Source organism: Pseudomonas sp. GL-B-26 (genome assembly GCF_019947405.1).
Taxonomy (GTDB): domain Bacteria; phylum Pseudomonadota; class Gammaproteobacteria; order Pseudomonadales; family Pseudomonadaceae; genus Aquipseudomonas.
The window spans coordinates 1-111,326 of record NZ_JAGYGJ010000004.1 but is presented as its reverse complement, the minus strand read 5'-3'; the positions used below and the strand labels follow the sequence as shown (position 1 = coordinate 111,326).

Annotated in this window: 117 protein-coding genes and 4 pseudogenes (1 of these 121 running past the window's edge); 62 read left to right on the top strand and 59 right to left on the bottom strand. The window is 58.4% G+C overall.

Going from position 1 to position 111,326, the window contains the following annotated elements; genetic code table 11:
- Positions 1-324 carry the 5' portion of a hypothetical protein gene (locus KGB23_RS04155; protein WP_223430002.1) on the bottom strand. Its footprint begins 18 nt before the window's first position, so 324 of the gene's 342 nt are visible here — the first part of the coding sequence; the start codon lies at positions 322-324; its stop codon lies off the left edge, out of view.
- 72 nt (positions 325-396) lie between these two features.
- Positions 397-1,188 (bottom strand): S24 family peptidase, encoded by a 792-nt coding sequence (locus KGB23_RS04150; RefSeq protein WP_223430001.1) that lies wholly within the window; start codon positions 1,186-1,188, stop codon positions 397-399.
- 115 nt (positions 1,189-1,303) lie between these two features.
- On the opposite strand from KGB23_RS04150, the gene KGB23_RS04145 reads away from it, so the two are divergent.
- The 11 genes from KGB23_RS04145 (at position 1,304) to KGB23_RS04095 (ending at position 8,277) form a co-directional block, all read left to right on the top strand.
- A complete protein-coding gene (locus KGB23_RS04145) occupies positions 1,304-1,507 on the top strand; it encodes a Cro/CI family transcriptional regulator (RefSeq protein ID WP_223430000.1) in 204 nt (67 codons plus the stop codon).
- A gap of 84 nt (positions 1,508-1,591) precedes the next feature.
- Positions 1,592-2,014, top strand: coding sequence for a phage regulatory CII family protein (locus KGB23_RS04140; RefSeq protein WP_223429999.1), 423 nt, complete (start codon positions 1,592-1,594; stop codon positions 2,012-2,014).
- A 171-nt stretch (positions 2,015-2,185) separates the two neighbouring features.
- Positions 2,186-2,992: a Rha family transcriptional regulator gene (locus tag KGB23_RS04135; RefSeq protein ID WP_223429998.1), complete on the top strand. Its 807-nt coding sequence runs from the start codon at positions 2,186-2,188 to the stop codon at positions 2,990-2,992.
- A gap of 1 nt (position 2,993) precedes the next feature.
- Positions 2,994-3,965, top strand: coding sequence for a phage replication protein (locus tag KGB23_RS04130; RefSeq protein WP_223429997.1), 972 nt, complete (start codon positions 2,994-2,996; stop codon positions 3,963-3,965).
- Complete coding sequence (locus KGB23_RS04125; protein ID WP_223429995.1) at positions 3,952-4,740, top strand: hypothetical protein; 789 nt, start codon at positions 3,952-3,954, stop codon at positions 4,738-4,740. The genes KGB23_RS04130 and KGB23_RS04125 overlap by 14 nt, the downstream gene beginning before the upstream one ends.
- Positions 4,733-5,320 carry a DUF1367 family protein gene (locus tag KGB23_RS04120; protein ID WP_129444647.1) on the top strand — a complete coding sequence of 196 codons (588 nt, stop codon included), beginning with the start codon at positions 4,733-4,735 and terminating at the stop codon, positions 5,318-5,320. The genes KGB23_RS04125 and KGB23_RS04120 overlap by 8 nt, the downstream gene beginning before the upstream one ends.
- Positions 5,317-5,937, top strand: coding sequence for a recombination protein NinG (locus KGB23_RS04115; RefSeq protein ID WP_223429993.1), 621 nt, complete (start codon positions 5,317-5,319; stop codon positions 5,935-5,937). The genes KGB23_RS04120 and KGB23_RS04115 overlap by 4 nt, the downstream gene beginning before the upstream one ends.
- A complete protein-coding gene (locus KGB23_RS04110; protein ID WP_223429991.1) occupies positions 5,934-6,479 on the top strand; it encodes a hypothetical protein in 546 nt (181 codons plus the stop codon). Before KGB23_RS04115 ends, KGB23_RS04110 begins: the two co-directional genes overlap by 4 nt.
- Positions 6,480-6,644: 165 nt before the next feature.
- Positions 6,645-7,004, top strand: a complete 360-nt coding sequence (locus KGB23_RS04105) for a hypothetical protein (RefSeq protein WP_223429990.1) — start codon at positions 6,645-6,647, stop codon at positions 7,002-7,004.
- A 745-nt stretch (positions 7,005-7,749) separates the two neighbouring features.
- A complete protein-coding gene (locus tag KGB23_RS04100) occupies positions 7,750-8,079 on the top strand; it encodes a phage holin, lambda family (protein WP_223429988.1) in 330 nt (109 codons plus the stop codon).
- 3 nt (positions 8,080-8,082) lie between these two features.
- Complete coding sequence (locus KGB23_RS04095) at positions 8,083-8,277, top strand: hypothetical protein (RefSeq protein ID WP_223429987.1); 195 nt, start codon at positions 8,083-8,085, stop codon at positions 8,275-8,277.
- A 650-nt stretch (positions 8,278-8,927) separates the two neighbouring features.
- On the opposite strand, the gene KGB23_RS04090 is transcribed toward KGB23_RS04095, so the two are convergent.
- Positions 8,928-9,380 (bottom strand): hypothetical protein, encoded by a 453-nt coding sequence (locus KGB23_RS04090; protein WP_223429986.1) that lies wholly within the window; start codon positions 9,378-9,380, stop codon positions 8,928-8,930.
- A gap of 90 nt (positions 9,381-9,470) precedes the next feature.
- Positions 9,471-9,674, bottom strand: coding sequence for a hypothetical protein (locus tag KGB23_RS04085; protein ID WP_223429984.1), 204 nt, complete (start codon positions 9,672-9,674; stop codon positions 9,471-9,473).
- An 89-nt stretch (positions 9,675-9,763) separates the two neighbouring features.
- On the opposite strand from KGB23_RS04085, the gene KGB23_RS04080 reads away from it, so the two are divergent.
- The 26 genes from KGB23_RS04080 (at position 9,764) to KGB23_RS03955 (ending at position 31,943) form a co-directional block, all read left to right on the top strand.
- Positions 9,764-10,372, top strand: coding sequence for a hypothetical protein (locus tag KGB23_RS04080; protein WP_223429983.1), 609 nt, complete (start codon positions 9,764-9,766; stop codon positions 10,370-10,372).
- A gap of 1 nt (position 10,373) precedes the next feature.
- A complete protein-coding gene (locus tag KGB23_RS04075) occupies positions 10,374-11,861 on the top strand; it encodes a terminase (RefSeq protein ID WP_223429982.1) in 1,488 nt (495 codons plus the stop codon).
- Positions 11,861-13,321, top strand: coding sequence for a DUF4055 domain-containing protein (locus KGB23_RS04070; RefSeq protein ID WP_223429981.1), 1,461 nt, complete (start codon positions 11,861-11,863; stop codon positions 13,319-13,321). Before KGB23_RS04075 ends, KGB23_RS04070 begins: the two co-directional genes overlap by 1 nt.
- Positions 13,296-14,384, top strand: a complete 1,089-nt coding sequence (locus tag KGB23_RS04065) for a minor capsid protein (protein WP_223429980.1) — start codon at positions 13,296-13,298, stop codon at positions 14,382-14,384. The genes KGB23_RS04070 and KGB23_RS04065 overlap by 26 nt, the downstream gene beginning before the upstream one ends.
- Positions 14,385-14,518: 134 nt before the next feature.
- The gene (locus KGB23_RS04060) at positions 14,519-14,926 is read left to right on the top strand and encodes a hypothetical protein (RefSeq protein ID WP_223429979.1); all 408 of its coding nucleotides are present in this window, start codon (positions 14,519-14,521) and stop codon (positions 14,924-14,926) included.
- Between the two features lie 133 nt (positions 14,927-15,059).
- Positions 15,060-15,770, top strand: a complete 711-nt coding sequence (locus tag KGB23_RS04055) for a hypothetical protein (protein WP_223429978.1) — start codon at positions 15,060-15,062, stop codon at positions 15,768-15,770.
- Between the two features lie 11 nt (positions 15,771-15,781).
- Positions 15,782-16,750 carry a major capsid protein gene (locus tag KGB23_RS04050; protein ID WP_046048554.1) on the top strand — a complete coding sequence of 323 codons (969 nt, stop codon included), beginning with the start codon at positions 15,782-15,784 and terminating at the stop codon, positions 16,748-16,750.
- Between the two features lie 53 nt (positions 16,751-16,803).
- Positions 16,804-17,019, top strand: coding sequence for a hypothetical protein (locus KGB23_RS04045; RefSeq protein ID WP_033061760.1), 216 nt, complete (start codon positions 16,804-16,806; stop codon positions 17,017-17,019).
- A gap of 3 nt (positions 17,020-17,022) precedes the next feature.
- A complete protein-coding gene (locus KGB23_RS04040; RefSeq protein ID WP_223429977.1) occupies positions 17,023-17,523 on the top strand; it encodes a DnaT-like ssDNA-binding protein in 501 nt (166 codons plus the stop codon).
- Between the two features lie 16 nt (positions 17,524-17,539).
- On the top strand, positions 17,540-17,908 hold the full coding sequence (locus KGB23_RS04035) for a hypothetical protein (RefSeq protein WP_223429975.1): 369 nt from the start codon (positions 17,540-17,542) through the stop codon (positions 17,906-17,908).
- Positions 17,905-18,501 (top strand): hypothetical protein, encoded by a 597-nt coding sequence (locus KGB23_RS04030; protein ID WP_223429973.1) that lies wholly within the window; start codon positions 17,905-17,907, stop codon positions 18,499-18,501. The genes KGB23_RS04035 and KGB23_RS04030 overlap by 4 nt, the downstream gene beginning before the upstream one ends.
- Complete coding sequence (locus tag KGB23_RS04025; protein WP_223429972.1) at positions 18,498-18,914, top strand: phage tail terminator-like protein; 417 nt, start codon at positions 18,498-18,500, stop codon at positions 18,912-18,914. Before KGB23_RS04030 ends, KGB23_RS04025 begins: the two co-directional genes overlap by 4 nt.
- A gap of 71 nt (positions 18,915-18,985) precedes the next feature.
- Entirely contained in the window at positions 18,986-19,633 is a 648-nt protein-coding gene (locus tag KGB23_RS04020) for a phage tail protein (protein ID WP_223429970.1), read from the top strand.
- 9 nt (positions 19,634-19,642) lie between these two features.
- On the top strand, positions 19,643-20,026 hold the full coding sequence (locus KGB23_RS04015; protein WP_223429969.1) for a phage tail assembly chaperone: 384 nt from the start codon (positions 19,643-19,645) through the stop codon (positions 20,024-20,026).
- Between the two features lie 53 nt (positions 20,027-20,079).
- Entirely contained in the window at positions 20,080-20,346 is a 267-nt protein-coding gene (locus KGB23_RS04010) for a DUF1799 domain-containing protein (RefSeq protein ID WP_223429967.1), read from the top strand.
- Between the two features lie 27 nt (positions 20,347-20,373).
- Complete coding sequence (locus tag KGB23_RS04005) at positions 20,374-23,382, top strand: phage tail tape measure protein (RefSeq protein ID WP_223429966.1); 3,009 nt, start codon at positions 20,374-20,376, stop codon at positions 23,380-23,382.
- A gap of 9 nt (positions 23,383-23,391) precedes the next feature.
- Positions 23,392-23,721: a phage tail protein gene (locus KGB23_RS04000; RefSeq protein ID WP_223429964.1), complete on the top strand. Its 330-nt coding sequence runs from the start codon at positions 23,392-23,394 to the stop codon at positions 23,719-23,721.
- On the top strand, positions 23,718-24,410 hold the full coding sequence (locus KGB23_RS03995) for a phage minor tail protein L (RefSeq protein ID WP_223429962.1): 693 nt from the start codon (positions 23,718-23,720) through the stop codon (positions 24,408-24,410). Before KGB23_RS04000 ends, KGB23_RS03995 begins: the two co-directional genes overlap by 4 nt.
- A gap of 2 nt (positions 24,411-24,412) precedes the next feature.
- Complete coding sequence (locus KGB23_RS03990) at positions 24,413-25,222, top strand: C40 family peptidase (RefSeq protein ID WP_223429960.1); 810 nt, start codon at positions 24,413-24,415, stop codon at positions 25,220-25,222.
- 59 nt (positions 25,223-25,281) lie between these two features.
- Positions 25,282-25,629, top strand: a complete 348-nt coding sequence (locus tag KGB23_RS03985; protein ID WP_223429959.1) for a hypothetical protein — start codon at positions 25,282-25,284, stop codon at positions 25,627-25,629.
- Positions 25,630-25,683: 54 nt separating this feature from the next.
- Positions 25,684-26,304, top strand: coding sequence for a tail assembly protein (locus KGB23_RS03980; protein WP_223429957.1), 621 nt, complete (start codon positions 25,684-25,686; stop codon positions 26,302-26,304).
- Complete coding sequence (locus KGB23_RS03975; protein WP_223429956.1) at positions 26,301-29,510, top strand: host specificity protein J; 3,210 nt, start codon at positions 26,301-26,303, stop codon at positions 29,508-29,510. Before KGB23_RS03980 ends, KGB23_RS03975 begins: the two co-directional genes overlap by 4 nt.
- Before the next feature lie 60 nt (positions 29,511-29,570).
- On the top strand, positions 29,571-30,710 hold the full coding sequence (locus KGB23_RS03970; RefSeq protein WP_223429955.1) for a hypothetical protein: 1,140 nt from the start codon (positions 29,571-29,573) through the stop codon (positions 30,708-30,710).
- A 12-nt stretch (positions 30,711-30,722) separates the two neighbouring features.
- A complete protein-coding gene (locus KGB23_RS03965) occupies positions 30,723-31,181 on the top strand; it encodes a phage tail assembly chaperone (protein ID WP_223429953.1) in 459 nt (152 codons plus the stop codon).
- A 58-nt stretch (positions 31,182-31,239) separates the two neighbouring features.
- The gene (locus tag KGB23_RS03960) at positions 31,240-31,665 is read left to right on the top strand and encodes a cell wall hydrolase (RefSeq protein ID WP_223429952.1); all 426 of its coding nucleotides are present in this window, start codon (positions 31,240-31,242) and stop codon (positions 31,663-31,665) included.
- A 47-nt stretch (positions 31,666-31,712) separates the two neighbouring features.
- Complete coding sequence (locus KGB23_RS03955) at positions 31,713-31,943, top strand: hypothetical protein (RefSeq protein ID WP_223429951.1); 231 nt, start codon at positions 31,713-31,715, stop codon at positions 31,941-31,943.
- On the opposite strand, the gene KGB23_RS03950 is transcribed toward KGB23_RS03955, so the two are convergent.
- From KGB23_RS03950 to KGB23_RS03875, 16 genes and pseudogenes are all read right to left on the bottom strand, one after another.
- Positions 31,940-32,635: an SOS response-associated peptidase gene (locus tag KGB23_RS03950; RefSeq protein ID WP_223430093.1), complete on the bottom strand. Its 696-nt coding sequence runs from the start codon at positions 32,633-32,635 to the stop codon at positions 31,940-31,942. The two genes, KGB23_RS03955 and KGB23_RS03950, sit on opposite strands and share 4 nt — an antisense overlap.
- Positions 32,636-32,658: 23 nt before the next feature.
- Positions 32,659-33,387 carry a hypothetical protein gene (locus KGB23_RS03945; RefSeq protein ID WP_223429950.1) on the bottom strand — a complete coding sequence of 243 codons (729 nt, stop codon included), beginning with the start codon at positions 33,385-33,387 and terminating at the stop codon, positions 32,659-32,661.
- A gap of 94 nt (positions 33,388-33,481) precedes the next feature.
- A complete protein-coding gene (locus KGB23_RS03940; RefSeq protein ID WP_223429949.1) occupies positions 33,482-33,691 on the bottom strand; it encodes a hypothetical protein in 210 nt (69 codons plus the stop codon).
- Positions 33,692-34,222: 531 nt separating this feature from the next.
- On the bottom strand, positions 34,223-34,942 hold the full coding sequence (locus tag KGB23_RS03935; RefSeq protein WP_223429948.1) for a hypothetical protein: 720 nt from the start codon (positions 34,940-34,942) through the stop codon (positions 34,223-34,225).
- 394 nt (positions 34,943-35,336) lie between these two features.
- On the bottom strand, positions 35,337-35,492 hold the full coding sequence (locus tag KGB23_RS03930; RefSeq protein WP_223429947.1) for a hypothetical protein: 156 nt from the start codon (positions 35,490-35,492) through the stop codon (positions 35,337-35,339).
- Positions 35,493-35,945: 453 nt separating this feature from the next.
- A complete protein-coding gene (locus tag KGB23_RS03925) occupies positions 35,946-36,431 on the bottom strand; it encodes a hypothetical protein (RefSeq protein WP_223429946.1) in 486 nt (161 codons plus the stop codon).
- 890 nt (positions 36,432-37,321) lie between these two features.
- Positions 37,322-37,531 carry a hypothetical protein gene (locus KGB23_RS03920; protein ID WP_150655842.1) on the bottom strand — a complete coding sequence of 70 codons (210 nt, stop codon included), beginning with the start codon at positions 37,529-37,531 and terminating at the stop codon, positions 37,322-37,324.
- A gap of 159 nt (positions 37,532-37,690) precedes the next feature.
- Positions 37,691-37,807: pseudogene (locus KGB23_RS03915) on the bottom strand (NmrA family transcriptional regulator); the annotation flags it as partial.
- A 108-nt stretch (positions 37,808-37,915) separates the two neighbouring features.
- Entirely contained in the window at positions 37,916-38,200 is a 285-nt protein-coding gene (locus tag KGB23_RS03910; RefSeq protein ID WP_223429945.1) for a hypothetical protein, read from the bottom strand.
- Between the two features lie 311 nt (positions 38,201-38,511).
- Positions 38,512-38,742: a hypothetical protein gene (locus KGB23_RS03905; RefSeq protein ID WP_010460746.1), complete on the bottom strand. Its 231-nt coding sequence runs from the start codon at positions 38,740-38,742 to the stop codon at positions 38,512-38,514.
- A 127-nt stretch (positions 38,743-38,869) separates the two neighbouring features.
- Complete coding sequence (locus tag KGB23_RS03900; protein ID WP_046047413.1) at positions 38,870-39,091, bottom strand: hypothetical protein; 222 nt, start codon at positions 39,089-39,091, stop codon at positions 38,870-38,872.
- 72 nt (positions 39,092-39,163) lie between these two features.
- Positions 39,164-40,204, bottom strand: a complete 1,041-nt coding sequence (locus KGB23_RS03895) for a DNA topoisomerase IB (RefSeq protein WP_223429944.1) — start codon at positions 40,202-40,204, stop codon at positions 39,164-39,166.
- Between the two features lie 75 nt (positions 40,205-40,279).
- Positions 40,280-41,359 (bottom strand): molybdenum ABC transporter ATP-binding protein, encoded by a 1,080-nt coding sequence (gene modC / locus KGB23_RS03890; RefSeq protein ID WP_223429943.1) that lies wholly within the window; start codon positions 41,357-41,359, stop codon positions 40,280-40,282.
- Positions 41,360-41,362: 3 nt separating this feature from the next.
- The gene (gene modB, locus KGB23_RS03885) at positions 41,363-42,043 is read right to left on the bottom strand and encodes a molybdate ABC transporter permease subunit (protein WP_223429942.1); all 681 of its coding nucleotides are present in this window, start codon (positions 42,041-42,043) and stop codon (positions 41,363-41,365) included.
- Positions 42,044-42,811 (bottom strand): molybdate ABC transporter substrate-binding protein, encoded by a 768-nt coding sequence (gene modA / locus KGB23_RS03880; protein ID WP_223429941.1) that lies wholly within the window; start codon positions 42,809-42,811, stop codon positions 42,044-42,046.
- A 251-nt stretch (positions 42,812-43,062) separates the two neighbouring features.
- Entirely contained in the window at positions 43,063-44,127 is a 1,065-nt protein-coding gene (locus KGB23_RS03875) for an NAD(P)H-dependent flavin oxidoreductase (protein ID WP_223429940.1), read from the bottom strand.
- Between the two features lie 189 nt (positions 44,128-44,316).
- Here KGB23_RS03875 and KGB23_RS03870 point away from each other — a divergent pair, with 189 nt between their 5' ends.
- Both KGB23_RS03870 and KGB23_RS03865 read left to right on the top strand, forming a co-directional pair.
- A complete protein-coding gene (locus KGB23_RS03870) occupies positions 44,317-45,300 on the top strand; it encodes an MDR family oxidoreductase (RefSeq protein WP_223429939.1) in 984 nt (327 codons plus the stop codon).
- Positions 45,301-45,352: 52 nt separating this feature from the next.
- The gene (locus tag KGB23_RS03865) at positions 45,353-45,841 is read left to right on the top strand and encodes a GyrI-like domain-containing protein (RefSeq protein WP_223429938.1); all 489 of its coding nucleotides are present in this window, start codon (positions 45,353-45,355) and stop codon (positions 45,839-45,841) included.
- Here KGB23_RS03865 and ada read toward each other — a convergent pair.
- The 6 genes from ada to KGB23_RS03835 form a co-directional block, all read right to left on the bottom strand.
- A complete protein-coding gene (gene ada, locus KGB23_RS03860) occupies positions 45,805-46,878 on the bottom strand; it encodes a bifunctional DNA-binding transcriptional regulator/O6-methylguanine-DNA methyltransferase Ada (protein WP_223430092.1) in 1,074 nt (357 codons plus the stop codon). The two genes, KGB23_RS03865 and ada, sit on opposite strands and share 37 nt — an antisense overlap.
- 87 nt (positions 46,879-46,965) lie before the next feature.
- Positions 46,966-47,646 (bottom strand): DNA oxidative demethylase AlkB, encoded by a 681-nt coding sequence (gene alkB, locus KGB23_RS03855; protein ID WP_223429937.1) that lies wholly within the window; start codon positions 47,644-47,646, stop codon positions 46,966-46,968.
- The gene (locus KGB23_RS03850; RefSeq protein ID WP_223429936.1) at positions 47,636-48,340 is read right to left on the bottom strand and encodes a 2OG-Fe(II) oxygenase; all 705 of its coding nucleotides are present in this window, start codon (positions 48,338-48,340) and stop codon (positions 47,636-47,638) included. The genes alkB and KGB23_RS03850 overlap by 11 nt, the downstream gene beginning before the upstream one ends.
- Positions 48,337-48,843, bottom strand: coding sequence for a methylated-DNA--[protein]-cysteine S-methyltransferase (locus KGB23_RS03845; RefSeq protein WP_223429935.1), 507 nt, complete (start codon positions 48,841-48,843; stop codon positions 48,337-48,339). The genes KGB23_RS03850 and KGB23_RS03845 overlap by 4 nt, the downstream gene beginning before the upstream one ends.
- A 126-nt stretch (positions 48,844-48,969) precedes the next feature.
- Positions 48,970-49,146 (bottom strand): hypothetical protein, encoded by a 177-nt coding sequence (locus KGB23_RS03840; RefSeq protein ID WP_156400794.1) that lies wholly within the window; start codon positions 49,144-49,146, stop codon positions 48,970-48,972.
- Between the two features lie 29 nt (positions 49,147-49,175).
- Positions 49,176-49,478 carry a DUF1883 domain-containing protein gene (locus KGB23_RS03835; RefSeq protein WP_024164534.1) on the bottom strand — a complete coding sequence of 101 codons (303 nt, stop codon included), beginning with the start codon at positions 49,476-49,478 and terminating at the stop codon, positions 49,176-49,178.
- A gap of 212 nt (positions 49,479-49,690) precedes the next feature.
- Here KGB23_RS03835 and KGB23_RS03830 point away from each other — a divergent pair, with 212 nt between their 5' ends.
- Positions 49,691-50,047, top strand: coding sequence for a hypothetical protein (locus tag KGB23_RS03830; RefSeq protein ID WP_223429934.1), 357 nt, complete (start codon positions 49,691-49,693; stop codon positions 50,045-50,047).
- 72 nt (positions 50,048-50,119) lie between these two features.
- A complete protein-coding gene (locus KGB23_RS03825; protein ID WP_008155098.1) occupies positions 50,120-50,350 on the top strand; it encodes a hypothetical protein in 231 nt (76 codons plus the stop codon).
- Positions 50,351-50,361: 11 nt separating this feature from the next.
- On the opposite strand, the gene KGB23_RS03820 is transcribed toward KGB23_RS03825, so the two are convergent.
- Positions 50,362-50,643, bottom strand: a complete 282-nt coding sequence (locus tag KGB23_RS03820; protein WP_223429933.1) for a hypothetical protein — start codon at positions 50,641-50,643, stop codon at positions 50,362-50,364.
- 138 nt (positions 50,644-50,781) lie between these two features.
- Positions 50,782-50,973 (bottom strand): hypothetical protein, encoded by a 192-nt coding sequence (locus KGB23_RS03815; RefSeq protein WP_223429932.1) that lies wholly within the window; start codon positions 50,971-50,973, stop codon positions 50,782-50,784.
- Positions 50,974-51,231: 258 nt separating this feature from the next.
- Between KGB23_RS03815 and galU the strand changes: the two genes are divergently transcribed.
- Together galU and gorA are read left to right on the top strand one after the other, a co-directional pair.
- Positions 51,232-52,071: a UTP--glucose-1-phosphate uridylyltransferase GalU gene (galU, locus tag KGB23_RS03810; RefSeq protein WP_008155104.1), complete on the top strand. Its 840-nt coding sequence runs from the start codon at positions 51,232-51,234 to the stop codon at positions 52,069-52,071.
- 130 nt (positions 52,072-52,201) lie between these two features.
- Complete coding sequence (gene gorA / locus KGB23_RS03805) at positions 52,202-53,560, top strand: glutathione-disulfide reductase (protein ID WP_223429931.1); 1,359 nt, start codon at positions 52,202-52,204, stop codon at positions 53,558-53,560.
- On the opposite strand, the gene KGB23_RS03800 is transcribed toward gorA, so the two are convergent.
- Positions 53,557-54,576 carry a DNA-binding protein gene (locus tag KGB23_RS03800; protein WP_223429930.1) on the bottom strand — a complete coding sequence of 340 codons (1,020 nt, stop codon included), beginning with the start codon at positions 54,574-54,576 and terminating at the stop codon, positions 53,557-53,559. The two genes, gorA and KGB23_RS03800, sit on opposite strands and share 4 nt — an antisense overlap.
- A gap of 178 nt (positions 54,577-54,754) precedes the next feature.
- On the opposite strand from KGB23_RS03800, the gene KGB23_RS03795 reads away from it, so the two are divergent.
- The 3 genes from KGB23_RS03795 (at position 54,755) to ahpF (ending at position 58,110) form a co-directional block, all read left to right on the top strand.
- Positions 54,755-55,699: a site-specific integrase gene (locus KGB23_RS03795; protein WP_223429929.1), complete on the top strand. Its 945-nt coding sequence runs from the start codon at positions 54,755-54,757 to the stop codon at positions 55,697-55,699.
- A 145-nt stretch (positions 55,700-55,844) separates the two neighbouring features.
- A complete protein-coding gene (gene ahpC / locus KGB23_RS03790) occupies positions 55,845-56,408 on the top strand; it encodes an alkyl hydroperoxide reductase subunit C (protein ID WP_007975937.1) in 564 nt (187 codons plus the stop codon).
- A 139-nt stretch (positions 56,409-56,547) separates the two neighbouring features.
- The gene (gene ahpF, locus KGB23_RS03785) at positions 56,548-58,110 is read left to right on the top strand and encodes an alkyl hydroperoxide reductase subunit F (protein WP_223429928.1); all 1,563 of its coding nucleotides are present in this window, start codon (positions 56,548-56,550) and stop codon (positions 58,108-58,110) included.
- 64 nt (positions 58,111-58,174) lie between these two features.
- On the opposite strand, the gene gloA is transcribed toward ahpF, so the two are convergent.
- Complete coding sequence (gene gloA / locus KGB23_RS03780) at positions 58,175-58,696, bottom strand: lactoylglutathione lyase (RefSeq protein WP_033055156.1); 522 nt, start codon at positions 58,694-58,696, stop codon at positions 58,175-58,177.
- 144 nt (positions 58,697-58,840) lie between these two features.
- Between gloA and KGB23_RS03775 the strand changes: the two genes are divergently transcribed.
- Positions 58,841-59,365: a DUF4946 domain-containing protein gene (locus KGB23_RS03775; RefSeq protein WP_223429927.1), complete on the top strand. Its 525-nt coding sequence runs from the start codon at positions 58,841-58,843 to the stop codon at positions 59,363-59,365.
- A 176-nt stretch (positions 59,366-59,541) separates the two neighbouring features.
- Here the strand turns inward: KGB23_RS03775 and KGB23_RS03770 are convergent, their stop codons facing one another.
- Together KGB23_RS03770 and KGB23_RS03765 are read right to left on the bottom strand one after the other, a co-directional pair.
- Positions 59,542-59,904 (bottom strand): histone-like nucleoid-structuring protein, MvaT/MvaU family, encoded by a 363-nt coding sequence (locus KGB23_RS03770; protein ID WP_008155126.1) that lies wholly within the window; start codon positions 59,902-59,904, stop codon positions 59,542-59,544.
- A 359-nt stretch (positions 59,905-60,263) separates the two neighbouring features.
- Complete coding sequence (locus tag KGB23_RS03765) at positions 60,264-61,136, bottom strand: LysR family transcriptional regulator (protein ID WP_223429926.1); 873 nt, start codon at positions 61,134-61,136, stop codon at positions 60,264-60,266.
- A 79-nt stretch (positions 61,137-61,215) separates the two neighbouring features.
- Between KGB23_RS03765 and KGB23_RS03760 the strand changes: the two genes are divergently transcribed.
- Together KGB23_RS03760 and hppD are read left to right on the top strand one after the other, a co-directional pair.
- Positions 61,216-62,160 carry a DMT family transporter gene (locus tag KGB23_RS03760; protein ID WP_223429925.1) on the top strand — a complete coding sequence of 315 codons (945 nt, stop codon included), beginning with the start codon at positions 61,216-61,218 and terminating at the stop codon, positions 62,158-62,160.
- A gap of 252 nt (positions 62,161-62,412) precedes the next feature.
- Positions 62,413-63,489, top strand: a complete 1,077-nt coding sequence (gene hppD, locus KGB23_RS03755) for a 4-hydroxyphenylpyruvate dioxygenase (RefSeq protein WP_129444496.1) — start codon at positions 62,413-62,415, stop codon at positions 63,487-63,489.
- A 63-nt stretch (positions 63,490-63,552) separates the two neighbouring features.
- On the opposite strand, the gene rarD is transcribed toward hppD, so the two are convergent.
- Together rarD and KGB23_RS03745 are read right to left on the bottom strand one after the other, a co-directional pair.
- Complete coding sequence (gene rarD / locus KGB23_RS03750) at positions 63,553-64,440, bottom strand: EamA family transporter RarD (RefSeq protein WP_223429924.1); 888 nt, start codon at positions 64,438-64,440, stop codon at positions 63,553-63,555.
- Positions 64,441-64,593: 153 nt separating this feature from the next.
- Positions 64,594-65,601: an aldo/keto reductase gene (locus KGB23_RS03745; RefSeq protein WP_223429923.1), complete on the bottom strand. Its 1,008-nt coding sequence runs from the start codon at positions 65,599-65,601 to the stop codon at positions 64,594-64,596.
- Positions 65,602-65,859: 258 nt separating this feature from the next.
- Here KGB23_RS03745 and KGB23_RS03740 point away from each other — a divergent pair, with 258 nt between their 5' ends.
- Both KGB23_RS03740 and KGB23_RS03735 read left to right on the top strand, forming a co-directional pair.
- Positions 65,860-68,133 (top strand): beta-propeller fold lactonase family protein, encoded by a 2,274-nt coding sequence (locus KGB23_RS03740; protein WP_223429922.1) that lies wholly within the window; start codon positions 65,860-65,862, stop codon positions 68,131-68,133.
- Positions 68,134-68,679: 546 nt separating this feature from the next.
- Complete coding sequence (locus KGB23_RS03735) at positions 68,680-69,042, top strand: DUF6124 family protein (protein ID WP_223429921.1); 363 nt, start codon at positions 68,680-68,682, stop codon at positions 69,040-69,042.
- 207 nt (positions 69,043-69,249) lie between these two features.
- Here the strand turns inward: KGB23_RS03735 and KGB23_RS03730 are convergent.
- Positions 69,250-70,560 (bottom strand): annotated as a pseudogene (locus KGB23_RS03730) (MFS transporter).
- Between the two features lie 169 nt (positions 70,561-70,729).
- On the opposite strand from KGB23_RS03730, the gene KGB23_RS03725 reads away from it, so the two are divergent.
- The 4 genes from KGB23_RS03725 (at position 70,730) to KGB23_RS03710 (ending at position 76,510) form a co-directional block, all read left to right on the top strand.
- Positions 70,730-71,860: a sugar diacid recognition domain-containing protein gene (locus KGB23_RS03725; protein ID WP_223429920.1), complete on the top strand. Its 1,131-nt coding sequence runs from the start codon at positions 70,730-70,732 to the stop codon at positions 71,858-71,860.
- Positions 71,861-72,129: 269 nt separating this feature from the next.
- Positions 72,130-73,272 (top strand): glycerate kinase, encoded by a 1,143-nt coding sequence (locus KGB23_RS03720; RefSeq protein WP_223429919.1) that lies wholly within the window; start codon positions 72,130-72,132, stop codon positions 73,270-73,272.
- Between the two features lie 383 nt (positions 73,273-73,655).
- A complete protein-coding gene (locus KGB23_RS03715) occupies positions 73,656-75,281 on the top strand; it encodes a methyl-accepting chemotaxis protein (protein ID WP_223429918.1) in 1,626 nt (541 codons plus the stop codon).
- Between the two features lie 41 nt (positions 75,282-75,322).
- On the top strand, positions 75,323-76,510 hold the full coding sequence (locus tag KGB23_RS03710) for a pyridoxal phosphate-dependent aminotransferase (protein ID WP_223429917.1): 1,188 nt from the start codon (positions 75,323-75,325) through the stop codon (positions 76,508-76,510).
- A 116-nt stretch (positions 76,511-76,626) separates the two neighbouring features.
- On the opposite strand, the gene KGB23_RS03705 is transcribed toward KGB23_RS03710, so the two are convergent.
- The 5 genes from KGB23_RS03705 to KGB23_RS03685 form a co-directional block, all read right to left on the bottom strand.
- A complete protein-coding gene (locus tag KGB23_RS03705; RefSeq protein ID WP_223429916.1) occupies positions 76,627-77,604 on the bottom strand; it encodes an NAD(P)-dependent oxidoreductase in 978 nt (325 codons plus the stop codon).
- 21 nt (positions 77,605-77,625) lie between these two features.
- Entirely contained in the window at positions 77,626-78,924 is a 1,299-nt protein-coding gene (locus KGB23_RS03700; RefSeq protein WP_150655872.1) for an MFS transporter, read from the bottom strand.
- A gap of 103 nt (positions 78,925-79,027) precedes the next feature.
- Positions 79,028-80,014, bottom strand: a complete 987-nt coding sequence (locus KGB23_RS03695; RefSeq protein ID WP_223429915.1) for a sugar kinase — start codon at positions 80,012-80,014, stop codon at positions 79,028-79,030.
- Positions 80,007-80,789: a sugar phosphate isomerase/epimerase family protein gene (locus KGB23_RS03690; RefSeq protein ID WP_223429914.1), complete on the bottom strand. Its 783-nt coding sequence runs from the start codon at positions 80,787-80,789 to the stop codon at positions 80,007-80,009. The genes KGB23_RS03695 and KGB23_RS03690 overlap by 8 nt, the downstream gene beginning before the upstream one ends.
- A gap of 56 nt (positions 80,790-80,845) precedes the next feature.
- Complete coding sequence (locus tag KGB23_RS03685; RefSeq protein WP_317851606.1) at positions 80,846-81,868, bottom strand: LacI family DNA-binding transcriptional regulator; 1,023 nt, start codon at positions 81,866-81,868, stop codon at positions 80,846-80,848.
- Positions 81,869-82,128: 260 nt separating this feature from the next.
- Between KGB23_RS03685 and KGB23_RS03680 the strand changes: the two genes are divergently transcribed.
- The 3 genes from KGB23_RS03680 to KGB23_RS03670 all read left to right on the top strand — a co-directional run bounded on the left by KGB23_RS03680 (position 82,129) and on the right by KGB23_RS03670 (position 87,878).
- Positions 82,129-82,947: a hypothetical protein gene (locus KGB23_RS03680; protein WP_223429913.1), complete on the top strand. Its 819-nt coding sequence runs from the start codon at positions 82,129-82,131 to the stop codon at positions 82,945-82,947.
- A 190-nt stretch (positions 82,948-83,137) separates the two neighbouring features.
- Entirely contained in the window at positions 83,138-85,096 is a 1,959-nt protein-coding gene (locus tag KGB23_RS03675) for a hypothetical protein (RefSeq protein WP_223429912.1), read from the top strand.
- A gap of 235 nt (positions 85,097-85,331) precedes the next feature.
- A complete protein-coding gene (locus KGB23_RS03670; RefSeq protein ID WP_223429911.1) occupies positions 85,332-87,878 on the top strand; it encodes an autotransporter outer membrane beta-barrel domain-containing protein in 2,547 nt (848 codons plus the stop codon).
- Between the two features lie 86 nt (positions 87,879-87,964).
- On the opposite strand, the gene KGB23_RS03665 is transcribed toward KGB23_RS03670, so the two are convergent.
- The 5 genes from KGB23_RS03665 to KGB23_RS03645 all read right to left on the bottom strand — a co-directional run bounded on the left by KGB23_RS03665 (position 87,965) and on the right by KGB23_RS03645 (position 94,647).
- On the bottom strand, positions 87,965-88,573 hold the full coding sequence (locus KGB23_RS03665) for a LysE family translocator (protein WP_223429910.1): 609 nt from the start codon (positions 88,571-88,573) through the stop codon (positions 87,965-87,967).
- A gap of 51 nt (positions 88,574-88,624) precedes the next feature.
- On the bottom strand, positions 88,625-89,464 hold the full coding sequence (locus tag KGB23_RS03660) for an AraC family transcriptional regulator (RefSeq protein WP_223429909.1): 840 nt from the start codon (positions 89,462-89,464) through the stop codon (positions 88,625-88,627).
- A gap of 76 nt (positions 89,465-89,540) precedes the next feature.
- Positions 89,541-90,182, bottom strand: a complete 642-nt coding sequence (locus tag KGB23_RS03655) for a DUF1345 domain-containing protein (protein ID WP_046047206.1) — start codon at positions 90,180-90,182, stop codon at positions 89,541-89,543.
- Positions 90,183-90,357: 175 nt separating this feature from the next.
- Complete coding sequence (locus KGB23_RS03650; RefSeq protein WP_223429908.1) at positions 90,358-93,474, bottom strand: efflux RND transporter permease subunit; 3,117 nt, start codon at positions 93,472-93,474, stop codon at positions 90,358-90,360.
- Positions 93,475-93,489: 15 nt separating this feature from the next.
- A complete protein-coding gene (locus KGB23_RS03645; protein ID WP_223429907.1) occupies positions 93,490-94,647 on the bottom strand; it encodes an efflux RND transporter periplasmic adaptor subunit in 1,158 nt (385 codons plus the stop codon).
- Between the two features lie 275 nt (positions 94,648-94,922).
- On the opposite strand from KGB23_RS03645, the gene KGB23_RS03640 reads away from it, so the two are divergent.
- The gene (locus KGB23_RS03640; RefSeq protein WP_008155184.1) at positions 94,923-95,624 is read left to right on the top strand and encodes a response regulator transcription factor; all 702 of its coding nucleotides are present in this window, start codon (positions 94,923-94,925) and stop codon (positions 95,622-95,624) included.
- Positions 95,625-95,628: 4 nt separating this feature from the next.
- Positions 95,629-96,930: an ATP-binding protein gene (locus KGB23_RS03635; RefSeq protein ID WP_223429906.1), complete on the top strand. Its 1,302-nt coding sequence runs from the start codon at positions 95,629-95,631 to the stop codon at positions 96,928-96,930.
- Between the two features lie 161 nt (positions 96,931-97,091).
- Here KGB23_RS03635 and pncA read toward each other — a convergent pair whose 3' ends face one another.
- From pncA to KGB23_RS30330, 10 genes and pseudogenes are all read right to left on the bottom strand, one after another.
- On the bottom strand, positions 97,092-97,721 hold the full coding sequence (gene pncA / locus KGB23_RS03630; protein WP_223429905.1) for a bifunctional nicotinamidase/pyrazinamidase: 630 nt from the start codon (positions 97,719-97,721) through the stop codon (positions 97,092-97,094).
- 52 nt (positions 97,722-97,773) lie between these two features.
- On the bottom strand, positions 97,774-98,550 hold the full coding sequence (locus KGB23_RS03625; protein ID WP_223429904.1) for an anti-sigma factor family protein: 777 nt from the start codon (positions 98,548-98,550) through the stop codon (positions 97,774-97,776).
- Positions 98,547-99,044: a sigma-70 family RNA polymerase sigma factor gene (locus tag KGB23_RS03620; protein WP_223430090.1), complete on the bottom strand. Its 498-nt coding sequence runs from the start codon at positions 99,042-99,044 to the stop codon at positions 98,547-98,549. The genes KGB23_RS03625 and KGB23_RS03620 overlap by 4 nt, the downstream gene beginning before the upstream one ends.
- Before the next feature lie 54 nt (positions 99,045-99,098).
- Positions 99,099-99,632: a tetratricopeptide repeat protein gene (locus KGB23_RS03615; RefSeq protein ID WP_223429903.1), complete on the bottom strand. Its 534-nt coding sequence runs from the start codon at positions 99,630-99,632 to the stop codon at positions 99,099-99,101.
- A 114-nt stretch (positions 99,633-99,746) separates the two neighbouring features.
- The gene (locus KGB23_RS03610) at positions 99,747-100,700 is read right to left on the bottom strand and encodes a D-2-hydroxyacid dehydrogenase family protein (protein ID WP_223429902.1); all 954 of its coding nucleotides are present in this window, start codon (positions 100,698-100,700) and stop codon (positions 99,747-99,749) included.
- Positions 100,701-100,713: 13 nt separating this feature from the next.
- Complete coding sequence (locus KGB23_RS03605; RefSeq protein ID WP_223429901.1) at positions 100,714-101,739, bottom strand: alpha/beta fold hydrolase; 1,026 nt, start codon at positions 101,737-101,739, stop codon at positions 100,714-100,716.
- An 85-nt stretch (positions 101,740-101,824) separates the two neighbouring features.
- Positions 101,825-102,259 (bottom strand): YqaA family protein, encoded by a 435-nt coding sequence (locus tag KGB23_RS03600; RefSeq protein WP_223429900.1) that lies wholly within the window; start codon positions 102,257-102,259, stop codon positions 101,825-101,827.
- Positions 102,259-102,705 (bottom strand): DUF411 domain-containing protein, encoded by a 447-nt coding sequence (locus tag KGB23_RS03595; RefSeq protein WP_008155198.1) that lies wholly within the window; start codon positions 102,703-102,705, stop codon positions 102,259-102,261. The genes KGB23_RS03600 and KGB23_RS03595 overlap by 1 nt, the downstream gene beginning before the upstream one ends.
- A gap of 203 nt (positions 102,706-102,908) precedes the next feature.
- Positions 102,909-103,430, bottom strand: a pseudogene (locus KGB23_RS30335) (methyl-accepting chemotaxis protein); the annotation flags it as partial.
- Between the two features lie 339 nt (positions 103,431-103,769).
- Positions 103,770-104,900: pseudogene (locus KGB23_RS30330) on the bottom strand (cache and HAMP domain-containing protein); the annotation flags it as partial.
- A 414-nt stretch (positions 104,901-105,314) separates the two neighbouring features.
- Between KGB23_RS30330 and KGB23_RS03585 the strand changes: the two are divergent.
- Complete coding sequence (locus tag KGB23_RS03585; protein ID WP_223429898.1) at positions 105,315-105,845, top strand: hypothetical protein; 531 nt, start codon at positions 105,315-105,317, stop codon at positions 105,843-105,845.
- A 46-nt stretch (positions 105,846-105,891) separates the two neighbouring features.
- Here the strand turns inward: KGB23_RS03585 and KGB23_RS03580 are convergent, their stop codons facing one another.
- On the bottom strand, positions 105,892-106,887 hold the full coding sequence (locus tag KGB23_RS03580; protein ID WP_223429897.1) for an aldo/keto reductase: 996 nt from the start codon (positions 106,885-106,887) through the stop codon (positions 105,892-105,894).
- Between the two features lie 118 nt (positions 106,888-107,005).
- Here KGB23_RS03580 and KGB23_RS03575 point away from each other — a divergent pair, with 118 nt between their 5' ends.
- A complete protein-coding gene (locus KGB23_RS03575) occupies positions 107,006-107,932 on the top strand; it encodes a LysR family transcriptional regulator (RefSeq protein ID WP_223429896.1) in 927 nt (308 codons plus the stop codon).
- Here KGB23_RS03575 and KGB23_RS03570 read toward each other — a convergent pair.
- The 3 genes from KGB23_RS03570 to KGB23_RS03560 form a co-directional block, all read right to left on the bottom strand.
- Positions 107,921-108,874, bottom strand: a complete 954-nt coding sequence (locus KGB23_RS03570) for a GNAT family N-acetyltransferase (RefSeq protein WP_223429895.1) — start codon at positions 108,872-108,874, stop codon at positions 107,921-107,923. The genes KGB23_RS03575 and KGB23_RS03570 overlap by 12 nt on opposite strands.
- A complete protein-coding gene (locus KGB23_RS03565) occupies positions 108,874-110,163 on the bottom strand; it encodes a phenylacetate--CoA ligase family protein (RefSeq protein ID WP_223429894.1) in 1,290 nt (429 codons plus the stop codon). The genes KGB23_RS03570 and KGB23_RS03565 overlap by 1 nt, the downstream gene beginning before the upstream one ends.
- A gap of 63 nt (positions 110,164-110,226) precedes the next feature.
- A partial coding sequence (locus tag KGB23_RS03560; RefSeq protein WP_411741482.1) for a phenylacetate--CoA ligase family protein occupies positions 110,227-111,326 on the bottom strand: 1,100 nt, incomplete at its 5' end.

The following is a 111,326-nucleotide window of genomic DNA, read 5'->3' as shown; positions in this document are numbered from 1 at the left end:
AAAAACGCTCTTTTCCTTCGATTCATTTGCAGCGCTCAGCGCTCTTGCAGCCAAGGCAATAGTTTCACGGTATTGAAAGTGATATCGAGGAGGCAGGACTAATACGCTGGTCCACCATGGTTCGCCATCTATTGGCAGAGGCAGATCATGGCAAAAAAGCTGGTTCTCGTCAGCCCTCGGACCCAATGCAATTCTGAGCTCGCGCGTAAGGTCCGATGCTCCTGGGCGAGTGTAGTGGTTAGCCAGCACCACGCCGTAAGCTTTCAGTGCTGCAAGAATTTCACCAAGGTTTGACTCGTCATTCAGTACGGCTACTACCGGCATATCGCTCTCCTTGCAATGCTGATCAAAATTCCTCAACTCCACAAACCGACAGTTCTCGTCGACGAGCTGAGTCTATCTGGAGTACATCGCCCACCAGAACACGTGTCCAAGAATCGCGATCTGCTGCTCCTGGATCTCCCGGAAGGTGTAGTCCTCGTCCGGGTGCTCATCACGATTGAAGCTGCGCAGACGAATGCCAGTGGGCAGGCGGTAGACCTGCTTCACGCGGAGCTGGCCGTTGTGGTTGATCGCGTACATGTCGCCGTCGACGATATCGCCAAGCGAGTTCTTTCCGACGTTCACGCCTACCGTGGCGCCGTCGCGCAGCACTGGCAGCATGCTGTTGCCGCTCACCACCACGCATTTCGCGTTGCTGAACTGCACATTGTTGTGACGCAGGTCTTTTTTGAAGAAGCGAAGCCGGGATTTGTCACTTTCCTCAATCACGAAACGGCCTGATCCGGCCGACAGTTCGACTTCGCGCAAGAAGGGGACGTAGACCTCGTCGTCATCTAGGGGCGTGTCGTCGTCCCAAGGCTTAATATCCGACATCTGGTCGCTTGGCCGGAGCATTGAGTGCATTATTTCGTGTCCTAAGGACCACATTAATCGTGGACTTACCTCCTTTACATCGAAGTCCAAGGCTTTGGCCAGCTTTAGGAGGGCCTCTACGTTCAGCGGTACCTTTCCTGTTGCGTACTGGCTGAACGCACTTTGTCCAGACCATCCGCATGCCTCGGCTACATCGGCTTGCGTGAGGTTGCGTCCGGCCGCTTTAGCAGCAGCCTTTCGCTGTTCATAAATAGCCTTAAGCCTAGTGCTCTCGGCCACCTCTTCGGAGGTTAGGGGGCGACGTGTTTTCATGTCGAAAGAATATTAGCAGAACTGATATTTCTGCAAATAGCACAGCTAGTAATTTGTTGCTGATAAAAAGCAGCGCTGCTACTATCCATGGCGTATAACAAGCCGTGGAAATTCCATGAAAAAGATTCCTTTGAGCAAATATCTAGAAGAGTACGGCACCCAAGCCGCGCTTGCTGCTGCTCTCGGCGTGAACCAGAGCGCTATTTCGCAAATGGTCCGGTCCGGTAGAAGCATCGAAATCACCATTTTTAGTGACGGCCATCTTGAGGCGAACGAGATTCGTCCGATTCCTGCGCGTCCGAAGCGATCTGCCGCCTGAAGAAATAAGCGCTGCCGATCCACTGAATAAATTTTCGCCCACCCGCTGGCAGGGCGCCACGGAAACAAATTTGAGGTTTTACGAATGGAAGATTTCCTGCGGGCCTGCCAGAGCGCTGTTCTGGACAACGAGGCAAAAGCACTGGCGGCAAAGATGGGCGTTCCGCATGTAGGTCTTCTTCAGCGCGCAAACCCGGATAACGATGCTCACCACCTGACCGTGGAGCATCTGTTCGGGATCTTGCTGCACACCGGCGACATGCGCCCGCTGCTGACCCTGGCCAATGAGTTTGGTTTCGGCCTGGTCGCTAAGACCGCACCCAAGCCTCAAGCGCTGACCAAGTCGCTGATCAACGTCGGCAAGGAAGTGGCGGATCTGACTATCGCAGTTCACCAGGCACTCGACGATGACCGCGTCAACACCATCGAGAAAACCCTGATCCGCCAAGAAATAAACCATGTTCGGCAGAGCCTGGACGTGATGGATGCATCAGTGAAGGCAGCCTGATGTTTTCGCATGCGGAATGTTTTGGTCCGTAAGAGCCGAGAAATATTCAGCGGGTTTTCCGGATTTGGAGCACTGCCTGCCCACTATTTAGGAGTAGCTGAAGGAAACCCCAGGCACAAAAAAGCCGACGGTCGAGGTCGGCTAATTCATTAACACTTTGTGAGGCCGATTATGCAGAGCCAACCCAATTCAAGCAATACTTCTTCCAATGTCGCGACACGTTTTGTTAATTCCGAAAACGTGTCGCGTACCACGATGTCTTCCCGCGAAATTGCAAATGTCACGGGCAAGCGTCACCCAGATGTGAAGCGTGACATCCAGTCCATGGCAACAGAGCTTGGAGAAGATGTGAGCGCTTTTGCTCATATCTATCGGGACAGCATGAACCGCGAGCAGACTGAGTATTTGCTTGATCGCGAGCACACTGACTGCCTGCTCACTGGCTACAGCGCACCGATGCGGATGAAGGTGATACGCCGCTGGCGCGAGCTTGAACAGCAGCAGGGCGCCCGTGAGCAAGTCCTGCTCAGCGGAACCAAAGTCGTCGGTGAGCTGGCGATTCTTGAGTGCTTCACACGTCTCCTGAAGCCGGCGCCATCCAGTCAAATGCTGATGCTGGCCAAGATCGCCGCGAACAACGGTCTCGACGCCAAGTTCCTCCCTGGCTACGCCATCGACGCTGCGCCGGACGCTACCGGCGGCAGTTCCATGCCGACCAAGGCCGTCACCGCACTGATCAAAGACTTCGACCTGCGCACGTCGGCGCCAGCCTTTAACAAGCTGCTGGAAGCTCACGGATTCCTCAAGGAGATGCAGCGCCGTAACTCCAAGCAGGAATACGTCGGCTTCTGGTCGGTGACTGAGAAAGGCCTGGCCTACGGCAAAAACCTCACCAGCCCCCAATCCCCCCGCGAGACGCAGCCACACTGGTACGTCGATCGTTTCCTCCAACTGGCCAAACTGGTCGGGAAGGCCTGACATGCAATACACCGTCACGATCAATCAGGTGAAAGCGCTGGAGTGGGGGCTGAATTCTCAGCAAGCCCTGCTGTTCGCCTTCGTCTACGAGAGCCCGAGCTGGGCCAATCCAATCAAGACGGATACCGGAATTTACTTCGCGCTGAGCAAGAGCAAGATCGTTGACGAACTGCCGCTGCTCACAGATAAACCGGACACCGCTTACCGCCTACTGAAAGCCCTGCGTGATGCCGGTCTGATCGAGCTGTCGAGCACTTCCAGCATCACGCTGATCCGCCTGACCGAGAAGGCCAAAGAGTGGAATCGTAAACTGGATGGGTCGGAAAAATATCCGACCTCTGATGCTATTGAGGGTCGGAAAAAAATCCGATCTACCTCGGATAAATCTCCGAGCAAGGTCGGAAAAAAATCCGGGCAAGGGTCGGAAAAATCTCCGACAAATCAGGGTACCAATAATCAAGGTACCAATCAGGTAACCAGTAATCAGGATTTGCAGGACAGCTCGGACAAGCCGAGCCGCTCCGGCGGTCTGGTGCTGGTCGTGGATCGCACCGAGGCGCCACGGGTAGAAATCCCTGCCGACATGCCGGGCCCTAAAGACCAGACCTGCAAGACGTTCAAGACTTGGGCCAACTACGCCATGTCCTACCGCAAGCGGTACAAGGCATGGCCGGTCTGGAACGCCAAGGTGGGAGGGCAGGTTGGTTTGCTGATCGGCCGCCTCGGTATCGACGTCGCCCACAGCGTTGCCGCGTACTACGTCGGGATCAGCGATGCCCAACTGATCCGCAAGTGCCACAGCGTCAGCGAGCTGCTGGCTAACGCCGAGAGCTACCACACGCAGTGGGTCACCCAGACGCAAATCAACGGCCGCACTGCCCGCCAACTGGAAGATACCCAGGCCAACATCAACGCCGCGCAGGAAGCTGCCCGAAACATCCGTGAGGGAGGGTCGCGCAATGCTTTCCTCTGATGATCGCGCACAACTGGCCGGCGCCATTTGCGCTACCGCCGAAACCCTGGGCCAGACCATCAGCGCCACTGCTGCCGAACTGATGGCCGAAGACTTGGCTGTATTTGCCCCGGCCGATATCCGCAAGGCGCTGCAGTCCTGCCGCCGGGAACTGACCGGCAAGCTGACCCTGGCCGCAGTCCTGCAACGCATTCAGGCCGAAGATGGCCGCCCGGGCAAGGACGAAGCATGGGCTATCGCCATGACCACGAACGACGAGTTCGAAACCGTGGTGCTGACCGATGAAATCCAGCTCGCCTTGGCGGCGGCGAAGCCCGTCCTCGATGCCGGCGACAAGATCGGCGCCCGCATGGCGTTCATCAGCGCTTACGAGCGATTTGTCGTCCAGGCCCGAGACGACGTGAAACCGGTGAACTGGCATGTGTCCGTAGGGTTTGACGCGAACCGGCGCACCGCGGCGATCACCAAGGCCGTGCAGATGCAGCGCATTCCCCAGGAGCGCGGGCAGCTTTATCTGGCCGACTTGAGTGTGGTGCCGGTCACTGAAGATGGTCGCGCCCTGGCTGGTTTGATCACCGGTGAAGTGACCCGACCGACGCCAGCAGTTCGCGAAAAAATCATGGGTGTGAAGGATTCGATGATGGAGATGCGAGCGGCTACCGCCGCAAGGAAGGACGAAATGCGGATGGAGGCTGCCAATGAGTTGGCAAATCGCCGGGCCCTGCTGCTGAAGCAGGTCGATGAACTGGTGTCGGGGAGGGCGTCCAATGGCTGAGCTCGCATTGATCCGCACCGCCCAGGGGTTGGTGCCGGCCACCGAAGCTGATCGTGAAACCGTCCAGAAGTGGAAGGCAGGCCAGATCATTCACGGCAAGTTCACCCGCATGCGCAACGGTAAGTTCCACGGCAAGTTCTTCTCGATGCTCGACCTAGCGTGGGAGTACTGGGAGCCGGTCGGTGGGTTGATCCCGCGCCAAGAGATGCGTGGCATTCAGGGGCTGGCCAAGTTCTTCGAAGCGCAGAGCGGGAAACCGGGGCAACTGTCGCACGCGGTCGCCGCTTACATCACCGGCCTTGAGTCGGCTCGCGCTGAGCGTTTCCCGGCAGTAGACAAGAGCCGCGAAGCTTTCCGTGAGTGGGTGACGATCGAGGCCGGCCATTTCCACCTGGTGCACACACCCGAGGGGATCCGCAAAGAGGCCAAGTCGATCAGTTGGGCAAACATGGACGATACCGCTTTCGAGCCGCTTTACCGCGACGTGTTCAACGCCTGCTGGCGGTTGGTGCTGTCTGCACACTTTGAGAATGAAGCTGACGCGCTTTCTGCGGCTGATCAGTTGGGGAGTTACGCATGAAGCGGACAGAATTGAAGCGCACCACGCCGTTGAAGTCTGGAGTCATCCAGGCTCGCGAACGCCGCAAGAAGCGCTGCAAAGTGTGCAAGGCCATGTTCACCCCGGCTCGCGACTTCCAGGCCGTGTGCGGGGAGATCGCTTGCGCCATTGCCCACGCACCGGCGAATCAGGTGCGAGCGCGCAAAGCTTTGGCTGATGTCGAGCGCCGCGAGATCAAGGTCCGCAAGGAGAAGCTGAAGAGCCGGGCCGAGCATCTCAAGGACACGCAGATCGCGTTCAACGCGTGGGTGCGTGAGCGGGATGCCCAACTGCCTTGCATCAGTTGCGGCCGGCACCACCAGGGCAAGTACGACGCTGGGCATTACCGGACGGTGGGGAGCAATCCGGCGCTGCGCTTCGAGCCTCTGAACTGCCACCGGCAATGCTCGCCCTGCAATACGCACAAGTCGGGCGACATCGTGAACTACCGCATCGAGCTGGTGAAGCGCATCGGCGCCGACAAGGTGGATTGGCTGGAGGGGCCGCATGAGCCCAAGCGCTACACCATCGAAGAACTGAAAACCATCAAGGCCGAGTATCGGGCGAAGACCAGGGAATTTAAGGGGGCAGCAGCATGACCTATCGCAACGTGGTATCCGCAGTCGTTCGGGCGCTCGCCGCCGAAACGATCACCTCTGCCGGCGGCTGCGACTTCGAGCCAAAGGTGCAATGCGCCAAGCAAAAGGGCGAGATCGTCGGCAAGGAGGCAGCATTCCTCACTGACTGCTGGGTGTTCGGTCGTCTGCACAAATCCCTGTCGGCAGCTCACTGGCGCGTGCTGGTAGCGAAGTTCTCGACGCACACTGACCGCAAACATGCCGCCATTGCCGAACTGACCAAGGTGATGCGCTCACCGGCGCCCGAGCGATTCCTGCATTGCGCGGTCGTCACTTGGGCACTGCCGAAGCTGCCGGGCGTAGATGGCAAACGCTCGACCAATGTGCTGCCTGCCGGGTGGTACGAGATGGACAACTGGGCTGACGAGCCTCATCCGATCAAGACGCAAGAGCGGTGGCGTCGGGACATTCGCAAGGGCCTGGAGAGGGAAGTGGACGAGGCTTTGATTGAGGCTCAACACATTCTCGACGATGAAGGCCTATTAGTGGCAAATGCGGCTTGACGGTGATTGAGCCAATGAGCCAATATGTACCCATCCTGTCATTCCTACGCGTTTAGGAGTGATGCAAAGAGCCCAGCCATTTGAGTTGGGCTTTTTTGTGGCTGCGTTTCATGTCCGGCGATGGCTCATTGCTATATATTGCTACCATCATTTACGGAGGGAACCATGAAAAAAGCCGCCATTGCTATTCTCCTGAGCACTGTCATCGCTTCAGGTTGCACGATTCGTGTTGCGGATATGACCGTCGCGAGCACCAAAAATTTCAACTTGAACTCATCGAAGTTCATCAAAGGTTCGCGCGTCACTGGTGAAGACTATGTGCCAGTTATCCTTTTCCCGATAGGTCTTCCGAATCTCAAAACGGCAATGGATGAAGCTATCCAGCAGGACAAATGTGCGGTCGGCCTCACGGACGTCGTGATGACATCGCTAAATCGTTCATTTCTGTTTGGTGCGATCGGCTACCGTGTCGAAGGCGACCTAGTTATTGATACCGCACGTCCTGGTTGCGTAAATCGCGCGTAAGACGTAACGAAATGTCGAGACCTCGCCAAGTGCGGGGTTTTTTATGGCCTAAAGAAAACCACTGCAGCCAGGGCAGCCCTCGGGAAGGCCTGGACACTGCTAGCCGGTAAGTGCAGTGACACGAGAAAACACCGGCAGCCCGCGCACCCTGGCCGAACATGCTCCAGGGTGGCGCGAGACTGGACTGCGAGATCGATGCAAAGGGGCGTCGACGTACAGAAGGTCTTTGGCGGACAGCGTGGAAAGACACGCGCACCTATTCAGGGTCTCAGCATTGAGTGGGGCCTTTCGCGCCAGTCAAAATCTACAAAGATCGGTGCCAAGTAACTTCGGTGATGCCGCTTAATCTCACGAAATCTCGCATTGCTCTGATTGTTCCGCCGCATGGCGGACCTGAACCAAGATTGCTGCCAGAGTGAAGTAAGGAGAGGTAGCAAGCATCCGCCTCTGTCATGGTTGTCGAGGGGTAGGCGAACACGACGCGGTAGCCGTTGAAGCTGTAGCAGATAATAAAACTCGAGAGCTTCACGGCGGACCTCATGGCCACTGGCTATCACCTGTTGAGCCTAGTATGGGTGCGAGCAAATTGCTCTTGCCTCCGGTCTGAATGATTCAAAACTCTTTATATGAGCCTCGCCATCGTGCGGGGCTTTTTTCTTTTTCGGCTCCACCACACCCATCGCTCTGAGCTGGGAGTGCTGCTGGAGCCGGATCTACTTCGCTCCCCGAGAGGGAGGAATCCGAGATGCCGAACATGCCCGACAAACCAGACACCTGGCTGCTTGTACTCGCCTGGCTGAGTCAGCATGCCCCGATGTTCTACGCCGCGGCGTTGTCGTGCTGGATCGCCTTCCTGCGTGTTATCTACGGCGGTGGAGGACGGCGGCAAGCGCTGCTGGAATCCTGTCTGTGCGGCGCGATCACAGCCGGGGCATTCCCGCTGCTTGAATACTTCAGTCTCCCCTCAAGTCTGGCAGCAGCCGTCGGCGCCGTCATTGGCACCCTTGGGGTGAAGAAGGTGGCCGCCCTGGCTGACCGATTCACTGACTTCAAATTGCCCAAGCGGCAGGAGTGACCCATGCAACTGATCGACAACTGGAAACAAGCGCTGAGCATGACCAGCGTGCAGGCGGGCGGCGCCATTGCTGCGCTGGGTATCGCTGAACAGCTGATGCCGCAACTTCAGGCCGTGCTGCCTCCGATGGCCTATGGCGTGCTGGGCTTGCTGGTGATGGTTGCCCGGGTGGTGCTCCAGCCGAAGCTGAGAAAGTAGGTCGCGACACGTTTTGCGAGTTGGTAAGTTATGTCACGACAGAGGCCGAGAGTAGTGGTGCCGCTTCGCTAAAAAGGTCTAGGATTTGGGCTGTTCTGCTCTTTTTTTTCCGTAACAGTATCCAATGGCAGCTCCGGCCAGCAGCACAACAGCAACGAATATTACTAACGCCACTCCACCATCAGATGATGGGGTCAGGCTAGCTCGCTCGGTCTGGTTCGTCCGCGATTCATCATCCGATATGGGAGGAAGCCCATATTTGGCTCTAGATGCGTTCATCAGGCGCTGTGTGCCTTCGTGCGAGCCGTCATAAGCATCCCTCCAGCCATGCTCTGACCGGTAGTGGTGCGCATGCATGTGTTCGCCTTTGGCGTCGTATGGGTATTTTCTCGACATTACGTTCGCCTCATTTGATAGATGCAGTATTTATTGAGATTTCCAATCACTATTTCAACCCCTGCTAGGAAATAACTCAGGTACGTCTAAGACGCACTTTAGCCATGCGCTTAGTCGAATATATGCTAGTGGGGGCGCTGGATGGCATAGAAGGGTAGGTGTGCCGCAGGTGAGTGCAGCACAGCTTTGATCCGGAGCCTCATGGCATGAACAGATTTTCGGACTTATCAAGCTCCAAGGCGTGACATCAGGTGTTAAAACGGCAATCTAGTTTCTAGGATTGTGACGAGTTTCTGTTTGGCATTTTTATAGGTTTTCTCAAAAACTCCTTCTGCTGGATTTCCTGCAATAGTGGCAGGCCCAACCAAAAACTTACGGATTGTTGTATTGATTTCTCCGTCGATTCCACCATCGCCATTTTCGTACCAGAGGCGAGGGTTCCGATTGCCCTCGACAACCACTTCAAAGATCAATGCAATCATATCGCCTGGATTTTCTCTAGCGAATGCGCCATCGGGGCTTAATTCGAAACTCTCGGGGGACTTAAAAACTGCGGGGCCACCAGCTGAAGACTTGAACAGATTTGCTACATGGGCGCCGACCTTACGCAACATGGAGCAGACCTGACTCTGCTCGCATGGAACGCCGTTGTATTGCTGAATGCCGTCTTTCTGGTAGACGGTCATTGCGTGTGAGAGAACATCCATTCCACTAATCCTTGCTAACGATGTGAGTTTTCTAGTTTTGATTAATTCGCACGGGTTTGTTGTGCCGCAGGTGAGTGCGGCACGGGTGGATCACTTCACTTTCAGTGCTTCTTGGATTTTGTCTGCATAGCTCGACAGGTTATCAAGCTCTCTTGAGAGGCTGATTCCTTCTGCGATTGTGGCTTTACTGGCAATAAGCTCCAAGGCCACTGCCACTGCATGCCCGCGCCGCCGTTCTGCGGAGTAGTCGCTATCTGCGGCGTCTTTGGTCGATTGGTGAATTGATTCGGACATTTTTACTTCCCTGCGTTGAGTTGATCCTCACCAATACCGGCAACACGCCACTATTTCAATCCCACCTTTGGATCTACCTGAGACAATTTATGACTATCAAGCAACCAGACTGGGAGGCAATCGAACGCGCCTACCGGGCGGGATTGCTTTCTATCAGAGAGATCGCATCGACTCAGGGCATTACGCACGGCGCCATCAACAAGCGCGCCAAGCGGGATGGATGGGAGCGAAACCTCAAGGCAAAGATCCAGGCCAAGGCTGATGCTCTGGTATCCAAGCGAACGGTATCCACTGCGGTATCCAGCAAACAGGCGGATACCGAAAGAGAGATCATCGAGGTGAACGCTGAGGTCATTGCGAACATCCGCATGGCTCACCGCGGCGACATCTCGCGCGGCCGGCGCCTCACGAACAAGCTGCTGGATGAACTCGAAGGGCTGACCGACAACCGCCACCTGTTTGAAGAGTTGGGCGAGCTGATGCGCTCCGAAGACGACAACGGGCAGGACAAGCGCAACGACCTGTACCAGAAGATCATTGATCTGCCTGGCCGCTCCAAGACGATGAAGGAAATGGCCGAGACGCTGAAGACCCTGATCTCTCTGGAGCGCCAAGCCTACGACCTCGACACCAAATCTGGCGGCAACGACGCCGACGAGCTATCGAAACTGATGGACGATCTATCGAAGGAAGCCTGACATGAAGCCCGAGCACTTGAAGCTGCTCCGGGACAAGCGTTGGCGCCTGAACAATCTCTACTTCATCACGGACAAGCAGGGCAAGAAGGTCCGCTTCCGGATGACGGACGAGCAGATCGAATACTTCGACGGGATGCACACCCGGAACATCATCCTGAAGGCTCGGCAGCTCGGCTTCACCACTGAGTGCTGCATCATCCAACTGGACGCGGCGCTGTTCGAGTCGGCCAAGTGTGCGTTGATCGCTCACACCCTGAACGATGCAAAGCGCCTGTTCCGCGAGAAGGTGAAGTACGCCTACGACAACCTGCCGGCGGAGATCCGCGCAGCCAACCCGGCAAGTAATGATGCTGCTGGTGAGCTGGTGTTCAGCAAGGGCGGCTCGCTCTACGTCAGCACCTCATTCCGGGGCGGCACGCTGCGCTACCTGCATGTGTCCGAGTTCGGGAAGATCTGCGCCAAGTTTCCGCATAAGGCCCGCGAGATTGTCACCGGCGCCTTTGAGGCTGTGGCCACCGACTGCTTCGTCACGATTGAATCCACGGCTGAGGGCCGGGCGGGCTACTTCTTCGATTACTCGCAGAGTGCTGAACGCCAACAACTGGCCGGCGTGCCCTTGGGGCTGCTGGACTGGAAATTCTTCTTTTTCAGTTGGTGGAAGAACAAGGCCTACTCGCTTGACCCCACTGACGTGGTCATCCCACAGCGCCTGACCGATTACTTCAACGAGCTGCACGCCAAGCACGGGATCGTCACGAACGACGGTCAGCGCGCCTGGTACGCGGCCAAGGAGAAGACGCTCGGCGACGATATGAAGCGGGAATATCCGTCTATCCCTGTCGAAGCCTTCCAGCAGTCGGTCGAGGGCGCCTATTACGCGCAGCAACTGACCAAGCTTTACGCCCAGCAGCGTATTGGCGCGATACCGAACAACAGCCATCTGCCGGTGATGACCTTCTGGGACATCGGCGTCGGCGACTCCACGGCCATCTGGTTCGTGCGACAGGTCGGCACCGAATACCACGTCATCGATTACTACGAGAACTCCGGCGAAGGTTTGCGGCATTACATGAAGGTGCTCAAGGATAAGGGTTACACCTATTCCGAGCACTGGGGGCCGCACGACATCGACAATCGGGAGTTCGGCAGTGATGCCAAGACCCGGCGTGAACTGGCCCAAGAGGGCTATGAGATCGACGGGCAGAAGTACCAAATGACTTTCCAGGTGGTCCCGAAGATCGGCATCAACGACGGCATCGAGGCGGTGCGGGAGATCCTTCCGCTCTGTGCGTTCGATGAGTCGAAGTGTGAAGAGGGCATCAACTGCATCGAGAACTACCGCAAGGAATGGGACGACAAGCGCGGCTGCTGGAAAGACAGGCCGCTTCATGACTGGACCTCTCACGGCTCCGACGGATTCCGGTACTTCGCTGTAGCGAAGAGCGCGAGGAAGCCGGCCACGAAAATCAAAATGGGATTTGCACGCTGATGAGCGACGTCACTTTCACTCGCCCCGAGTACGTCGCGGCGAAAAACCGCTGGCGCTTGGTGCGCGACGTCTGCAAAGGCTCGGAAACCATCAAGGCTGCTGGCGACCATTACCTGCCACGACCGAACGCTTCTGATGAGAGTGCAGACAACAAAGCTCGCTACGACGCGTACAAGAAACGCGCGGTGTTCTACAACGCGACGGGCAGGACGAAGCACAGCTTGGTGGGAGCGGTGTTCCGCACCTGGCCGACGCTGACTGTCCCTGGCGCGCTCGACTACGTATCGAAGGACATCGACGGGCAGGGCGTGAGCGTCTACCAGCAGTCGCAATCGGTCATCGGGCATTTGCTCGAGGTTGGTCGTCACGGACTGCTGGTGGATTACGCGGCTGTCGTGGCCGGCTCGGTGAGCAAGGCAGACGAACAAGCCGGTCGGGCCCGGGCGAACATCGCCAGCTATCCGGCCGAGGCGATCATCAACTGGAAGACTCGCCAAGTCGGCGGCCAGCATCTGCTGAGCCTTGTCGTGCTTCGCGAGACGGTCGACGTCGACACTGACGATGGTTTCGGTAGCGAGCAGGTCGTTCAATTCCGAGTGCTGCGCCTAGACGCATCCGGCGTCTACACCCAGGAGGTGTGGGAAGAGGGATCGAGCCAAACGGCAATGATCATCGCTCCCTTCACCCCGCTGAATGGCCTCGGCCAACCGTGGCGCGTGATCCCGTTCCAGTTTCTGGGCAGCGAGAACAACGACACCAGCATCGACGATTCACCGCTGTACGACATGGCCGAAATCAACATCGGTCATTACCGCAACAGCGCTGACTACGAAGAGGCGGCCTACCTGGTGGGTCAGCCTCAGCCTTGGATGTCCGGTCTCAGCGACCAATGGCGTGACCACCTAGAAGAACAAGGCATCTTCCTCGGATCGCGCGCACCGTGGCTGCTTCCACAAGGCGGCGCCTGCGGGATGATGCAAGCCGAACCGAATGCACTCGCCAAAGAGGCCATGGACAGCAAGAAAGAGGACATGGTGTCGCTCGGCGCCCGACTGATCGAGCGAGGCAGTGCGGTGAAGACTGCGACCCAGGCCGACAATGACAGCGCCGCCGAACACAGTGTTCTGTCCTTGGTGGTCAGCAACGTCAGCGAGGCCTACAACCAGTGTCTGGTCTGGATGGCTGAGTTCGTGAACGCCACTGGCGAAACGCTCTACAAGCTCAATCAGGATTTCAGCCAGATCACCCTGGACGCGACGATCCTCACCGGTCTGTTCAATGCAGTTCAAGGCGGCAAGTTGCCGTCGTCTGATTTCTGGCAGTACCTGCGTGATCGCGGGGTTATCGATCCCGAGAAGACCGACGACCAGATCCGCGACGAACTGGAAACAGAGAATCCGGTGATCGACCTGGATGACGACGAGGTAATCCCGAATGGCGGCAAACCAAGCGATCCTTGATGCCACGATTCGGCACGCCGTTTTCCTCGAGCAACTGAAGTCGGGGGAGGTCGCGAAGTTCGGGCCTTTCCTCAAGGAGATCGATCGTTCGATCCGTGAGCGACTGACCCGGACCGATCTGACGGATTACACCGTAGCCCGGCTGGAGCGGCTACTGAGCGAAGTCGACAGCCTGCTGCTGGGCATCTTCAACCGCTACAACGACAAGCTGAACCTCGACCTGGTGGACATCGCCAACTACGAGGCCGAGTTCGAGGCGACCAGCCTGACCCGAGCGGCACCGGTTGGCGTCTCGTTCGATGCTGCGGTGCCTGGCGCTGCTGCCATCAGGGCGGCCATCCTCACCAGCCCGCTCAGCGTGCGCGGTGCGGACGGCGGCAAGCTGCTCAAGTCGTTCATCGATGGCTTCACCGCTACCGAGCGACACCGCCTCACTGGCGCAATTCGGCAGGGCTTCTTCGAAGGCCAGACCAACTTCCAGATCATCAAGAACATTCGCGGGACCAAGGCGCTCCAATACAACGACGGGATCCTGGCCACGACCAACCGGAACGCCGGCGCTGTGGTGCGAACCGCAGTGCAACACGTTGCCACTCAAGCGCGCATGGAGACGCTGAAAGAGAACTCCGACGTCGTTCAGGCGGTGGAGTGGGTCAGCACCCTGGATACGAAGACGACCAGTCAGTGCCGGTCGCTCGACAAGCAACGCTTCAAGCTGACTGAAGGGCCGAGGCCGCCTATCCACCTTAACTGCCGCTCTACGGTGGTGGCGGTGACTCGCTTTAGCGCTCTGTTCGCCAAGGACGCGACACGGGCATCCATCGGCGACAGCGGCGCGCAGCAGGTGAGGGCGGACCTCAGCTATTACGACTGGCTCAAGCAGCAGCCGGCGGCGTTTCAGGACAAGGCCATCGGCCCGGTCCGCGCAAAGCTTTTCCGCGAAGGTGGCCTGAGCATCGAACGATTCTCCGAGTTGCAGCTTGATCGCAACTTTTCACCTATGACCCTTGTGCAGATGAAGGCTTTAGAGCCTCTGGCGTTTCAGCGTGCGGGCCTCAATTAGTCGATGTAGGCGGTGACAGCGAGCGAACGCGCGAAGGGGTGTGCTCGGAAAGAAAAGGGTAGCGGCCGAAACTTGAAAAGTTGAAATGCAGCCTTCATCTTGAGTTGTGCCATCTAACAAAAGGAAAGGCACGCATGAAATCTGGCGAAAAACAAATCCCATTGGAGAATCTGCGTAAGTTCACGCATGTTGCAACGATGGATGGAACTCAAGGATGGAATAGTGAGCAGCTGGAAGCCCTTTATCAGGCGCTTTCGGAAAGCGAACAAACCACATTTATCGGCTGCCTCGCAGAGGCGTTTGGACTGGATCATCCCAAAACATTCGCAATCGGGGATTTGGTCAGAATCATCGCGCTGCCGCCTTCGCGCACTATGGACGACAAAAGCGAAGAGATCAGGACGTTCGCTACCTATTATGGCTATGCCGCAGTGGTTACTGGGCGTGGTTTGTTTGGGGGAGAAATTTATTTCATTGGCCATGGCGCCCTTGCACTTGCGAGCGCTACGGAGACCTTTTCTAAGTTGAGTTCTTTGCGCTAAAACGCATCAACTATTTCGAGCCCTGGCAGCCGCCGGGGCTTTTTTATGCCAACGATTTATACGGGCCTCGTCAATGACGGGGCTTTTTCATATCTGCGGGCAGGGCCTGCGAATCGTCTCTGGGAGACAAAAAATGGGCTTGAAGTATCTGCTGGACACTCTGGATGGCGTCGATGACTCCGTTAAAACGCTCTACGTCGAGAAGGACGGCAAGTTTGTTCTCGGTATTGAAGGCCTGCCACAACCCGAAGATGTTTCGGGGCTGAAGTCGAAGGTTGAAGAGCTGCTCGGCGAGAAGAAAGCTGCCGAGAAAGCCCGCAAGGATGCCGAGGATCAAGCTCGACTGGAGCGCGAAGAGGCTGCCCGCAAATCGGGCAACGTCGAAGAGCTCGAAAAGTCCTGGACTGAAAAATTCAACCGCCGGGAAGCCGAACTGAACGGCATGCTGGAACAAGAACGTGGAACGCTGAGCACTCAGATCCGGGATCTGACTGTCGGCCGTACCGCTACTGATATCGCGTCTGCCCTGGCAATCCCGGGTAGCGCCAAAGCCCTGTTGCCGCACATCGAACGCCGTCTGAGCGTCGAGCAGCGCGACGGGAAGCCTGTTGTGGTCGTTCTCGACCAGCAGGGCAAGCTCTCGGCGGCAACGCTGGACGAGCTGAAAGCAGAATTCGCAAACGACACGGCCTTCGCGCCGTTGATCGCGGGTAGCAAGGCATCTGGCGGCGGGGCCGGCGGTGCTGGAGGTGGCGGCGGGGCCGCGAAAGGAAACATCGGCGGTACCAAAGCGGAGCGCACGGCGGCAATCGCGTCCCGGTTCTCTGATCTCCCCCTAAATTAAGGATTTGACCCATGTCCCTGTCTCAAATGCAGGTTTTCAACGATTACATCATGCCGGCGACGCTCGAGACGCTGGATCAAATGCTGGAGGCGTTCAACGCAGCCAGCAACGGCGCGATTGTGCTGTCGCCGAACGGCTTCACCGGTGACTTCCTGCAAGAGTCGTTCTTCCAGAACCTCGGCGCAGCTCAGCGTCGCGTGAACCGCTATGGCGCCAACGCTGCGGTAACGCCGGTCGACCTTACCGAGCTGCAAGACACCACCGTGAAGGTCGCAGGCGGTTTTGGTCCGATTCGCTACGAGCCGTCGCAGATGACCTGGCTGCAGCGTCCGACTGCTCAAGGTGTCGAAGTTGCGAGTCGGGCATTCGCCGAGGTGCTGCTGAAAGACCAGCTCAACACCGCGATCGCTGCACTGGTGGCAGCCATCACTGCGCAAGCAGCTGCGGTGAACGATGTGTCGGCCACTCTTGGTATCTCCCAGTCCGGCCTGAACAGCGCGCATGCAAAGTTCGGCGATGCCAGCCAGAACCTGGTTGCTCAAGTCATGCAGGGCACCACCTGGCACAAGCTGGTCGGCCAAGGCCTCGCCAACCCGAACAACCTGTTCCAGGCCGGCAACGTTCGCGTAGTCGACATCCTCGGCAAGACCTCGATCGTCACCGATGCGCCGGCGCTCGCTCAAGCCGGTACGCCGAACAAGGAAATCATCCTGGGTCTGGCAGCTGGTGCCGCGCTTGTGCACGACAACCGAGACATCATCTCGAACGTGCAGACCAACAACGGTAACGAGCGCATCACCACGACCATCCAGGTGGATTACACCTTTGGCCTCGGCATCAAGGGTTACACCTGGGATGTCGCGAACGGCGGCAAGTCTCCATCGAGCGCCGCGCTCGCCACCGGCACCAACTGGGACAAAACCGCAGCCAGCATCAAGGACACCGCCGGTGTTGCATTGATCGGCGACGCCTCCAAGTAACCATCTGATGACTGTGCCGGGGAATAACGCCCTGGCACAGCGGAGTGACAGTGATGACTGATAACATCTGGTATCTACCGGGCCCGTTTCACCGCTACGAAGATGACGTGAAGGCAATCGCCAAAAAGGAAGGCCTGATCATCATCGATGCCAATGTCACGGAAGACCGTGGCGGCGAAGTCGAGAAGCCGCCGAAGGCTACGCTGAAGGCTGAGTACCGCACTGCACCTGCGAAGGCGGGCGCCGACCTGAACAAACCCAAGGACTGACCCATGCTCATCATCGAGGACGGCACCGGCAAGCCAGACGCCGAAAGCTACGCGAGCGCTGCGGACCTGGTCATGTACGCCGGCAAGTTTGGCGTGACCATCCCTGCGGACGAGCCAGCGCAAGAAGCACTGCTTCGTCGGTCCGCCTTGGCGATGGATGGCATGACGTGGAAGGGGCGCAAGACAGACAGCGATCAGGCCTTGGCTTGGCCGCGTCGAGGGGTTGAACTGGACTGCCAGATCAAGTCTGACAACTACCTTCCTGCGAGAATCCAGTACGGCCAGATGGCCTTGGCCGCCGAGATTCATCAGGACGATATCGACCCCGTAGAGAAGCGCAAAGGGGCAATCACCCTGGAGCGTGTCGAAGGCGCGGTAACTCGCGAATACGCGACGATTTCCAACACCAGCGGCCGACTGTTACCGGCGGCGCCTGATCGGCCGAGCGCCACGCAGTTTGCCGACTACCTACAGAAACGCGGGCTGTTTGCCGTTCGCGCATAGCTGAAACGGAGCCTCCATGGCCTTCTACGACGAAATGGCCGTGATGGCTCTGGAGATGATCACAGAGTTCGGCCAGCCCGTGATCATCCGGGCAATCACCGTCGGCGAGTACGATCCGGACGCCGGTAGCGCACCGCCTGACATCATCATCGAGCAGGCTGCCCAAGGCATCTTGCTCGACTTCACCGGCCAAGAATTCCAGAACAACAGCCTCATCAAGCAGGGCGACAAGAAGCTCAAGATCGCCGCGCAGGGGCTGGCATGGGTGCCTGACCTGCTGAACAAGGTGATCGTCCAAGGACGCACCTGGTCAATCGTCCCGCCGCTGAAAGAGATCAACCCGGCCGGCACGCCGATTCTGTACGAGCTGCAGGTGCGATCGTGAGCCGCGCAGGTTCCGGCCAGTCTGGAAGCTTCGCGCTGAGCCTCGCCGAGTTCGCGGCTCAAGCCACGGAGGCCATCGACGCCAGCCTGCGCGAGATCATCATCGAGGTCGGCAGCAGCGTCATCCGGATGTCACCGGTGGGCAACCCTGAGATCTGGGCGCAGAACGCTGTGGCCCGTCAGTACAACAAGGCCGTGGACGATCACAACAGTGACCTGCGCAGTGATCCAACCAATCTGACAAAGGCGGGACGACTTAAGGCCGGCCGCAAGCTGAACGACGGCATGGATATCGTTGCGCCGGAAGGCTACGTCGGTGGGCGGTTCCGGGCTAACTGGCACCTCTCAATTAATGTCGTCGAGAACGTCACGTTTGACGAGGTTGACCCTAGCGGGCAAGAGACTATCGCCGCTCTGGTTTCCGCGGTCAGCGACTTCACTGCCGGCCAGACTGCGTACCTCATCAACAATCTGCCGTACGCGATTCCTTTGGAATACGGGCACTCGCAACAGGCTCCAGGCGGAATGGTGAGAATCACCGTGGCCCGCTTCCAGCAGATCGTCGATGAAGCCATCAGGAACAATCAGGTATGAGCCATAACCTCATCGCTTCGATCTACGAAGCCAAGCTGATCAACTGGGCGAAAACGTTGCCGGTACCGCTGAAGGTCGTTGTCGAGAACGAGGCCTACAAACCAGTCGACGGCGAGACCTACCTGAAGGCCTTCACTCTGCCAGCGGACACCGCCAGCAACACGCTCGGCGGTGACCACAAGCTGTACACCGGCGTGTTTCAGGTCAGCATCGTGACGCCATCGGGTAAGTACCGCGGTGCAGCCGGCGCGCTGGCCGACCAGATCGCCGTGCTGTTCCCGCTGTACGAGCAGAACACCAAGGGAGCGCTGACCGTCGTGACGATGACGCCGGTTGATCCAGGCCCCGGCATTCCAGACGACACCACATATACAGTGCCGGTTTCGTTTTTGTACCGAGCCGACACCAACTGAGTTAGCCCGTTGGGCAAACCCAGAACCCGCCTTTGAGCGGGTTTTGTCATTTCTGAAAAGAGGAACCCCCCATGGGCTACAAACTCCCGAATGGCGCGACGTTCGAGCATGCCGCTACCTACGCCGCTCCGCTCTCGTTCTCCGCCATCTCCAACGCCTCCGAAGCCATTTGCACCACCGTAGGCGCCACGTTGGTTACCGGTGATATCGTGCAAATCGCTTCTGGTTGGACGCCCCTCAACGGCAAAGTGGTCCGCGTCAAGACAGCGACAGCGACCGCGACCACCCTGGAAGCGATCGACACCACCAGCACCCAGATCTTCCCTGCCGGCTCCGGCGCGGGCACGCTGACGAAGGTACTGACTTGGGCTCAAATCCCTCAGATCACCGATGTGGCCTTCTCCGGCGGCGAGCAGAACTACGCCGACATCGTCTTCCTTGAAGACCAGCAAGGCCGCCAGCTGCCGACCGACAAATCCGCCGCCAGCATGGTGCTGACTGTCGCCGATGACCCGTCTCTGCCCTATGTAGCCGTCGTTACGGCCGCCGATTCCGCGAAGTCAATGCAAGCCGCTCGCCTGAATCTGCCAGGTACCGATAAGTTGTATTACGGCGCCTACACATCGTTCTCTCTGCAGCCGGCGGTCTCTCGCAACAACCTGCTGACTCGCACCGTCTCCCTGGCGCTGCAAGCAGCACCTACCCGCTACCTGTCGTAAGGAATCCTCATGGCAAAGTTTTCCATCGCGCCGAAACCGACGTTCACCGTTGATGTTTCCATTCCGCAGGTTGGCGGCACGCCTGCAATGGTGCCGTTCACGTTCAAGTACCGCGACCGTACGGCGCTGGCTGAGCTGTTCGACTCATGGAAGGAAAAGGCGGAGGCCATCGGCGAGCGCTTCAAGGGTACACAGCCCTCCCTTTCCGAAGTAACCGCGGCCGAAGTCGAGCAGGGCGCTGATCAAATCAAGGACTTGGTCGTGTCGTGGGGCTTCGACGATGAGCTCAACGACGAGTCGATCACTGCTCTGGTGAGGAGCTGCATCGGCGTATCGGATGAAGTGGTTAAGGCCTACAGCGAAGCCTTTGGGAAGGCCCGCCTGGGAAACTAACCGATGCCGCGCGCGCACTGTACGAGCCGACCGCTGAGGCCGGCGTTCTTTCAGTGTTTGGCCTTTCTCCGTCGGATGTCGATGACTCCTTCGAGGTCTGGCCTGACAACTGGAAGTCGTTTCTCGTCATGGATTCGATGTGGACTCAGTGGCGTACAGGCGCATGCGGCGCAACCGGTCTCGATTATGGCGTCCTTCCAAATGTGATGCGGCTCGTCGGCGTACCGGCGAAGGATCGCCCCGGCGTGTTTCAGGACATCCGCGTCATGGAGTCGGAAGCCATCGCGGTAATGGCCGACGCGCGCGACAACAGCCCGTAATCACGGGCACTTATTCAAGGTGAGTCGATGAACATTGCAGAACTCGGCATCAAGGTCGATTCGGCTGATGCCGCTAACGCTGCGACCGATCTCGACAAGCTGACCAAGGCCGGTGATCGCGCCGAGCAGTCCGCCGTCGGCCTGATGAAAGAGATGGAGGCGTTGGAGAAGTCGCTGTCGAAAGGCGCGACCACCACGCAGGAACTGGCTAAGCAGCGTGAGAGCCTGGCGAAACTCACCAAGACCGGCGCTTATGGCGAGGCAGAATTTACCAAGATCACTGCGCAGCTGGATAAGCAGCAGGTGGCCCTGGCCAAGTCGACACTGGATGAGCAGAAGGCGCTGAACAGCCTGCTTGGCGCAATCGATCCGGCTAAGGCGGCAATGTCCAAGCTGGACACTCAGGTTGAGCAACTTGGCAAACACCTCGATGCCGGCCGCGTCAGTCAGGACCAGTACAACTCGTCGCTGAGCAAGATCGACAAGGATTACGCCAAGCTCGAAAAGACAGCCACCGGCTTTGACCAACTGAAGCTCGGTACGCGCCAAGCGCAGGAAAACGTCGTTCAACTCGGCAACGCTCTGTCTTCCGGCGACTGGGGCAGCGGCGTTCGCGCTGTCGCTCAGTTGGGTGCCGGTGCTGGCGCTTCAGCTGCTGGCTTACTTGCGATCCTTGCGCCGATTGCATTGGCCACTGCTGCCGTCGGTACTCTGGCGGTTGCCTATTACAAGGGCAGCGAAGAGCAGGACGCATACAACAAGGGGCTGATCCTCACTGGCAGCGTCGCCGGTGTATCGTCCGGGCAGTTGGGCGAAATGGCTCGGCAAGTAAGCGCAACCGTGGGCACCACTGGCCAGGCTGCTGAAGTACTTGCGCTGCTAGCCGGCAACGGCAAGATTGCGGGCGAGAGTTTCACTGCTATCACCCAGGCCGCCGTTTCCATGCAGGAAGCGACCGGAAAGGCTGTCAGCGAAACTGTCGCTGAGTTCTCGAAACTGGCCGATGATCCCGTCAAGGCATCTGCGGCTTTGAACGAGCAATACCACTATCTGACAGCCTCGGTTTACTCGCAGATCGCCGCCTTGGAAGAGCAGGGCGACCACGCAGGTGCTGTGAAGCTGGCGACCGAGCAATACGCGGACGCCATCAACGAGCGCACGCCGAGAATCCTCGAAAACCTGAGCTTCTGGGAGAAGGGTTACAACGCTGTCGCTCGCGCGGCTGACAACCTGAAAAACATCGGTCGCAGCAACATCGGCTCCGATATCGAGCAGGCTCAGCGTGATCTGACCCGGGCAGAGTCTGGGGATGTTGGCCTGTTTCAAAACAAGCAGGAAATGATCGACCTCTACCGCAACCGGCTGAATATGCTAGAGGACCAGAAGGCCGCAGAAGCAGACATTGCCAAGTACGACGGTGAGCAGGCCAAAGCACAGCGCGATGCAGTTACTGCGATGTCGAAAGTTGACGCGCTGACCAAGTCGTCACTGAGCAATGAGCAGAAACGCGCCGAAGCCATCAAGGACTACAAAAAGCAACTCGACGATATTCGCAAGGTTGATCCGAAAGACTCACGACTCGATCCGGCAGCCGTCGCCAAGAACATGGCGAACCTCAACGACAAGTTCAAGGATCCGAAGGCCGCGGCGGGCAGCGTCGACCTGGCCGGCTTCAACAACGCGAAGAACGTACTGGCCGAAACTTTGGCCTACTACAAAAACGCGGAAAAAGAGCTTGAGGCATCACAGCGTGCCGGCGTTATCTCCCAGGCCAGCTACACCGAGCAGCGCGTCAGCCTGCTGCAGCAGGAAGCTAGCGAAGTCGCTCAGAGCTATCAGTCAGAAATCGACGCGCTCGAAGCGGCCAAGACCAAGAAAGGAACAACTGCGGCGCAGGCCATCCAGATCGATCAAAAAATCTCGGATGCACGGTCCGCCATGGTCAAGGCGCAGCAGGACAGCGACAGCGAACTGTCGATCATTGCCACCAACGAAGACGGTCGGCTGCGCAAGCAGACATTGGCGGTCAACACGTACACCAGCGCTCTCCAACAACAGGTCGAGACACTTCGACAGCAGGGATTGCGTGCGGCCTCTGGTCTTGGGCAGGGTGATCGCCAGCGATCGCTGACGGAGCAGCAGAACGGCATCGACGACAAGGCGAACGCCCAGCGCATCGACTTGGCCAACCAGTACGGTGACGGTTCGCGCGGCATGAGCCTCGATGAGTACAACGCCAAGCTGAAAGCCGTCGCACAGAGCCAGCAGGATCTGCGCAACACGGTGATCGCCAACTACGACGACATGACCTCGGCGCAAGGCAGCTGGACCGCCGGGGCATCGTCGGCCTGGGAAAACTACTTGGAGTCGACGCGCGACGTAGCTGGGCAGACCAAAAGCCTGTTCACCAATGCGTTCAGCTCCATGGAAGACGCCGTTGTCCAGTTCGCCATGACCGGGAAGCTGTCATTTGGCGACTTCGCCAAGTCGATTCTCGCCGATATGGCGCGTATCGCGGCACGGCAGGCCAGCTCTTCGGCCTTGAGCGGGCTCTTCGGCTTGGCAACCACAGCTGCTAGCGCCTATTTCGGTGGTAGCGGCAACGGACTTGCTTCTGGCTCTGCTGGCGCGACGTCGTCGAACCTTGGGGCATCACAGGCCGGCTACTCGTCGACCTACTTCCCGCAAGCGAAGGGTGGTGCGTGGTCCGGCGGCGTGCAGATGTTTGCCGATGGCGCCGCCTTCACCAACAGTATCGTCAGCAAGCCAACGGCATTCGGTATGGCCAACGGTAAAACCGGTGTGATGGGCGAGGCTGGTGAAGAGGCAATTGTTCCGCTGGCTCGTGACTCGCAAGGGCGCCTTGGTATCCGCGGCGGAAGCAGCGCAACACCCATCACCATGACCTTTTACATTGATGCGGCTGATAACGGTGCCAGCACAATCCCCGATCCGGCGAAACTGGCTGAGGCGATGAAGGTTGTCGCGCAGCAGGAAATCGCTCGGCAGCGCCGTAACGGCGGGCAACTCGCTTAAGGAGGAATCATGCCGACATTCACATGGGTTCCGACCTACGACGCCACCAAGACGATCGCCCCAACGGTCAAGGTCATCAAGTTCGGTGACAACTACGAGCAGCGGCAGGGAACCGGTATCAACCGACAGCCGCGCAAGTACTCGCTGACCTTTAAGCGCCCCAAGGCGGAGATTGACGCCATCGACGCCTTCCTTGGCGCGCGCGGCGCTATCGAGGCTTTCAACTACACGCATTCCGGTCAATCGATCGGGGTTTTTGTTTGTCGAGAATGGACGCGCACCAACATTGCCAAGGGCATTGATGGGCTGTCCGTGATCTTTGAAGAGGTTTACGAATGAGTGAACTACAAGGTCAGCTCGCGCTCGCGAATGGCATGTCGATCTGGGAAGGCTTCGAGCTGGTGCTACCAGGCCTGACGATTCGCTTTCACGCCGGAACCAACCAGTTGCTGGGCTCGGTGGTGTGGCAAGGCAACGTCTACACACCTTGGCCGATCAACGCTGTCGAATTCGCTACGCCCAGCCAAGGCTCGCCGGCCCGACCAAAGCTGCAGGTCGGCAACTTCGGCGGCAACATCTCGGCGCTGTGCCGACAGTACGAAGACCTGCTCGCCGTCAAGCTCAAGCGCCGCCGCACGCTGGTCAAATACCTGGACGCGGTGAACTTCTCCGACGGCAACCCTACGGCCTCTCCGACCGAGGAATATCCGGTTGAAACGTGGATCATCACGCGAAAGGCCAGCGAAACGCCGGCCGCGATCGAGTTTGAACTGGGCTCGCCGCTCGACTTGCAGGGCGTCAAGCTTCCGCGTCGGCAAGTGGTGGCCGGCACTTGCCTGTGGGCGTACCGCTCGGGGGAGTGCGGATATGGCGGCGGGCCGGTGGCCGACTATGCCGACAACCCCACCAGCGATCCCGCCAAGGACCAATGCAGTCTGACCATGAGGGGCTGCAAGAAACGTTTTGGCGCAAATGGCGAGCTTCCTTTCGGCGGCTTCCCGGGCAGTGCCCGCGTACCGAGGTTTTGACCATGAGCGAAGTATTCAATAAGTGCCGGGCTGAGGCCGAAGTACATGCCCGTGCGGAGTATCCTCGCGAGTCGGTCGGCCTGGTCGTCAGCGTGCGCGGCAAGCCGTCCTATGTGCCGTGCCGCAATCAGTCGGAAGAGCCGGATCACTTCATCCTCCATCCAGAGGACTACGCCGCCACCGAAGACCTGGGCGACATCATTGCCGTCGTGCACTCCCACCCGGACGCTGGCCCAGAGCCCAGCCTGCACGATATCGCCAGTCACGCGGTCAGCCGCATGGCGTGGTGGATCGTTGGCCTGAAGGATGGCGCTGCGACCTGGCATGAAATGCCGGCCGCTGGCGAAATGCCGCTGGAAGGTCGCGTGTTCGTCCACGGCGTCATCGACTGCTATACCCTGGTCCGCGACTACTACCGCCAAGTGCTTGGCATCACCCTGCCGGACTTCCACCGCAAGGACGACTGGTGGCACAACGGCGAGAACCTGTACGTCGATAACTTCGCCATGACCGGCTTCGTCCCAGTCGATACGCCAGAGCAAGGCGACCTGATCGTCATGGCCATCGGTAGCCCAACACCGTGCCACGGCGCGATCTGGCTGGAAGGCGATGTGCTGCTGCACCACCTCTATGGCCGACTGAGTTGCCGCGAGGTCTACGGACGCGCCTACCGTGAATGCACGACGCATATCATGCGCTATAAGGGAGCGAAGGCTCCTGACGAGGACCGGCGCACCATCAAGGACTGCTCGAATCGATTTGACGGCGCGAAGCCGCTGCTAACACCATTCCCGGGGATGTCACGCACATAGGCCCTGTATTTGTGCGCATCCCGCCTGCTAGAGTCTCCAAAACATATGGAGGCTCACAAATGCGGAAGATTCTCACGGCCCTGGCGCTGATCGCGCTGGCGGGGTGCACAACTCCTTCTGATTTGAAATCAGATGCGCCAGTGTTCACGTCAGCTACCAAAAAATCACCTAAGCAATATGGCCTTTGTGTCTTCCCTAAATGGCAGGACTTGAACGCTGGGTCGACGATGACCGAAACAGAAACCGGTTATCGCCTGGTAATGGCGAATCCAGGAATCGGCCAAACTGACGAGCTTCTTGAAATCGAAAAAACCCCAACAGGCGCAACGGTCAGTCACTTCCAGCGCATCGCCTGGATTCAAGCGGGGAGAGGAGAAGTCTCGAACGCAGTAAAAAAGTGCATTTGAGTGACTAAAAAGACATACCGCCTTCGGGCGGTTTTTTTTGGACCGGAGAAAAGTATGAGCACTGCCCACAACAAAGCCATGACCCTGATTTTGCTGTCCGGCAGCCTGGCCAAGGCCTTTGGCCGCGAACATTTCCGTCAGCTTGAAACTGGAACGACCAACGAGGCGTTCAGCGCTCTGAAGCATACAGTTCCAGGCTTCGAAGATTTCATTCGTGATTCTGCACGGCTGGGTCTGCGCTTCGCGATATTCCGCAATCGCGAGAATATCAATCAGGATGGACTCACCCTGAGCGGGACAACTGAAATCCGTATCGTGCCAGTCATTGCAGGAAGCAAGAGCGGCGGCATCCTTCAGACTGTTGTCGGAGTTGTGCTGATAGTAGCGTCCTTTTTTGTACCGGGTTCGACTCCCGCCGCGCTTGCAGCTTCTTCAGCATTACTTGGCACGGGTATCGCTCTGACCGCTGGCGGCGTGATTCAAATGCTCACCCCGGTACCAAAATCGCCCGACCAGCAAGAACAAGCAGTCACTGAAAACAAGCCCAGCTACCTATTCAATGGCGCGTTCAACTCGACGCAGCAAGGCCTTCCTGTGCCTGTGGTTTACGGCCAGATGCTGGTCGGTTCCAGCGTCATTACCGTAGGCACCTGGTCGGAGGCTCTACCGGTATGAGTGAAGTAATTGTCGGTAGAAAGGGCGGCGGGAAGGGCGGCGGAAGCAGCGGTGGTTCCGCACGCACCGCCGTAGAGGCTCCGGATAGCCTGCGTTCGCGTCAGCATGTGCGGGTGCTGCATGCAATCTGCGAAGGGGAGATAGAAGGCGTCGTCGGCGGCCATCAGGGGATCTTCTTCGACGATGTGCCGCTGCAGAACCCCGACGGCAGTTACAACTTTACCAGCGTCAGCATCGATACGCGCACCGGCACTCAGTGGCAGAGCTATATGCCGATCACCGGACTTGAGGCCGAGCAATCCGTCGGCGTCGAGCTTAGAGGATGGATTCCTATTGAGCGCGCCATCACGGACACCGATGCCGATGCAGTCCGCGTGACTGTCGGCGTTCCGCAGCTGTACTCGCAGAACACGCAGAACGGCGACACAGGCGGAACATCCGCCCTGTTTCGGCTGGAGGCAAAGCTCGGCAGCGGCGCTTGGTATCAGATGTGCGAAGACATTTTGATCAATGGCAAAACCATGAGCCGCACGCAGTTTTCGTACTATCTGCGTTTGCCGGTATCTGGCGGCCTACCGCGCTATATCCGGGCAACCCGAATGGGAGGCGATTCGACCAGCTCTACGGTCCAGAACCGTACGTTTTTCGACTCGTTTACGCTTCTATGGGATGAAAAGCTGCGTTATCCGAATACTGCGCTGTGCGGCGTCAGCATTGATGCTCAGCAGTTCTCCAGCATTCCGCGCATGTCCTTCATGGTGCGCGGCCTCAAGATTCTGGTTCCAAGCAACTACAACCCTGCGACGCGTACGTACAGCGGCTCCTGGAGTGGCGCATTCAAGCGTGCATGGTCTGACAATCCGGCCTGGGTCTGGTACGACATGCTGACCAATACCCGCTATGGGCTGGGCGGGCTGCTCGAAACGGCGCTGGTCGATAAGTGGTCGCTGTACAACATCGCCCAGTACTGCGATGCAATGGTTCCAAGCGGTTACGGCAGCCTGGAGCCGCGCTTTACCTGCAACCTCGCGCTGACGACTCAGCAAGACGCCTGGAAGCTGGTCAATGACATGGTTTCCGTGTTCCGCGCTATTTGCTTTTGGGCTGGCGGGACGCTGACCTCGGTGCAGGACGCGCCGCGCTCCAGTCGCTACGGGTTCAACAACTCGAACGTGGTTGGCGGCGAATTCAGCTATCAATCGGTTGCCTCCGACCAGCGCTATAACGTCGCCGCTGTCACCTGGAACGACCCGCTTCAACAATACAAGCAGTCGGTCGAAGTCGTTGAGCGGCCTGACCTGATCGCGAAATGGAAGAGGATTCAGCAGAGCGACGTGGTGGCTGTCGGCTGCACCTCGCGCGGGCAGGCGCGTCGTCTTGGACGCTGGCTGCTGTATGGCGAGAGCGAGGCGGTCACCTTTGCCGTTGGTGCTGATGGTGCCATTCCTCTCCCGGGCGACATCATTGATATCGCTGACGCGAATCGGGCCGGCGCCAGGAACGGCGGCCGTCTTCTAACTGGCAGCACCGCTTCGACTTTGCTCCTCGACGCGCCAATCGGCTTGGCGGGGAGCGGGGTTGTTAGTGTGGTGATGGCCAACGGCGCGTATGCGACCTCTGCTGTCACTGTGGGGGCTGGCGCAACCTCGATCACGGTTTCACCGCCACTGGCTTTCGCACCGTTAGCTTCCGCGCCATGGTTTTTTTCGACACCGGCACTGGAGACGCAGAAGTTCCGCGTCATCGGTATCAGCGAAGGCGACGATGGCACCTACGCGATCAGCGCTGTGGCATTTGATACTGGGAAGTTCAACCAGGTCGAGTACGGAACACCGGATGTCGACAACCCGACCAGCATCGTCAACCTGGGCAAGCCAGATGCAGTCGGGCAGCTGACGTTCCTTGAGTCGCTGTACGACACCGGTACTGGACTTGCCGCCGCGCGAATGTCGGTTAGCTGGACCCAGCCGGCCCGCGCCATGCGCTATCAGGTGGAGGTCATGAAGCCGGGAGGTAACTGGGAATATGTCGGGGAAGTGTCGACGCCTAGCATCGACTTCGATTCTGCCTCCTCAGGCTTGTGGTCGGTTCGCGTAACGTCTAAGTCAGTGCTCGGTCTTTCCGGCTTAGCTTCCATTCAGACCTATACCGCTCAGGCGCTGTTGGCTCCGCCAGAGGCGTTGTCCGGCCTCCGACTGGATGTCATCAGCAGCGTAGCAACGCTGGCATGGGACCCCGTTCCAGAGCTGGACGTGAAGCTTGGCGGCAGTATCGCCATACGTCATGCGCGCAATACCTCTGCCACTTGGGACGCCGCTTTGCCGCTGATCGAGGTAGCGGGGCGCTCAACGTCGTCCGTGGTGGCGTTACTGCCAGGCAAGTACCTGTCGCGTGCGGTCGATTCCTCTGGAGTCGGCGGGCCTATCACTGAGGTCTGGTCGGATGCGCAGGCAACTCTGCCGTCCAACGTGGTGCTGACCATTACCGAGTCGCCTGCCTTCACCGGGATGGCTGTCAATGCAGCGGCTGCAGATGGGGTACTGAAGCTGTCGGGTGCTGGGCTCGTGGATGATGTGACGGATGTTGATGCGCTGCTCGGCGAGATTGATAAGTTCGGTGGCTCGTTGCTATCGGCGACGTACAGCTTCGCTGCGGCGGCGGATCTCGGCTACGTCTATGACTGCCGACTGACCGCTGATGTAGAGGCCGCGCTGTATGACGACGGCACCTACATCGACACAGTGGTGGACTTCGATGTGCTGCTTGGCATTGATGGTGACCCGCCTAGCGGCGCCTCGCTGTCGCTCTGGGTGCGCTCATCGGACGTTTCCCCGCCAGTGTGGTCGGCCTGGAAGCCGTTTGTCGTCGGCGACTATCGCGCGCGTCTGTTCGACTTCCAGTTGCGCGGATCCGTACAGCTGAGCTCGCACTGGATCGACGTTTCCAAGCTTGAAGTGGTGATCGACATGCCCGATCGCATTGATAGCGGCAATGACCTTCCGGTTCCCGTAGGCGGGTTGGCCATCAGCTATTCGCCGCCGTTCAACGCACCCCCTGCTGTCAGTCTGACCGCGCAAGGGCTTTCCCCAGGCGACTACCTGGACGTCTCGGCAAAGACGGCTGCCGGCTTCACCGTCTTCATCCGCAATTCCGGCGGAGTCGCCCAGTCGGGCCGCTCTATCGACTACATCTCAAAGGGATACTGACCTATGTCGCAGCATGATATGGACGTTGCCAATGGACCTGGCCTAACGTTCAGAACTGATATGAATGCCGCTCTGCAGGCGCTCGCCTCACAAAGCAGCGGAGCGGCAGCGCCAAGCACGACATTCCCATGCCAGGTCTGGGCTGACACTGGCACGAATCGCTTGAAAAAGCGTAACAGCGCGAATACAGCCTGGCTGGATATGGGGGCGCTGGACTCCATACTGCGGGATGCCGTCAGTGCGACCTGTTTTGCCATTGACTCCGGAGCGTCCAATGCTTATGTGTGCAACTTTACGCCGGCCATCACTGCCCGTAGCGAAAGCGTCCCGATCCGTTTCAAAGCGACCAACGCTAATACCGGGTCCTGCACCATCAATGATGGTCTTGGTGTCGTAGCGCTCGTCGGGGGTGCTCACTCCGCTCTCCAGGGTGGCGAAATTGTTGCTAACGGCGAGGCATGGGCTCAGTGGAATAGCTCCGTTGGCGGCGGCTCGTACATCTTGCTGTTCTGTTCCGGGGCTGCCAGGCAAGTGGGCAATGCCACACAAAGCCAGCACGCGCTGACGTTGGGTCAAGCGACGACTTTGATTGGTCAGCCAGGGCGCGTCGATTGGTTTGCAACAATGTCTCCGCCCAGTGGATATCTGGCGGCCTCCGGTACAGCAGTATCGCGCACCACCTACGCCACACTGTTCGCCGCGATAACGGCGCAAGTGACGGGCACGGTTACATCGGGCAGCAATAGCATTTCAAGCGTGGCCAGCCCGCAAGCTATGTGGGTCGGCATGCCGATTAGCGGCCCGGGCATTCCCGCTGCCGCGACTATCACTGCTGTTGGTGCCAGCACCATCACACTGTCTGCAAGCGCCACGGCCACCTCTACAACAATCGTTGCTATCTGCCCATTTGGTGTGGGTGATGGATCAACCACGTTTAACGTTCCTGATGCTCGTGGCAGGGCGCCTCGCGGCTGGGATGGCGGCGCTAGCCTCGACCCTGGTCGTGTATTCGGCAGCCTGCAGGCAGATCAACTCCAAACTCACGCCCACACGTATGGCTCTGCGACCTTCTTCACTACAGCCGCCGGTGGTGGCAGCACCACAGTTGCTAACTGGGTTTCTGGTAACACGGGCTCGGCGGGCGGTGGTTCAGAAACGCGGATGAAGAACATTGCGTTTCTGCCTTGCATTAAATATTGAGGATAAAGAAAAATGATTGTTTACAGCTTTAACCCAGAAAGCATGGAGTTCGTCGGGATAGCGGACGCCTTTGAATCTCCACTGGAGCCGGGTGTTTTTCTTCTCCCAGCAAACTCTACAGAAGTTGCCCCGCCCGACTTTGATAGCGCCACTCAAATCTGCACATTCAATGGGACTGACTGGACGCTTACCGACCGTCCGTTGCCCGAGCCAGACCCGGTCTCAACGCCAGAAGAAATCCACGCGGCAAAGGTGTCTGCCCTTTTGAATGGGCGCGTACAGCTTCTGTATTCGTCGGACTGGATGATAATCAGGCATCAAGACGAGTTGCTGGCCGGCGCAACCCCAACACTCACAGCCACCACACTCAAAGCCGCATTGGATTATCGTCAAGCGCTTCGCGATCTGCCAACAGCTGATGGCTTCCCTGAGTGCAGTCTGCCAGTGCTGACGTGGCCGACCTCTCCCTAACCGAACCCGTAACTCCGATGCCCGCCAAGTGCGGGTTTATTTTTGCCTGGAGAAAAGCATGCCTGTCACCGAAAAAGATCGAGACATTCTCGCCCGCACGTTGTGGGGGGAAGCTCGCGGAGAAAGTCTTGTCGGCCAGATCGCCGTAGCCTGGACCATTCGCAACCGTGTTAACGACGGCAAAGATAAATCGTGGTGGGGCGAGGGATACGCCGGTGTGTGCCAGAAGCCGTACCAGTTCAGCTGTTGGAACAGGAGCGACCCGAACTTCGCCTACTTGAGTGGTGCGAAGCCGATTCCGTTTCGCGAATTCGCTCAGGCACAGATCGCTGCTGACCAGGTGATGGCCGGAAAGGTGCCAGATCCAACCGGCGGGGCCACGCACTACTATGCGACCACTATGCCAAAGCCACCGGTTTGGGCGAAGGGTGCGAAGGAGACGTTGAAGCTTGGCCATCACATCTTCTTCAAGGACATTCCGTGAGGCGAATATGCAGCTACCCTTCATTCTCTGATTGAAAGGATGGCCGCATGGAAGGTATATCGCTTACCCCAAAGATTGAGCGCGAAGCCGATAAGCTTCTTGCTCAAATCGCGCGGGCTGACTCGATGATTGTTGCGGGGAAGGCGGGCGCGCGGGCTGAGGGATTTGTGTTGGGACTGGAATCGGCCTGCGCGCTGAACGAGTCAACCATTGATCGGCTCTATGTCATCTTCGATGTCGCCACTGAAGATCGGCTAAAGTCGCTGGCGCCTACTTAAAACAAGCCGTCTGGCACAATTGGCTTAATCAAATCCGGCCCCTGGTTGCGCACATTGCCAATGGCTCGGTCGACCTTGAACCACTCGAACGCCTCAGTCGGCTCACCCTGGAGCAGTACCATCTGTTCGGCCCGCTCTTTTGGTGTCGCTGGGTCCAGCCATTCACTCGCCAATTCGGGAGAGAGTGTCACTGGCCGCCGATCGTGGATGTCCACCATCCCACCGGCGCTGTCGGCGGTAATGATGACGAAGCCGTCATGCTCGCCAGGCTCATGTTCGGCGGTAGGGTACTGGCCGATCGCCGCGCAGAGGATTGGCGTCCGGTCGCGGTGGCGAATGAGGAAGGGCTGTTTCTTCGGTCCGCCTTCATAAACCCATTCAAACCAGTTGTCGATGGCGATGATCGCCCGGTGCGGCCAGATCGCTTTGAAGAATGGGCCATGGGCTACTTTCTCTACTCGAGCATTGATCGGCGCGGCGCGGTCTTTCGCCCAGTGCGGGCGCCAGCCCCAGCGAACCATGTCGGCCCGCAGAAACTGACCCTCTTGGTGAAAGAGGGCAAGCTGGGTGGTCGGCGCGGCGTTATAGCGCTCGAAAGGCTGATCGTCAGCATAGTTGATCAGTGCGTTTGGAATACTGAGCGCCGCGACGAAGTCGTGAATGCCCCGGTACTGTGAAAGGCGTCCGCACATGATTGAACCCTCCGGCTGTGCATTCAGGGTAGACCAGCGGGTGAAGGCTTCGTTACAAACCCTTTGCCAGCGCATGTCTGGCAATCTTCACGCTGGTCAAAACGATCAAGGCAAGCGGGGCAGGTGTGGAACCTAGCCAGATCGACACGGGGTCGCACTCTTTCGAAAGCACGCAGGTCGCGGCACTCCTGGGCAAGCTGGGCGGCATCCACCAGCGCACGGTAGAGGTCCGGATCCTCAATCGGCTCACGGGCGATCCCCTCGAGTGTTCGCCCGGTTTCGACAAGGTCGTATTGCTGCCCATCCGGGAGCGTCAGTACAAGCCCGGTAATTCTCGCAACTACTCCGGACGGGTTGAACACAAGGTTCGCTCCCGTGGCGTCGCGGTAAATCTTCCCGTCGTATGAGGATCGTGCGCTGTCGGCAAGCGTCCTTGCGGCATAGAAAATTGACTGTCCGATGCGACCTAATAGCTCGCCATTGCCCCGTTGCACAACGTCGTAGGCAGAGGCGCCGCAGTAGCGGCCCGATGCGGTCTGCAATTCCTCCACGGCGTGCCAGTAGGCAGCGTTCGCCATCTCGTTCAGGTCGAACTGCTGGAGTTCATCGATCAACCCCTCGGTCATAAGGGCAGAACTCATTTCGTGAAGGGGCTGTCGGTGGGCCTCGGGGTTCTGCATTCGAAAGTCGTGGTCGTCGAGGGTCGAGCGCCACTGCTGAAGTCTCAGCGCTTTAGCCTGGTCGAAATTCATGGGAACGGGTTCGCTGTACAAATACTGGTTACATGTACAGTAATCGAGGCGCGGCTATCGTGGCGAGGGTGAGGCGACGAGCTGTCGCTCCAAGTCACTCCGGGGTCATCAGAACCGCGAGCGTAAGCTTGATGAACTCCTCGTTCTTGTCGATGGTGTCCAAGGCGCCGCGCACGTTGTCGGCGACTTCTGCGCCGCCTCGCTGCTTGACCCAGTTGGTCAGCTCCATAATGGCTGCTTCGAGGGCGAGTTGGTTTTCGTTTATCTTGTAGAGCAGGGAAGGGAGCAGGTCAGAATTGGGCATGATGTTCCTCCGTGGAAGAGGAAAGCGTAGCAGTCACACGGGAATTTTGATTCGGTCGGCAGGACGCCGGAGAAGTGGTGAAACGCTGTCTAAAACTACGTCGACCTTGCTCGCTTTCATTGGGCCGAAAGGCGCTCAAGTCGGGTTGGTGTTTTAGACAGTTGCCAGTGCATACCTTTGAAATACGTGACCTGTAGGCCTTTTCCGTTAGTACTGCTGCAGTACTGAGGTGTGACCTTACGATGGACTTTCGTCCGGCAGGAAGCCGTAGATGGCTGGGCCAATTCTTGGGCCAATTTGTCGGGGAATGACGGAGTGCAGCGGGGAATTCTTGGGGCTGGGCCTTTGAAATCAAAGGCCAGTCCCCCGCTGAAACCCGTGGAGACGTCATAATTAAATGTCGTGCCTATCTTCGATTGCTCGTTGCGAGGTTGGGGGTATGTTCGTTCGACAGGGCGCCTGGAGGAACGCAAGGCCTTTAGCTAAAAGGCCTTGATTGATTTCGTGATATTTATTTTGAAAAGGAGGAACTTAGAAAACGCCGAGCATTTTTTTAACCGTTTCTGAAAATAATAATGGAGCAATTGGAGTCGCAACCGTCACGGCGTCAGCTATTCCTCCAAGGATAGTTAATATTTTCGAACCGGTTTCAGTTTCATTCAGTGCGTTTCCGTAATCTCTATCAAAGAAGCTATGCCCTAGCATTGATTCTATCGATGTTGTTACAGGGATTGAGCCGCTCAATCGATATTCATCGAGAGCAATAATCACTTTTCGAAGGGATCTTACGAGATACTCTTGAACCTTATCTTCAAACTCCCCGTTAAGCACCTCAGAAATTAAATCATTCAGTTTCTGGGTAAAGTCTGCGATATCATTTGCGTTAAGTATGGTTGGGTTTTTAAGGTCGATTAAGTCTACAGCAGACGTTAAATGGTCAATCGCTGTGTTGGTTATATGATTCTGAAATGAATCAATTGTAGCGTGCATGTTTTGACTAGTAAAAGCTGTATCTAACGCGGTTTTCCAAGCGGTAGTGGCTCTTAATTGTCTGGGGAATAGGCTATTCACTAATTCGCTGGTTTCTTCAGATAGCAACATTAGTTTCGCTAGGCGATCGTACATTAATGCTTGATTATCTCTGGACTTTAGTACTTGCCCCCAAGCTTGACGGGTGGATATGTTTTTTTGTACGGCAAGGGTCTCATTTAGGACATCTAAAAGTCGTGCAGCTGGATTGCCATTTTGCATGAAAAAGTCCGTCATTTTTTTGTTCTAAAAAAATATCTACGGATGGTTCTCCGTGATAAAAGCTCTGATAACACGAATTGATATCACAATACAGGGCAGCAAGGTAGCTTCCGGCCCGCCTTAAGCCAGTCAACTCTCCCGACGCTGCTCGGCTGAACGCCAGCGCAGGGAGTAGTTCTTGTACCAATTTTTGTACCAATGACCGTGTAATCAGGGTGTAAACCGGGTATTCCAACGTCAGGAGGTGCCCGGTTTTATTGGCCCTGAGTACTTTGCCTTACCCCTTTAGAATCGCCGTGTAATTCTGTTCCAGCGCAGAAATGCAAAGCCCCGATGTTTCGCGTACCGCTGCAGTACTAGCAGGCCTAGGGCAATCCCCCGGCTTGCTATCAAATCAGAAACTGAAGAGATTGATTGCGATGGCGATCAAGCTGCAGCCCAAGAGAATCTTGCAGATGGCGTCTGTGAGGCCGCGCTTGTTGCGCGGCACCGAAAGCCCGAAGACGTACCAGACAGCCGTAAGTGCCAGGAGAAAAGCGATAGTAGTCATGAATACTCCGTTCGTGAGCGCTGCACGGCTTTTGTGCAGCTTGTACTCAACTGACTAATCGGCACACTTTTACGGAATCTTCACTCCGATCTGAAAAAATAAATCGTAAGATTTCACTGCGCTAAGACGCTGATTGAAGATCATCATGAATCGTCGCGGCCTGCCGCTCGACTGCGCAAAACCACCGCTGCAGGTCCCGGTTTTCCGTTTGCATAGGCACAAAAAAGCGGATGTTTTGCCACCATAGGAAAGCCCTGTTATCCTTTTAAAACAGATGCTTAGGTGGCTAAAGGCCCCAGCATGGGGTGCAAGTGCAAGTGCAAGTGCAAGTGCAAGTGCAAGTGCAAGTGCAAGTGCAAGTGCAAGTGCAAGTGCAAGTGCAAGTGCAAGTAGGCAGGAGCGGTACTTGGCAGAGATCAGCCAGGAGCAACTATTCGTGGCATTCTTGTATCATCAGTCTGGCGCCGTACATCGCAAGGCTTTAGGATCCGGGGACGATCTAATCCGATTCATGTACTCGCACCTGTTCCAACGTGCCTGTTCATTCTCGCCATAGTCGCAGCATTGTCGTAGCGGATAGATCTTACAGTCCTTCAGCTTTGGATAGGGTCCTGGAGGAATGGGGTCAAGGGCGGGGTTCAACAGTGGCCGAGTATCCGATTCAAGCTGCTGTTGGATCAGCCAGTCTTTTTTCTGACGGCAGTGTTTGGCCTCCTCAACCATTTGGGTGATGGGGCCATCGTATTCCGCAACTGCCGCAGCTACATCCTTCGGCAGTTTGCCTTCGCGACCCGCCCGTGCCAGATTTCCGAAGTTTTTTTGCTTGATCGAACGGAAGGAGGTTTTTAGCTTAGAAAAGGCCTCTCGTTTTCTGTCGGAAATTTGCTTCTCAAGGTCTAGAGCCCTGTTCCATAGCCGATGCTGTTCTTCTGTAAGCATGCAATCGATCTCCTTGCGTCCGGATGTTCATAATTTGATACCAGCTCGCGTGATGACTTTACGTGTGCGGTGGATTGCATTCCCTACTTCTCGTCTATCCCTGACTAGGTTGGGAGTTGCGACGCTCCGATGACCGGAGAAGGGATTTATGCACTGTCGCCGGAGAACCAAATTTACTCTCTCAGTACCGGCAATAGTCGTAGCGTAGTCTGCCAATCAGCGCTTCTCTACCCACTAACCAATTCAGGCCATTCTCGGTCGAGCATAGCTGACCGGTTCGCGCAGGGAACCGCTCCTACTGCCGAGGAAGTCGACGGTTACCTCAGTGCCGCTTGTGGTGGTGCGGGGCTATTGAGGGAGGGGATATATTCGGTCGGCAAAACGCTGGGATGGGCCAAAAAGGCGTGCGTGACATTTGCGTGACTCTCTCACGCACGTGTAAGCACTTGTGGACATTCGATTGCAGCGAGCGCCAGTAAAAACGGCCATTTCACAAGGTCTTACAGGGGTACTGCGTGCATGGGGTGCTAGGGGTCTAGTGCAATCGCTTGCGCGCGTAGAGATATGCAGAATCGGCATACCTTTGTTTCTCTCATCTCGCGCTGAGCGATTATTTATGAACCTAAATCATAGGTTTTTCCGGGCCGCAATCTTTTGCAGGTATGCGGAAACATTGGGCTGCATGGCATTCTTCCGAACCTGATTGCGACCCGGAAAACCTATTGAAAGGCGCAGTCTGATTGATTTTCCCTTGGGACTTAAAATCCCCCGCTCGTAAGGGCGTGCCGGTTCGATTCCGGCTTCGGCACCATCTTAAATCAAGGGTTTGCGAGCGAAAGCTGATGCAAACCCTTGTTTGTTTCTGGTCCGTTATTTTTAGTTGACCACGGCTATTGATCCCGACCGCTAGCCCCTGAATTAGCGCCGCGTCGATCTTCGCCAGAAGGGTTGCCGGTATCGACGAGCCTTCTCTCTACCAAGACATTTTGAAGGGCCTGGCGGGCTGCCGGATCGAGCTGATGCTCTCTTTCCTTGAGTTCAAGCAAGATAGGGCTGGACCAAGTGCGATAAGTTTTCTCAGCAATACGAATAGGTGTCATCTGTCTCCTCCTTGATCAAGGCCCGCCAGCGCAGCCGGCGCCATTTCGATTCGATAGAACCCTAGTCGAGAAATCTGTTTGCCGCCAAAAAATGGCAGGATGCTGGGGGCACTTCACTGGTGCCATTATTGGGTTTGTGATGGAATGCAATACTCGATTTCATCCCTCATTTGCCCAGACGCCCATAGCAGCCGTGCGCCGCACATAGTCGGAAAAGTCCCGCGCCGGCCGCCCCAGCGCAAGCTGTACGCCATCGGCAACCGGTGTATTGCCACCCGAGGAGAGGCGTGGTCTGGTCGAGGCCTTCAAACGCATGTCGTTGCTGGAAATCATGGCGCCAGCGGCCGGATCGAGTGAATTCGATTCAGCCGCCGACGCTGTCAGCTAAACGAAAGGCTGACCGGTAAAACCACGAGGCAATCGTTGCAGTCCTTCCATGGCGGTGAGCCGTTCGATCCAGGCCGCGCGCCAGTCATTGGCTGTATGCGTAACTTTGGCTTTGCGTGCGGCGCGGCGTGCAGCGTTGCGCTGTTCTTTGCGCGCATCCTTGAACGCGTCGGTGTTTCGGCAGCTTCTGCATTTCACCCGGGTAAGTTCACTGGTTGATACGAGTTTGCTGCCTTTGTGACCGCAGGCCAGATGCCCGCCGACTTTGAAGTGAGTAACCATCAGACGCCTCCTTCGTGACGTGTGATCGTTTGACCTCCAGCGTACGGTGACGTTCGTTGCCTGCGTAATGGGCAAAAAAAAGGCCTGCATGCGGGCGGGCCAGGGGGGATTCATCAAAGGAGTCCGGTAAATCTAGAGCCTGGGATGTGAACGCAGTGTGAAACAGACGGCGCAGCCATAAAAAAGCCCAGCGCCAGGCTGGGTTGGGGATGTAGCAGGAAGCGCTCAGGCAAGGACGCACCCGGTGACGATAAGGTCGCCGTTTATGCGTCCTGAATCAGGCCGTCTCCTTGAGGGTGTCCAGATCAGAATCATCTGAACCGCGGCAGGGGCGGGTCGACAGGTTTGAGCGACGACAGCGTATTGCGAATCAGTGGCGCGTCTTTCTCGATGTCGTTCAGCCGATCACGGATTCGGAGGGCCGTCGGGTGCCCGCCTTGATGATCGACCCAGTCGGCGATTTCCTTGCATGCCGCTGCCAGGCGAGCCTGACGGGAGTCGAGCAGGGTGAGCAGGGTGGTGATGGACTCTTTTTCGGACATGGCAAACACCTCCGTTCAAGAAACCTTTAACTGGCAGCAAAAAGCCCGCGGGGGAGCGAGCTGTCTGCCGATGGGGTCGCTAATCCTTCAGCTTTTTTCAGTATAGACCCGTGAAAGGCAGGTGGCATCAGCCTTCTCGGACCGTCACTTGCGACCTGGCATTGAGCTGCCGGCATTCACGCCGGGCGTCTTCTTCATGGTCGAAACCGTCACCGATGAAGCCACGGGTTCGAGTATCGGCGATGCGATACCAGACGGCGGCATCGGGTGGTGGATGGTTGGTATCTCCGGCTCGGCGGCCATAGATGATGATCTTGTTGCAACGCTTCACAACGAAAATGTCTTCCATGGCGTCACCACAGCTAATTCAGGTTCACAACAACTATAGAAGCCATTTGCGATCGTGCAAAAAATAGACAGGTCAGTTCGTCGCTTCAACGGTTGCGATCATCTTCTCCAAAAACACTGCCAGCCCGACTTCCTCTGCCCGGAGCCCTTTACGCGCTCGTGGCCTGGGCAGCTCAGCCAACGTCCCCAAAAGAAAACCATCGAGCACCGCCGGGTGGATGTAGCACTTGCGACAGACGGCCGGAGTATTGCCCAGTTGTTTGGCAACGTTCTTGACCATCTCCACCACATGCCGTTTGGCATCCGACTCGGGCTCCCACTGCAGTTCCCGCAAAACTGCCAACGCCAATGCGCTGCCGGCCCAGGTGCGGTAATCCTTGGCAGTGAAGTCGGCACCGGTGAGGGTTTGCAGGTAGGCGTTTACGTCGGAGGAGCTGACGGTGTGTCGCTCACCGTTTTCATCCAGGTACTGAAACAGGTTTTGCCCGGGAATATCCAGGCAACGTTTGATGATCCGCGCCAGGCGTCGGTCTTTCACGGTGATCTGGTGCTCGACGCCGCTCTTGCCACGGAACTGGAACAGGATCGCATTGCCGTTGACCTCGACGTGACGGTTGCGCAGGGTGGTCAGGCCGTAGGATCGGTTGTCCCGAGCGTACTGGGGGTTGCCGACCCGGATCAGCGTCGCATCAAGCAAGGTGATGACCGTGGCCATGACTTTGTCGCGACTGAAGCCGGGAGCCGCCAGCAGTGCTTCAAGCTGTTTGCGCAGTTTTGGCAGCGCCAACCCAAAGTCCCGCAAACGTGAGTACTTGTCAGCATCGCGCAATTCTCGCCAGCGTGGGTGATAACGGTACTGCTTTCGACCTCGGGCATCACGACCGGTCGCTTGCAGATGGCCGCGCGGGTCTGCGCAGATCCACACATCGGTGTAGGCCGGGGGCACGGCGAGGGCATTGATGCGTTTGATTTCGTCTTGATCGGTGATGCGTTGACCTGCGGGGTCGTAATAGCAGAACTTGCCGCGCAGTTTCTTGCGGGTGATACCGGGCTGGGTGTCATCGACGTAATGCAGGTCGGATGGCAGCACATCGGGCAGCGCGATATCGGGCATGACGGTAGTCCTTGGCGAGGGAGCAGGGGCCGTTACAGCCATTGACCGCACGCCGTTGCAGTCGTGCCAGCGGATTTATGCCAGCACCGCCACCGCCTTGATCTGTGCCCAGAGCTGCTGGCCGGGGTGCACGCCCAATTGGTCCCGGGAGTAGCGGGTGATCCGCGCCAGCAGCGGTGTGCCGCCAGCGTCCAGACGAATCAGCACGTGGGCGGCGTTGTCGGCGCCCAATTCACTGATCACGGTGACCGGCAGGCGATTGAGGATGCTGCTTTGCTCGACGCTTTGCAGGCTCAGGCTGACATCTCGCGCCTGAACCTTACAGCGCAGCGCCTGACCCGGGGTCATCGGTGAGTGAGCCACGCGAATGTTCAGGGTCGTGTTCGGCAGTTGCAGGGTCAGCAACTGATAGTCGGCGTCATAGGCACTGACGTGGCCCTCGATCACCACGCCGGCGTCGTCGCCCAGTGCCAGGGGCAGGTCGAGACGGGCCAGCGTTTCGCCAATAGCGCCACTGGCCAGCGCCTTGCCATTGCTGAGCAGAACGAGGTGATCGGCCAACCGCGCGACTTCATCCTGTGAGTGGCTGACGTACAGCACCGGGATATCCAGTTCATCGTGCAGTCGTTGCAGGTAAGGCAGGATTTCGTTTTTGCGTTGGCTATCCAATGCCGCCAGCGGCTCGTCCATCAGCAACAGTTTCGGGCTGGTGAGCAGGGCGCGGGCGATGCCGACCCGCTGCCGTTCACCGCCGGAAAGGTGCTGCGGATGGCGATCCAGCAAATGGCCGATCCCGAGCAGTTCGGTCGCGTGAGCCATGTCGACCCGTCGCTGGGGGCGAGGGATGCGCTTGAGGCCGAACTGCAGATTGGCCAGCACCGACAGATGGGGAAACAGGCTGGCTTCCTGGAAGACGTAACCCAGCGCACGTTTGTGTGGCGGCACGAAAATTTTCTTGTCGCTGTCCTGCCAGACTTCGTCGTTGACCTGGATGAAGCCCTGTTCGGCCTTCTCCAGGCCAGCAATGCAGCGCAGGCAGGTGGTCTTGCCCGAACCGGAATGACCGTAAAGCGCAGTGACTCCGCGGCCGGGCAATTGCAGATCCACTTCCAGGGCGAACCCTGAATACTTCAGTTTCAGACGCGTATGAATCATCGATCAGCTCCAGCCCGCTTTGGTTTTACGGCTGGAGTAAAGCGCCAGCAACACAATAAAGGAGAACACCAGCATTGCCCCGGCCAGCCAATGGGCCTGGGCGTATTCCATGGCTTCGACGTGATCGTAGATCTGCACCGAGACCACGCGGGTCTTGTCGGGAATATTGCCGCCGATCATCAGCACCACGCCGAATTCACCCACGGTGTGGGCGAAACCGAGAATGGCAGCGGTGATGAAACCGGGGCGGGCCAGCGGCAGGATCACGCTGAAAAAAGTGTCCCAGGGATTGGCGCGTAAGGTCGCGGCCACTTCCAATGGGCGAGTGCCGATGGCAGAAAAAGCATTTTGCAGTGGCTGGACCACGAACGGCATCGAGTAGAGCACCGAGCCGATCACTAACCCCGCAAAACTGAACGTGAGGGTGCCAAGTCCCAGTGATTGGGTGAACTGGCCGATAAACCCGTTAGGGCCGAGCGCCAGCAACAGATAAAAGCCAATCACCGTCGGCGGCAGCACCAGGGGCAGGGCGACGACCGCCCCGACCGGGCCGCGCAACCACGAGCGGGTGCGCGACAGCCATAACGCAATCGGAGTGCCGATGACCAGCAGGATAACCGTCGTCAGCGACGCCAGTTTCAGGGTCAGCCAGATGGCGGAAAAGTCGGCACTCGATAGCGTCATTTAGAGTTGGTAACCGTAGGATTTGATAATTGCGGCTGCTTTCGGGCCTTTGAGGTACTCAACCAGCGCCTTGGCAGCCGGGTTGTCCTTGCCCTTGTTGAGAATTACCGCATCTTGTTTGATCGGGTCGTGCATGTCGGCTGGAACGATCCAGGCCGAGCCGCCGGTGACTTTGCCGTCTTTGTAGATCTGCGACAAGGCTACAAAACCCAGTTCGGCGTTGCCGGTGGAGACGAATTGATAGGCCTGGGTGATGTTCTGGCCTTCAACGATCTTGGCTTTGACCTTGTCGGTCAGGCCCAACTTGGCCAGTACCTGAGTAGCGGCCAGGCCGTAAGGCGCCGCTTTCGGGTTGGCGATGGACAGGTGCTGATACTGGTTGTCGCTCAACACTTTGCCTTTGGCATCGACGTAACCTTCTTTCGCCGACCACAGCGCCAGGGTGCCGACGGCGTAGGTGAAGCGCGAGCCCTTGATCGTGTCGCCTTCGGTTTCGAGTTTTTGCGGGGTGGTGTCGTCCGCAGAGAGGAACACTTCGAACGGTGCGCCGTTCTTGATCTGGGTATAGAACTGGCCGGTTGCACCAAAGGAAGTGACCAGTTTATGCCCGGTGTCTTTTTCGAAATCGGCGGCGATCGCCTGAATCGGTGCAGTGAAGTTGGCGGCGACGGCAACCTGGACTTCATCCGCCTGGGTGGACCCGAAAGCGAACACTGCCAGCAGGGTTGCCAGGCAGGTGGGGGCAAAACGTGAGGCACGAATGGTCATGAAACGGCTCCGTTGAGGCAATTGGTAAACGCTATATAGCGGAATATATAGCGAAATGCCTGCAAACGGAATGTGCTGAATGCGCGTTGTTGAGACCACGCATGACCCTGTAGCAGCTGCCGAAGGCTGCGTTCGGCTGCGCAGCAGTCGTAAATCCAGCTGCCACGGTTAGCCTGAAAGACCGCGGTGTCTGGTTTCACGACCGCTTCGCGGCCGAACGCAGCCTTCGGCAGCTGCTACACGGACGTGCGTTACCGACGAACCAACTTGGCCAATCCTTCCTCAGCCAAACGCCGGGTCAGTTCACTCGTGGTCATTTCAACGCCGAGCGTGAATGCCTGCCCCGCCCAGAGATTGCTGAAATCCGCTTCCCCCTTGGCCCGCAATGGCATCAGCGCACCACCCGCCAGCGGGAAGGCCGGTGCTTTGGCGCTCATCGGCCCGAGTTCGCGCATCACCCGATTGAGAATGCCGCGCGCCGGGCGTCCGGTGAAAATGTTAGTGACGGCTGTCTCACTTTCCTTGGCCGTGCGCAACGCCTTGTGATGAGAAGCGCTGACCTTGGCCTCTGGCGTGAACAAGTACGCCGTGCCCACTTGCACCGCCGAAGCCCCCAACAGGAAAGCCGCCGCGACGCCTCGTGCATCGGCAATCCCGCCGGCAGCAATCACCGGTACTTTCACCGCATCGACGATCTGCGGCACCAGCGCAAAGAGGCCCACCTGGCTGCTCAGATCATCACTGAGAAACATGCCCCGATGGCCACCGGCTTCGTACCCCATGGCGATGATCGCGTCACAACCCTGTTGTTCGAGCCAGATCGCCTCTTCGACGGTGGTGGCCGAGGAGAGCACTTTCGCCCCAGTGGCTTTCACGCGATCCAGCAGGGACTTTTCCGGCAGGCCGAAGTGAAAACTCACGACTTCGGGGCGAAACTCTTCAATCACTTCGCAGGCCGCGCTATCGAACGGTACTCGATTGGACACCGGCGTCGGCGCGTCGAAGTCCACGCCAAGTTCCCGGTAGTAGGGCTCCAGCAGATTCTTCCAGTCTTGAGCGCGCTGCTCATCGGCGGCGGGAGTCTGATGGCAGAAGTAGTTGACGTTAATCGGGCGCTGAGTGTGTTGCCGAATCGTTTTCAGCTCCTCACGCAACTGATCGATGCTCAACATGGCGGCCGGCATCGAGCCCAGGCCGCCGGCGTTGCTGGCTGCGATAACCATGGCCGAACCGGTCGCGCCGGCCATGGGCGCCTGGATGATCGGCAGCTCAATGCCAAGCAGATCAAGAATGCGGGTGTCTGGCCATTTGCTCATTTGAAGGGTTCTCCGACGTCATAACAGGGCAGGGACGGTAGGACCGTTTTTGTATCAGCAATGACTGATACAAGGCCAGTCGAGTTTTCAGTTCGTGTGCCATTCTTGGCTTAAAGTCGAGTACGGTGAAATGTTGCTATGTGTTATTTCAACTGCACGACAACTGAGTGATTCCATCTGGAGGCAGCAATGTTCCAAGGCATTTTGATCGACAAAGACGACAGCGGTTACCGGGCCACACTGCAAGAGATCAATGACGATCAACTGCCCGAGGGCGATGTGACGGTGCGTGTGGCGTACAGCACGCTGAACTTCAAGGATGGCCTGGCGATTACCGGCAGCAGCCCGGTGGTGCGAAAATTCCCGATGGTGCCGGGGATCGATCTGGCAGGTACTGTCGAAGTCAGTGGGCATCCGGACTACAAGGTCGGTGATCAGGTCGTACTCAATGGCTGGGGTGTTGGCGAAGGGCATTGGGGTGGACTCGCGCAGAAGGCTCGCTTGAATGGCGACTGGCTGATTCCGCTGCCCAAGGCATTCACCACGGCGCAAGCGATGGCCATCGGCACGGCGGGTTACACGGCGATGCTGAGCATCCTGGCGTTGGAACATAACGGCGTGACGCCCGAGCAGGGCGACGTATTGGTCACCGGCGCCAATGGCGGTGTAGGCAGTTTCGCCATCGCACTGTTGAACAAGCTGGGCTATCGGGTGGTCGCGTCCACTGGCCGAACCTCCGAACACGATTACCTCAAGCAACTCGGCGCCAGCGAAATCATCGACCGCGCCACGTTGTCCGAGCCGGGCAAACCCTTGGCCAAGGAGCGTTGGGCGGCGGTCATCGACTCGGTCGGCAGCCACACCCTGGCCAACGCCTGTGCCAGCACGAAGGCCAACGGCACTGTCGCCGCGTGTGGCCTGGCGCAAGGCATGGACTTCCCGGCTTCAGTCGCACCGTTCATTTTGCGCGGTGTGACCCTGGCCGGGATCAACAGCGTGACTCAGCCCAAAGCCAAGCGGATACTGGCCTGGAATCGTCTGGCCAAGGATCTGGACTTCACCTTGCTGCCGCTGATCAGCCACGAAATCGGCTTGAGCGAAGTGATCGAGGCTGCACCGCGATTGCTCGCCGGTCAATTGCGTGGGCGGGTGGTGGTCGACGTCAATCGTTGACTGTCTCACCGCCAATCAAACAGACAAACGACAGAGACAAGGACTATCGACCATGGATGTAAAGCAGCGTGAAGTGCGGCCCTTTATCGTCTCGGGCCTGCAAGTGCGCACCTGTAATGCCGCAGAGCAGCAACCAGACACTGCGCGCATCGGCCCGATGTGGGAACAATTTTTCGTTGAGGACATCTTCGACAAGATCCCCCACAAACAGCCGGATTCCTTCATGTACGGCGTCTACTCCAACTACGAGTCCGACGCTTCGGGCCACTTCGATGTGACCGCGGGGGTGGCGGTCACCGCGCCCTCCGAGGACTTTCCGCAGATTCAGGTGGAGGGAGGCGATTACCTGGTGTTCAGCGCCAAAGGGGCGATGCCGGACAGCGTCATTCAGACTTGGGGCCTGATCTGGGCCTACTTTAAGGACAACCCGCAGGTTTGCCGCACGTTCGCCACCGACTTCGAGGTCTATACCAGCCCGGATTCAGTGTCGGTCTATATCGGCATTCAGGACTCAGACGGGTTTTCGCGTTCAAGCAACTGACGCTTGCGTTCCACACCCCAGCGATAGCCCGAGAGGTTGCCGTCGCTGCGCACCACGCGGTGGCACGGAATCGCCACCGCCAGGTTGTTCGCGCCGCAGGCTTGAGCCACGGCGCGCATCGCTTTTGGCGCGCCGATTCGCTGAGCGATATCGGCGTAGCTGGCGGTGCAACCGACGGGAATCTCCCGCAGGGCTTGCCAGACCCGTTCTTGAAAAGCGGTGCCACGAACATCAAGCGGCAAGTCCAGGCCCAGGGCTGGCGCTTCGATAAAACCTACAACCTTGGCGATCAGTTGCTCGAACGTGTGATCGGCGCCAATCAGATTCGCACGTCGAAACTTGTCCTGCAGATCGCAGACCAGTTGGTGCGGGTCATCGCCCAACAGGATCGCGCAAACACCGCGCTCACTCTGCGCCACCAGAATCGCCCCAAGGGAGCACTGGCCGACGGCAAAACGAATGTCGTTGTTCTGACCGGCGGCGCGGTAATCACCGGGTTTCATGCCCAATAGTTGATCGGCGGCTTCATAGAAACGGCTGTTGGAGTTGAAGCCGGCGTCATACAGCGCGTCGGTCACCGAGTCTCCGTCCGTGAGACGCTCACGGACCCTGCGTGAACGATGAGCTGTGGCGTAACCCTTGGGCGTCAGACCGGTAACCGCTTTGAACACCCGATGGAAGTGAAAGCTACTCAGGCCCGCAGCAGAGGCCAGCTCGCTCAGGACAGGCAGACTCTCCGCGGTTTCGATCTGGCGGCAAGCGGCCGCCACCGTCGCAGCATGTTGCGCGGCGATGTCGCTTTGATCCTTCGCGGCCCGCTTGCTGGGGCGATAACCCGCCGCCTGGGCCTGCTCGGCCGTGTCGAAGAATTCGACGTTCTGCGGTTTCGGCAAGCGCGCCAAGCTGCTGGGGCGGCAGTAAATGCCGGTGGTTTTCACCGCATACACAAACTGTCCGTCTGCCCGGGGATCACGCGCGACGACGGCGGCCCAGCGAGGATCGTTCTCGGTGGCGATCTTTGTCGAATGGCTTGTCATGGCTTCATGTCCGTTGATCCGTTTCATGCAGATTAACCAGCCGACGGGGTCGCTGCACCCCGGGTCTTGCGGTCGAATTCGAAGGCTTCATCCGGCGGTACGAAAGGTGAAATTGATCCGTTGCTCGCCCAGTCGCGGGTGTTGGCCGTCCTTGATCGGCAAGACCCCGTGATAGCGCAAGCGATCCACGCCGCCCCAGACCACAATGTCGCCATGCAACAGCGGCACTCGTTGGCTTTTATCGCTACGCTCGAAGCCGCCGAACAGGAACATCGCCGGCAATCCCAGGGACACTGAAACAATGGGCGCTGCGTAGGAAACTTCGTCTTTGTCCTGGTGCAACGACATCTTGGCTCCGGGAACATAACGGTTGATCAGGCAGGAATCAGGCACGAAATCCGCAAACCCCGCTTCCCGCGCCGCCGCTTGTGCCAGTTCGAAAAACACCTCGGGCATTTTCGGCCAGGGTTGACCGGTCTGCGGATCATGGCGGGTATAGCGATAACCGCTGCGGTCGGTGGTCCAGCCCAGCACGCCGCAACTGCTCAAGGCGACCGACATGGTAAAGCCCCCGGGCGTGATCATCTGCCGAAACGGTGCCGCCGCCAAAACCGCGTCCAGGGCGGGCAGCAACTGATCCAGCCAGGGCAGGGCAAAACCTCTGAGGACGCAGGACTGTTCGCCGATACGATCGAGCCTGGGTTGCTGCTCGGGTTCCGCGTCGGCAAACAAGTCGAAGGTGATCGGGTTCATGGGGTCATAACGCATCGTGAAAGATGATTCCAAGGGTATGCCGTTTTCCACTGTGCAGGCGACTCACGCCGTGGCGCAGGGTGACTCGGTAATAGCCACGAACGCCTTTGACCGGTCGTTGGTTGACGGCAAAGATCAGCCCGTCACCTTTCTTCAGGCCGATGACCTGAGGGCGCGACTGCATCCGTGGGCGCTGTTCCGTCAGCACGAACTCGCCACCGGTGAAATCGTCGTCCGGCTCTGACAGCAGAATCGCCACTTGCAGCGGGAAGACGTGTTCGCCGTACAGGTCCTGATGCAAGCAGTTGTAGTCCTGCGGTCCATATTGCAGCAACAACGGCGTCGGGCGTTCCTGACCGGCGGCATGACAGCGTTCGAGGAACGCCTCATGGGTTTCCGGGAAACGTGTCGACAGGTCCATGTGCTCGTACCAGCGATTGGCTATCGGCACCAGTCTGGGGTAAAGCGCACTGCGCAAACGGGCGACGATATCCGGCAGCGGGTACCTGAAGTATTTGTACTCGCCACGACCAAAGCCGTGACGAGCCATGATCACTTGCGAGCGAAACGGTTCGGGACTGGCATACAGAGCGCTGATTTCATTGCACGCCTCGTGGCTTAAAAGCGACCTGATGATCGCGCAGCCATCCTGATCGAGTTGCTGTTCCAGCATGACCCAGTCCAGTCCATCGAGAGAACGCTCGCTCATCGCTGTGCCTCACGCTCCAGCAGCTGCCGTTTGCGCTCCAGCCCCCAACGGTAGCCGCCGAGGCTGCCATCCTGACGCAGCACCCGATGGCACGGCACGATCACAGCCAGCGGGTTCGCTCCGCAGGCATTGGCCACCGCCCGAAAAGCCGTGGGTTGCCCCAGTTGTCGCGCGATATCCAGATAGCTGGCCGTTTCACCCACCGGTATTTGCCGCAGGGCATCCCAGACTCGCCGTTGAAACACGCTGCCCGTCAGATCCAGCGGCAAATCCAGGGTGGTGCGCGGGTCTTCGAGGTGGCGCAGGGTTTGCTCCAGCGCAGGAATCAAGCCCTCATCGCGCTGCGGTGCTTGTTGGCCGGGGAAGCGTTGCGAAAGATCGCGCTCCAGCGTTGCCAGGTCATCACCGATCAGCAGCGCACACAAACCCTCGGCGCTGAATGCGAGCAGCAAGACGCCAAGGCTGGAAGTGCCACTGATGAAGCGAATCGAGGAAGTAGACATGTTCTGACTCCTTAACCAAAGGTTGAGGTGGCCAGTCTAGGGAGAGGGGACTTCGTTAACACTCCGGCACTTGCGGTTGAATTCCAGAGGCAGGAGCAGACATCCATGTTGTCGCTCCAGATCCCGTTACAGCGCTTTGCTGACGCTTATTTCGCTGATGACGTCGTCGCTCGAACCATGAAGAGCGTCCAGCGCGGCCTTGGCTTCTTCTTCGGTGCCGTTTTCAAGCTGGGCAAATTCGAAGCGACGCTCACCATTGAGTTTGTATTTGATGACGTACTTGGTCGTTTGGGCCACGGTCATACCTGCTTGTCTTGGTGTTTGGGTGTCACTCAGCTCAGTTTCGTGCTGGAGCGGCGGATGATCTTGATGGTGTGAGTCAGGGTCGGTTTGCGAGTCACGCTGATCGGCCGGCGGTTGACCGTGTCGATGGTGATGTTCCAGAAGCCGGTGCTCGGTGCAGTAATTCGGGCCGGGAAAGTGTCGAATGCTCCACCATGGTAAGTGTGGCGGCCGCCATTCTTGAAGCTGCGGAAATTGGCGTCGTTCATCAAGCGGATATTGCATGTTTGGGAGCATTGAATGACGACGATGTCGTCTTCGTTGAGGTGCTCGCGCTGGTGGATAAATTTCATGAGGCGCCTCCAGAAGGGCTTTTTCTACAAAATCAAAACGATAGCATGTGCGATTGGCGCAGTTTATCAGCCCGAACGGGTTATTATCCGGTCGTCGAGGTCTGCTTTGACAATTAAAAACAGTTATACGGAATTCTATGAGCGATAAACGCAGCAAGCCTCGGAGAAAAACAGCATTTGTACTGTCGGAGTGTCTTTATCGGAGGTGTTGTATGAAGTGGGGTGTACTGGTCCTGCCTATGGCGATAGCGATGAGTGGTTGTGCGAGTGTCTCGGAGATCAATGAGTCGCTGCCGACCATGAGCGTGATTTCAGGCAAGAAGCCTCATGAGTACGCGCAATGCCTGACCGAAAAACTGGCCAGCAGCCGGGGAGCCCTGCAAGTCGAGCCGCACAAGGACGGTATGCGAGTCATCGTGCCGCAGAAGTTCTCCTCGGGGCCGGCCGCGGTATTTGATATCGAAGACCGCTCCACTGGCAGCAGCATCAAGTTGCATGAGCGTATCTCCAATGTGCCGTTGCGCCCCATGGATGTACGCGATGCCGCTACTGCATGCATTTCCGGCTGATAGACTGTCGCCCGTCAGCACCGATGCCGCCAAAGCAGCGCTTTGGCGGCATTGTCATTTCTGGAGTCGAGCATGAAGCGAGAGCAGGTACGGGAGCGCCATGCAGAGGGTCACATCTCTGCCACTCACGTGATTCAGAATCCGGCGAATCCGGGAGAATGGATCGTGTTTTTCAAGAAAAGCGCCGGGCGCAGTTACTTTCTGGTGGATGAAAACGATGAAGTCGAATCCTTCAGTAGCCTCGATGAATTGATCGAGACGGTGCGCGGCCTCGGGATCAAGTTCGCCGAAATTCACATGTAGGGCAGGGCGCCTTACTTGCAGACCACCACGACGTTGCGGTTCTTGTAGTTGCCGACGTCGACACCCAGGGTCTTGTCGCTTTCCTTGGTCGAAGGTGTTCCGTCGGTACCGACGATCCGATAGCCGGTGCCGGCGCAAGAGGCATCGGCTTTTTCGTAGCAGGTGGCCCAGGAATTAGCTTCCCCGGAGCAGTCGATCGCCAAGCCTTGCTCGCCGCTGTTCAGGTAGGTCGTTTCGGAAGTGGCGCAGCCGCTCAGGGCCAGTGCCGCGATCAGGGGCAAAAATTTATTCATGTCGTTGTCGTCGTCAGGATGAAGGGGCTGAGCCTGTGACAGCGCTGGCATCAAAAGGTTATAGCGAATGGCCACTTGGTTGCAGGCAATCACAAAAAAGCCCTGCGCGAGCAGGGCTTGGGTCGAGTCGGGTGCTTCTCAGGACTTGTCCTTGCCGCGACGCTTCGGGGCTGGGTGTTCGAGCTCCAATACGGATGCCACTTCAATCGCCTTCGCTTCGGTCGGGAAAGGACCGGCGATCTCCTCGCCGCCGCCGAAGTTGAATATCCACCACTGGCCGTCTTTCGCCTGATTGATCAGGAACCCGTTGACACTTTTTGCTTCCGACATCTATCTGCCTCGTTGACTGGTTCAATCGCGCAATGATAGCGCCAAATGCGCTCAATGGGTGCTGATGGTGTAGGATTCGAGGCCGTGCAGATCTGGTTGTCTGTGCTATCTATAAAGGCTGCGGAGCTATCTCGGGAACTATCCGCGAGAATATTTCTCTATGATGGCATCGGTTAGCCAGTGCGGGGCATTGTAAGGTGCGTGCCGCCTGATTAGACTGCGCCGAAACTCGTACACACAGCCCTATCAAGGACTTTTATGATCAAGAAATGCTTGTTCCCAGCAGCCGGTTACGGTACTCGCTTCCTGCCAGCGACTAAAGCCATGCCCAAAGAAATGCTGCCGGTGGTAAACAAGCCACTGATCCAGTACGGCGTCGAAGAAGCACTGGACGCTGGGTTGACCGAAATCTCCATCGTTACCGGTCGCGGCAAACGCGCTCTGGAAGACCACTTCGACATCAGCTACGAGCTGGAAAACCAGATCAAAGGCACCGACAAGGAAAAATACCTGGTCGGCATCCGTAAACTGTTGGACGAGTGCTCGTTCTCCTACACCCGTCAGACCGAAATGAAAGGCTTGGGCCACGCGATCCTGACTGGCCGCCCACTGATCGGTGACGAACCGTTCGCGGTAGTGCTGGCGGACGACTTGTGCGTCAACCTCGAAGGTGACGGCGTCCTGACCCAGATGGTCAAGCTGTACGAGCAGTATCGCTGCACCATCGTTGCGATCCAGGAAGTGGATCCGCAGGAAACCAACAAGTACGGCGTGATCGCCGGCGAGCTGATCGCTGATGATTTGTACCGCGTTCGCAACATGGTCGAAAAACCAGCCCCGGAAGACGCACCGTCGAACCTGGCGATCATCGGTCGTTACATCCTGACGCCGGATATTTTCGAGCTGATCAAACAAACCGAGCCAGGCAAAGGCGGCGAGATTCAAATCACCGACGCCCTGATGAAGCAGGCGAAAAACGGTTGCGTGATTGCCTACAAGTTCAAGGGCAAGCGTTTTGACTGCGGTGGCGCTGAAGGCTACATCGAGGCCACCAACTTCTGCTTCGAGAACTTCTACAAGACTGGCAAGGCTTACTGATAGCCTTTGACCCACTTGTATTGAAAAGCCACCTTCGGGTGGCTTTTTCATTTTCCGTCCCCATATCGTTTGCAGCGCTTGCCCAGCGGACGTCTGCGGGTATGCTTGTGGACTGCCGAGGAGATTGAAAATGGCCTACGATTTTGACCTTTATGTGATTGGCGCCGGTTCCGGCGGTGTGCGGGCTGCGCGTTTTGCTGCCGGTTTTGGCGCGAAAGTAGCGGTTGCCGAGAGCCGCTACCTGGGTGGCACTTGTGTGAACGTCGGCTGTGTGCCGAAGAAGTTGCTGGTCTACGGCGCACACTTCGCCGAAGACTTCGAGCAGTCTTCGGGTTTTGGCTGGGCGCCGGGCGAAGCGAAGTTCGATTGGGCGACGCTGATCGCCAACAAGGATCGCGAGATCAATCGCCTGAACGGCATCTATCGCAATCTACTGGTTAACAGTGGCGTGACCTTGCATGAAGGCCACGCCAAAATCGTTGATCCGCACCAGGTCGAGATCAATGGCGAGCGCTACACCGCCAAAAACATCCTGATTGCTACCGGTGGATGGCCGCAGATTCCGGAAATTCCGGGGCATGAGCACGCGATCAGTTCCAACCAGGCGTTCTTCCTCAAAGAACTGCCCAAGCGCGTTCTGGTGGTAGGCGGTGGTTACATCGCCGTTGAATTCGCCGGGATCTTCCACGGCCTGGGCGCCGACACCACGTTGCTGTATCGCGGTGAACTGTTCCTGCGCGGCTTCGACGGTGCGGTGCGCAAACACCTGCAAGAAGAGCTGACCAAGCGCGGCATGAACCTGCAATTCAACGCCGACATCGAGCGCATCGACAAGCAGGCCGATGGCAGCCTGAAGGTGACCCTAAAGGATGGTCGAGAGCTGGAGGCGGATTGTGTGTTCTACGCCACCGGTCGACGTCCGATGCTCGACAATCTCGGGCTGGAAAACACCGGGGTCAAACTCGACAAGAAAGGTTTCGTCGAGGTCGACGAGCAGTATCAGACGGCTGAACCGTCGATCCTGGCGCTTGGCGATGTGATCGGTCGGGTTCAGCTGACGCCGGTGGCGTTGGCGGAAGGTATGGCTGTTGCGCGTCGCTTGTTCAAGCCTGAGCAATACCGCCTGGTGGATTACAAGATGATCCCGACCGCAGTGTTCAGTTTGCCGAACATCGGCACAGTCGGTTTCACCGAGGAAGAGGCCCGGGAGGCTGGTCACGAGGTGGTGATCTTCGAAAGCCGCTTCCGGCCCATGAAGCTGACCCTGACCGAATGCCAGGAGCGCACCCTGATGAAACTGGTGGTGGACGCCAAGACCGACAAGGTTCTGGGCTGCCACATGGTCGGTCCGGAGGCTGGGGAAATTGTGCAGGGCTTGGCGATCGCCTTGAAGGCGGGTGCCACCAAGCGCGATTTCGATGAAACCATCGGCGTGCACCCAACTGCCGCCGAAGAGTTCGTCACCATGCGCACGCCGGTCGCGGGTTAATCGTCCTTTTCGGGCTTTGATGCGTCTGGCGCTGTCGCAATGACGGCCGCCAGGCGCACGCTCTCATCGAGGCTCGCCTGAGTCTTGAGCAACTCGATTTCCAGCGCTTTGTTTATCTGCGACTGTTCGTCGATGCTCTGTTTCAACGACTGACTTTCCAGCAGGGCAGCGCGCAAGCGTTCCTGGAGGAGGGTGCGTTCGCTGTCGATACGGTTCACCTGTTCCAGCAACTGATCCTGTCGAGCGTTGGTTTGCTTGAGTTGATCCTGCAGCAGGCTCAACTCTCTCAGGGTGCCACGGTTCTCCGTTAACAACCGCTCGTTGTCGCGGTGCAGTTGCGTGATCTCATCCTGGCGCACCAATGCGCTCTGCTGGGCCTGGCGCAATTCCATCTGAATCTGCTGCACCTGGCCTTCGTGGCGACGCTGTTCCTGCTCACGCTGTTCTTTGACGGCGTTGCGATAGTGTTCCAGGGCGTCGCGAGCATGCAGGTGTTTCTCTTCAAGGGAGCGGATCTGCTCATCCTTGTCTTGCAAGCGTAATTCGAAATCGGCCAATGCCTGGTTCAGTCCGGCGTTGCGGTTTTGTTCGGTCTGCAGCATGGCGCGGGTTTCTAGCAGGGCCTCGGACTCTTGGGTCAGTGCCAGGCTTTGAATCTCGTACTGCTGATGCAATTCGCCATTGGCTTGTTGAGCTTCTTTCAGCTGTATTTCCAGCTCTTTTCGCTGCTGATCGAACTGCGCGCGTGCCTGATCGATGGGCTCCTGAGCCTGCTCCTTGAGTCTTTGTGCCAGCCGCGAGACCAGTCCCGCCAACTCATCATCGATGGGTTCCGGCAGCGCTTCGGCGCGCTCGGCGCCGTCATCCAGCTCCTTCAAATAGCGATGAATCGTGGTTTTCGAGCCCGTGTTGCCCATCTCGATCCGTACCGCATCAATGCTTGGGTTTTCGCCGCGAGCCAAAATTGCCAAGCGTGCTGCCTGGACCACTGCTTTGTTTACACCGCCACGAGCCATGAGTTCTCCTACGATTTCGTACTGTGGTACATGCCACTTAAGTACACAATGTACCACGCTAACGGAAAAGTTAAAATACGATGGGTATTCATGCGGGATATACTGGTATTACCCCGTGTGATGAGCGCAACGGCGTGTTTTCACCCGCCAAAGCGGTACGTTTTAAAGAGTTGAGCCGATGACTGAGCTGGATCGTTACCTTCAAGCCGCCACCCGCGACAACACCCGTCGCAGCTACCGGGCGGCTATCGAGCATTTCGAAGTCAGTTGGGGCGGCTTCCTGCCGGCGACCAGCGACAGCGTCGCGCGTTACCTGGTCGCTCACGCAGGCGTGCTGTCAATCAATACCTTGAAGTTGCGTTTGTCAGCGCTGGCGCAATGGCACAACAGTCAGGGTTTTCCCGACCCCACCAAGGCGCCAGTGGTGCGCAAGGTCTTCAAGGGCATTCGCGCGCTACACCCGGCTCAAGAAAAACAGGCCGAGCCGTTACAGCTTCTGCATCTGGAGCAAGTGGTTGCCTGGTTGGAACAAGAAGCGCAAACCGCGAAATCTGAACACGATCAACCGGCTCTGTTGCGGGCCAGACGCGATAGGGCGCTGATTCTGTTGGGCTTCTGGCGCGGTTTTCGTAGCGATGAGTTGTGCCGGCTACAGATCGAGCACGTGCAAGTGGCTGCCGGCTCAGGCATCACGCTCTATTTACCGCGAACCAAGAGCGACCGCGAAAACCTCGGCAAGACTTACCAGACGCCGGCGTTGCAGCGCCTGTGCCCGGTGCAGGCCTACATCGACTGGATCACCGAAGCTGCGTTGGTTCGCGGGCCGGTATTCCGAGGCATCGACCGTTGGGGCCACCTGAGCGAGGAGGGGCTGCACGCCAACAGCGTGATCCCGTTACTGCGCCAGGCGCTGGAGCGTGCCGGCATTCCGGCCGAGCACTACACCAGTCACTCCTTGCGGCGCGGCTTTGCCACTTGGGCGCATCAGAGCGGTTGGGATTTGAAGTCGTTGATGAGTTACGTGGGCTGGAAGGATATGAAGTCCGCCATGCGCTATGTTGAAGCCAGCCCGTTTCTCGGGATGACACCGCTCGCGGAAAAAACCATTGGCGCTGCTAAGTAGGTTTTCTTCTATTAATACGTTCGGCTAATAGCGAAAACCAATGAGCAGCATGAGCTTTGCCAATGAGCCATCCGGCAATCGAGTGGGTAGGATTCACTCCATCAACTTCTCAACCAAACTTTTCAACCCTGACGGAGAGTCATCGATGCCTATCATCAACAGCCAAGTTAAACCGTTCAAAGCTGACGCCTTCAAAAATGGCGACTTCGTAAAAGTGTCGGACGCTGACCTGAAAGGCAAGTGGTCTGTCGTGTTCTTCTACCCTGCCGACTTCACCTTCGTTTGCCCGACCGAACTGGAAGACCTGGCTGACAACTACGACGCGTTCCAGAAGCTGGGCGTCGAGATCTACAGCGTTTCCACCGATACCCACTTTGCTCACGCTGCCTGGCACAACACTTCGCCAGCCATCGGCAAAATCCAGTACACCATGATCGGCGACCCGACTCACGCCATCTCCCGCAACTTCGACGTACTGATCGAAGAAGCCGGTCTGGCTGACCGTGGCACCTTCGTGATCAACCCAGAAGGCCAGATCAAAATCGTTGAACTGAACGACGGCGGTGTGGGTCGTGACGCTTCCGAGCTGCTGCGCAAAATCAAGGCTGCACAGTACGTCGCTGCTCACCCAGGCCAGGTTTGCCCAGCCAAGTGGAAAGAAGGCGAGGCCACTCTGGCTCCGTCCCTGGACCTGGTCGGCAAGATCTAAGTCTGTGGATCGCATCATCAGGGCGGGTTTCCGCACCTAAGTAAGCTGCAACCGCCCTCAAAAACGCCCGGGCGAAATTCGCTCGGGCGTTTTTTTATGTCGGCTCTTTATGTCACTGCAAAAAAAGGAAATCGCCCGTATGTTGGACGCCAATCTTAAAGCCCAGTTGAAATCGTACCTGGAACGGGTCACCCAGCCGATCGAGATCGTTGCCTCCCTCGACGACGGTGCGAAATCCCAGGAAATGCTCGCTCTTCTGAAAGACGTTGCCAGTCTTTCTACCCAAATTACCTTGCTCGACAACGGTGACGATGCACGTAAACCATCGTTCTCGATCAACCGCCCGGGTGCCGATATCAGCCTGCGTTTCGCCGGCATCCCGATGGGCCACGAATTCACATCCTTGGTGCTGGCCTTGCTGCAAGTCGGCGGCCACCCTTCGAAGGCCAGTGTTGAAGTGATCGAACAGATTCGTTCGCTCAAAGGCGAGTTCAGCTTCGAGACTTACTTCTCGCTGTCCTGCCAGAACTGCCCGGACGTAGTCCAGGCGTTGAACCTGATGGCTGTGCTTAACCCGAACATCCGCCACGTCGCCATCGACGGCGCGCTGTTCCAGGCTGAAGTCGATGACCGCCAGATCATGGCCGTGCCAAGCGTTTACCTGAACGGCGTGAACTTTGGCCAGGGTCGTATGGGCCTGGAAGAAATCCTCGCCAAGATCGACACCAGCGGTATCGAGCGTCAAGCCGAGAAGATCAGCGCAAAAGAAGCCTTTGACGTGCTGGTCGTCGGCGGTGGCCCGGCGGGTGCATCGGCCGCGATCTACGCTGCCCGTAAAGGCATTCGCACTGGCGTGGCGGCTGAACGTTTTGGTGGGCAGGTGCTCGACACCATGGCCATCGAAAACTTCATCTCCGTGCAGGAAACCGAAGGGCCGAAACTGGCCGTGGCGCTGGAAGAACACGTCAAGCAATACGACGTCGACATCATGAACCTGCAACGCGCCGACAAGTTGGTGCCGGGCAAGAGCGGCGAGTTGCACGAAGTCCACTTCGCCAGCGGCGCGACCTTGAAAGCCAAAACCGTGATCCTGGCGACCGGTGCACGGTGGCGTGAAATGAACGTCCCGGGCGAGCAGCAATACCGCAACAAAGGCGTGGCGTATTGCCCGCACTGCGACGGTCCGCTGTTCAAAGGCAAGCGCGTGGCGGTGATTGGCGGCGGTAACTCCGGCGTCGAAGCGGCCATCGATCTGGCGGGCATCGTGTCCCACGTAACACTGCTGGAGTTCGACGTGCAGCTGCGTGCCGATGCGGTCTTGCAGCGCAAGTTGCACAGCCTGCCGAACGTCACCGTGATCACCAGTGCGCAAACCACGGAAGTGTTGGGCGACGGCCAGAAGGTCAACGGCTTGCGTTACAAGGATCGTCAGTCGGACGAGTTGCGTACCGTCGAGCTGGAAGGGATTTTCGTGCAGATCGGCTTGCTGCCCAACACCGACTGGCTCAAAGGCACCATCGAGTTGTCGCCTCGCGGTGAGATCATCGTCGATGCCCGTGGTGAAACGTCGATGCCGGGCGTGTTCGCTGCCGGTGACGTGACCACCGTGCCGTACAAGCAGATCGTGATCGCGGTGGGCGAGGGCGCCAAAGCCTCCCTGAGCGCATTCGATCACCTGATCCGGACTTCGGCCCCGGCATAAAACCCGACGCTGAACACACAAAAACCCCATGAGTGATCATGGGGTTTTTTGTGGGATTTTTGATTTACATCGGTGCCGGCTGGATGATTTCAACCCAGTAAGCATCCGGGTCTTTGATGAACGCCAGGCTCTTCATGCGGCCGTCATTCAGGCGCTTCTGGAAATCGCAGCCCAGCGCTTCGAAGCGCTCGCACGCCGCGACGATATCCGGCACCGAGATGCAGATGTGGCCAAAACCGCGCGGGTCGGTGTTGCCGTTGTGGTAAGCGAAATCCGCGTCGTTCTCGGTGCCGTGGTTGTGGGTCAGCTCGAGAATGCCGGGGATCGACTTCATCCACTCGGTGCGCGCAGCAGCGTCGGCCGGGATCTGGTTTTTATCGACCAGCGCCAGGAAGTACAGGCTGAACTCGGCTTCCGGGAAGTCGCGCTTTTCAACCAGCGAGAAACCCAAAATGCGCGTGTAGAAATCCAGGGACTTGGTAATGTCCTTGACCCGCAGCATGGTGTGGTTGAAGACGAACTTCTGGGTGGCGGTGTCAGGTTGGGCGGTGACGCCTGGGAAGGTGTTCAATTCGTGCAGGCTCATGGGCCCTCCGGAAAATAGTGGGGCTAACGAATGGCGACAATGATACGCAAGGGCTCTGACATCACCAAACCCAAACAGTCGGCTATTGCCTGACAGACGGGTGAGGCTCAGACTTTACGGTTCAATCCGTGAGTGTTCATTGCAATGATTCGTTTCTGTAAATCGATGGTCGTCCTGATCTGCGTGCTTTCAGGTATTAACAGCGCTCACGCAGACGAGCCAGTCATGATCTGGCCCAACGGCTGGGAGGTCGAAGCCGTCCCGCAAGATGACGCCAACGCCCAGGTATCCCGCCAGCGCGCGGTGAAAAACGATCAGGGCGGCACGCCGGTTATGGTGATGGAGTTGACCATGACTCAGGTGGAAAGTGGTCATCAGGTGAATCTGCAAGGCGTGTTGCTGGAGATGCGCAAGTCGGTGCAGAAGGACTTCTTTCAAGGCGGTTATCAAAGTGTCTGCAACAAGATTCACCCGACGACGTTGAGCCGCTTATCAGCGCTGGAAACTACCTGCACGATCACGCAGAACGGAAGGCATGTGCTCTCTCAAACATTGGTTGCCGCCGTGGATGGCGATAAGGCCTATGTTCTTTCCTACGCGGGGCAGGCTGAGGTTTATAAGGCAAGTCAGGATGAAATAGACGCGGCCCGTAACAGCTTGAAACTTTAGTTAAAGATTTCAATGGCTGCCGATTTCAGCGCATTCTGAAATTTTTAGATACCCAAACGGATTAAGCACAAAGTTATTCGACAAGTAGCGAGTTGATCGACGCCAATCGTTGCATTTAGAAGGCGTCCATGAAAAAGCCCTGCATTGGCAGGGCTTTTTTTGGTCGCCGCGAGTGTTTAGCCGCGCAGCCAGGAATCAACGGTTGCTGCACCGTATTGTTCCTTCCAGGCTTTCAGGCCGCGGTGGTTGCCACCCTTGGTTTCAATCAGTTCACCGGTGTGCGGATTCTGATAAACCTTGACCACGCGAGCGCGGCGGGTTTTAGGCGTTGCCTGTTGCAGACCGGATTTTGCCGGGTTCGGATCGAGAATGGCGATGATGTCGCGCAGGCTCTTGCCGTAGGTTTTCATCAGCCCCTGGAGCTTTTCTTCGAATTCGATTTCTTTCTTGAGCCCGGCATCATTCTTCAGGGTTTCCAGCTGCTTGAGCTGCTCTTGAAGGGCCTTTTCAGCTGCACGAAATTCAGCGAGTCTGGACAATATCTTTACTCCAATAGTGTGTTTGGCTGATACCAACCGCAAACAAAGCTATAAGCCAAGAGCCTTGAAGCGACTCGGTGATAATGGCTCACCTGCCGATCTAGCGCAGGCATGAAAAATTGTAGTAGTTAATTGGCCAAGAGTAAATCCTGTCTTTTTCTTCATGTAACAACAGTAGTCTTTTGATTCAAATTGGGGCGCGATCTCCTTGTCTCGTCGCTGAGCGCCGCTAGTTAATGGTGACTTAATGCGTTAATGAAGACCGCGCCGGGCATTGGCCGGCCGAACAGATAACCTTGCAAGAAGTTCATGCCGTGGGCGGTCAGGTAATCATAGTTGGCTCTTGGCACGTGTGCCGCTCAACGGTAATTCAGACGCTCGGCCAGTTTGATAAAAGCCAGCGTCGCGGGTGATGACTGGCGCTGATCGAGCACCGCCAGGCCAACTTGGCGTGTGACACTTGGCGATAGCGGTTTTTTCACGTAGCGACTGTCGCGATCATCGGGCAATGAGCTTTCGGCGACGACCGTCAGCGCATCGCCTCGGCCAACGGTGTCCAGCGTACTCAGTAGTTGCGAGCAGCGATAACGGATGTTCGGTGTCAGCCGGGCGGCACTGAACAGCCGCGACACCAGTTCCGACGAACCGGCCTCGGTCAATACAAAGGGGTCGTTACACAAATCGCTCAGGGTCAGGCTGTCGCGACGGGCCAGCGGATGATCGACGGGCAGCAGCGCGACCATCTGGTCTTCGATCAGCGCAAAGGTGTCGAACCGCTCCTCCGGCAACACCACGAAGCCGATATCGATACGCCGCTCCTCCAGCCACTGGATCACCTGTCGGTCCGGGCCTTCATCTATATGGACCTCAATGCCCGGGTGAGCCGCTCGGTAGTGCTGCAAGATCAACGGCAGCAGTTTGATCGATGAGGTCGGGCCGAACGAGCCGATGCGCAACGTGCCGCGTTTCATTCCGCGAGCATCGGCCGCTTCCTGGCGCAACGTGTTGGCCAGGCCCAGCATCGCCCGGGCGCGCAGCAAAAGCTGTTGGCCGATGTCGCTGAGTTCGACCCGGGACTGATGCCGGCGCAGCAGCTCGACGCCCAATTCCTGTTCCAGTGACTTGAGGGCGTGAGAGACCGCGGATTGGGAAATTCCCAAGCGATTGGCTGCCACGGTAAAACCGTGAAGCTCGGCGACCAGAGAAAATATCTCGAGTTGGGTAAGGGTCATGAGTGTTTACTCATTTTACGATGAGAATGTATTAGTCGAATGATACGTCATCTTCCCCGATTTCTCGTTCTGGAAACCTATGACGACCTATGAGCAGAGCCTGTCCAACCCATCGGATGTCCCGGTTTATTTGAAATTGGCGGCCGTCACCATGATCTGGGGCGGCACCTTTGTCGCCGGACGGTTTCTGGCCGATAGCCTCAACCCCTTGTTTGCCGCCAGCCTGCGGTTCTTGCTGGCCAGCGTTGCGTTGCTGGTGTTTCTGCTGTTGGCCCGCGTGCCTCTCGCAAGGCCCAGCCCCCGGCAATGGCTGCAATTGGCGCTACTGGGTTTTTTCGGGATCTTTTTCTACAACCTGTGCTTCTTTTATGGGCTGCACTACATCAATGCATCACGGGCTTCATTGATCGTGGCGTTGAACCCGGCCGTGATCGGGCTGGCGTCATGGCTGTTGTTCAAGGAGCGCTTGAGTCGAGCGAAAGTCGTCGGAATCGCGATCTGCATTGCCGGGGCGAGCCTGGTGATCGTCAGTCGAAATCCGCAGTTGTTGGCCGGCAACGCCGACGCGTGGATCGGCGATCTGTTGATCTTCGGCTGCGTGCTTGGCTGGGGCGTTTATTCGCTGTTCTCCAAAGACCTGAATCAAACCCTGGGGCCGGTGCAAACGGTGACGTACTCGATTCTGTTGGGCACGCTGATGCTGTGGGTGACCAGTGCTGTTCGCGGTGAGTTGAGTGTTGCTGCACTCGCCAGCCTCGGACCAACGCAATGGTTGAGCCTGATGTACCTGGGCGTGTTGGGTTCGGCGCTGGCCTATATCGGCTATTACGACGGCATTCGCAAAATCGGCGCGACGCGTTCGGGCGTGTTTATCGCCCTGAACCCGCTGACCGCGGTGATCCTTGGTGCGCTGCTGTTGGGCGAGCAGTTGACCCTGGCGATGTGCCTGGGAGGAGGGCTGATCCTCACGGGGATTTTCCTGTGCAACAAACCCCTTGCGCGAGCAGGGAAAAAGGGGATTTGATACAGAAGGCGGACAAACCGATTTACGCTGTGTAGAATCGGGTTACGCATATAAGAATAATCGTCTTCTGGCAGCAGAAGCCTCGCCCGCAAGAGCCTTGGGTCGACAATGAAGAGTTTTGGGTTTCAATTGATCTACGGTGACTTCCTCGCCCGCAGCGTGCGGGGCATCTCCTGCGCGCCACCCGCCGGTCTCAGCATTGCTAGCAACTAACGATCCGTTAATTGACAAGAAAATGATGAGGCGCCAACCATGGCAGATTTATACGAAAACCCAATGGGCCTGATGGGCTTTGAATTCATCGAATTCGCATCGCCAACCCCGAACACCCTGGAGCCGATCTTCGAGATCATGGGCTTCACCAAGGTCGCGACCCACCGTTCCAAAGACGTGCACCTGTATCGTCAGGGCCAGATCAACCTGATCCTCAACAACGAACCGCACAGCGTCGCTTCGTACTTCGCGGCCGAGCACGGTCCGTCGGTGTGCGGCATGGCGTTCCGCGTCAAGAATGCCCAGCAGGCGTTTGCCCGTGCTTTGGAACTGGGCGCCCAGCCGATTCACATCGAAACCGGCCCGATGGAACTGAACCTGCCAGCGATCAAAGGCATCGGCGGCGCGCCGCTGTACCTGATCGACCGTTTCGGCGAAGGCAGTTCGATCTACGACATCGACTTCGTGTTCATCGAAGGCGTTGACCGCAATCCGGTCGGGGCCGGCCTGAAGATCATCGACCACCTGACCCACAACGTGTATCGCGGTCGCATGGCCTACTGGGCCAACTTCTACGAGAAGCTGTTCAACTTCCGCGAGATCCGTTACTTCGACATCAAGGGCGAGTACACCGGCCTGACCTCCAAGGCCATGACTGCACCGGACGGCATGATCAAAATCCCGCTGAACGAAGAATCGTCCAAGGGCGCCGGGCAGATCGAAGAGTTCCTGATGCAGTTCAACGGCGAGGGCATCCAGCACGTTGCCTTCCTGACCGATGACCTGATCAAGACCTGGGATCACCTGAAAAGCATCGGCATGCGCTTCATGACCGCGCCGCCGGAAACCTATTACGAAATGCTCGAAGGTCGTTTGCCGAACCACGGTGAGCCGGTTGATCAACTGCAATCGCGCGGCATTCTGCTGGACGGTTCGTCCGAGTCAGGCGACAAGCGTCTGCTGTTGCAGATCTTCTCGGAAACCCTGATGGGCCCGGTGTTCTTCGAGTTCATCCAGCGTAAAGGCGACGATGGTTTCGGCGAAGGTAACTTCAAGGCGTTGTTCGAATCCATCGAGCGCGACCAGGTTCGTCGTGGTGTGCTCTCCACCGACTAAGCCGTTTCAGATGTAAAAAAGCCCGGTCAGCAGCAATGCTGGCCGGGCTTTTTCGTTCCGGTCCTACATCGATTTTCGTTGATGCCGGACCAGGTGTTTGAACCCTTCAAACACCAGCACCACCACCGCCAACCAAATCGGGATGTAGGTCAGCCACTCGCCTGGCTTGATGCTTTCCCCCAGCAGCAACGCGACGCCGAGCAACAACACCGGCTCGACGTAACTCAACAACCCGAACAGGCTGAACGGCAGCAGTCGGCTGGCGATGATGTAAACCACCAGCGCCGAAGCACTGATCACCCCGAGCAACGGGATCAGCAGCGACAGCCACGGGTGTTGATCGAACACGGCGAAACCCTGATCACCGCCCTGAACGAACCAGAACGCCACGGGCAACATCAAGGCCATGTCCATCCACAAACCGCCGAGGTTGTCGGTCGCCAGTCGTTTGCGCAGGATGAAGTAGAGCGGATAACCGATGACGACCAGCAAGGTCGCCCAGGAAAAACCGCCGACCTGATACAGCTCGTTGAGCACGCCGAGGGAAGCAAAAAACACGGCAACCTTTTGCAGGTAAGACAGCCGCTCGCCATAGGCGAACCGCCCGGTCAGCACCATGGACAGCGGCAACAGGAAGTAGCCCAGGGACACGTCGAGGCTATAGCCGTTGAGCGGTGCCCACATGAATAACCAGAGTTGCAGGCCAAGCAGCGTCGCGGAAAGGATCAGGGCTGCGAGCAATTTTGGTTGGCCCACCAGCCGCCGGAAAAGGGCGACCACGCGTTTCCATTCACCGGAGACCACCATGAACACGGTCATGCATGGCAGGGTCAGCAGCATTCGCCAACCGAAGATTTCCACGCCGCTCAAAGGTGTGAGCAACGAAGTGTAGTAATACATGACGGCAAACAGCACCGAGGCTGAAACCGATAGAGCGATACCTTTAGACAAACTGTCCTCGCGAAGTTGAACGTGAAACGGGTGCGGAGGATACGTGGTTCGGCCGCAGAATGTGTCGCCAGATAAAAGATCGCAGCCTTCGGCAGCTCCTACGGCGGGACACCGATCCAGGTAGGAGCTGGCGAAGCCTGCGATCTTTTGCTGTTAGCGCGGTTTGCGCCCCGACACAAAATGGCTCACATCATTAAACCCCGGCGTCGACGCATGCCCAGGCACAACCAGCGAATCAATAAACGCCTCATCCTCAGCCGTAATCTTCACCGCCTGCGCCTTGGTGTAGGCATCCCATTGTTCTTCGGTGCGCGGCCCGACGATGGCCGAGGTGACGGCGCTGTTGTTCAGCACCCAGGCGATGGCGAATTCGACGATGCCCACGCCGCGACCCTGGGTGTACTGCTGGATCTGCTGAGCAATGCGCAGGGATTCGACGCGCCATTCGGTTTCCAGAATGCGTTTGTCGGCGCGGCCGGCGCGACTGTTGGCGTCCGGCTTCACGTCCGGTGCGTATTTACCGCTGAGCACGCCACGCGCCAGCGGACTGTAAGGCACCACGCCCAGGCCATAGTTTTGCGCGGCGGTGATCTGCTCGGTTTCCGCCTGACGGTTGACGATGTTGTACAGCGGCTGACTGATCACCGGCCGGTCGACGCCCAGTTGATCGGCCACACGAATCACCTCGGCGATGCGCCAGCCACGGTAGTTCGACAAACCCCAATAGCGAATCTTGCCCTGGCGGATCAAATCACCGATGGCCGACACCGTCACTTCAAGCGGCGTGTTGTGGTCTTCGCGGTGCAGGTAATAGATGTCGAGATAATCAGTGCCCAGGCGCGTCAGGCTCGCGTCAATGCCATTGAACAGGTGCTTGCGGCTCAGACCGCTGCGGTTGGGCACACCGTCCACCGGACCGAAGCCGACCTTGGTCGCCAGCACCCATTCGTGGCGGTTACCGGCAATCGCTTCGCCGACGATCTCTTCGGAGCGGCCGTTGGTGTAAACGTCTGCGGTGTCGATGAAATTGATGCCCTGGTCCCAGGCCTTGTCGATGATCCGCAGGGAGTCTTCGGTGCTGGTCTGTTCGCCGAACATCATGGTGCCCAGGGTCAGGGTGGAAACCTGTAAACCCGAATGACCCAGCGTGCGGTAGCTCATGACGAAATCCTTTTACCGGTGGGAGAAAGGCTCAATCAAATACCAGAACGGTGGGGCGGGGCAATCTGATTTATCGACGAAGCGCCTGGCAGCACTTTTGCCCAGAAACGGTCGGGCGCTTCAAGACCTCGAATGAAGGTCGGGGTAACCACTCGTCGCTACTGTCAGATTTGACAGTAGCCAGTCTTCCCGGCCTGGAGTGTGATAACCCCCGCGTCCCGAGAAGGCTCAGGACTCGTTGCCTTCCAGGAGAGCATGATGGATACCCAGTCCGCCGCGTTGAACGAATTGTTTGTGCTTTTTCCCGTAATCATCCCGGGCTGGGTGTCTCCGGTGAAACCTGCCGACATCGCCCACGGCGGCATTCCAAAAGCCCTTTACGATGGCCAGGCCCAGGGCCTTGAATGCCTGGTCGATCCCTGGACCGAGCTGCGACTGCGCTCCTGGATCATGGCGGCCGATGATCGCGTGGATTTGTATTGCAACGGCGATCTCGTCCCAGGAGCAGGCCAGACCGTCAAGCCGGGGGAGGAAACGCTGCGCCAGCGTCTGTACCTGCCACACGGGAATTTGATGCATGGCGTCAACCGTCTGCATTACGTGGTCACCCGTGTCGGGGGGAACTCCGAACCCTCTCGGGATCTGCTGGTGCTGTATCACCTACGGCCTGTGGACAACCTGGATCTGGTGATCCCGTCCGACGTGCTCAAGGACGGCGTCAGCGCCGCACGGGCGGCGCAAGGGGTGGAGTTCGGGTTCACCTATGCCAACCGGCGCAACCACGACCGCATCGAGTTTCTGTTGGGCGACACCCAGGTCAGGTTCGACGTCCCCGACGGCACGGCGCCAATCACCCACACACTGTTCACCGACACGTTCCAGGAGGCTGGCGACAACCCGAAGGCGGTGGCCGAGTTCTATGTCGTCGACCAGTTGGGCAACAGGGTCAAATCCCCGGAGAAGCACCTGGATATACACCTTGCCCGTGTCGAACTCGAGCAGGTGATCCTTCGAGAAATCCCGACCGAGAACAATGACGACCCGGCCATCGTTGATCTCGCCAAACTGAACGGCGGGCCATTGTGGGCCTTGATTCATCTGATCGATGCGATCTGGGACGTGGGGGATGAGATCCACCTGACGTTCACCGCTCTGGTGAATGGCAGTCCGGTTGCCACCCATGAACAAACTCTGCCAATTACACAGGTGCCGGGGCAATTCTCTTGGGACATACCCAACAGCAAGGTCATTGCCGACAGCGTGGTGAGGGTGATCTATGAACAGGTCAGAAATGGCGCGGTCATTGCCACGTCCAGAACGGCTACGGCGCAGGTGACGGGTGAGGCCGCAGGACAGCATGGTGTGCCGACCTTCACCAACAAGCCCTACACCATCGCCCCGGCTGGCCGGCTGAAGAACGTTGAGTTGCTTCTCAGTACCAGCAATAACACCCCCATCCCCGGGGGCAAGCTCAGTCTGACTCTCCCGGCCAACTTCATGTACGCCGATGGCGGCAGCGGCCAGCGCGACTTCATCACCGACGCTGTCGGCAGGCTCAGCGTCAGCCGCATCAAAGGCACTCTCATCCCCGGCTCTTACAGTCTGAGCGCCACCAGTGGTGTTCAGGTCGCCAACGCAACCGTAACCGTTACGGGGCTGGGGCCGGTCGGTAGCATCCCGGTCGGGAAGGAGCCGTTCGGGATCGCTGTCAGCCCGGACGGTACCCGCGCTTATGTCAGCAACTGGAGTAGCCACACGGTCTCGGTGATTGATACGGCGACGCATCGAGTCCTGACGCACATCCCAGTCGGGAACCGTCCGTGGGGGGTTACCGTCAGCCCGGACGATGCTCGCGCTTATGTCTGCAACTTTGGTAGCCACACGGTCTCGGTGATTGATACGGCGACGAATCAAGTCCTGACGACCATCCCGGTCGGGAACAGCCCGTACGGGATCGCAGTCAGCCCGGACGGTAGCCGCGCTTATGTCTGCAACTCGCAAAGCAACACGGTCTCGGTGATTGATACGGCGACGGATCAAGTCCTGACGAACATACCGGTCGAGAGCCATCCGCTCGGGATTGCCGTCAGCCCGGACGGCACCCGCGCTTATGTCACCAACTATACTAGCTACACCGTCTCGGTGATTGATACGGCGACGGATCGAGTCCTGACGAACATCCCGGTCGAGATCCTTCCGTCCGGGATTGCCGTCAGCCCGGACGGTACCCGCGCTTATGTCTGCAACTGGAGTAGCCACAGGGTCTCGGTGATTGATACGGCGACGAATCGAGTCCTGACGAACATCATGATCTCGTATCCGAGGGAGGTTGCCTTCAGCCCGGACGGTGCCCGCGTTTATGTCGGCAACGAGCGTAGCGGCATGGTCTCGGTGATTGATACGGCGACGAATCAAGTCCTGAGGACCATTCCGGTCGGGAACTCTCCGGCCGGGATCGCCGTCAGCCCGGCCGGTGCCCGCGTTTATGTCTGCAATATGGCTAGCCACACGGTCTCAGTGATTGAGGGGTAATCTGGGGCATCCATTAGCTGGTCTCGAGTCAAGGCTAAATGTCCGCTTACCCTGCAGTTCTGAACTGCAGGGTGTTTCCCTCGCCATGGAAATTAAGGGGACAGATCTATTTATCCGGTTTTGGCGCGGCGTCGGCAGTGACCACGAAAAGAGGGACATACATATTTTCCGTCTCTCCTGTCGATTGAAAAGTGAGCAATGACTGAGTTGTTTAATCGACATCTCCAGATACTGATTCGGGCTACACATCCTTGCGCCACTGCCTACGACTACGCCAGAATCCGCCGGCTTGTGCGCCTTGGGCCTGGGCTCTATCGTTTCACCCGTCGCTGAACAACAGCGATGGGGTTTGGTAGCCCGGTTATACAAGGTGCAATGTATCGCCATTTGGGGCGTTTTTGTCTCGGCTTTATGGTGGTCATGCACAGGGCGCCTTCGGGCGCGCCGGTTCCCTTGTACCCGGTCTACCAACCTGCGTATGGCCACCACCCATTCGTTTGGTAGCGAGAGTGATGGCTCCTTTTTTTAGTACAAGGAGATTCATCCATGTTCAAAGTAACGCCCAATCCACCGGACACCGATCCGGCATCCCCGTGCGAATCACTCGATTCAAAAAAACTCCACGAAGCCGCCGACCGCGCCCTCGATCACTACCTCAAGCTGGTTGCCCATATCAAAGCCACCCCGCGCACACCCGGCACCATGTTCATCGTCAACCCGGAGCTCGATACCGAAACCCTGCTGGGCCATGCTTGCGAGTCGTTGGCATCAGCCAATGTCATGACCATGGATCTGGCGGATCATATGGAGGGGTCGAGTCGCAATTCCCTGTTGGGTATTGCGCAGATCATCATGCTGGGCGAACTGGCGGTGAATCGGGCGCTGGATAACATCGACCCGCAAGGGTAGCGACGATCTGTGGTGGGGGCTTGCCTGTGGCGAGGGAGCTTGCTCCCGCTGGGCTGCGCAGCGGCCCCAAACTCCGGTACACCGCGTTCACCGGTTTTACGACTGCTTCGCAGTCGAGCGGGAGCAAGCTCCCTCGCCACAAAAACATCTGTGCATGCGAGAAATGAGAAACGGCCCGAAAGGGCCGTTTTTTGTTGTCGTCAAACCTTACACCCGCAACGTCCGCGTCATGCGCAGTGCCAACAAACTCCCGCAAACAATCACGCCCGCCAGCAGGTAAAGCGCGGCATCGGTCGATCCGGTGCTGTCCTTGACCCAGCCCACCAGATACGGACTCAGGAACCCGGCCATCTGCCCCATGGAGTTGATCAACGCCAAACCACCCGCCGCAGCGCCCGCGCTGAGCAGCGCCGTCGGCACCGGCCAGAACATCGGCAGGCCGGTGAGGGCGCCCATAGTGGCGATGGTCAGGCCGAGGATGGCGATGGCCGGCGTTGTCGCAAAGTTCACAGCGATCAGCAAACCGACCGCGCCCATCAGCATTGGCACCACCAAATGCCAGCGGCGTTCTTTGCGCAGGTCCGCCGAGCGGCCGACCATCAACATGAACAGCGCCGCCAGCAGGTACGGAATCGCACTCAACCAGCCGATCACCAGGTTATCGCTGAAGCCCAGGTTTTTGATGATCGACGGCAGCCAGAAGTTGATCGCGTAGACGCCGCTCTGGATGCAGAAATAGATCAGGCCGAAGGCCCAGATCGCCGGGTTCTTGAACACGGCCAGCAGCGAGTCGGTGGTGGTTTTCGGTTTGTTGGCCAGATCGATAGCGTGGTCGGCTTCCAGCACCGAGCGCTCGAACGGCGTGAGCCATTTGGCGTTGGCGTAACTGTCGCTCAACAGGAAGTAGGCGAGGGCGCCGAGGATCACGGTCGGAATGCCTTGCAGCAGGAACATCCACTGCCAGCCGGCCAAACCGCCCTGGCCTGCGGCGAAGTGATTGAGGATCCAACCGGAAAACGGGCTGCCGAGCAGGCCGGATACCGGGATCGCCGACATGAACAGCGCCATGATGCGGCCACGGCGGAAGGTCGGGAACCACTGCGAAAGGTAGAGCACCACGCCCGGGAAGAACCCGGCTTCGGCCGCGCCGGTGAACAGGCGCAGGGTTTAGAACTCGGTCGGGGTGGTGACGAACAGCAGGCAGGTCGAGAGCGAGCCCCAGACGATCATCATCAGCGCGATCCAGCGGCGCGGGCCGAATTTGGTCAGGGCCAGGTTGCTGGGTACGCCGCACAGCACGTAGCCGACAAAGAAGATCCCGGCCCCGAGGCCGTAGACGGTTTCGCTGAATTTCAGCGCGTCGAGCATCTGCAGCTTGGCAAATCCAACGTTCACCCGGTCGAGGTAGTTGAACAGGTAGCAGATGAAGATGAAGGGAATCAAACGCAGGGTAATGCGTTTGTAGACGGCGTTTTTTTCGTCAACGATGGCCTGGGTAGCGGCGGCGCTCTGTGACATGGCGGGCTCTCTCTTTATTATGATTTTTTGCGATGCAAGGGTAACGTTGACCGCCCGGTGAGTCTCGGCCACCGCTTGGGTCATTGTCTTTGTGCCTGAGCACAGGGTTTGCCACCAAGGCCTGTGCGGGTGAACAATCCGCTCCATCACGCTTTCAAGGATCCCCGCTATGTTCGAACTCGATCACGACCTGGCCCAGGACATCGTCGACCGGGCGATGGCCATCCTGCCGTATAACGTCAACGTCATGGACAGCCAGGGCCTGATTCTCGGCAGCGGCGAGCCGGAGCGGGTCAACACCCGGCATGAAGGCGCGCAACTGGTGCTGGCCAACGGGCGAGTGGTGGAGATCGACGCCCAAACGGCGATTCATTTGAAAGGCGTACAGCCGGGCATCAACTTGCCGCTGTTACTCGATCAACGCTTGATTGGCGTGCTGGGCATCACCGGTGAACCCGAGCAATTGCGCACCTATGCCGAACTGGTGCGGATGACCGCCGAGATGCTGGTCGGCCAGCGCAATCAGCAGGCCGAACAGCAATGGCGGCGCCAGCGTTGCGACGATCTGCTGGCATTGCTGCTCAGCGAGGCCGGGGATTCGCCGCGGTTGATCGATGAAGCGCAACAGCTGGGGCTCAAGCCGCAGATGACGCGGGTGCCGTACCTGTTCGAGTTAGGGATGGAACACGGTCCGGGGCAAACCGTCGAGGCGCTCAGCGCCTGGCTGACCTCGCGCTACCCAGACAGTTGGTGCGTGAGTTCGGCCAAGTCCTCGTTGCTCTGGTGCCGACCGGCGGCGCAGGCGATCGAGAATGACCGGCTGCTGGAAAAACTCGACGGCCTCGGCTGGAACATTCTGCGCATCGCCGTAGGCGGGCAGGCGGATGGGCTGTCGGGATTGCGCCGCTGCTACCGCCGCGTCGGCGACTTGCTGGCTTATGGGCGAGAAGTGTTGCCGCACTCCCGTTTGCTGACGCTCAACCGTTACCGGTTGCCGGTGATGCTCTGGCGACACCGCAACGACGACGCGCTGGACGAGCTGCTCAAACCGTTGCGCAAAGTCATTGCCAAGGATGGCAACGGACAACTGCTGGCGACTTTGCGCTGTTGGTGCGATCACGATGGGCAGAGCCAGGCCTGTGCCGATGCGCTGGGTATTCATCGCAACAGTTTGCGCTATCGAATGGAGCGGATTGCCGAGCTCAGTGGTGTTGATCCGCTAAGACTGGACGGGATGCTCGCGCTTTACCTCGGCGTGCAGCTCCTCCCCCAGATTGACGCGCTGAACACCACCCTGTAGCAGCTGCCGAGCAGCGCGAGGCTGCGTTCGGCGGCGCAGCCGTCGTGAAATCATGCGCCGCGGAGCATCAGGCAGACCGTACTTGCAGAATTTACGACGGCTTCGCCGCCGAACGCAGCCTCGCGCTGCTCGACAGCTGCTACAACGAACGGTGTGGAGGGAGGTTTTGTGGAAATGAACAATAATCGTCATGGCCGCTTGTGCAGCGGACCGGCGTTATTGTTCTTGCCTGCTGGCAGCATGGAACGCATTGGAACTGGAGAATTCGCATGAAAATCGTCATCGCCCCCGATTCGTTCAAGGACAGCCTGAGTGCCCAGGGTGTGGCTGATGCCATTGCTCTGGGGTTGGCGCAGGTTTGGCCCGATGCGCAACTGGTCAAATGCCCGATGGCTGACGGCGGGGAGGGGACCGTCGAGTCGATTCTGGCGGCGTGCGAGGGCGAACTGCGTCGCACCCCGGTTCGTGGGCCGCTCGGCGCGACGGTTGAGGCCGCTTGGGGCTGGTTGCCTCAGAGCCACACCGCGATCATCGAAATGGCCGAGGCCAGTGGCTTGCAACTGGTTCCGCCGGGCAAGCGTGATGCGTGCTTCAGCAGCACGTTCGGCACCGGCGAATTGATCCGCGCGGCGCTCGATGCCGGGGCGCAACGGGTCATTCTGGCGATTGGCGGCAGCGCCACCAACGACGGCGGGGCGGGTGCGATGCAAGCCTTGGGCGTCAAACTGCTGGACGCACACGGCCGAACACTGGCCCCGGGTGGTCTGGCGCTTGGACAGCTGGCCCGCATTGATCTGAGTGAATTCGATCCGCGTCTGGCCGAGGTGAGATTCGACATCGCCGCCGACGTCGACAATCCACTGTGCGGCCCTCACGGTGCCTCAGCGATTTTCGGCCCGCAAAAAGGTGCATCACCCGAGCAAGTCCAGCAACTGGATCGCGCGCTCGGGCACTTTGCCGAGCGGTGCGCGCAAGTCCTGAACAAAGACGTACGTGACGAACCGGGCAGCGGTGCGGCAGGCGGCCTGGGGTTTGCTGCCAAGGCGTTTCTGGGGGCGCAGTTCAAGGCTGGCGTTGAAGTGGTCGCCGAACTGGTTGGCCTCGATGATGCAGTCAAGGGCGCGGACCTGGTGATCACCGGAGAAGGTCGTTTCGATGCTCAGACCCTGCGTGGCAAGACGCCGTTTGGTGTGGCGCGTATTGCACGGCAGCACGGCGTGCCGGTGATCGTCCTCGCCGGGACGCTGGGTGAGGGTTATCAAGCACTGTACGAACATGGCATCGATGCCGCGTTTGCCTTGGCCAGTGGACCGATGACGCTGGAGCAGGCGTGTGCCGAGGCACCGCGGTTGTTGCGGGAGCGGGCGAGTGATGTTGCGCGGGTTTGGCGGGTGGCTTTGTTTAAGGCTTGAATGTTGCGTTGGATTTTAGATCCACCCCTCACCCCAACCCTCTCCCCAGCGGGGAGAGGGGGAAAGGGGGCAGATCTTCAAGCTTTTCAAAGCTTGAGTTCGACTCGCAATTGCAGGTCGCAGTATTTAGAACAAACACCTCCGCCAGTCCCCTCTCCCTACGGGCGGTCCGACGTTTCGGGAGGGTTAGGGTGAGGGGCGGTTCCAAACTTGAAATATATTTCTCAACGCCCCGCAAAAATCCTCATCCCCAGCCGATACAGATAACAGGCCCACACAAACCTATTCCAACAGTGGCGCCAAACTGAAAGCGCGTGCGCCGCCGCCCGCCCTTCAGCGATCACGCAAGGATGCTCGTAGCTCCATCACCCGAGAATCATCCTATGTCACTGCGTAATCTGAATATCGCGCCTCGAGCTTTCCTGGGTTTTGCTTTCATTGCCTTGCTCGTCATCGTGCTGGGTGTGTTTGCCGTGAACCGCATGACGAGCATCCACCAAGCCTCCCTCGACATGGAAACCACGCAGCTGCCCAGCGTCGGGTTTCTCGGCAATCTGACGGAAAACGTCCTGCGTCTGCGCATTCTTTCTTTCCGGGTGTTGGTCAACCGTGATCCGAACGCGTTGCAGGAAGCCCAGACGCGTATCGGCGTGCTGGTCGACAAGGTTCGCAGCGCACAATCCAGCTATGCAGCGTTGTCGGCCACCCCGGAAGAGGCCGCGCTGTACAAGACGTTCACGGCAACCCTGGACAGTTACCTGCAAGCCCAAACCCAGATGCTGGAGCTGTCGCGGCAGAACAAGCTCGATGAGATGCGCACGCTGATCAACACCCGGATCAAGGACGGTACGGACCAGATGGGCGAGCAGCTGAACAAACTGGTGGCGATGAATAATGCCGATGCGAAAACCGCGTCGGCCGCAGCGGGCGAGCAGTACCGCAGCGCGATTACCGGCATCATCGTGGTGGCGGTGATTGCGTCGCTGATGACCGTGCTGCTGGCCTGGCTGCTGACCCGCAGCATCGTCACGCCGCTGAACCGTGCGTTGCTGGCGGCGCAAACTATTGCGGGCGGCAACCTGACCAACGTCATCGAGGTCGATGGCAAAGACGAACCGGCCCGCTTGCTCGGTGCCTTGTCCGCGATGCAGGCCAGCCTGCGCAAAACCATCGAACAGATCGCCGGTTCCGCCACCCAACTGGGTGCCGCCGCTGAAGAACTCAGCACGGTCACCCAAGAAGCGTCGCGCGGTCTGCAACAGCAGACCAACGAAATCGAACAGGCCGCCACCGCGGTCAACGAAATGACTGCTGCCGTGGAAGAAGTGGCGCGCAACGCGGTGTCGACGTCCGAAGCCTCGAACCAGTCGACCCAGGCGGCCCGCGAAGGTCGCGACCGTGTGGTGGAAACTGTCGGCGCGATCCAGACCATGACCCACGATGTGCAAAACACCTCGGTGATGATCGAAGGCCTGGCCGCTCAGGGGCGCGACATCGGCAAGGTGCTGGACGTGATCCGCGCCATCGCCGAGCAAACCAACCTGCTGGCGCTGAACGCCGCGATCGAAGCCGCCCGTGCCGGTGAAGCCGGGCGCGGTTTTGCGGTGGTGGCGGACGAGGTTCGGGCGTTGGCCCATCGCACGGCGCAATCGACCCAGGAAATCGAAAAAATGGTCGCCGGCATCCAGAACGGCACCGGCCAAGCGGTCGCGTCGATGCAGCAAAGCAATCAACGCACTCAAAGCACTCTGGAAATGGCCCGTGCTGCCGGCGTTGCGCTGGAGCAGATCACTCAGTCGATCCAATTGATCAACGAGCGCAACCTGGTGATCGCCAGCGCGTCCGAAGAACAGGCCCAGGTGTCCCGCGAGGTCGACCGTAACCTGGTGAACATTCGCGATCTGGCCACGCAGTCTGCCGCCGGTGCCAACCAGACCAGCGCCGCGACTCACGAACTGTCGCGCCTGGCTGTGGATTTAAATGCCATGGTGGCGCGTTTCGTGATTTGAGATAGGGTTGTGGCTTGGAACCCGCGCGACTGGAGAATTACATGCGCTATTCAGCCTTGACCAAACGAATCGCCGGTGACGGCGCTGCGGCCTGGCAGATTCATGACCGAGCACTGGAATTACTTGAGCAGGGCGTTGATGTGCTGCTGCTATCGATCGGCGATCCCGACTTCGATACGCCGCAGCCCATCGTTCAGGCGTGCATCGATAGCTTGTTGGCCGGTGATACCCACTACCCGTCGGTACGTGGCAGTCGGGGTTTGCGCGACAGCATTGCCAACCGTCATCGACGTCGCAGTGGTCAAGCGGTGGATGCCGATCATGTGATCGTGCTGCCGGGTGCGCAATGTGCGGTGTATTCGGTCGCGCAATGCCTGCTCGATCCGGGCGATGAAGTGATCGTCGCTGAGCCGATGTACGTGACCTATGAAGGCGTGTTCGGTGCCTGTGCAGCCAAAGTGGTGCCGGTGGCGGTGCGCCCCGAGAACGGCTTTCGGGTCGATCCGGCGGATGTCGCGGCGCTGATCACACCCAAGACCCGCGCCATTTTGCTCAACAGTCCGAACAATCCTTCCGGCGCCAGTTTGCCGCTGATGGTCTGGCAGGAGCTGGCATCGCTGTGTGTTCGTCACGACCTGTGGCTGATCAGCGACGAGGTCTACAGCGATCTGTTGTATGAAGGCGAGCACATCAGCCCGGCCAGTCTGCCGGGCATGGCCGAGCGCACCGCGACCATCAATAGCCTGTCCAAATCCCACGCCATGAGCGGTTGGCGAGTGGGCTGGGTGATCGGGCCGAAACCTTTGGCAGAACACTTGGTGCACCTGTCGTTGTGCATGCTGTTTGGCATTCCGGATTTCATTCAGAACGCCGCGCAATTGGCGCTGGATGAGGATCTGCCGGAAGTGGCGCTGATGCGCGAGGAGTATCGCCAGCGTCGCGACCTGGTGTGCGCGAGCCTGAGTGATTGCCCGGGCATCCGGCCGATCCGGCCTGATGGCGGGATGTTCGTGATGATCGATGTGCGCCAGACCGGGCTTGGTGCCCAGGGTTTTGCCGAGCGGCTGCTGGAGGGTTATGGCGTGTCGGTGCTGGCGGGTGAAGCGTTCGGCCCGAGTGCGGCGGGGCATATTCGATTGGGGTTGGTGGTGGATCAGCTGAAACTGGCGGATGCGTGCCGGCGGATTGCGTTGTGCGCGGCGGACCTTCTGGAAGCTCGTCGGGCCTGAAGGATTTGTGCTGGCTTTAATGGCCCCTTCGCGAGCAAGCCCGCTCCCACATTCGACCGCGATCAAATGTGGGAGCGGGCTTGCTCGCGAAGACTGACTGACAGGCTCCAAATTTCTTAAGCCTGCCACGCCCCGGCATTCACCAAATTTTTCGGCCGCTCACCCGCCAGCGCCGCCAGCAGATTGTCCACCGCACACGTGGCCATCGCCTCCCGCGTTTCATGCGTCGCCGAGCCAATGTGCGGCGTCGCCACCACGTTGTTCAGTTGCAATAGCGGCGAGTCAGGGTTCAGTGGTTCACGTTCGAACACATCCAGCCCCGCAGCGCGAATCTGCCCGTCACGCAAGGCCTGGATCAGCGCCGCCTCGTCCACCACCTTGCCCCGTGAAATGTTGATGAAGATGGTTTCGGGGCGCATCAGGGCGAATTGCTCTGCGCCGATCAGCCCCTCGGTTTCAGCGGTCAGCGGCAAGGTCAGGCAAACGAAATCCGCCTGCTGCAACAGCGCCGACAGGCTGCGGTACTGCGCGTTGAATCGTTGTTCCACCGCCGGTTTCGGTGAGTGGCTGTGATAGATAACCGGCATGCCAAAACCGAAATGCCCACGCTGGGCCAGGGCCTCACCGATCCGCCCCATGCCAATGATGCCCAGGGTTTTACCGTGCACATCGGTACCGAATTGCGCGGGACCGACATTGCGCTTCCACTGACCGGCGCGAACCATGTTCGCCAGTTCCACCACGCGCCGGGCGGTCGCCAGAATCAGCGCGAAACCGGTGTCGGCGGTGGTTTCGGTGAGCACGTCCGGGGTGTTACTGAGCAGGATCCGTCGTTCGGTCAGGTAGTCGATGTCGTAGTTATCGACCCCCACGGAGACGCTGGCGATAGCTTCCAGGTCCGGCGCCAGATCCAATAATCCGGCATCCAGTTTCAGACTCGCACCGAGCAATCCGTGGGCGCGGGGCAGGGCCTCGCGCAGCGTGGCCAGCCCGTCGGCATTGAGGTTGTCGATCAGCGTCACCTCGGTCTGCTCGTGCAGGCGAGCCATCAGCAGCGGCGAGAGTTTCTTGTACAGCACAACCTGCTTTTTCATCGTCATCATCTCAACTTCAATTCAGGAATGAGCAGCCGTCGACCGTTGCACAACGGCCTTGGCCACGACCCGGTCGCTGGCGCCGGGCTTGAGGAAAATCGTCAGCACCACCGAGAGCATCAACGCGCCGCTCATCAACAGATAGGAAGCACCCGGCGAGCCGGTGGAGCTGTTCAAGTAGCCCACCAGATACGAACCGCCAAACGAACCGAGCGCACCCATGCTGTTGATCAGCGCCATGGCGCCCCCGGCCACGTTGGCCGGAAGGATTTCCGGAATGATCGCGAAGAACGGACCGTAAGGCGCGTACATGCAGGCGCCAGCGATCACCAGCAGGGTGTAGGACCACCAGAAGTGTTCAGCGCCCAAGGCGTAGGAGCCATAGAAAGCAATCGAGGCGATCAGCAGCGGCGGCCAGACGAAGCGTTTGCGCTTCTGCAGTTTGTCCGAGCCCCAGGACACCAGCAGCATGCCAATCACTGCGGCCAGATACGGCAGCGCCGAGAGCCAGCCGGCTTCGATCATGTCCATCTGTGCGCCAGCCTTGAGGATCGACGGCAGCCACAACACGAAGCCATAGACGCCGATGCTCCAGCAGAAAAACTGCAAGGCCAGGATGATCACCTTCGGCGAACGGAAGGCTTCGGCGTAGTTTTTCACCGCTTTGATACCCACCTGTTCGGCGGCCAGAGCGCTTTGCAGATCGTGCTTTTCCTGGTCGCTCAGCCACTTGGCCTGGGCGGGACGGTCATCGGCCAGACGCCACCAGATAAACGCCCAGAGCACCGCCGGCAAACCTTCGATGATGAACATCCAGCGCCAGCTGTAATGCTGCACCAGATACCCTGAGACCACCGACATCCAGAGCATGGTCACCGGGTTGCCGAGGATCAGGAAGGTGTTGGCGCGCGAGCGTTCGGCACGGGTGAACCAGTGGCACAGATAGATCAGCATCGCCGGCATCACCGCCGCTTCGACCACCCCGAGCATGAAGCGAATCACGATCAGCCAGTAGGCGTTGGAGACGATCCCGGTCAGCGTGGCCAAACCACCCCAGAGAATCAGGCTGACGAAAATCAGCTTCTTGACGCTGTGCTTCTGGGCGTAGATCGCGCCCGGCACCTGGAAGAAAAAGTAGCCGAGGAAGAACAGCGCGCCAAGCATCGACGACAGGCCCGGCGTGATCATCAAGTCGGCGGCCATCCCGGAGGCGGCGGCGAACCCATAGTTGGCGCGGTCCAGGTACGCCAGGCTGTAGGTGATGAACACGATCGGCATGATGTACCACCAGCGGCGGGCGGCGAGTGTTGCGGTTTTCATAGTGGTGCTCCTGAGCTTGTTGTTTTTGTCGCAGCAGGTAACGGGTTAAATCTTCAGTGACTGTGCGGGCCTCTTCGCGAGCAAGCCCGCTCCCACAGGGGAATCACGTTGTAATGCGATCCAATGTGGGAGCGGGCTTGCTCGCGAAGGCGGCCTCAAATTCGGCGATCATTTCGGATCGATTGGGCAACCCCTCCATATCCCCCCGGCTCTGCACCGCGCGGCTGCCAATCCAGTTGGCACGCTTCACGGCGTCGGCAAAGCTGTGGTTTTCAAGCAGTGCGCTGATCATGCCAACGGCAAAACCATCGCCGGCACCGACGGTGTCGACCACCGTTTCCACCGGCACGCCCGCCACGAAACCCTGATCCAGATGGGTGCGGTAATACGCACCGTGCGGGCCCAGTTTGATCGCCACGGCTTCGGCGCCTTGATCGAGGTAGAACGCCGCGATGTCGGCCGGGTCTTCGAAACCGGTCAGCAAGCGGCCTTCGCTCAAACCCGGCAGCACCCAATGGGCGAGGGCGGCGAGGCGGTTGATCTCGGTAATCATCTGTTGTTCGCTGGCCCAAAGGCTCGGACGCAGGTTCGGGTCGAAGGACACGCTGCGCCCGGCATTGCACATGCGGGTCATCAACTCGAAAGACATTTCCCGAGCCGTTTCGGACAGCGCCGGCGGAATGCCGGTGGCGTGCAAGTGCCGGGCGTTCAGTAATTCAGGCGCGATCGACTGCCGTGACAGATGACTCGCCGCCGACCCACGGCGGAAGTACTCGACCACCGGATCGCTGCCATCGTCGGTGCGTGACTTGAGTTGAAAACCAGTCGGGTGCGCGGTGTCGATGGCAACGTTGCTGCAATCCAGGCCTTCTTTTTCCAGAGTGTCGATGACGAACCGGCCCAGAGAATCAGCGCCCACCCGGCTCAACCAGGCCACGTTAAAACCCAATCGCGACAAGCCAATGGCGACATTGCTGTCAGCCCCGGCAATGCGTTTGTGGAAGTGGCCAACGTCAGCCAGATCACCGTTCTGCTCGGCGACGAACATCGCCATGGTTTCGCCGAACGACAGAATATCGATCTCAGACATGAGCACTCTCCAACCGGGTTTGACCGAGGCGGGCGAGGGTGGCGACATGCTCGGTAGTCAACTGCACAAGGTCGTCGCCTTGCAGCGGATATTCCGCCGCTCGCATCACGCCTTGGGCCATGTGCCGCAGCAGTTGTTCCCACAGATGCAGGTCACTGGCGGCCGGCGGTATGGCGACCAGTTTGCCGTCGGCCCGGCGCGTCACGGCTTTGCAGTGCACATAGCCGACGTGGCGACCGAGCAACCGTGCGGCGCTGGCGGCGGACTGGTCTTGCCAATGCCAGTTGCCGATATCGAAGGTCATTTTGACCGGCAGGTTGTGTTGCTCGACTTCAGTGAAAAACCGCTGGAAAGGTTCGATGCGGCCGCCGTGCAGGGTTTGATCGTTTTCCACCAGCAACTGCACAGCACTTTTGCCCAGCACGCGGGACAAGGTCTGGAGGTCGCTGTTGTCGGTGAAATAACCCAGGGACACTTTCAGCCATCTGGCACCGAATGCCTGGGCTCGCTGCAGTGCGCTGATCAGTTCGGGATTGGGTTTGGACTGGCCGGCCAGCCACAATTCCATCGGCGAGGAATACACGCTTTCGAGGCCTTGGGCCTGCGTGGCGTCGGCCAGTTGCGTGGGATCTTCGACGGTCAGTAGTTCTTCGCGCCATTCGATGCGCGTCGCGCCGGCGGCGGCCAACACGTCGATAAACGATCCCTGGCCGCGATGGCGAACAAGGTCGGCGCCGTAGCTCGACAGGCTGATGGAAACGGGTGGTTTATTCATTGTTGTATACCTCTGAAACCGGTTTCATTTTTGTTCAAAAAAATAGGGCTGCTGACTTATGTGCCGATTTTCGTCGACCCACGCACAATCAACTTTGCCGAAAAATCCAGGGTCCGCACCGGCCCGTCATCACCGCGCAAACGCTTGAGCAAACACTCGAACGCGCTGGCGCCAATTTCGGCCGTCGGTTGGGCGAGGGCGGTGATGCCGCTGCCCACCAGCGGGTACCAATCCAGATCATCAAGGGCGATCAGGCCGATGTCCTCGAACAGATTGCACTTCAGTTCTCGCAACGAATGGGTGCTGGCCAGCGCGGCGATACCGTTGGCGCAGAACAGCGCTTTCGGGCCGGGGCCGGGCGTTTCAAGGAAGGTTTTCAGCTGCGCGGTGAGTTCACTGCCGGTTTCGATCAGGGAGCCGCGCAGGGTCGGGCGTTGTTCGATCTGCGCCTTGAAGCTGCTGACCCGCTCAATCCGCGAACTGGTGCCGTCATAGGGTTCAGTGACCAGCAGCACGTCGCGATAGCCGCGCTCCTGCAAATGGGTGAGGGCCATTTCAACGGCGGCAGGATTGTCCAGCCCGACCAGATCACTCTCGAGCTGCTCGACCTTGCGATCCACCAGCACCAGCGGCATTTCCCGATGCAGTTCACGTAATTCGTCGCGGTGATGACCGAGGGTGTTCACGATCAAGCCTTCGATGTTGTAGGAGCGCAGCAGGGCCAGGTGCTGGCGTTCCTGCTCGTCATCGCGGTCGGTGTTGCACACCACCAGGCTGTAGCCGTGCTGACGGCAGGCGGTTTCCACCCCGTGCATCACGGCAATCGAATAAGGGTTACGGATATCGGCCACCAGCATGCCGATCAGGCGGGTTCGACCGCGTTTCAGGCCGCGAGCCATCTGGTTCGGGCGATAGCCGAGTTCGGCGATTGCCTGCTCGATGCGCAAGGCAGTGGCATCGGAGAGCAGGGAGCGGTCATCGCCGATAAAGCGCGAGACGCTGGCCTTGGAGACCTTGGCGTGTTCGGCGACGTCGAGCATGGTCACGCGGCTGCGCTGGGCGGCGGAGAAATCGTTCACGGTGGTGGGCCTTATTATTGGTGTTGTCGGGAATCTGGCTGTGAAGTCCTGAAACCGGTTTCATAACGTATCAGAATGATTTCGACCGTCAAGCGCAGTCTCGAGCGACTATGGGTCTATATCCGACGGACGGTAGAAAAACCTGTCACATTTGACAGTAGGCGGCGTATGAGTCTGCGTATTTAATTGATTGCAAGCTCAGTCAACGCGAATCCGAATGTACTGAGTGCACCTAATCACAGACCTAGGGGAAACACGCGATGCCGACGTCAGAGGGACTATCCCTGATTAACAATGGCGTACTTGCTGTGCCGCTGACCGTCGATGGCGTCGACAGGAACGATCCGGAAGGCCGGATTCCTTATCTTCTCCTGCTCAACGGCACCATCGCTCGGGTGCCACGTTGGGAAAATTTTTCTACCGTGAGTTCGCGCAGCGATCGACTGATTGTCACTTGGGAGCAGGACGGACTTAAAACCGTCATCTTCGATCGAAGTTATCCAGGCCCGATTACACAGTTGGAGTTCGAGATACCGCTTACTCCGCAGCGCCTGGGTACCGATGGGGTGGCTTTGCTTTATTACGTGGTATTGGACGCGGACGCGAACCCCGATCCGGCTTTGGCTCCGATAAAACTGACGATTGATCACAGTCAGATACCGGTGCCCAGTCTGAAACCCGTCGAGTTCCCCCATGCAACGCTCTGGGGCTACCTCAATTGTCAAACTCGGCCAGCGCTTAATCAGGGCGTGACAGTCAACGTTCCGCCACAAACTGTGGGTATAGCAGGCGATATTTGTAAATTGCAATGGCAGGGCTACCGGAGTTTGAACGGAGTAGGGGTTGTTGCCGAAGCCTATTTAGAAATTCCGCATATTTTAAGTGAAGACAATCTACTAAAGGGCTTCAATATAGTTGTGCCTTTTCGGCCGTGTGTAAAACCATTGATTGATAATGACTCGGCGTTGGTGGTTATCAGATTTTACCGGGGGGGGCAGGCTTATTGCGCAATCTGCACCCGAGTTGGTCAAGATCGATCGAACAATCTCGGGGGAGCGGTTGCCCTGTTATTCAAATGACTGAGGTGGATGATTCGTAAGTTTCGCCTCCGTATAAGTAGGTGTTGTAGAGCAGTAGTTGAATTGTTTAAACGTTAAGAGGTGTGTGCTCACGGGCAAGTTGCAGCGTGTGGCGATGGTGTCTGTGAGTTTGATGTACGGCAATGGCTATTAAGTGTCTAAATCGTTTTCTCTTATTGGAGTTGATAAAATGACCGCTAAAGAAAATATTGATGATGGTGCACCGGTTGGTGGGGTGTTATCTAACCCTCCGGTTGTCGAAAACAAGATCGACGATGACCGGGTGTTGCGCTCCGCGCTCCTGTTGCCCAATCTGGAAGTCAAACTCGATGGCTTGTCCAATTCGGCGGCGGGTGGCAGCGCTACATTATTTTTGAATCACCCGGATGGGCGTCGGGAATCCATCCAGACAAAACCGCTGGATGGAATCAATCAACCTCTCTCATTCGAACTGCCCACGTCAAGAATCCCGGAATTGGCGACTCCCGCAAACCCAACGGCATACACCATTGATTTTGAAGTATTCGATGGCGATGGTAACGACGACCATTCCACTGTGCCCACCCGACTGCTCAATGACTCGACTCCGCCCTGGCAGACCAAGTCACCGTTCGCGCGAGTTCGTCCGCCTGTCGTGAGTTTCGTCAACGCACCCGCCAGCGGCATACTCGATCGCGCATGGTTCACTGCCAATCCCGGTGGGTTGCAATGCGTCGCCGATGTATCTTATGCGTTCCGTGATCTTTTGGACACTTTCAGCTTTTATCTGTCCCCTCGCAGCGTCGCCACTTCCACGTTGACACCTGTGTATGCAGGAACGGTCTCGGCCTCTGGTGAGTTCACGGTGCCCCTGGCTATGCTCACGCCATTGGGTAACACAACCTTGTTCTCGATCAATGCCGTAACAGATCGCGTGGGCAACCGAAGCATTGATTCCTTGCCGGTCAGGAATCTGGAAATCCGACTTCCACCAGCGCCTGCATTGTTCGCACCAACCCTGCCAGTCACGGGTGTTGACGGCAACCTTCCGATCACGCTGGCCAATTACAATCCGTTTGGTACCCGGGTGTTTGTGGAAATTGTCCGGCCCACCAATGGTGCTGTGGGGGATATTCTCACCGTTTCTTTGGGGACCAACCAGTTAGGCACAGTGTCGATTGTGGACACCACTACCACACCTCTGCGCATAGAACTGACGTACGACATCTGCGATGCGGTGTTTGATACTGCAACGGAAGAAATCCTGGCGGTGCTCAGCTATACGCTGACACGTGGGACGGACACACCAATCCCGAGTCCCCAAACCAATGTGTTTCTCAACCTCATCTATCCGGGTCCGGCTCTGATTCCCGAGCCGGATCTGGAAAGCGTGAATTTACCTCCGGTCGAAGTGCGCGGTATTACCAACGCACTGAATCACATCGTTCCGGCAGACTTCAACCAGCGCATTATTTTCAAGTTCGTTAAATGGGGCCTGGATCTCGGCGATGATCTGATCAGTCAAGCCATCGTCAGTTTCTGGTACAACGGTAAGCTCATCGGTGATCAAACAATCGATCCGGGTGAGGACTTCTGCGAATTCGAGGCGGACTTCCAAACCATCGCGGCCGAAGGTCTGGGGAAAAAAGACGCATATTGCACGCTGGAGTATCCGGGTAATCCGAACATTGTGAAGCAAAAAGACCCCACGGAAGTTACGTTTGAATCCGTGCAGGTGAACCTCAGAGAGCATGTAGCGAGAACCTACAATACGGACAGAGCAGTCAGCTGCGCGTCATTAGACATGGTAGCGGGTGCCCGCATATGGAAGGTGACTGCGCCTGCTCAAACAATATTTACAAGCGGGCTGAACGTTATCCTCACTGCGCAAGGGTATGAAGATATAGGAAAAACTACGCCAATCGGAGCGCCCTTTACTCAAACCGTACCGGTGGCAACTAACGGCGCAGCGGTGGACTTTGCAGTTACATTTGCTTTTCTCCGAGGTCTTCAAGGGCCGATCGTGCCGTTCCCGGGGGCTCCTGATTTCAACTATATGGAGGTGTGGTACGCGATAACAATTTCCGGAGCGCCGTTCGAATCGCCAAAGGTTCTTCATCGTGTCAACGTACGTAATACCAGTAGTTTGTTCTGCGATGGAACGGCTTAGGTTTTAAAGTAATCGTGGTGGTTCCGGTCAGCATGCAGAATGTATCTCATGTTGGCCGGCCGATATTGGCGATTTTGATTACGGAATCCGTAGGAGTATTCCGACAACATACGGGATTATTCCTACATCTCCTGAGACCTTTCATCTGTAGTCTTCCGGCGCTCTGTTCGTACTCTAACTTCCTAAGAGCGACATAGATTTTTCGCCGCGCTAATCAAATCAAAGGATCCCTCTCATGACAACAGTGTTCTTGTTGCCAACACCTGCGCTCGCTGGCTGGCGAGTCACTTCCCTTGCATTGGTGATGTTGATAGGGCCATCCGCTCAGGCTGCCATTATTCCGCCCGGTGGCACTCAAACCATTACCAACGCAGATCCAATAGAAAACTGGGTGCTTAATCCAGGTTCCACATTGAACGCCATCGGCGCAGACACACTGAATATCTCAGCAAACAATGCCACCCTGAATGTAACCGGGGGCAGCACCGGGCAGATCAGTGCTCAGATAAATTCCGCGTTGAATCTGACAGGGGTTGCCGTGGACAACTCGACAGGCGCCGGTGCCGCCGTACTGATCAGTAACAGCACTGCTGACATCGCTGACAGTCAGGTGACCAGCAACGATATCGGTCTGCAGATTAGTCGTTCCAACTCCACTCAGACAGGCTCCCGGGCCAGTCTGACCGGGGGCACGACCGTGGTTGCATTAAACGGTGGTGCGTTTGTCACCGGCTACAGTCAGTTGAATCTGACCAATTCCTCCGTACAAGCCACAGACGCCGCCAGCTATGGCGTTCGTTTGACCAATGCTGAGTTGAACGCAACAGGCAGTACTGTCATCGGTGGACTCAATGGCCTGCAGATTGGCAGGGAGTTGGCGCTTGCCAGAGCCTCCGCAGTGACACTCAACCAGACTCGCGTCGAAGGTCAGTCCGGGGCCGCGATTATTGTCGGTTTTCAAGGTCGGCCGGACATCACGGCAACTATCAACGTACTCAATGGTTCGCAATTGATAGGCGGCAATGGCACCGTTCTGGAGGTCAATGATGGAGCGCATGTCGACCTCACAGTTGATCGAAGTGCACTGACCGGTAATGTAGTAGTTGCCGCTGGCAGCAGTACTCAGGCCCTGTTTCAAAATGGTGCTTCGCTGAACGGTAATCTGCAAAACGTTACGCGGGTCAATCTCGACTCCCGCAGCGTATTGAACGGCAATGTGCTGGCAGTTGCAGGCACTGGTGCCACGGTCGTCCTGAACAACGGCTCTGCGATCAACGGCAATGTCGAAAATGTCGCCAGCCTGTCGCTGAACAATGCGAGCAGCATGACCGGGAACGTCAACACGGATACCAATGGCAGCGTACTGCTGGACAACGGTTCGATACTGACCGGCCAGGTCAACAATTCCGGCAACCTCAATATCAACAACGCAGCGCAGTGGGTGATGACCGGCGACAGTAACGTGCAACGTCTTGCCCTGAATGACGGCGTGGTTCGCATGGGTACCAACGAGCAGTTCCAGCAACTGAACGTGGGTGATCTTTCCGGTAAGGGTACGTTTGTGATGGGCAGCGATCTGGGCAACGGTGACACCGATTTCCTGAACGTCACCGGCAACGCGAGCGGGCAACATCAACTGCAGATCAGCGCTACCGGTACGACACCTGTCACGGCTGACGCGGTGAAGGTCGGTAATATCGCCGCTGGCGACGCGAGCTTCTCGCTGGGCGGTCGTGAAACCGTGGACGCCGGTGCGTTTGTGTACCGATTGGCCAAGGAAGGTCAGGGTTTGTACCTGACTCCAGACAAGGAAACGGTCAGTACCTCAAGTAATGCTGCGTTGGCCCTGGCCGGGAGTGCGCGCAGTGTGCTGAATGCTGAAGGGGCCATGCTCAGCGACCAATTGGGGGACCGGAGCCTGAGTGTCCGACCGGAAGCATCGGTACGCTCGATGAACGACAGCTCGGTGAAAAATCTCAGCAACGGTGTCTGGGTTCGCACTTATGGCAACCAGTACAACGTTGATAACGCTTATGGCGATGGTTACACCCAGAACCAGACCGGTATCACCGGTGGTGCCGATACGGTCGTCGATCTCGGGGGGCGCGCCTGGGTGCTGGGCGGATTCGTCGGAACAAGCCATACCAAAATGGACCTCAAATACGGCTCCAGCGCCACCGTCGACAGCCTGAATGCCGGTGTTTACGGCAGCACGTTCGATGTTGAAAGCGGTGTGTTCGTCAATGTCATGGCCAAGATCAATCAGTTCGATAACAAGGCCAAGGTCACCATGAGTGATGACACTCGGGCCAAGGGTGATTACAAGGCCTTGGGCGCCAGTGGATCGGTGGCCGTAGGCAAGCATATCCGTCTCAAGGATGATTATTTTGTCGAGCCACAAGTTCAGGTCTCGACGGGGGTCATCCAAAGCGAGAGCTACAGGCTCGACAATGGTCTCGAAGTCAAAGCCGATACCATGCGTTCCCTTCAAGGCAAGGTGGGTGTCCGTGGTGGGCGTGTCATCACCCTCGACAACGGCAGCCTTCTAGAGCCGAGCCTGTCCACAGCGGTCAATCATGAGTTTGTGAAAACCAACGAGGTCAAGATCAACGACGAGAGCTTCGATGATGATCGCGCCAGCAGCTCAATCGAATATGGCGCCGGCTTGAAGTGGACACCGGCGCAACGCAACTGGCAGGTTTCCGGCCAGGTGGGTGGCAGCAAAGGTACAACGGTCAGTCAGGATTGGAGCGGTAGCTTGCGGCTGAGTTACTTCTTCTGATAGAGGGAGTGTCCTGCGGTCATTCAACACAAAAATGCCCCGAATGTTTCGGGGCATTTTTGTACCTGTCGTACTGACACCGTGCATCAAGTCAACGTGAGCCAGGCAGAACCCAGTAGCAGCAGTGCCATTGCTTGATTAAAACGCTGGATGGCTTTTGCCGAGCCAAACCATCTGGTTGCTCCCTTTCCCAGCAATGCCCAAACACCCAGACACGGCAGCGAGACCAGGAAAAATGCCAGCGACAGGCAGACAATTTGAAACTGTCGATTATCGCCAGATCCGGCAAATACACCGACCACGGCAAATGCCATCATCCAGGTCTTGGGATTGACCAATTGCAAGCCAGCGGCCGCCCATAATCCAAACCGTTGCTTGTGTCTTTCATCAACATCGAAGGTCGTGACCGGGGTATGGAAAATTTGCCAGGCCAAATAGCTAAGCCAGACGATTCCGCTCCATTGCATCAGCGATTGCACCCTTGGTAGTCCGGCAAGCGACTGACCAACACCGCTGCCTACTAACAACACAATCAATGCCGCACTCGCGCAGGCTCCGAATATGATCGGCATTGCGGCTTTGAAACCGTACCTCGCGCTGTTGCTCAGCACCAAAATGTTTGTCGGCCCCGGCGTAATGGAGGCGACGAAAGCGAACAGCAAAAATGGCAGCAGCGTGGGAAAGGTGGACAACATGGCAGCGGACTCCGTGAATGATTTCAGGAGCCGATCCTCACAAAGTCCGGGTCATGCGTCTGGAAGATTTGAGCAGCGCTTGCGATACAACGCCGGAGTCAAGCCATATGCCCGGACAAACCAGCGGCCCAGGTGACTCTGATCGGCAAACCCCAGTTCCATCGCCACCGTCGCCGGTTGCTCGCCACGAGCCAGCATTCGCCGGGCGGTGGCCAGGCGCAATTGCACGAGGTAGGCGTGGGGTGCCATGCCATAAGCGGCCTTGAAGGCGCGGGTCAGACGGAAGCGATCAACTCCGGTGACGACGGCCAGTTGGTCGAGGCCGATATCGTATTGAGCGTTGGCGTGCAGGTATTCCCGCGCCTTCTGCGCCACCAGCGGCAGGCGCGGATCCTCGCCATAGCGGGCGCGCCAGTGCAGGTGACTGGTCAGGCGTTCGAGCAAACCGTCGAGGGCGGTCTGGCGGACGATCTTCAGTTCGCCGTGATGCAGGGTTTGAAACGCCAAGCTGGTGGCGTGGGCCAGTCGCGAGTCGCTGGTCAGGGTGTTGGCGAAACTCAATTGACTGTTGTCGGGGGCATTTTCGAAGACTGCACTGAGTTCACGTTTCAGCCATTGCGGGTCGAGGTACAGCATGCGGTAGGTGAAACCGTCCTCGGTTGGCGCGTCGCCGTCGTGGATGTCACCCGGTTCGAGCAGAAACACCTTGCCCGGCGTGCTTTGGTGCTTTGCTCGCCGACAGTGAAACTGTTGAACCCCTTGTTCGGTGACGCCCACCAGATAGCTGTCATGCCAGTGCGGGTCGTAGGCATGTCCTTCGAAATGCGCGCGCAGGGTCTCAATGCCGGTGTCGGCGTCCTGGGCCAGGTCGATCCAGTTGTGAGTCGTCATGCTGCACCTGTGAGACGGATAGCCGACTTATTTAACGCCCGCGCCGAGGGTGATGACTAGAACGTTTGTGCAGGGATCAGTTGAACAGTCCCGCCGCGATGTTGATCGAGAACCCGAGAATGGCCGTGTTGAACAGAAAGCCGATCAGCGACTGCGCCAGGACAATCTTGCGCAAATCCCGAGTCGCCACGCCAACATCGGACGTCTGGACCGCCGCACTGATGGTGAACGAGAAATACAGGAAGTCCCAGTAGTTTGGTGTTGTCAGACCTTCAGCAAAACGCAGTGCCGGGTCTTTGCCGCCCCAGGTGTAGAACAGACGGGCGTAGTGCACGCTGAAAATCACCCCGATCAGCAGCCATGAACCGATCACGGTCAATGCAGTAAAGCCGTAGTGCAACAGCTTGCGGGTCGTTTCCAGGTCCCTGCTGCCAGCCAGTTCAAAGGCGATGGTCGCCAGGCTCGCTATCGCAGCGATGCATACAACAAACAGCACCAACCCGGCATTTTCGTCTTCGACCTCTGCGATGCGTTTCACATCCGGCGCTTTGGCGCGCGCGGTGAGCCAGAGCATCAGGACCAGGTAAGTCCAGACCCCGGCGTTCCAGCCGAAGAGGATTTTGCTGATGATCGAGTCGGCCGGCGCCAGAATGCCCACCGCGACGCCGAGGGTGGCAGCGGCGGACAGGCGAGGGTGGGTGCGGGCGAGGAAGGGCATGTGAACTCGATGCGTCAGGGCTTTGCAAACACCTTAGCCCAGCGCATCCAGTTGTGACCACCAACGATCAGGCAAACGCTGACCCTGTGGGAGCGAGCTTGCTCGCGATGAGGCCATATCAGTCAATATCTATGTTGGCTGTAGGGCCGCCATCGCGAGCAAGCTTGCTCCCACATTAGGCCGGTGTTGTGGGTTGGAGGTCTTTATGGCGTTTGCGCACCAGTTTCATCACCACCACAAAAAACACTGGCACAAACACCACCGCCAGCGTCGCCGTGATCATCCCGCCAATCACCCCGGTGCCGATGGCTTGCTGGCTCGCCGAACTGGCCCCGGTGGCAATCGCCAGCGGCACCACGCCAAGGATGAACGCCATCGACGTCATCACAATCGGCCGCAGTCGCAGGCGCGCGGCTTGCAGGGTGGCGTCGATCAGGTCGTGGCCTTCGTCGTACAGACTCTTGGCGAACTCGATGATCAGGATCGCGTTCTTCGCCGACAGACCGATGATGGTGATCAATCCGACCTTGAAGAACACGTCGTTGGGCATCCCGCGAAAAGTCACGGCCAGTACCGCGCCGAGTACGCCGAGCGGCACCACCAGCAGCACCGAGGTCGGAATCGACCAGCTCTCATACAGCGCCGCCAGACACAGGAACACGATCAACAACGACAAACCGAGCAGGATCGGCGCCTGACTGCCGGACAAGCGTTCCTGCAACGACAACCCGGTCCATTCTTGCCCCAACCCCGCCGGCCCTTGCGCCACCAGACGCTCGATTTCCGCCATGGCTTCGCCGGTGCTGTAACCGGGCGACGGTTCGCCGGAAATGCTGATCGCCGGGTAGCCGTTGTAGCGAGTCAATTGCGCCGGGCCCTGAGTCCATTTGGCCTGGACGAAGGCCGACAACGGCACCATTTTCCCGGCGCTGTTGCGCACGTGAATCTTCAGCAGATCGGCGACCTGGCTGCGCTGATCGCCTTCAGCCTGAACCACCACCCGCTGCATCCGCCCCTGATTGGGGAAGTCGTTGATGTAGGCCGAACCGACGGCGGTGGACAGCACGTTGCCAATGTCGGCAAAGGAAACACCCAGCGCGTTGGCCTGTTTGCGGTCGACTTCCAGTTGCACCTGCGGCGCTTCGGCCAGCGCGCTTTCGCGCACGTTCATCAGGATCGGACTTTTCTCGGCAGCCGCCAGCAACTCAGTGCGCGCCTGCATCAACGTGGCATGGCCGAGACCGCCACGGTCCTGCAAGCGGAACTCGAAACCGCTGGAAGTGCCGAGGCCATCCACCGGCGGCGGCAGTACCGCAAACGCTACGGCGTCCTTGATCTGGCTCAACGCGATGTTGGCGCGGTCGGCAATCGAACTGGCCGAGTCGTCGCTACCCCGGTCAGACCAGTCTTTGAGCGTGGTAAACGCCAACGCGGCGTTCTGCCCGCTACCGGAGAAGCTGAAACCGAGAATAACCGTGCTGTCGCCGACGCCGGGTTCAGTGGCGTTATGGGCTTCGATCTGCTCGACCACCTGCACCGTGCGGTTCTTGCTTGCACCCGGTGGCAGTTGAATGTCGGTGATGGTGTAACCCTGATCTTCCACAGGCAGGAACGAGGAGGGCAGCCGACTGAAGCACACGCCCAATCCGATCAGCAGCACGCCGTAGATCAGCAGGTAACGGCCCGTGCGTTTCAGTGCATAGGCGACCCAGCCCTGATAACGCTCGGTCAATTGCTCGAAACGCCGGTTGAACCAGCCGAAGAACCCGCGCTTCTCGTGATGTTCGCCCTTGGCAATCGGCTTGAGCAGCGTCGCGCACAACGCCGGGGTCAAGGTCAGGGCGAGGAACGCCGAGAACAGAATCGAGGTGGCCATGGACAGCGAGAACTGCCGGTAAATCACCCCGACCGATCCCTGCATGAACGCCATCGGAATGAACACCGCGACCAGCACCAGCGTGATGCCGATGATTGCGCCAGTGATCTGCTTCATTGCCTTGCGCGTTGCCTCTTTGGGCGACAGGCCTTCGGTGGCCATGATTCGCTCGACGTTCTCCACCACCACAATCGCGTCATCCACCAGGATGCCGATGGCCAGCACCATGCCGAACATGGTCAGCACGTTGATCGAAAACCCGAGCGCCAACATGGTCGCAAAGGTGCCCATCAGTGCCACCGGCACGACGAGGGTTGGAATCAGCGTGTAGCGGATGTTTTGCAGGAACAGGAACATCACCGCGAACACCAGCAACATCGCCTCGCCAAGGGTGTAAACCACCTTGGTGATCGAGACTTTGACGAAGGGCGAGGTGTCGTACGGGATCTTGTATTCCACGCCAGCCGGGAAGTAGCGCGCCAGTTCATCCATCTTCGCCCGCACCAACGTGGCAGTGCTCAGGGCATTGGCGCCCGGTGCCAACTGCACACTGACGGCGGTCGACGGTTTGCCGTTTAGGCGGGTGGAGAACTGGTATTCCTGACTGCCGATCTCGACGCGCGCCACGTCTTTGATGCGCACAGTTGAGCCGTCTGGATTGGCTTTCAGGACGATGTCGGCGAATTCTTCCGGCGTCGACAACTGGCCTTTGACCAGAATGGTCGCGGTGATTTCCTGAGTGGTGCGGGTCGGCAAGTCGCCGATGCTGCCCGCCGACACTTGCGCGTTCTGCGCGACGATGGCGGCGTTGACGTCGGCCGGGGTCAGGTTGAAACCGATCAGCTTTTGCGGGTCGATCCAGATCCGCATCGCCCGTTCGGCACCGTACAGCTGCGCCTTGCCGACGCCGTCCAGACGCTTGATCTCGTTCATCACGTTGCGCGCCAGGTAATCGCTGAGCGCCACGTCGTCGAGCTTGCCGTCACTGGAGGTTAGGGTGATCAGTAGCAGGAAACCGGCGGAGACTTTCTCCACCTGCAAACCCTGTTGTGTCACCGCTTGAGGCAGACGCGACTCGACCACTTTCAGGCGGTTTTGCACATCGACCTGAGCCATTTCCGGGTCAGTGCCCGGCTGGAACGTCGCGGTGATGGTGGCGCTGCCGAGGCTGCTCTGGGATTCGAAATACAGCAGGTGGTCTGCGCCGTTGAGTTCTTCCTCGATCAGGCTGACCACGCTTTCGTCCACGGTCTGTGCCGAAGCACCGGGGTACACGGCGTAGATTTCGACTTTCGGCGGCGCGACGTTGGGGTATTGCGCCACCGGCAACTGTGGAATGGCCAGGGCGCCGGCCAACAGGATGAACAGGGCAACCACCCAGGCGAACACCGGGCGATCGATAAAGAACTGCGGCATAAAAAAGCGTCCTGCTTACTGACCAGAAGCCTGGGCAAGTGGAAGAGGGGTGTCGTCGATCTGCACTTTTCCGCCGGGACGGGCGTGTTGCAGACCTTCGGTGACGATGCGGTCACCGGGCTTGAGGCCGCTGGTGACGATCCAGCGATCGTTCTGCACGGCGCCCAGTTCGACCGGTTGCTGGCCGACCCGTTGTTCGGCGTCGAGCACCAGCACTTGGGCGATGCCGGCGCTGTCACGCTGGATGGCCCGTTGCGGCACGCTGATGCCTTGCTGAATGACCGCTTGCTCCAGACGCACGCGCACGAAGCTGCCCGGCAGCAAGTCGAGGTCCGGGTTGGGGAATTCGCTGCGCAGAATGATCTGACCGGTGCCCGGGTCGACGGTGATGTCGGCGAACAGCAACTTGCCCGGCAACGGATAGAGACTGCCGTCGTCCTGAATCAGCGTGGCTTTGGCCTGGTCCTGACCGACCTGCTGCAACTGGCCGGAACGGAACGCCCTGCGCAGGTCGTTGAGTTCGCGGGTCGATTGGGTGAGGTCGGCGTGGATCGGGTTCAGTTGCTGAATCAATGCCAGCGGTGTGGTTTCGTTCTGCCCGACCAGTGCGCCTTCGGTCACCAATGCGCGGCCGATGCGCCCGGAGATCGGCGCCGTGACCGTGGCGTAACCCAGGTTGAGTTTCGCCCGTTCCACGGCGGCCTTGTTCGCGGCGACGTCGGCAGCGGTTTGCCGGGCACTGGCCCGGGCGTTGTCATAATCCTGACCGCTGATGGCGTTGCCTTCGATCAATTGGGCGTAGCGCTGCTCTTGCAGGCGCGCCTGAAACGCATTGGCCTCGGCCTTGCGCAGCGCCGCTTCGGCGCTGTCCAGGTCTGCCTTGAACGGCGCCGGGTCTATACAGAACAACACTTCGCCTTTTTTCACATCGCTGCCTTCGCGGAACGCCCGTTGCAACACCACCCCGGCAACCCGGGCGCGGACTTCGGCAATCCGTGGCGCGGCAATCCGCCCGCTCAGTTCACTGGTGATCGACAGGGGGCTGGCTTGGATGGTTTCGATCCGAACCGTGGCCAGAGGCGCCTGTTCTTCGGCCGTCGAGGCCTTGTCACAAGCGCTCAGCGTCACCGCCAGTGCAATCAGGCTGAGCCTGGCAAGCAGATTCTTTGACATGTAATACCCCAATAATGACCCCGGCATCCTACGGGGAGGCGACGAGGGTAGGGGTGAAGCTTTGTAGGCGCTGTGTGAAATTGTGTAAGGGTTTTACTCAGGCACGGGTGAGGGCGTATATCCTTCGCAACTTGATTACGTTTGCGCCTGCCAGGCCGCCTTCGCGAGCAAGCCCGCTCCCACATTGGATCTGTGGCGTTCACAAATCCCCTGTGGGAGCGGGCTTGCTCGCGAAGAGGCCGGATCAGGCACCACAGCACTTTCTGGAAACACCCATGCCCAACATCCTCCTGGTCGAAGACGACACCGCGCTCTCGGAACTGATTGCCAGTTACCTGGAACGCAACGGCTATAGCGTCAGTGTGATCAGCCGCGGTGACCATGTGCGCGAACGTGCGCGGGTCAATCCGCCGGACCTGGTGATCCTCGACCTGATGCTGCCGGGGCTCGATGGCCTGCAAGTCTGCCGCTTGCTGCGCGCCGATTCGGCCACGTTGCCGATCCTGATGCTCACCGCCCGCGATGACAGCCACGATCAGGTGCTGGGCCTGGAAATGGGCGCCGACGACTACGTCACCAAACCCTGTGAACCGCGGGTGTTGCTGGCCCGGGTGCGGACGTTGCTGCGGCGCAGCAGCCTGACTGAACCGCAGACGGCCAACGACCGCATTCTGATGGGCAATCTGTGCATCGACCTGTCCGAGCGCACCGTGACCTGGCGCGAGCAATTGGTCGAGCTGTCCAGCGGTGAATACAACCTGCTGGTGGTGCTCGCCCGGCATGCCGGTGAAGTACTCAGCCGCGACCAGATTCTGCAACGTCTGCGCGGCATCGAGTTCAATGGCACCGACCGCTCGGTGGACGTGGCGATCTCCAAGCTGCGGCGCAAGTTCGACGACCATGCCGGCGAGGCGCGCAAGATCAAGACCGTGTGGGGCAAGGGTTACCTGTTCAGCCGTTCCGAGTGGGAATGCTGAGTCGATGTTCAGAATCCTGTTTCGCCTGTACCTGGTGACCATCGTTTCGTACAGCGCGGCGATCTACCTGGTGCCTGACGTGGTGATCAAGGTCTTCCAGGAGCGCTTTGTCACCTACAACCTCGATTATTCGCGCGGGCTGCAAACCCTCATCGTCAAACAGTTTCACGCCGTGCCCCCGGAACAATGGCCAGCATTGGCCGCGGAGATGGACAAGGAATTCCAGCCGCTGCACATCGTCCTGACCGGTAACGACGATGCCGATTTCACCCCTGATGAGCGCAAGCGTTTGCAGCGTGGCGAGAACGTCGTGCGCATTGGCGACTGGGGCTGGCGCACCCTGGCGGTGGCGCCGCTGAACGAGCGGACGGTGGTGGAGATGGTCGTGCCGCCGGACCCGATGGACGTCAGCCTGTTGTACTGGAGCATCAACGTGCTGATCGGCGCGACCATGCTCGCTTGCCTGTTGCTGTGGCTGCGCCCGCACTGGCACGACCTGGAACGCCTCAAAGGTACGGCTGAACGTTTCGGCAAGGGCCACTTGAGCGAGCGCACACAGATTTCCAAAAGCTCCAACATCGGCAGCCTGGCCAATGTCTTCGACACTATGGCAGGCGACATCGAGAACCTGCTCAACCAGCAGCGCGACCTGCTCAATGCCGTCTCTCACGAATTGCGCACGCCCCTGACACGACTGGATTTCGGTCTGGCGCTGGCGTTATCCGACGATTTGCCCGCCGCCAGCCGCGAACGTCTGCAAGGTCTGGTCGCGCACATTCGCGAACTCGATGAGCTGGTGCTGGAACTGTTGTCCTACAGCCGCCTGCAAAACCCGGCGCGGCTGCCGGAGCGGGTCGAGGTGTCGCTGGATGAGTTTATCGACAGCATCCTTGGCAGCGTCGACGAAGAACTGGAGTCTCCGGACATCGTTATCGATGTGCTCTTGCACGGACAACTCGAACGCTTCGCCCTCGACCCAAGGCTGACGGCTCGCGCTATTCAGAACCTGCTGCGCAATGCGATGCGCTACTGCGAAAAACGCATTCAGATCGGTGTGCGGGTGTGTGCCAAGGGGGCTGAAATCTGGGTGGACGACGATGGGATCGGTATTCCGGATGAGGAGCGGGAGCGGATTTTCGAACCGTTCTATCGACTGGATCGCAGTCGGGACCGGGCCACGGGAGGCTTCGGTCTGGGGTTGGCAATCAGTCGTCGGGCGTTGGAAGCTCAGGGTGGCACGCTCACCGTCGAAGCATCGCCGCTGGGTGGGGCGCGATTCCGTTTGTGGTTGCCCACCGCGGCCTGACGCATTCTTTGTAGCAGCTGCCGAGCCTGCGAGGCTGCGTTCGAGGATGTAGTCCTCGCAAACCCGGCGGATGCGGTTTTCCTGAAAGAACGGGGTGCCTGATTTTACGGCTGCTCCGCAGCCGAACGCAGCCTCGCAGGCTCGGCAGCTGCTACAGAGACTTAACCCGGCACTTCCTCCGCTGAAATCAACCCAACCCCAGCCACCTGCATCCGCTCGATCGCTGCGGCCAATGAACCTTCCAGATCAATCGCCCGACACGCATCCAACACCACAAACGCGTTAAACCCCGCCGCCCGCGCATCCAGCGCGGAAAACATCACGCAGAAATCGAGCGCCAGCCCAACCAGATAAACCGTGTCGACACCGCGTTCCTTCAAGTACCCGGCCAAGCCTGTGGTGGTCGTTCGGTCCGCCTCCAGAAACGCCGAATAACTGTCGATGTCCGGGTTGCAGCCCTTGCGGATGATCAGTTGGGCGTGGGGCAGGTCCAAGTCCTTGTGCAACTCGGCACCGGGCGTGGCTCGCACGCAATGCTCCGGCCAGAGCGTCTGTTCGCCATAAGGCAGTTGAATGACGTCGTAAGGTGCGCGACCCGAGTGGCTGGAAGCGAAGGACGCATGTCCGGCCGGGTGCCAATCCTGGGCGATGATGACTTGGGTGAACCGGGCGCCGAGGCGGTTGATCAGCGGGACGATCCGGTCGCCCTCCGGCACCGGCAACTGGCCGCCGGGGATGAAGTCGTTCTGTACGTCGATGACCAGCAAGGCTGTGCGTGAAGAAATAGGCATGGGTGGGTTTTCCTCCTTGGAAATGAGACACCCAGCATAGTGACAAAACGGATCACGCGCTAAGCCGATCCCTCAACAACTTCGCCATATCCTCCAGATCCGCCACCGGGTTATGCCCGATCAGCATCCAGGCATGTTCCCTGTCAGCCCAATAGACAATGTTCATCCCGTACCGGCGCTCCTGGGCGAAATGCCGGCTGCCGCTGTTGGAGCGGGTGACGCACAGCGCCATGGGGCCGTGCGCCGGGTCCAGGTAGGTGATTTGGGCAATGGCGACGCCGTCGTACTCGAGGATTTGCGCGCGCTTGAGCTCGGAGCGTGGCAGGGCCAGTTGTGCCGGCACAAGATTCAGGCCCAGACGCGCATCGATGGTCCGCAGTTGCACGCGTTGAGCGGCTTCGTCAGTGGGCAAGTGGTCCAGGGTTTGCGGCACGTAGAGCGACATGTACTCGGCCACCAGCCCGCGCCAGTTTTCCTTTTGCTGACTCGACTGCCAACCGAGGAACAGTCGATCCGCTACCACGCCACTCACCACCAATCCGGCGGCCGCTGCGAGAAACCAGCGCCGATTCATGGCCGGGCGTTCAGGCGTAGGCAAGGTATCGAGCATCGATTGCAAGCGATCCACGGGCGCCTGTCGGCCCAATTCATCATAGGCCTCCTTGAACGGCAGGCTGCTGCGGGCCAGCCATTGCAGACGCAGATTGAGCGTCGGGTCCTCGGCAATGGCAGCGTCGATGCGGGTGCGTTGTTCGCTGTCGAGCTGATCGTCGAGGTAGGCCACCAGTTGCTCATCCGAGGGTATCGTCGGGCGTGCGTGATCGTTCATCGACGTTCTCCAGTGGAAGGATTCGGCACGGCGTGCAATGGCGGGTACTCGGCCAGTTTCGCGCGTGCAGCGGCCAGGCGACTCATGACGGTGCCGATGGGCACGTCCAGCACCTCGGCGACTTCGCGGTAGGACAAACCTTCGACATAGGCGAGAAACACCGTTTCGCGCTGGGTTTCGGGCAGGGCGTCCACACGCCTGATCACCTGAGCCGCGAGGACATGGGTTTGCGCCGCGTATTCACCGTCGAACGACAAAGCGTTGTCGGCATCCACCAGCCCCTGTCCATGACGCACCCTTCGGGAGCGAACTTCGTTGAGCCAGATCGAGTGCAGAATACTCAGCAACCAGCGGTCCATGCGGGTACCCGGGACAAACTGCCCGGCACGCTCGAGCGCCCGCACGCAGGTCGCCTGCACCAGGTCTTCGGCGACATGTCGTTGCCGGGACAACAGCAGGCCGTAGCGCCATAAACGCGCCAGATGCTGGCCCAGTTCTGCCCGTATTGCCTGATCGCTGGCGATGGCGACCTCCGTCTGCTCGGTGTGTCAGGTTTTCGATGAGTCGTTGATGGCTTCGGCCAGGTCCTGGTACTCCTCGCAGGTGGTGCTGCCGCAGATGGATTTGATCTGCTGCAACTGTTCCTGAGCGAGGTCCAGCCGACCTTTGACCACATACGCTTCGCCGAGGTATTCGCGAACTTGCGCGTAGTGCGGGTCAAGCTTGACCGATTGCAGGTAATAACCGATCCCTTCGTCAGTGCGCCCCAGTTTACGCGTGGCGTAGCCGCGATAGTTCAAAGCCTTGGCGGTGTTTGGCTGTTTGAGGGTGTCGAGCAGGGCCAAGGCTTCTTCGTAGCGACCGTCCTTGGCCAGGCGATAAGCGTAATCGGTGCGGTCAGCGTCCGGTACCAGGCTGCTGGTTTGCTTGAGGCATTTTTGCTGCTTGCTGTCCCAGACCTGGCCTTTTGGGCAGTTGGGTTTGGCCGGTTCGTCGTCATCGCCGTTGGCGAATGCAAGCGAACTGGAAAACGCGACAGCGAGCAACAGGGGGGCGGTAAAAACAGCAAAACGGATAGTCATGGGCGATGCTCCACAGGTTAGTTCGCAGGGGCGATGAAAGGTGAACACCACAGGGTGAACATTTATTCATTTCTTTCCGGCGGTCTGTGAAATGACTGGCCGTCAGCGGGGCGGTTAGCCCAACAACCGAATCGGTTCTCCCGCTGACCAGGCCTGAATGACCTCAATCATCTGCGAAAAAAACTGGTGATAGTTCTGCTGGCTGACATACCCGACGTGGGGCGTGGCCAGCACATTGTCCAGAGTTCTGAACGGATGATATGGAGGCAAGGGTTCCTGCTCGAAGACGTCCAGCGCAGCACCTGCCAGTCGCCGTTTCTGCAACGCCTTGATCAACGCGGCCTCATCGACAATCGGCCCGCGCGCTGTGTTAACCAGCAGCGCCGTGGGCTTCATCCAGTCCAGCGCCTGGGCGTCCACCAAGCCTCGGCTACGATCGCTGAGCACCAGATGGACCGACAGCACATCGGCCTGTTCGAACAGTTCCTGTTTGCTGACGCAGGTCACGCCGACTTCGGCTGCGCGTTCGGCGGTCAGGTTCTCGCTCCAGGCAATCACCCGCATGCCGAACACCTGACCGAACTGGGCAACGCGAGTGCCAATGCTGCCCAGACCCAGGATCGCCAAGGTCTTGCCGTGCAGGTCGCCACCCAGGCTTTGCTGCCATAAACCTGCTCGCAGGGCGTTGGCTTCGACCACCAGGTTGCGGGTCGCCGCCATGATCAGCGCCCAGGTCAGTTCCGGCGCGGCGTGCTTGTAACTGTCGGTGCCACAGACCTGGATACCCAGCGCGGCGGCGGCTTTCAGGTCCAGGGCGGCGTTGCGCATGCTGCCGGTGGCCAGCAGCTTGAGTTTCGGCAAGCGCCGCAGCAGGTCCTCATCGAACCGGGTGCGCTCGCGCATCACGCAGATCACCTCGAACTCGCCCAACCGTGCCGCCAGGGTTTCGTTGTCGGCAGGGTAGTCATGGATGAAGCTTACCTGGCCGATGTGGTCCAGCACCGACCAGTCCACCACGTCACGGGCCACGTCCTGCCAGTCATCAATCACCGCAATCTGCACTGCCATCAGCCTTACCTCATCAATGAACGGGGTTGGTATTGTTCAGCCAGGCGAGCAGCGCCTGGTGAAATTGCTCCGGCTCTTCCATTTGCGGCGCGTGGCCCATGCCGGGGAATTCAACCAGCGTCGACCGGGGAATCAGTTTAGCCACCTGCTTGCCAAGGACGTCGTAGTGACCGAGTTTCGCCTTGACCTCGGGCGGTGCGATGTCGCTGCCGATGGCCGTGGTGTCGGACGTACCGATCAGCAGCAGGGTCGGCACCTTCAGGTCCTTGAACTCGTAGTACACCGGTTGGGTGAAGATCATGTCGTAGATCAGCGCCGAATTCCACGCCACCTGTGTATGCCCCGGTCCTTTGTTCAGCCCGGCGAGCATGTCTACCCAACGATCGAATTCCGGTTTCCAGCGCCCGCCATAATAGGTGTTGCGTTCATAGGTGCGGACGCCGTCGGCCGTGAGTTTCAGCTCGCGTTCGTACCATTGATCAACCGTGCGATAGGGAACGCCGAGGGCTTTCCAGTCTTCCAGGCCGATGGGGTTGACCAGTGCCAGTTGTTCGACTTGATCGGGGTATTGCAGCGCATAGCGAGTGGCGAGCATGCCGCCGGTGGAATGCCCGAGAATACTGGCCTTCTGAATGCCCAGGGTCTTGAGCAGTTGCTGAGTATTGGTCGCCAGTTGCTGGAAGCTGTACTGATAATGGTCGGGTTTACTGGAGGTACAGAAACCGATCTGGTCCGGGGCGATGACCCGGTAACCGGCCTCACTCAGGGCCTTGATCGAAGTGTCCCAGGTGGCACCGCAGAAATTCTTGCCGTGCATCAGCACCACGCTGCGTCCGTTGGCCTTGCCGTGGGCGGCGACATCCATGTAACCCATTTGCAGGGATTTGCCCTGGGACTCAAAGGCGAAATGCTTGACCGTGTAGGGGTACTCGAAGCCTTGCAGCTCCGGCCCGTATTCCGGGCCTTCGGCGTGGGCGATGACAGGCAATGCAGCGGTCAGCAGCAGGCCGGGCAGCCAGCGGGAGCGGGTGAGGGACATGGGTGAACTCCATTGGAAATCGGCCGATGCTGGATCGGCATGATTAGGGCGACATTAAACACAGGCAATCGCCGTGGATGATCGTTCAACCCATCCAGCCCAATGTGGCCATGGCCAACACACCATAACGGGCGCCCTTGGCAAGGGTCACGATCAGCAGGAATCGCCCCAGGGGCTCGCGCATCACGCCGGCCACCAAGGTCAGCGGATCACCGATCACAGGCACCCAGCTCAGCAGCAACGACCAATGACCGTAGCGCTGATAATGGACTCTGGCTTTTTCCAGATGGCGCGGGCTGACCGGAAACCAGCGCCGATCACGAAACCGCTCGATACCGCGCCCCAGCCACCAGCTCACCAGCGACCCCAGAACATTGCCCAATGTCGCCACGGTGAGTAGCGACCAGAGCCAGTACTTGCCGCTGAGCAACAACCCCAGCAGCACCGCTTCGGACTGCAAGGGCAGCAAGGTTGCCGCACCGAATGCGGCGAAGAACAGCCCGATGTACGCACCGAACATCAATGGGCGGGGTAGTCCGCCACAACTACGTCAGTGCCGTCTTTTTTCAGGCCGATCACTTGATACGCATCGCTCATGCCGTCCATTTCCATGCCGGGTGAACCCATGGGCATGCCGGGGGCGGCAACGCCCAACAGATCGTCGCGCTTGCTCAAGGCCAGCACCTGATCGGCGGGGACATGGCCTTCGACAAATTTGCCGTTGATCAAGCCTGTATGGCACGACGCCAGACGCGGAGGTACGCCGTGCTGTTGCTTGAATTCGCTCATATTGGCTTCGACGTGATCGTCGACTTTGAAGCCGTTGGCTTCCAGATGGCTGATCCATTTTTTGCAGCAACCGCAATTGGCATCGCGGTGAACCTCGATGGGGATCAGGTCGGCGGCCTGGGCCAGGGAGGAAATGAACAGGGCGCTCAGGGCGACCAGACGCAGGTGGGTTCGCATGGGGAATCTCGTTTCGAATTGCGGCCAAAAAAATGCATTCTGACCATTTTTAGCGGACAGACATTCAAGGTGTGTTTCGAAGTAATACAAAACTGGGCAGCTTGATCATCGTAGATCAAAGCTGTCAGTCAGATGAGGCGCGCATTACAAGATTGTCAGGTTGGCCGCTGAGTGCCGGGGACGGCACTCAGGGTAGAACAGAATTAACGAACCTTGAACCGCCCCATGATCGCGCTCACGCGACTGTTGGCCTCCAGCAGTTGTTGGGTGTTGAGCTCGCTGGCCTGACCGCTTTTCACCAGTTCGTCGACCATGTGGCGGATTTGCACCATGCTGCGGTTGATCTCTTCGGTCACCGCGCTTTGCTGCTCGGCGGCCGTAGCGATCTGGGTGCTAAGGCTGTTGATGTGGCTGACGTTGCCGGCCATTTCATCCAGGCCGGTGTTGACCCGTGCCGTCGCATCAGCGGCCGACTGGCAGCTGGTCTGGGTGTTTTCCATGGCGGTTACCGACGAACTCACACCCTGCGTCAGGCGAGTGAGCATCTCATTGATTTGCGACGTACTGGCCTGAGTGCGGGCGGCGAGGGCGCGGACTTCATCGGCGACTACCGCAAAACCGCGGCCCTGCTCGCCGGCGCGGGCAGCTTCGATGGCTGCGTTGAGGGCCAACAGGTTGGTTTGCCCGGCAATGGCGCCGATGACCCCGAGAATCTCGGTGATGCGTTGAGCGTCCTGTTGCATGCTTTCGACTTTATGGGTGGCGCTGGCCACTTCGTCGATCAGCGCAATCACGCTGTTCGACGCTTCGCCTACCACGACCCGCGAACGGTCGGCGTTTTCGTTGGCGCGTTGGGTGAAGGCAGCGGTTTCGGCGGCGTTTTGCGCGACGCTTTCGGCGGTAGAACTCATCTCGGTGATGGCGGTGACGGTCTGATCGGTTTCCGAGGCGTGACGCACCAGAATCTGGCTGGTGTGCGCCGAGGTGCGTTGCAGGTTATCCAGGCTGGAAGCCATGGCGCCGGTGGCCAGGGTGACTTCGCCGATCATGTTCTGCAAGTAGGCGATGAAGGCGTTGACCGAGTGGCCGATGGCGCCCAGCTCGTCTTCGGCGCGAATGGTAATGCGTTTGGTCAGGTCGGCATCGCCGGCCGACAGCGCATCGATGTTGGCCTTCAGGGCTTTCATGCGCTGGACCAGTTGGCGAATCGCATAGATCTGTAGCAACACCAGCAGGATCACCATCGGGATTTGCAGCAGGCTCAGCGTGCTGAGCACGTCGTCGCGCTGGGCGGTGATCAGCTTGGTCGGCAGGGCGGTGGCGAGGAACCAAGGCGTGCCTTCGATCGGGCGCATGAAGAAGGTGCTGGCTTGGCCGTTGTTGTCGAACTCGCCCCGCTGCGACTGGTCACGGTTTTGCAAGCCGGCTTTCACCTGGGTGGCGAACGGCGAGTTGCCGGCCAGCTCACTGATGTTCTTCAGCACGATCGGCCCGCTGATGCGCGAGCTGTTGCTGATGATTTTGCCGTCGGCTTCGACGATCAGCATTTCGGCGCCGAGGTCTTTCTCCTTGTGTGCCACCAGGTCATTGAAAAAGCCCAGGGTCACGTCGATGGTCGACACGCCGTAGGCCGCGCCATTTTTCTGGATGGCCATGGCGCAGTTGGTGCGTGGCTCGGCGCTGGCGTCATCTTTATAGGCTGCCGCCCACGCGCATTGGCCGCGCGGGGTCTGCATGCCGCCCTTGTACCAGGTCTGGTCGTAATAGTTGGGTGCTGCGTCGCTGTTCCAGAAGGTGTTGACCGCCAGTTTGCCCGAGGCATCCCGGTGCCAGAACGTGCTGAACTTGTTGCGCCCGGCTTCGCGCTGACCGGGCAGCGGCCAGATCCCGCCGCCGAATACTTTCAGCTCGCCGTACTGGTCGACCAGGCCCGGCAGGACGGTGTCGATGGCGGCGCTGTCGAGCAGGGGAATGGTCTGGGTGATGCTGCGCTGTTGGGACTGAACCTTGTTCAATTCGCCCTGGATTTGCTCGGCGACTTCGGCGATGCGGTTAAGGGCCACTTGTTCTTCGGTGTGACGCAGCTTCGGTGCGACCAATTGGCTGATGCCGACGACTGTCAGCACGGACAACAGCAGGATGAACAGGACCAGAAACAGCGTGTAACGAGCCTGAATGGTACGGAATGCGGGCATGGGACCGGTCCTTGTGCAGCGTTCTTGTTGTGGTTATCGATATGAAAATCGGCGCTTCGAAGGGCTATCGGCATGGAGAGATCGAGCTTTAGGTACGATCGTACAAGATCGCCGCGAGGTGACGGACGGTGCGCAGTAAAAGGTGTCGTAATGGATACAAACTAACTAACCAACAGGTTAGTAGTACATATTTAGTGTCTGTACCATTTTCCAAATTAATGTATAGACCCATGAAACAGGGCACTTGCCCGGTTGTATCGTAAATGTACGAAAATTGTAAAAAGTTGGAAATAATAGTTGGTGTGGCTAGTGGCCAGACTGATACTCGCGCGCTCTAAACCAGATTAAACAAGGAACTTTTATGGTCGCCTCACACGGACGTCTGCATCAGGTAGCGCAGTCGGGAGTTCGGTCATGACTATCGGCTATACCGGGGCCTGGATATCCAAGGCAGGTTTGCTGGTCAAGGACACGGGTGCCGGCAAGCCTGTGACGCACAACGCGAGAGTCAAGCAGATGCTGGCATTGGTGGGTACCAATCCAACCTTGCTGAACACCGCGAAAATGGATGAGCAGAAACTTCACAGGAACATCAAAGGCTTCGACCCGGAAAATGTCACCGCCAAACAACTGGGTAATCTCAGCGCCTTCCTGAGAGGTAAAGGCCTGATTTCCGATATTACGTCGATGACGCTCATGAATGCCGGTGACAAGTTTGACCGATTTGGAGTTCAGAAAGACCCGGATGCGAAATTCAATGCACTGGAGTATTTCGCCACGCAACTGGACACCATTCAGAACAACAGTATCAGGGGTGACAAGTACGCCGTGGGCCTGATCCCGGAATACAAAACAGCAATCTACGTGCTGCAGAATTTACAAACTTACGGCAAGGGTAACGGCACGACGGTGCCGACCGACAAGGGTGTTAGCTCGAAGGCGTGACGGGTTGGCCTGACCCACTCAAATCGCCGAATGGGCCAGGCGTCGGTTACCGGTCAAGCAGCTTCATGACTTCCTCCGGGTAACGTAAACCGGCCGTGGCATTGGCCGGGAATATCGCTTCCAGCGCTTGCAAGTCGTCGCCGCTGAGCTTCACCTCCAGTGCGGCCACATTTTCTTCCAGGTATTTACGCTGTTTGGTTCCCGGAATCGGGATCACGTAATCACCCTGAGCCAGTACCCATGCCAGCGCCAGTTGGCCGGCGGTCACGCCTTTTTCTGCGGCCAGGTCCTGCACTTGCTGCACCAGCAACAGATTTTTGGCGAAATTCTCGCCTTGAAATCGCGGGCTGAAGCGCCGGTAGTCGTCTGCCGCGAAATCATCAGGACTTTTCAGCGCACCGGTGAGAAAGCCACGACCCAAAGGGCTGTAGGGGACGAAAGCGACCCCCAGACGCTGACACGCGGCCAGACAACCGTTTTCCTCCTGATCACGGCTCCACAACGAATACTCACTTTGCAGTGCACTGATCGGATGAACCTTGTGTGCCCGTTCAAGCGTTGCGACCGAGGCCTCGCTCAAACCCAGGTACCGAACCTTGCCGGCTTTCACCAGGTCGGCCATGGCGCCGACGGTTTCCTCGATGGCCACCTGCGGATCGATGCGGTGCTGGTAGTACAAATCCAGGGTCTCGACACCGAGGCGCTGTAGGGTGCCGTCGATAGAGGCGCGAATATAGTCCGGTCGACCGTTGACGCCCCGCGCAACCGGATCGCCCGGGTCGCGGACGATCCCGAATTTGCTGGCCAGAAACACCTGGTCGCGCTTGCCGACGATGGCTTTGCCGATCAGTTCTTCGTTGGTGTGCGGGCCGTACATGTCGGCGGTGTCGAGCAGGTTGATCCCCAACTCCAGCGCGCGGTGCAGAGTGGCCGTGGCTTCGCGGATGTCCACGCCAGTCGTGTAGAAATCGGTCATGCCCATGCAGCCCAGACCTATCGCGCTCACTTGTGGACCGTTTTTGCCCAGTTGACGTGTTTGCATGAAATCAGCTCCCTGTGAATGTGGAAACTATTGTTGACCTCGACAGAAACAAGATAAACCGGCTAAAACTGCTATCACTGTTCGTAATTTCTAAATAATCAGTCGGTAAGCAAAAACAATGGACCGTTTTAACGCCATGCGCGTGTTCACTCGAATCGTCGAACTGGGCGGCTTTGCCAAGGCGGCGGATAGCCTGCAATTGCCCCGGGCCTCAGTGACCATTCTGATCAAGCAACTGGAGGCGCATCTCGGTGTGCAGCTGCTGCAACGCACGACGCGGCAGACCAGCCTGACGCTCGACGGTGCGGCCTATTACCCTCGTTGCGTGCAGTTGCTGGCGGACCTGGAGGAAACCGAAGCGGTGTTCAGCGCTGCACGTAACAACCCCAAGGGGCTGTTGCGCGTGGACATGCCTGCGGGCGTGGGACGCTTGATGGTGATCCCGGCGTTGCCGCAATTTTCTGCCCGGTATCCCTTGATCGAGCTGGAAATCGGCTTGAATGACCGGCCTGTCGACCTGATTCGCGAAGGGGTCGATTGCGTGCTGCGGGGCGGCGACTCACTGGACGATTCCCTGGTGGCGCGGCCGTTGGCCATGCTGGACCAGGTCACGTGTGCCAGCGCCGACTACTTGAAGCGATTCGGAACGCCCCAGTGTCTGGCTGACCTTGAAGGCCATCAGATGGTGGAGTACTTCTCCAGCAGCAATGGCAAGCGTTATGGGCTGGAATTCATGGTCAATGATCAGGTTCAGGCCATCAATCTGCCCAAGCAGGTTTCAGTCAACAGCGCCGATGGTTACCTGGCCGCTTGTGAGGCGGGGTATGGTCTGGTCCAGACCCCGTATTACCACGTCGCCCGCCAACTGAGCGAAGGCCGTTTGAGTGAAGTCCTCAGGACGGTGCAGACACCGGGGATGCCGCTGACGGCGCTCTACCCGCCACACCGCCAGTTGTCCCGGCGGGTGAGGGTGTTTGTCGACTGGCTGGTGGAGCTTTGCGCGCAGCCGGGCAATGACTTTTATCGAAAAGGCTCACGCGGCTGAACGGGCTCTGTTCCGCGCTTTGGCGCTACTCTGCGTGTTGGCGTCTTGCTGTAAATCGTCATGCAAGCGTTGCATGTGCGGGCAGTGCAGGTTGAGGTGTCGAGACTGCGCCCCTCGATGAAACAGTGCGAACCACCCATTGGTGTTTGATGTAGGCATCAGCCCGGTAAAGGTGAAGCCAAGGGTTGCCAAATTGCGCAAGTCCCCGGAAAAGTGCCGTGACAACTGAAGTTTGGCCGAAATGAGCCAGTGCCTGGGCAATTGCCGGATCTGCTCAAGCAGACGTTTGGTCAAACGCTGAATGACCATGTCGAATCTTTGATGGTGTTGCTTGAGTTGCAAGGGCAGAGAGGACAACGGCGTCGTGTCCGGATGAGTCCCGAACACGGAACACACGTGCTGCATAAACCCCCGGCAGCTGTCAGGCCATGGGATGTCGGGGAGTGGACGCGTATGTCCTTCGACGACGTAACAACCCGTCACGATGGTTTCCGGCAGCGGCTCAGCGAAGGGCGAAGGGACGTAGTCAGGTAGCAAACCCGTGCTGTGGAAGCCGATGTTTGCTGCCATGCGTTGCGTGTAGGGATGGTGGGTCACTTGTTTGATCGAGACGCTCTTGAACCCCATGGAACCTGACCGCGACAGCAACTCCCGTCCCAGACGGGTCGCGATACTCTGCCCCTGCGCGGCGGGATGCACCACACTGAGGGCCAACTCGGTGGTGTCCGCAGGCGTGTCATGGCACAACGCTGCATGCCCTAGAACGCGTACGTCGTCCACCGCCAGCATCGACTTCCAGCGCCCCTCGGCATTGTGCTGATTGATCATATTCGGCAGGTAAACATCCGGCTGAACGTAATGATCGCCATAGACCTCGCGAAACAACTGGCTCACGGCACGTGCGTCGGATGGCCGATAGGGTCGAAAAATCAAATGCGGCATCATGCGGGCTCCGGCGATGGTGCGTCATACACGCGCAAGTCCAGGACCCGCAGTTGTTTGCCGGAGCGTGGGTGAAGCTTCAATGCGGTGACCGCACAGGACAATACTCGCAACTCCAACAGACCCTCGCGGCTCAGTTCCTCGATGGCGGGATAGAGTTCAACCAGCGCCTCGTACAACGCTCGGCACACCGGTACGGTGGCCATTGATAGCGCTGAGGGAACCCACTTCACACTCAAAATGTCTTTGTATCCGTCATGCTCGATCAGCAGTTGCCATTGGTCGTTGTGGGCAATGCGCTGGACGATGTGCTGGATGTCATCGATCAGCAGCGACAGCACACCCACCCGCACTCGGTGGCTGTGCGCGCTACGTCCTTTGAGGGCGAATTTACGCCTTGGGGTTGAGCCGGGTTCGCGCCAGCACGCACGGTCGCCCACTGGATAACGCAGCAGAGGCATGAGCCGGCGAGTCAGATTGGTCACCACCAACAATCCGGTGCGATCGCATTCTTCGATGACTTCACCGGTGAGTTCATCGACGATCTCCAGCAAGGTGTGTGGTTCAAACACCCGATGCTCGCCCAAGGCGCAGTCGCGACCGCTGGCCCCGATAAGGCCGGCGTCTACACTGGCGTAGCCAATGGAAGCAATGCGCACGTTGGGAAACACGTCGGTGAGGATTACCAACTGCGGGGCAAACAGGCTTTCGCCGCCATACAGCAACGTATCAACCCCGCACAGTACTCGCCGATGCTGGTTCAGGTAGGCCGCGAATCGCAGCAGCTGTGCCGGTACGCCGACCAGCACGTTGATCCGATGCTGATCAATCGCATCGGCCAGTACGTCCAGCTCGACGTGCCCGGTAAATGGAAACTCGCAGATCGATCGCCTGACGTGCGCCAGTGAGTCGTGGATGAACAGAAAACTGGCGTAAAGATCACCGGAGAAAAACAGATTGGCGACACGGTCGCCGTCGTTCAACTGAGAGGAGAAACTTTCTCCGAACGTACTGACCAGTTCTTGCCATTCGTTATAGGTGTACACCGTCAGTTTGCCCTGGCTGGTCGATCCACCGGTTTTAAACACCAGCGCATCGTCGACCTTTCCGGTCAGGACTGGCCAATGACTCAAGTCATGGCTGTCAGCCCAATAGTCCGCCGCATTGGTCAGCGGTAGATCTTGTAACGTAATGCCCTGCGGCGGTAAGTGTTCCAGTTGCTGGCGGTAGAAGTTTGAATGTTGCCGTATATAAGGCAGCAGGTGTTCGAGCGAATAAGTTGATTTCACTGGATTCTCTTTTTTATATCGGGCGTCTAGACGGTTAAAAAACAAGTATGGCTGGTGGTGTTTTTATTTTCTTTTATCAATAACCAAGGGTGTTTTGCCGCTGTGTTTGTTTCGAGTGAACGCTTGCTCCATGCACACTTGAACTTCGACAGTTAACAGGTTGGCGTTTACGGCATTTGCCAGCGCTTCATGGTTCAGCAAGGCGTTGCGAACCTGATCAGCGTCTGCATCCGATAGAACTGTCAGCCGCTCGACGCCATCAGGGGTGTGGTCCAGAACAATCTGAATGGGCGCGCCGACGCTATCCTGCAGCGCCGACGGCGAAATGAACTCCGTGCCCATTCGTATCACCTTGCCGTGACGCTGGAGCAGTTCGAATCGGGGTGAGTCCAGCCCGCACGGACAGACTCCGGGTATCCAGCGACCGGTGTCGCCCACGTCATATCGGCGCACGGTTTGGCCTTGCCGTGCTCGTGAAGTAAACAGCAGGCGACCGATCTCATTGGCCAGAACCGGTTCATCCTGTTCGATCTGCACAATTTCCAGATGCTGGGTATCGCACATCAAGTGAAAGATCCCGTTCGCGGTGGCTGCGCACGCATGCCCCAAGGGACCTGCGTCGACGGAACCATAGATCGCCGAGCGGATCATCGAGACCCCGCAGCTTTCCATGAGGCTCAGGCTGGTTTGGCCCGGATGCTCGCCGCCGAGGAACACTTTGCGGATACCTGCGTACGTGCGGAGCCGGGTCTGTTCGTTGAAGAACAGTCGATGCAAGGTGCTCGGCATGCCAATCAGCACGGTCACACGCTGGTCGACGATCAATTGGGCGATTTCGCTGAAATCATCGTCCTGAGGCGCGCCCATGGGGAAGTGGGTGACGCTCATCAGTTCCAGTATTTTGGTAAAACTGAGGAACCCTCCGTACAGGCTGCCGCCGTAAAACAGGTTCATGACTCGGTCCTGTGAAGGATCAAGCCCGGCGGCGAACAGGCCGTCGGCCGCTGCGCGCATCTGCCGTTGAAAGTCGCGATAGCTGAAACCGGCGAGGGCCGGAGTGCCGCTGCTTCCTCCAGAGCGAAAATACAATTGCGCCGCGGTGCCCATCGGCTGGGTCGTGAAGGTGTTTTTGTCCATGATCGGCTCATGGGCGGTGTCGGGGG

What these genes read in the sequence shown, in the direction of transcription:
- KGB23_RS04150 (WP_223430001.1), bottom strand. Translation starts at nt 1,188, where the DNA reads ATGAAAACACGTCGCCCCCTAACCTCCGAAGAGGTGGCCGAGAGCACT.
- KGB23_RS04145 (WP_223430000.1), top strand. Translation starts at nt 1,304, where the DNA reads ATGAAAAAGATTCCTTTGAGCAAATATCTAGAAGAGTACGGCACCCAA.
- KGB23_RS04140 (WP_223429999.1), top strand. Translation starts at nt 1,592, where the DNA reads ATGGAAGATTTCCTGCGGGCCTGCCAGAGCGCTGTTCTGGACAACGAG.
- KGB23_RS04135 (WP_223429998.1), top strand. Translation starts at nt 2,186, where the DNA reads ATGCAGAGCCAACCCAATTCAAGCAATACTTCTTCCAATGTCGCGACA.
- KGB23_RS04130 (WP_223429997.1), top strand. Translation starts at nt 2,994, where the DNA reads ATGCAATACACCGTCACGATCAATCAGGTGAAAGCGCTGGAGTGGGGG.
- KGB23_RS04125 (WP_223429995.1), top strand. Translation starts at nt 3,952, where the DNA reads ATGCTTTCCTCTGATGATCGCGCACAACTGGCCGGCGCCATTTGCGCT.
- KGB23_RS04120 (WP_129444647.1), top strand. Translation starts at nt 4,733, where the DNA reads ATGGCTGAGCTCGCATTGATCCGCACCGCCCAGGGGTTGGTGCCGGCC.
- KGB23_RS04115 (WP_223429993.1), top strand. Translation starts at nt 5,317, where the DNA reads ATGAAGCGGACAGAATTGAAGCGCACCACGCCGTTGAAGTCTGGAGTC.
- KGB23_RS04110 (WP_223429991.1), top strand. Translation starts at nt 5,934, where the DNA reads ATGACCTATCGCAACGTGGTATCCGCAGTCGTTCGGGCGCTCGCCGCC.
- KGB23_RS04105 (WP_223429990.1), top strand. Translation starts at nt 6,645, where the DNA reads ATGAAAAAAGCCGCCATTGCTATTCTCCTGAGCACTGTCATCGCTTCA.
- KGB23_RS04100 (WP_223429988.1), top strand. Translation starts at nt 7,750, where the DNA reads ATGCCGAACATGCCCGACAAACCAGACACCTGGCTGCTTGTACTCGCC.
- KGB23_RS04095 (WP_223429987.1), top strand. Translation starts at nt 8,083, where the DNA reads ATGCAACTGATCGACAACTGGAAACAAGCGCTGAGCATGACCAGCGTG.
- KGB23_RS04090 (WP_223429986.1), bottom strand. Translation starts at nt 9,380, where the DNA reads ATGGATGTTCTCTCACACGCAATGACCGTCTACCAGAAAGACGGCATT.
- KGB23_RS04085 (WP_223429984.1), bottom strand. Translation starts at nt 9,674, where the DNA reads ATGTCCGAATCAATTCACCAATCGACCAAAGACGCCGCAGATAGCGAC.
- KGB23_RS04080 (WP_223429983.1), top strand. Translation starts at nt 9,764, where the DNA reads ATGACTATCAAGCAACCAGACTGGGAGGCAATCGAACGCGCCTACCGG.
- KGB23_RS04075 (WP_223429982.1), top strand. Translation starts at nt 10,374, where the DNA reads ATGAAGCCCGAGCACTTGAAGCTGCTCCGGGACAAGCGTTGGCGCCTG.
- KGB23_RS04070 (WP_223429981.1), top strand. Translation starts at nt 11,861, where the DNA reads ATGAGCGACGTCACTTTCACTCGCCCCGAGTACGTCGCGGCGAAAAAC.
- KGB23_RS04065 (WP_223429980.1), top strand. Translation starts at nt 13,296, where the DNA reads ATGGCGGCAAACCAAGCGATCCTTGATGCCACGATTCGGCACGCCGTT.
- KGB23_RS04060 (WP_223429979.1), top strand. Translation starts at nt 14,519, where the DNA reads ATGAAATCTGGCGAAAAACAAATCCCATTGGAGAATCTGCGTAAGTTC.
- KGB23_RS04055 (WP_223429978.1), top strand. Translation starts at nt 15,060, where the DNA reads ATGGGCTTGAAGTATCTGCTGGACACTCTGGATGGCGTCGATGACTCC.
- KGB23_RS04050 (WP_046048554.1), top strand. Translation starts at nt 15,782, where the DNA reads ATGTCCCTGTCTCAAATGCAGGTTTTCAACGATTACATCATGCCGGCG.
- KGB23_RS04045 (WP_033061760.1), top strand. Translation starts at nt 16,804, where the DNA reads ATGACTGATAACATCTGGTATCTACCGGGCCCGTTTCACCGCTACGAA.
- KGB23_RS04040 (WP_223429977.1), top strand. Translation starts at nt 17,023, where the DNA reads ATGCTCATCATCGAGGACGGCACCGGCAAGCCAGACGCCGAAAGCTAC.
- KGB23_RS04035 (WP_223429975.1), top strand. Translation starts at nt 17,540, where the DNA reads ATGGCCTTCTACGACGAAATGGCCGTGATGGCTCTGGAGATGATCACA.
- KGB23_RS04025 (WP_223429972.1), top strand. Translation starts at nt 18,498, where the DNA reads ATGAGCCATAACCTCATCGCTTCGATCTACGAAGCCAAGCTGATCAAC.
- KGB23_RS04020 (WP_223429970.1), top strand. Translation starts at nt 18,986, where the DNA reads ATGGGCTACAAACTCCCGAATGGCGCGACGTTCGAGCATGCCGCTACC.
- KGB23_RS04015 (WP_223429969.1), top strand. Translation starts at nt 19,643, where the DNA reads ATGGCAAAGTTTTCCATCGCGCCGAAACCGACGTTCACCGTTGATGTT.
- KGB23_RS04005 (WP_223429966.1), top strand. Translation starts at nt 20,374, where the DNA reads ATGAACATTGCAGAACTCGGCATCAAGGTCGATTCGGCTGATGCCGCT.
- KGB23_RS04000 (WP_223429964.1), top strand. Translation starts at nt 23,392, where the DNA reads ATGCCGACATTCACATGGGTTCCGACCTACGACGCCACCAAGACGATC.
- KGB23_RS03995 (WP_223429962.1), top strand. Translation starts at nt 23,718, where the DNA reads ATGAGTGAACTACAAGGTCAGCTCGCGCTCGCGAATGGCATGTCGATC.
- KGB23_RS03990 (WP_223429960.1), top strand. Translation starts at nt 24,413, where the DNA reads ATGAGCGAAGTATTCAATAAGTGCCGGGCTGAGGCCGAAGTACATGCC.
- KGB23_RS03985 (WP_223429959.1), top strand. Translation starts at nt 25,282, where the DNA reads ATGCGGAAGATTCTCACGGCCCTGGCGCTGATCGCGCTGGCGGGGTGC.
- KGB23_RS03980 (WP_223429957.1), top strand. Translation starts at nt 25,684, where the DNA reads ATGAGCACTGCCCACAACAAAGCCATGACCCTGATTTTGCTGTCCGGC.
- KGB23_RS03975 (WP_223429956.1), top strand. Translation starts at nt 26,301, where the DNA reads ATGAGTGAAGTAATTGTCGGTAGAAAGGGCGGCGGGAAGGGCGGCGGA.
- KGB23_RS03970 (WP_223429955.1), top strand. Translation starts at nt 29,571, where the DNA reads ATGAATGCCGCTCTGCAGGCGCTCGCCTCACAAAGCAGCGGAGCGGCA.
- KGB23_RS03965 (WP_223429953.1), top strand. Translation starts at nt 30,723, where the DNA reads ATGATTGTTTACAGCTTTAACCCAGAAAGCATGGAGTTCGTCGGGATA.
- KGB23_RS03960 (WP_223429952.1), top strand. Translation starts at nt 31,240, where the DNA reads ATGCCTGTCACCGAAAAAGATCGAGACATTCTCGCCCGCACGTTGTGG.
- KGB23_RS03955 (WP_223429951.1), top strand. Translation starts at nt 31,713, where the DNA reads ATGGAAGGTATATCGCTTACCCCAAAGATTGAGCGCGAAGCCGATAAG.
- KGB23_RS03950 (WP_223430093.1), bottom strand. Translation starts at nt 32,635, where the DNA reads ATGTGCGGACGCCTTTCACAGTACCGGGGCATTCACGACTTCGTCGCG.
- KGB23_RS03945 (WP_223429950.1), bottom strand. Translation starts at nt 33,387, where the DNA reads ATGAATTTCGACCAGGCTAAAGCGCTGAGACTTCAGCAGTGGCGCTCG.
- KGB23_RS03940 (WP_223429949.1), bottom strand. Translation starts at nt 33,691, where the DNA reads ATGCCCAATTCTGACCTGCTCCCTTCCCTGCTCTACAAGATAAACGAA.
- KGB23_RS03935 (WP_223429948.1), bottom strand. Translation starts at nt 34,942, where the DNA reads ATGCAAAATGGCAATCCAGCTGCACGACTTTTAGATGTCCTAAATGAG.
- KGB23_RS03930 (WP_223429947.1), bottom strand. Translation starts at nt 35,492, where the DNA reads ATGACTACTATCGCTTTTCTCCTGGCACTTACGGCTGTCTGGTACGTC.
- KGB23_RS03925 (WP_223429946.1), bottom strand. Translation starts at nt 36,431, where the DNA reads ATGCTTACAGAAGAACAGCATCGGCTATGGAACAGGGCTCTAGACCTT.
- KGB23_RS03920 (WP_150655842.1), bottom strand. Translation starts at nt 37,531, where the DNA reads ATGACACCTATTCGTATTGCTGAGAAAACTTATCGCACTTGGTCCAGC.
- KGB23_RS03910 (WP_223429945.1), bottom strand. Translation starts at nt 38,200, where the DNA reads ATGGTTACTCACTTCAAAGTCGGCGGGCATCTGGCCTGCGGTCACAAA.
- KGB23_RS03905 (WP_010460746.1), bottom strand. Translation starts at nt 38,742, where the DNA reads ATGTCCGAAAAAGAGTCCATCACCACCCTGCTCACCCTGCTCGACTCC.
- KGB23_RS03900 (WP_046047413.1), bottom strand. Translation starts at nt 39,091, where the DNA reads ATGGAAGACATTTTCGTTGTGAAGCGTTGCAACAAGATCATCATCTAT.
- KGB23_RS03895 (WP_223429944.1), bottom strand. Translation starts at nt 40,204, where the DNA reads ATGCCCGATATCGCGCTGCCCGATGTGCTGCCATCCGACCTGCATTAC.
- modC (WP_223429943.1), bottom strand. Translation starts at nt 41,359, where the DNA reads ATGATTCATACGCGTCTGAAACTGAAGTATTCAGGGTTCGCCCTGGAA.
- modB (WP_223429942.1), bottom strand. Translation starts at nt 42,043, where the DNA reads ATGACGCTATCGAGTGCCGACTTTTCCGCCATCTGGCTGACCCTGAAA.
- modA (WP_223429941.1), bottom strand. Translation starts at nt 42,811, where the DNA reads ATGACCATTCGTGCCTCACGTTTTGCCCCCACCTGCCTGGCAACCCTG.
- KGB23_RS03875 (WP_223429940.1), bottom strand. Translation starts at nt 44,127, where the DNA reads ATGAGCAAATGGCCAGACACCCGCATTCTTGATCTGCTTGGCATTGAG.
- KGB23_RS03870 (WP_223429939.1), top strand. Translation starts at nt 44,317, where the DNA reads ATGTTCCAAGGCATTTTGATCGACAAAGACGACAGCGGTTACCGGGCC.
- KGB23_RS03865 (WP_223429938.1), top strand. Translation starts at nt 45,353, where the DNA reads ATGGATGTAAAGCAGCGTGAAGTGCGGCCCTTTATCGTCTCGGGCCTG.
- ada (WP_223430092.1), bottom strand. Translation starts at nt 46,878, where the DNA reads ATGACAAGCCATTCGACAAAGATCGCCACCGAGAACGATCCTCGCTGG.
- alkB (WP_223429937.1), bottom strand. Translation starts at nt 47,646, where the DNA reads ATGCGTTATGACCCCATGAACCCGATCACCTTCGACTTGTTTGCCGAC.
- KGB23_RS03850 (WP_223429936.1), bottom strand. Translation starts at nt 48,340, where the DNA reads ATGAGCGAGCGTTCTCTCGATGGACTGGACTGGGTCATGCTGGAACAG.
- KGB23_RS03845 (WP_223429935.1), bottom strand. Translation starts at nt 48,843, where the DNA reads ATGTCTACTTCCTCGATTCGCTTCATCAGTGGCACTTCCAGCCTTGGC.
- KGB23_RS03840 (WP_156400794.1), bottom strand. Translation starts at nt 49,146, where the DNA reads ATGACCGTGGCCCAAACGACCAAGTACGTCATCAAATACAAACTCAAT.
- KGB23_RS03835 (WP_024164534.1), bottom strand. Translation starts at nt 49,478, where the DNA reads ATGAAATTTATCCACCAGCGCGAGCACCTCAACGAAGACGACATCGTC.
- KGB23_RS03830 (WP_223429934.1), top strand. Translation starts at nt 49,691, where the DNA reads ATGAAGTGGGGTGTACTGGTCCTGCCTATGGCGATAGCGATGAGTGGT.
- KGB23_RS03825 (WP_008155098.1), top strand. Translation starts at nt 50,120, where the DNA reads ATGAAGCGAGAGCAGGTACGGGAGCGCCATGCAGAGGGTCACATCTCT.
- KGB23_RS03820 (WP_223429933.1), bottom strand. Translation starts at nt 50,643, where the DNA reads ATGAATAAATTTTTGCCCCTGATCGCGGCACTGGCCCTGAGCGGCTGC.
- KGB23_RS03815 (WP_223429932.1), bottom strand. Translation starts at nt 50,973, where the DNA reads ATGTCGGAAGCAAAAAGTGTCAACGGGTTCCTGATCAATCAGGCGAAA.
- galU (WP_008155104.1), top strand. Translation starts at nt 51,232, where the DNA reads ATGATCAAGAAATGCTTGTTCCCAGCAGCCGGTTACGGTACTCGCTTC.
- gorA (WP_223429931.1), top strand. Translation starts at nt 52,202, where the DNA reads ATGGCCTACGATTTTGACCTTTATGTGATTGGCGCCGGTTCCGGCGGT.
- KGB23_RS03800 (WP_223429930.1), bottom strand. Translation starts at nt 54,576, where the DNA reads ATGGCTCGTGGCGGTGTAAACAAAGCAGTGGTCCAGGCAGCACGCTTG.
- KGB23_RS03795 (WP_223429929.1), top strand. Translation starts at nt 54,755, where the DNA reads ATGACTGAGCTGGATCGTTACCTTCAAGCCGCCACCCGCGACAACACC.
- ahpC (WP_007975937.1), top strand. Translation starts at nt 55,845, where the DNA reads ATGCCTATCATCAACAGCCAAGTTAAACCGTTCAAAGCTGACGCCTTC.
- ahpF (WP_223429928.1), top strand. Translation starts at nt 56,548, where the DNA reads ATGTTGGACGCCAATCTTAAAGCCCAGTTGAAATCGTACCTGGAACGG.
- gloA (WP_033055156.1), bottom strand. Translation starts at nt 58,696, where the DNA reads ATGAGCCTGCACGAATTGAACACCTTCCCAGGCGTCACCGCCCAACCT.
- KGB23_RS03775 (WP_223429927.1), top strand. Translation starts at nt 58,841, where the DNA reads ATGATTCGTTTCTGTAAATCGATGGTCGTCCTGATCTGCGTGCTTTCA.
- KGB23_RS03765 (WP_223429926.1), bottom strand. Translation starts at nt 61,136, where the DNA reads ATGACCCTTACCCAACTCGAGATATTTTCTCTGGTCGCCGAGCTTCAC.
- KGB23_RS03760 (WP_223429925.1), top strand. Translation starts at nt 61,216, where the DNA reads ATGACGACCTATGAGCAGAGCCTGTCCAACCCATCGGATGTCCCGGTT.
- hppD (WP_129444496.1), top strand. Translation starts at nt 62,413, where the DNA reads ATGGCAGATTTATACGAAAACCCAATGGGCCTGATGGGCTTTGAATTC.
- KGB23_RS03745 (WP_223429923.1), bottom strand. Translation starts at nt 65,601, where the DNA reads ATGAGCTACCGCACGCTGGGTCATTCGGGTTTACAGGTTTCCACCCTG.
- KGB23_RS03740 (WP_223429922.1), top strand. Translation starts at nt 65,860, where the DNA reads ATGGATACCCAGTCCGCCGCGTTGAACGAATTGTTTGTGCTTTTTCCC.
- KGB23_RS03735 (WP_223429921.1), top strand. Translation starts at nt 68,680, where the DNA reads ATGTTCAAAGTAACGCCCAATCCACCGGACACCGATCCGGCATCCCCG.
- KGB23_RS03725 (WP_223429920.1), top strand. Translation starts at nt 70,730, where the DNA reads ATGTTCGAACTCGATCACGACCTGGCCCAGGACATCGTCGACCGGGCG.
- KGB23_RS03720 (WP_223429919.1), top strand. Translation starts at nt 72,130, where the DNA reads ATGAAAATCGTCATCGCCCCCGATTCGTTCAAGGACAGCCTGAGTGCC.
- KGB23_RS03715 (WP_223429918.1), top strand. Translation starts at nt 73,656, where the DNA reads ATGTCACTGCGTAATCTGAATATCGCGCCTCGAGCTTTCCTGGGTTTT.
- KGB23_RS03710 (WP_223429917.1), top strand. Translation starts at nt 75,323, where the DNA reads ATGCGCTATTCAGCCTTGACCAAACGAATCGCCGGTGACGGCGCTGCG.
- KGB23_RS03705 (WP_223429916.1), bottom strand. Translation starts at nt 77,604, where the DNA reads ATGAAAAAGCAGGTTGTGCTGTACAAGAAACTCTCGCCGCTGCTGATG.
- KGB23_RS03700 (WP_150655872.1), bottom strand. Translation starts at nt 78,924, where the DNA reads ATGAAAACCGCAACACTCGCCGCCCGCCGCTGGTGGTACATCATGCCG.
- KGB23_RS03695 (WP_223429915.1), bottom strand. Translation starts at nt 80,014, where the DNA reads ATGTCTGAGATCGATATTCTGTCGTTCGGCGAAACCATGGCGATGTTC.
- KGB23_RS03690 (WP_223429914.1), bottom strand. Translation starts at nt 80,789, where the DNA reads ATGAATAAACCACCCGTTTCCATCAGCCTGTCGAGCTACGGCGCCGAC.
- KGB23_RS03680 (WP_223429913.1), top strand. Translation starts at nt 82,129, where the DNA reads ATGCCGACGTCAGAGGGACTATCCCTGATTAACAATGGCGTACTTGCT.
- KGB23_RS03675 (WP_223429912.1), top strand. Translation starts at nt 83,138, where the DNA reads ATGACCGCTAAAGAAAATATTGATGATGGTGCACCGGTTGGTGGGGTG.
- KGB23_RS03670 (WP_223429911.1), top strand. Translation starts at nt 85,332, where the DNA reads ATGACAACAGTGTTCTTGTTGCCAACACCTGCGCTCGCTGGCTGGCGA.
- KGB23_RS03665 (WP_223429910.1), bottom strand. Translation starts at nt 88,573, where the DNA reads ATGTTGTCCACCTTTCCCACGCTGCTGCCATTTTTGCTGTTCGCTTTC.
- KGB23_RS03660 (WP_223429909.1), bottom strand. Translation starts at nt 89,464, where the DNA reads ATGACGACTCACAACTGGATCGACCTGGCCCAGGACGCCGACACCGGC.
- KGB23_RS03655 (WP_046047206.1), bottom strand. Translation starts at nt 90,182, where the DNA reads ATGCCCTTCCTCGCCCGCACCCACCCTCGCCTGTCCGCCGCTGCCACC.
- KGB23_RS03650 (WP_223429908.1), bottom strand. Translation starts at nt 93,474, where the DNA reads ATGCCGCAGTTCTTTATCGATCGCCCGGTGTTCGCCTGGGTGGTTGCC.
- KGB23_RS03645 (WP_223429907.1), bottom strand. Translation starts at nt 94,647, where the DNA reads ATGTCAAAGAATCTGCTTGCCAGGCTCAGCCTGATTGCACTGGCGGTG.
- KGB23_RS03640 (WP_008155184.1), top strand. Translation starts at nt 94,923, where the DNA reads ATGCCCAACATCCTCCTGGTCGAAGACGACACCGCGCTCTCGGAACTG.
- KGB23_RS03635 (WP_223429906.1), top strand. Translation starts at nt 95,629, where the DNA reads ATGTTCAGAATCCTGTTTCGCCTGTACCTGGTGACCATCGTTTCGTAC.
- pncA (WP_223429905.1), bottom strand. Translation starts at nt 97,721, where the DNA reads ATGCCTATTTCTTCACGCACAGCCTTGCTGGTCATCGACGTACAGAAC.
- KGB23_RS03625 (WP_223429904.1), bottom strand. Translation starts at nt 98,550, where the DNA reads ATGAACGATCACGCACGCCCGACGATACCCTCGGATGAGCAACTGGTG.
- KGB23_RS03615 (WP_223429903.1), bottom strand. Translation starts at nt 99,632, where the DNA reads ATGACTATCCGTTTTGCTGTTTTTACCGCCCCCCTGTTGCTCGCTGTC.
- KGB23_RS03610 (WP_223429902.1), bottom strand. Translation starts at nt 100,700, where the DNA reads ATGGCAGTGCAGATTGCGGTGATTGATGACTGGCAGGACGTGGCCCGT.
- KGB23_RS03605 (WP_223429901.1), bottom strand. Translation starts at nt 101,739, where the DNA reads ATGTCCCTCACCCGCTCCCGCTGGCTGCCCGGCCTGCTGCTGACCGCT.
- KGB23_RS03600 (WP_223429900.1), bottom strand. Translation starts at nt 102,259, where the DNA reads ATGTTCGGTGCGTACATCGGGCTGTTCTTCGCCGCATTCGGTGCGGCA.
- KGB23_RS03595 (WP_008155198.1), bottom strand. Translation starts at nt 102,705, where the DNA reads ATGCGAACCCACCTGCGTCTGGTCGCCCTGAGCGCCCTGTTCATTTCC.
- KGB23_RS03585 (WP_223429898.1), top strand. Translation starts at nt 105,315, where the DNA reads ATGACTATCGGCTATACCGGGGCCTGGATATCCAAGGCAGGTTTGCTG.
- KGB23_RS03580 (WP_223429897.1), bottom strand. Translation starts at nt 106,887, where the DNA reads ATGCAAACACGTCAACTGGGCAAAAACGGTCCACAAGTGAGCGCGATA.
- KGB23_RS03575 (WP_223429896.1), top strand. Translation starts at nt 107,006, where the DNA reads ATGGACCGTTTTAACGCCATGCGCGTGTTCACTCGAATCGTCGAACTG.
- KGB23_RS03570 (WP_223429895.1), bottom strand. Translation starts at nt 108,874, where the DNA reads ATGCCGCATTTGATTTTTCGACCCTATCGGCCATCCGACGCACGTGCC.